The 113,232-nt window shown below is 66.4% G+C and carries 106 protein-coding genes (2 of these 106 only partly in view); 57 read left to right on the top strand and 49 right to left on the bottom strand.

Translation table 11 applies throughout. From position 1 onward, the window contains the following. Positions 1–627, top strand: partial view of an EAL domain-containing protein gene (locus MJ602_RS01545; RefSeq protein ID WP_243019111.1) — the 3' portion only. It extends 3,405 nt beyond the left edge of the window; 627 of the gene's 4,032 nt are visible here — the last part of the coding sequence; its start codon lies beyond the left edge, outside the window; its stop codon occupies positions 625–627. Positions 628–1,023: 396 nt separating this feature from the next. Here MJ602_RS01545 and MJ602_RS01550 read toward each other — a convergent pair whose 3' ends face one another. From MJ602_RS01550 to MJ602_RS01560, 3 genes are all read right to left on the bottom strand, one after another. Beyond that, on the bottom strand, positions 1,024–1,620 hold the full coding sequence (locus MJ602_RS01550) for an acyloxyacyl hydrolase (protein WP_243019112.1): 597 nt from the start codon (positions 1,618–1,620) through the stop codon (positions 1,024–1,026). Between the two features lie 134 nt (positions 1,621–1,754). Further along, the gene (locus tag MJ602_RS01555; RefSeq protein WP_243019113.1) at positions 1,755–2,306 is read right to left on the bottom strand and encodes a Spy/CpxP family protein refolding chaperone; all 552 of its coding nucleotides are present in this window, start codon (positions 2,304–2,306) and stop codon (positions 1,755–1,757) included. A gap of 41 nt (positions 2,307–2,347) precedes the next feature. After that, on the bottom strand, positions 2,348–2,557 hold the full coding sequence (locus MJ602_RS01560; protein WP_243019114.1) for a hypothetical protein: 210 nt from the start codon (positions 2,555–2,557) through the stop codon (positions 2,348–2,350). Between MJ602_RS01560 and MJ602_RS01565 the strand changes: the two genes are divergently transcribed. Beyond that, positions 2,550–3,548 carry a recombination-associated protein RdgC gene (locus MJ602_RS01565; protein WP_243019115.1) on the top strand — a complete coding sequence of 333 codons (999 nt, stop codon included), beginning with the start codon at positions 2,550–2,552 and terminating at the stop codon, positions 3,546–3,548. The two genes, MJ602_RS01560 and MJ602_RS01565, sit on opposite strands and share 8 nt — an antisense overlap. Positions 3,549–3,569: 21 nt before the next feature. Then, positions 3,570–4,823 carry a nucleoside recognition domain-containing protein gene (locus MJ602_RS01570; protein WP_243019116.1) on the top strand — a complete coding sequence of 418 codons (1,254 nt, stop codon included), beginning with the start codon at positions 3,570–3,572 and terminating at the stop codon, positions 4,821–4,823. 336 nt (positions 4,824–5,159) lie between these two features. Here MJ602_RS01570 and MJ602_RS01575 read toward each other — a convergent pair whose 3' ends face one another. From MJ602_RS01575 to MJ602_RS01615, 9 genes are all read right to left on the bottom strand, one after another. Beyond that, positions 5,160–6,662: a flagellin N-terminal helical domain-containing protein gene (locus tag MJ602_RS01575; RefSeq protein WP_243019117.1), complete on the bottom strand. Its 1,503-nt coding sequence runs from the start codon at positions 6,660–6,662 to the stop codon at positions 5,160–5,162. A gap of 122 nt (positions 6,663–6,784) precedes the next feature. Beyond that, positions 6,785–7,951, bottom strand: a complete 1,167-nt coding sequence (locus tag MJ602_RS01580; RefSeq protein ID WP_243019118.1) for an acyl-CoA dehydrogenase family protein — start codon at positions 7,949–7,951, stop codon at positions 6,785–6,787. Positions 7,952–8,012: 61 nt separating this feature from the next. Continuing rightward, positions 8,013–9,200, bottom strand: coding sequence for an acetyl-CoA C-acyltransferase family protein (locus MJ602_RS01585; RefSeq protein ID WP_243019119.1), 1,188 nt, complete (start codon positions 9,198–9,200; stop codon positions 8,013–8,015). Positions 9,201–9,296: 96 nt separating this feature from the next. After that, positions 9,297–11,117, bottom strand: coding sequence for an AMP-dependent synthetase/ligase (locus tag MJ602_RS01590; protein ID WP_243019120.1), 1,821 nt, complete (start codon positions 11,115–11,117; stop codon positions 9,297–9,299). 174 nt (positions 11,118–11,291) lie between these two features. Continuing rightward, a complete protein-coding gene (locus tag MJ602_RS01595) occupies positions 11,292–12,113 on the bottom strand; it encodes an ABC transporter ATP-binding protein (protein WP_243019121.1) in 822 nt (273 codons plus the stop codon). Positions 12,114–12,126: 13 nt separating this feature from the next. Next, the gene (locus MJ602_RS01600) at positions 12,127–13,314 is read right to left on the bottom strand and encodes an ABC transporter substrate-binding protein (RefSeq protein WP_243019122.1); all 1,188 of its coding nucleotides are present in this window, start codon (positions 13,312–13,314) and stop codon (positions 12,127–12,129) included. A 52-nt stretch (positions 13,315–13,366) separates the two neighbouring features. After that, on the bottom strand, positions 13,367–14,404 hold the full coding sequence (locus MJ602_RS01605) for a branched-chain amino acid ABC transporter permease (RefSeq protein ID WP_162017851.1): 1,038 nt from the start codon (positions 14,402–14,404) through the stop codon (positions 13,367–13,369). A 90-nt stretch (positions 14,405–14,494) separates the two neighbouring features. Next, positions 14,495–15,382 (bottom strand): branched-chain amino acid ABC transporter permease, encoded by an 888-nt coding sequence (locus MJ602_RS01610; RefSeq protein WP_243019272.1) that lies wholly within the window; start codon positions 15,380–15,382, stop codon positions 14,495–14,497. Continuing rightward, a complete protein-coding gene (locus MJ602_RS01615) occupies positions 15,382–16,242 on the bottom strand; it encodes an ABC transporter ATP-binding protein (RefSeq protein ID WP_243019123.1) in 861 nt (286 codons plus the stop codon). Before MJ602_RS01615 ends, MJ602_RS01610 begins: the two co-directional genes overlap by 1 nt. 146 nt (positions 16,243–16,388) lie before the next feature. Here MJ602_RS01615 and MJ602_RS01620 point away from each other — a divergent pair, with 146 nt between their 5' ends. Then, positions 16,389–17,120, top strand: a complete 732-nt coding sequence (locus MJ602_RS01620) for a TetR/AcrR family transcriptional regulator (RefSeq protein ID WP_243019124.1) — start codon at positions 16,389–16,391, stop codon at positions 17,118–17,120. 10 nt (positions 17,121–17,130) lie between these two features. Here the strand turns inward: MJ602_RS01620 and MJ602_RS01625 are convergent, their stop codons facing one another. The 4 genes from MJ602_RS01625 to MJ602_RS01640 all read right to left on the bottom strand — a co-directional run bounded on the left by MJ602_RS01625 (position 17,131) and on the right by MJ602_RS01640 (position 19,571). Then, the gene (locus tag MJ602_RS01625; protein WP_243019125.1) at positions 17,131–18,408 is read right to left on the bottom strand and encodes a HipA domain-containing protein; all 1,278 of its coding nucleotides are present in this window, start codon (positions 18,406–18,408) and stop codon (positions 17,131–17,133) included. Beyond that, positions 18,405–18,710, bottom strand: coding sequence for a helix-turn-helix domain-containing protein (locus MJ602_RS01630; protein WP_243019126.1), 306 nt, complete (start codon positions 18,708–18,710; stop codon positions 18,405–18,407). The genes MJ602_RS01625 and MJ602_RS01630 overlap by 4 nt, the downstream gene beginning before the upstream one ends. 214 nt (positions 18,711–18,924) lie before the next feature. Next, a complete protein-coding gene (gene cueR, locus MJ602_RS01635; protein ID WP_243019127.1) occupies positions 18,925–19,377 on the bottom strand; it encodes a Cu(I)-responsive transcriptional regulator in 453 nt (150 codons plus the stop codon). Continuing rightward, positions 19,374–19,571: a heavy-metal-associated domain-containing protein gene (locus MJ602_RS01640; RefSeq protein ID WP_243019128.1), complete on the bottom strand. Its 198-nt coding sequence runs from the start codon at positions 19,569–19,571 to the stop codon at positions 19,374–19,376. Before MJ602_RS01640 ends, cueR begins: the two co-directional genes overlap by 4 nt. 154 nt (positions 19,572–19,725) lie before the next feature. Here MJ602_RS01640 and MJ602_RS01645 point away from each other — a divergent pair, with 154 nt between their 5' ends. From MJ602_RS01645 to MJ602_RS01655, 3 genes are all read left to right on the top strand, one after another. After that, entirely contained in the window at positions 19,726–21,960 is a 2,235-nt protein-coding gene (locus tag MJ602_RS01645; RefSeq protein WP_243019129.1) for a heavy metal translocating P-type ATPase, read from the top strand. A gap of 158 nt (positions 21,961–22,118) precedes the next feature. Continuing rightward, positions 22,119–23,738 carry a methyl-accepting chemotaxis protein gene (locus MJ602_RS01650; RefSeq protein ID WP_243019130.1) on the top strand — a complete coding sequence of 540 codons (1,620 nt, stop codon included), beginning with the start codon at positions 22,119–22,121 and terminating at the stop codon, positions 23,736–23,738. A 185-nt stretch (positions 23,739–23,923) separates the two neighbouring features. Further along, a complete protein-coding gene (locus tag MJ602_RS01655) occupies positions 23,924–25,183 on the top strand; it encodes a YbfB/YjiJ family MFS transporter (protein WP_243019131.1) in 1,260 nt (419 codons plus the stop codon). A 71-nt stretch (positions 25,184–25,254) separates the two neighbouring features. On the opposite strand, the gene gstA is transcribed toward MJ602_RS01655, so the two are convergent. The 3 genes from gstA to MJ602_RS01670 form a co-directional block, all read right to left on the bottom strand. Continuing rightward, complete coding sequence (gene gstA, locus MJ602_RS01660) at positions 25,255–25,860, bottom strand: glutathione transferase GstA (RefSeq protein WP_162017840.1); 606 nt, start codon at positions 25,858–25,860, stop codon at positions 25,255–25,257. Positions 25,861–25,936: 76 nt separating this feature from the next. Next, positions 25,937–26,197, bottom strand: coding sequence for a YkgJ family cysteine cluster protein (locus MJ602_RS01665; RefSeq protein ID WP_243019273.1), 261 nt, complete (start codon positions 26,195–26,197; stop codon positions 25,937–25,939). A gap of 14 nt (positions 26,198–26,211) precedes the next feature. Continuing rightward, the gene (locus MJ602_RS01670; RefSeq protein WP_243019132.1) at positions 26,212–26,793 is read right to left on the bottom strand and encodes an NADPH-dependent FMN reductase; all 582 of its coding nucleotides are present in this window, start codon (positions 26,791–26,793) and stop codon (positions 26,212–26,214) included. 220 nt (positions 26,794–27,013) lie between these two features. Here MJ602_RS01670 and mnmG point away from each other — a divergent pair, with 220 nt between their 5' ends. The 13 genes from mnmG (at position 27,014) to MJ602_RS01735 (ending at position 39,924) form a co-directional block, all read left to right on the top strand. Then, positions 27,014–28,978 carry a tRNA uridine-5-carboxymethylaminomethyl(34) synthesis enzyme MnmG gene (gene mnmG / locus MJ602_RS01675; RefSeq protein WP_243019133.1) on the top strand — a complete coding sequence of 655 codons (1,965 nt, stop codon included), beginning with the start codon at positions 27,014–27,016 and terminating at the stop codon, positions 28,976–28,978. Further along, the gene (gene rsmG / locus MJ602_RS01680) at positions 28,975–29,667 is read left to right on the top strand and encodes a 16S rRNA (guanine(527)-N(7))-methyltransferase RsmG (protein WP_243019134.1); all 693 of its coding nucleotides are present in this window, start codon (positions 28,975–28,977) and stop codon (positions 29,665–29,667) included. Before mnmG ends, rsmG begins: the two co-directional genes overlap by 4 nt. 63 nt (positions 29,668–29,730) lie before the next feature. Continuing rightward, the gene (locus tag MJ602_RS01685; protein ID WP_243019135.1) at positions 29,731–30,345 is read left to right on the top strand and encodes a LysE family transporter; all 615 of its coding nucleotides are present in this window, start codon (positions 29,731–29,733) and stop codon (positions 30,343–30,345) included. Between the two features lie 12 nt (positions 30,346–30,357). Continuing rightward, on the top strand, positions 30,358–31,167 hold the full coding sequence (locus MJ602_RS01690) for a ParA family protein (RefSeq protein WP_243019136.1): 810 nt from the start codon (positions 30,358–30,360) through the stop codon (positions 31,165–31,167). 33 nt (positions 31,168–31,200) lie between these two features. Next, entirely contained in the window at positions 31,201–31,740 is a 540-nt protein-coding gene (locus tag MJ602_RS01695) for an RBBP9/YdeN family alpha/beta hydrolase (RefSeq protein WP_243019137.1), read from the top strand. Between the two features lie 8 nt (positions 31,741–31,748). After that, positions 31,749–32,669, top strand: a complete 921-nt coding sequence (locus MJ602_RS01700; RefSeq protein WP_162017832.1) for a ParB/RepB/Spo0J family partition protein — start codon at positions 31,749–31,751, stop codon at positions 32,667–32,669. A 181-nt stretch (positions 32,670–32,850) separates the two neighbouring features. Then, positions 32,851–34,149 carry a hypothetical protein gene (locus tag MJ602_RS01705; protein WP_243019138.1) on the top strand — a complete coding sequence of 433 codons (1,299 nt, stop codon included), beginning with the start codon at positions 32,851–32,853 and terminating at the stop codon, positions 34,147–34,149. A 187-nt stretch (positions 34,150–34,336) separates the two neighbouring features. Then, positions 34,337–35,077 (top strand): class I SAM-dependent methyltransferase, encoded by a 741-nt coding sequence (locus MJ602_RS01710; protein ID WP_243019139.1) that lies wholly within the window; start codon positions 34,337–34,339, stop codon positions 35,075–35,077. Between the two features lie 255 nt (positions 35,078–35,332). Then, positions 35,333–36,862 (top strand): COG3014 family protein, encoded by a 1,530-nt coding sequence (locus MJ602_RS01715; RefSeq protein WP_243019140.1) that lies wholly within the window; start codon positions 35,333–35,335, stop codon positions 36,860–36,862. 29 nt (positions 36,863–36,891) lie between these two features. Next, the gene (locus MJ602_RS01720; RefSeq protein ID WP_162017828.1) at positions 36,892–37,287 is read left to right on the top strand and encodes a YcfL family putative periplasmic lipoprotein; all 396 of its coding nucleotides are present in this window, start codon (positions 36,892–36,894) and stop codon (positions 37,285–37,287) included. A 25-nt stretch (positions 37,288–37,312) separates the two neighbouring features. Further along, entirely contained in the window at positions 37,313–37,921 is a 609-nt protein-coding gene (gene lpoB / locus MJ602_RS01725) for a penicillin-binding protein activator LpoB (RefSeq protein WP_243019141.1), read from the top strand. A gap of 15 nt (positions 37,922–37,936) precedes the next feature. Continuing rightward, complete coding sequence (locus MJ602_RS01730; RefSeq protein WP_162017826.1) at positions 37,937–38,908, top strand: hypothetical protein; 972 nt, start codon at positions 37,937–37,939, stop codon at positions 38,906–38,908. A gap of 2 nt (positions 38,909–38,910) precedes the next feature. Continuing rightward, positions 38,911–39,924, top strand: a complete 1,014-nt coding sequence (locus MJ602_RS01735; RefSeq protein ID WP_243019142.1) for a S9 family peptidase — start codon at positions 38,911–38,913, stop codon at positions 39,922–39,924. A 93-nt stretch (positions 39,925–40,017) separates the two neighbouring features. Here MJ602_RS01735 and MJ602_RS01740 read toward each other — a convergent pair whose 3' ends face one another. The 3 genes from MJ602_RS01740 to MJ602_RS01750 form a co-directional block, all read right to left on the bottom strand. After that, positions 40,018–40,644 (bottom strand): flavin reductase family protein, encoded by a 627-nt coding sequence (locus MJ602_RS01740; RefSeq protein WP_243019143.1) that lies wholly within the window; start codon positions 40,642–40,644, stop codon positions 40,018–40,020. A gap of 89 nt (positions 40,645–40,733) precedes the next feature. Further along, the gene (locus MJ602_RS01745; protein WP_162017823.1) at positions 40,734–40,880 is read right to left on the bottom strand and encodes a DUF3149 domain-containing protein; all 147 of its coding nucleotides are present in this window, start codon (positions 40,878–40,880) and stop codon (positions 40,734–40,736) included. 95 nt (positions 40,881–40,975) lie between these two features. After that, entirely contained in the window at positions 40,976–41,887 is a 912-nt protein-coding gene (locus MJ602_RS01750) for an AraC family transcriptional regulator (protein WP_243019144.1), read from the bottom strand. 65 nt (positions 41,888–41,952) lie between these two features. Here MJ602_RS01750 and MJ602_RS01755 point away from each other — a divergent pair, with 65 nt between their 5' ends. From MJ602_RS01755 to wrbA, 4 genes are all read left to right on the top strand, one after another. Continuing rightward, on the top strand, positions 41,953–43,203 hold the full coding sequence (locus MJ602_RS01755; RefSeq protein WP_243019145.1) for an MFS transporter: 1,251 nt from the start codon (positions 41,953–41,955) through the stop codon (positions 43,201–43,203). Positions 43,204–43,442: 239 nt separating this feature from the next. Beyond that, entirely contained in the window at positions 43,443–43,727 is a 285-nt protein-coding gene (locus MJ602_RS01760; RefSeq protein WP_243019146.1) for a DUF4148 domain-containing protein, read from the top strand. 43 nt (positions 43,728–43,770) lie between these two features. Then, complete coding sequence (locus MJ602_RS01765) at positions 43,771–44,550, top strand: gamma-glutamylcyclotransferase (protein ID WP_243019147.1); 780 nt, start codon at positions 43,771–43,773, stop codon at positions 44,548–44,550. A 79-nt stretch (positions 44,551–44,629) separates the two neighbouring features. Then, positions 44,630–45,232 (top strand): NAD(P)H:quinone oxidoreductase, encoded by a 603-nt coding sequence (gene wrbA / locus MJ602_RS01770; protein WP_162017818.1) that lies wholly within the window; start codon positions 44,630–44,632, stop codon positions 45,230–45,232. Between the two features lie 92 nt (positions 45,233–45,324). Here wrbA and MJ602_RS01775 read toward each other — a convergent pair whose 3' ends face one another. Both MJ602_RS01775 and MJ602_RS01780 read right to left on the bottom strand, forming a co-directional pair. After that, a complete protein-coding gene (locus MJ602_RS01775) occupies positions 45,325–46,743 on the bottom strand; it encodes an FAD-binding oxidoreductase (RefSeq protein WP_243019148.1) in 1,419 nt (472 codons plus the stop codon). Positions 46,744–46,837: 94 nt separating this feature from the next. Then, positions 46,838–47,224, bottom strand: a complete 387-nt coding sequence (locus MJ602_RS01780) for an EF-hand domain-containing protein (protein WP_162017816.1) — start codon at positions 47,222–47,224, stop codon at positions 46,838–46,840. A gap of 207 nt (positions 47,225–47,431) precedes the next feature. Here MJ602_RS01780 and MJ602_RS01785 point away from each other — a divergent pair, with 207 nt between their 5' ends. After that, positions 47,432–48,007 (top strand): cob(I)yrinic acid a,c-diamide adenosyltransferase, encoded by a 576-nt coding sequence (locus MJ602_RS01785; protein ID WP_162017815.1) that lies wholly within the window; start codon positions 47,432–47,434, stop codon positions 48,005–48,007. Between the two features lie 214 nt (positions 48,008–48,221). On the opposite strand, the gene MJ602_RS01790 is transcribed toward MJ602_RS01785, so the two are convergent. Continuing rightward, a complete protein-coding gene (locus MJ602_RS01790; RefSeq protein WP_243019149.1) occupies positions 48,222–48,644 on the bottom strand; it encodes a hotdog fold thioesterase in 423 nt (140 codons plus the stop codon). Positions 48,645–48,797: 153 nt separating this feature from the next. On the opposite strand from MJ602_RS01790, the gene MJ602_RS01795 reads away from it, so the two are divergent. Both MJ602_RS01795 and MJ602_RS01800 read left to right on the top strand, forming a co-directional pair. Then, positions 48,798–49,943 carry an ABC transporter substrate-binding protein gene (locus MJ602_RS01795; RefSeq protein WP_243019150.1) on the top strand — a complete coding sequence of 382 codons (1,146 nt, stop codon included), beginning with the start codon at positions 48,798–48,800 and terminating at the stop codon, positions 49,941–49,943. A 122-nt stretch (positions 49,944–50,065) separates the two neighbouring features. Beyond that, complete coding sequence (locus tag MJ602_RS01800; RefSeq protein WP_243019151.1) at positions 50,066–52,999, top strand: bifunctional diguanylate cyclase/phosphodiesterase; 2,934 nt, start codon at positions 50,066–50,068, stop codon at positions 52,997–52,999. Between the two features lie 36 nt (positions 53,000–53,035). Here the strand turns inward: MJ602_RS01800 and MJ602_RS01805 are convergent, their stop codons facing one another. Continuing rightward, positions 53,036–54,322 carry a solute carrier family 23 protein gene (locus tag MJ602_RS01805; protein ID WP_243019152.1) on the bottom strand — a complete coding sequence of 429 codons (1,287 nt, stop codon included), beginning with the start codon at positions 54,320–54,322 and terminating at the stop codon, positions 53,036–53,038. 153 nt (positions 54,323–54,475) lie between these two features. Between MJ602_RS01805 and MJ602_RS01810 the strand changes: the two genes are divergently transcribed. The 4 genes from MJ602_RS01810 (at position 54,476) to MJ602_RS01825 (ending at position 59,740) form a co-directional block, all read left to right on the top strand. Continuing rightward, the gene (locus tag MJ602_RS01810; protein WP_243019153.1) at positions 54,476–55,216 is read left to right on the top strand and encodes a TFIIB-type zinc ribbon-containing protein; all 741 of its coding nucleotides are present in this window, start codon (positions 54,476–54,478) and stop codon (positions 55,214–55,216) included. Further along, positions 55,213–56,115 (top strand): hypothetical protein, encoded by a 903-nt coding sequence (locus MJ602_RS01815; protein ID WP_243019154.1) that lies wholly within the window; start codon positions 55,213–55,215, stop codon positions 56,113–56,115. The genes MJ602_RS01810 and MJ602_RS01815 overlap by 4 nt, the downstream gene beginning before the upstream one ends. Positions 56,116–56,186: 71 nt before the next feature. After that, positions 56,187–58,259, top strand: coding sequence for an acetoacetate--CoA ligase (locus MJ602_RS01820; RefSeq protein WP_243019155.1), 2,073 nt, complete (start codon positions 56,187–56,189; stop codon positions 58,257–58,259). A 110-nt stretch (positions 58,260–58,369) separates the two neighbouring features. Continuing rightward, on the top strand, positions 58,370–59,740 hold the full coding sequence (locus MJ602_RS01825) for a TrpB-like pyridoxal phosphate-dependent enzyme (protein ID WP_243019156.1): 1,371 nt from the start codon (positions 58,370–58,372) through the stop codon (positions 59,738–59,740). A 133-nt stretch (positions 59,741–59,873) separates the two neighbouring features. Here MJ602_RS01825 and MJ602_RS01830 read toward each other — a convergent pair whose 3' ends face one another. Further along, a complete protein-coding gene (locus MJ602_RS01830; protein ID WP_243019157.1) occupies positions 59,874–60,797 on the bottom strand; it encodes a DMT family transporter in 924 nt (307 codons plus the stop codon). Between the two features lie 44 nt (positions 60,798–60,841). Next, positions 60,842–63,346, bottom strand: a complete 2,505-nt coding sequence (locus tag MJ602_RS01835) for a PAS-domain containing protein (RefSeq protein WP_243019158.1) — start codon at positions 63,344–63,346, stop codon at positions 60,842–60,844. A 184-nt stretch (positions 63,347–63,530) separates the two neighbouring features. On the opposite strand from MJ602_RS01835, the gene minC reads away from it, so the two are divergent. The 4 genes from minC to MJ602_RS01855 all read left to right on the top strand — a co-directional run bounded on the left by minC (position 63,531) and on the right by MJ602_RS01855 (position 67,000). Then, positions 63,531–64,286, top strand: a complete 756-nt coding sequence (gene minC / locus MJ602_RS01840; RefSeq protein ID WP_243019159.1) for a septum site-determining protein MinC — start codon at positions 63,531–63,533, stop codon at positions 64,284–64,286. Between the two features lie 36 nt (positions 64,287–64,322). Then, positions 64,323–65,138: a septum site-determining protein MinD gene (minD, locus tag MJ602_RS01845; protein WP_243019160.1), complete on the top strand. Its 816-nt coding sequence runs from the start codon at positions 64,323–64,325 to the stop codon at positions 65,136–65,138. Between the two features lie 3 nt (positions 65,139–65,141). Beyond that, the gene (gene minE / locus MJ602_RS01850) at positions 65,142–65,408 is read left to right on the top strand and encodes a cell division topological specificity factor MinE (protein ID WP_162017797.1); all 267 of its coding nucleotides are present in this window, start codon (positions 65,142–65,144) and stop codon (positions 65,406–65,408) included. A 125-nt stretch (positions 65,409–65,533) separates the two neighbouring features. Further along, positions 65,534–67,000, top strand: coding sequence for a DUF4832 domain-containing protein (locus MJ602_RS01855; protein ID WP_243019161.1), 1,467 nt, complete (start codon positions 65,534–65,536; stop codon positions 66,998–67,000). Positions 67,001–67,255: 255 nt separating this feature from the next. Here MJ602_RS01855 and MJ602_RS01860 read toward each other — a convergent pair whose 3' ends face one another. Together MJ602_RS01860 and MJ602_RS01865 are read right to left on the bottom strand one after the other, a co-directional pair. Continuing rightward, on the bottom strand, positions 67,256–67,840 hold the full coding sequence (locus MJ602_RS01860; protein ID WP_243019162.1) for an MOSC domain-containing protein: 585 nt from the start codon (positions 67,838–67,840) through the stop codon (positions 67,256–67,258). A gap of 1 nt (position 67,841) precedes the next feature. Then, positions 67,842–68,285 carry a flavin reductase family protein gene (locus MJ602_RS01865; protein WP_243019274.1) on the bottom strand — a complete coding sequence of 148 codons (444 nt, stop codon included), beginning with the start codon at positions 68,283–68,285 and terminating at the stop codon, positions 67,842–67,844. A 160-nt stretch (positions 68,286–68,445) separates the two neighbouring features. On the opposite strand from MJ602_RS01865, the gene MJ602_RS01870 reads away from it, so the two are divergent. The 4 genes from MJ602_RS01870 to MJ602_RS01885 all read left to right on the top strand — a co-directional run bounded on the left by MJ602_RS01870 (position 68,446) and on the right by MJ602_RS01885 (position 72,534). After that, positions 68,446–69,390, top strand: a complete 945-nt coding sequence (locus MJ602_RS01870) for a M14 family zinc carboxypeptidase (RefSeq protein WP_243019163.1) — start codon at positions 68,446–68,448, stop codon at positions 69,388–69,390. A gap of 162 nt (positions 69,391–69,552) precedes the next feature. Further along, positions 69,553–70,758 carry an ABC transporter substrate-binding protein gene (locus tag MJ602_RS01875; protein ID WP_243019164.1) on the top strand — a complete coding sequence of 402 codons (1,206 nt, stop codon included), beginning with the start codon at positions 69,553–69,555 and terminating at the stop codon, positions 70,756–70,758. Positions 70,759–70,931: 173 nt separating this feature from the next. Further along, positions 70,932–71,858, top strand: a complete 927-nt coding sequence (locus MJ602_RS01880) for a LysR family transcriptional regulator ArgP (protein ID WP_243019165.1) — start codon at positions 70,932–70,934, stop codon at positions 71,856–71,858. Positions 71,859–71,919: 61 nt separating this feature from the next. Further along, complete coding sequence (locus MJ602_RS01885) at positions 71,920–72,534, top strand: TetR/AcrR family transcriptional regulator (RefSeq protein ID WP_243019166.1); 615 nt, start codon at positions 71,920–71,922, stop codon at positions 72,532–72,534. 59 nt (positions 72,535–72,593) lie between these two features. On the opposite strand, the gene MJ602_RS01890 is transcribed toward MJ602_RS01885, so the two are convergent. From MJ602_RS01890 to MJ602_RS01930, 9 genes are all read right to left on the bottom strand, one after another. Beyond that, a complete protein-coding gene (locus tag MJ602_RS01890) occupies positions 72,594–73,541 on the bottom strand; it encodes a fasciclin domain-containing protein (RefSeq protein ID WP_243019167.1) in 948 nt (315 codons plus the stop codon). Positions 73,542–73,571: 30 nt separating this feature from the next. After that, complete coding sequence (locus MJ602_RS01895; RefSeq protein ID WP_243019168.1) at positions 73,572–74,027, bottom strand: fasciclin domain-containing protein; 456 nt, start codon at positions 74,025–74,027, stop codon at positions 73,572–73,574. Between the two features lie 140 nt (positions 74,028–74,167). Beyond that, complete coding sequence (locus tag MJ602_RS01900) at positions 74,168–74,590, bottom strand: universal stress protein (protein WP_162017789.1); 423 nt, start codon at positions 74,588–74,590, stop codon at positions 74,168–74,170. Between the two features lie 34 nt (positions 74,591–74,624). Continuing rightward, on the bottom strand, positions 74,625–75,470 hold the full coding sequence (locus MJ602_RS01905) for a metallophosphoesterase (RefSeq protein ID WP_243019169.1): 846 nt from the start codon (positions 75,468–75,470) through the stop codon (positions 74,625–74,627). A gap of 26 nt (positions 75,471–75,496) precedes the next feature. After that, positions 75,497–76,489, bottom strand: coding sequence for a hypothetical protein (locus MJ602_RS01910; RefSeq protein WP_243019170.1), 993 nt, complete (start codon positions 76,487–76,489; stop codon positions 75,497–75,499). A 187-nt stretch (positions 76,490–76,676) separates the two neighbouring features. Then, complete coding sequence (locus MJ602_RS01915; RefSeq protein ID WP_243019171.1) at positions 76,677–78,551, bottom strand: phosphoenolpyruvate carboxykinase (GTP); 1,875 nt, start codon at positions 78,549–78,551, stop codon at positions 76,677–76,679. 303 nt (positions 78,552–78,854) lie between these two features. After that, entirely contained in the window at positions 78,855–79,577 is a 723-nt protein-coding gene (gene queC, locus MJ602_RS01920) for a 7-cyano-7-deazaguanine synthase QueC (protein WP_243019172.1), read from the bottom strand. A 74-nt stretch (positions 79,578–79,651) separates the two neighbouring features. Further along, positions 79,652–79,795: a hypothetical protein gene (locus MJ602_RS01925; protein WP_162017784.1), complete on the bottom strand. Its 144-nt coding sequence runs from the start codon at positions 79,793–79,795 to the stop codon at positions 79,652–79,654. An 83-nt stretch (positions 79,796–79,878) separates the two neighbouring features. Then, entirely contained in the window at positions 79,879–81,078 is a 1,200-nt protein-coding gene (locus tag MJ602_RS01930) for a threonine ammonia-lyase (RefSeq protein ID WP_162017783.1), read from the bottom strand. Between the two features lie 184 nt (positions 81,079–81,262). Between MJ602_RS01930 and MJ602_RS01935 the strand changes: the two genes are divergently transcribed. After that, a complete protein-coding gene (locus MJ602_RS01935) occupies positions 81,263–82,696 on the top strand; it encodes a diguanylate cyclase domain-containing protein (RefSeq protein WP_243019173.1) in 1,434 nt (477 codons plus the stop codon). Positions 82,697–82,782: 86 nt separating this feature from the next. On the opposite strand, the gene MJ602_RS01940 is transcribed toward MJ602_RS01935, so the two are convergent. The 4 genes from MJ602_RS01940 to norR all read right to left on the bottom strand — a co-directional run bounded on the left by MJ602_RS01940 (position 82,783) and on the right by norR (position 87,133). Next, complete coding sequence (locus MJ602_RS01940) at positions 82,783–83,463, bottom strand: RNA ligase family protein (protein WP_162017781.1); 681 nt, start codon at positions 83,461–83,463, stop codon at positions 82,783–82,785. Positions 83,464–83,470: 7 nt separating this feature from the next. Next, positions 83,471–84,016: a hypothetical protein gene (locus MJ602_RS01945; RefSeq protein ID WP_243019174.1), complete on the bottom strand. Its 546-nt coding sequence runs from the start codon at positions 84,014–84,016 to the stop codon at positions 83,471–83,473. A 177-nt stretch (positions 84,017–84,193) separates the two neighbouring features. Continuing rightward, positions 84,194–85,477: an AAA family ATPase gene (locus MJ602_RS01950; protein ID WP_243019175.1), complete on the bottom strand. Its 1,284-nt coding sequence runs from the start codon at positions 85,475–85,477 to the stop codon at positions 84,194–84,196. Positions 85,478–85,549: 72 nt separating this feature from the next. Further along, positions 85,550–87,133 carry a nitric oxide reductase transcriptional regulator NorR gene (gene norR / locus MJ602_RS01955; protein WP_243019176.1) on the bottom strand — a complete coding sequence of 528 codons (1,584 nt, stop codon included), beginning with the start codon at positions 87,131–87,133 and terminating at the stop codon, positions 85,550–85,552. Between the two features lie 242 nt (positions 87,134–87,375). On the opposite strand from norR, the gene MJ602_RS01960 reads away from it, so the two are divergent. The 6 genes from MJ602_RS01960 to MJ602_RS01985 all read left to right on the top strand — a co-directional run bounded on the left by MJ602_RS01960 (position 87,376) and on the right by MJ602_RS01985 (position 96,937). After that, on the top strand, positions 87,376–89,679 hold the full coding sequence (locus MJ602_RS01960) for a nitric-oxide reductase large subunit (RefSeq protein ID WP_243019177.1): 2,304 nt from the start codon (positions 87,376–87,378) through the stop codon (positions 89,677–89,679). A 51-nt stretch (positions 89,680–89,730) separates the two neighbouring features. Next, positions 89,731–90,159, top strand: coding sequence for a hemerythrin domain-containing protein (locus MJ602_RS01965; protein WP_243019178.1), 429 nt, complete (start codon positions 89,731–89,733; stop codon positions 90,157–90,159). Between the two features lie 241 nt (positions 90,160–90,400). After that, positions 90,401–93,757: a bifunctional diguanylate cyclase/phosphodiesterase gene (locus tag MJ602_RS01970; RefSeq protein ID WP_243019179.1), complete on the top strand. Its 3,357-nt coding sequence runs from the start codon at positions 90,401–90,403 to the stop codon at positions 93,755–93,757. Between the two features lie 200 nt (positions 93,758–93,957). Further along, the gene (locus MJ602_RS01975) at positions 93,958–95,982 is read left to right on the top strand and encodes a ribonucleoside triphosphate reductase (RefSeq protein WP_243019180.1); all 2,025 of its coding nucleotides are present in this window, start codon (positions 93,958–93,960) and stop codon (positions 95,980–95,982) included. Positions 95,983–96,083: 101 nt separating this feature from the next. After that, positions 96,084–96,266, top strand: a complete 183-nt coding sequence (gene nrdD / locus MJ602_RS01980) for an anaerobic ribonucleoside-triphosphate reductase (RefSeq protein ID WP_243019181.1) — start codon at positions 96,084–96,086, stop codon at positions 96,264–96,266. Beyond that, positions 96,263–96,937, top strand: coding sequence for an anaerobic ribonucleoside-triphosphate reductase activating protein (locus MJ602_RS01985; protein WP_243019182.1), 675 nt, complete (start codon positions 96,263–96,265; stop codon positions 96,935–96,937). The genes nrdD and MJ602_RS01985 overlap by 4 nt, the downstream gene beginning before the upstream one ends. A gap of 266 nt (positions 96,938–97,203) precedes the next feature. Here the strand turns inward: MJ602_RS01985 and cadR are convergent, their stop codons facing one another. Together cadR and MJ602_RS01995 are read right to left on the bottom strand one after the other, a co-directional pair. Further along, entirely contained in the window at positions 97,204–97,686 is a 483-nt protein-coding gene (gene cadR, locus MJ602_RS01990) for a Cd(II)/Pb(II)-responsive transcriptional regulator (protein WP_210931401.1), read from the bottom strand. A gap of 15 nt (positions 97,687–97,701) precedes the next feature. Further along, positions 97,702–98,040, bottom strand: coding sequence for a YnfA family protein (locus tag MJ602_RS01995; protein WP_210931399.1), 339 nt, complete (start codon positions 98,038–98,040; stop codon positions 97,702–97,704). A 116-nt stretch (positions 98,041–98,156) separates the two neighbouring features. Here MJ602_RS01995 and MJ602_RS02000 point away from each other — a divergent pair, with 116 nt between their 5' ends. The 11 genes from MJ602_RS02000 (at position 98,157) to MJ602_RS02050 (ending at position 109,210) form a co-directional block, all read left to right on the top strand. Beyond that, the gene (locus tag MJ602_RS02000; RefSeq protein WP_210931397.1) at positions 98,157–98,789 is read left to right on the top strand and encodes a cation efflux transmembrane domain-containing protein; all 633 of its coding nucleotides are present in this window, start codon (positions 98,157–98,159) and stop codon (positions 98,787–98,789) included. A gap of 13 nt (positions 98,790–98,802) precedes the next feature. Then, positions 98,803–99,516 (top strand): transglutaminase-like domain-containing protein, encoded by a 714-nt coding sequence (locus MJ602_RS02005; RefSeq protein WP_210931395.1) that lies wholly within the window; start codon positions 98,803–98,805, stop codon positions 99,514–99,516. A gap of 64 nt (positions 99,517–99,580) precedes the next feature. After that, entirely contained in the window at positions 99,581–99,997 is a 417-nt protein-coding gene (locus MJ602_RS02010) for a hypothetical protein (RefSeq protein ID WP_243019183.1), read from the top strand. Between the two features lie 143 nt (positions 99,998–100,140). Next, entirely contained in the window at positions 100,141–101,454 is a 1,314-nt protein-coding gene (locus MJ602_RS02015; RefSeq protein ID WP_210931806.1) for a TolC family protein, read from the top strand. Between the two features lie 41 nt (positions 101,455–101,495). Beyond that, entirely contained in the window at positions 101,496–102,050 is a 555-nt protein-coding gene (locus tag MJ602_RS02020) for a hypothetical protein (RefSeq protein WP_210931391.1), read from the top strand. After that, positions 102,047–103,159: an efflux RND transporter periplasmic adaptor subunit gene (locus MJ602_RS02025; protein WP_210931389.1), complete on the top strand. Its 1,113-nt coding sequence runs from the start codon at positions 102,047–102,049 to the stop codon at positions 103,157–103,159. Before MJ602_RS02020 ends, MJ602_RS02025 begins: the two co-directional genes overlap by 4 nt. A gap of 1 nt (position 103,160) precedes the next feature. Further along, positions 103,161–106,280, top strand: coding sequence for an efflux RND transporter permease subunit (locus MJ602_RS02030; RefSeq protein ID WP_243019184.1), 3,120 nt, complete (start codon positions 103,161–103,163; stop codon positions 106,278–106,280). A gap of 47 nt (positions 106,281–106,327) precedes the next feature. Continuing rightward, positions 106,328–106,705 (top strand): hypothetical protein, encoded by a 378-nt coding sequence (locus MJ602_RS02035; RefSeq protein ID WP_210931385.1) that lies wholly within the window; start codon positions 106,328–106,330, stop codon positions 106,703–106,705. Positions 106,706–106,718: 13 nt separating this feature from the next. Then, positions 106,719–107,282 (top strand): hypothetical protein, encoded by a 564-nt coding sequence (locus MJ602_RS02040; protein WP_210931383.1) that lies wholly within the window; start codon positions 106,719–106,721, stop codon positions 107,280–107,282. Positions 107,283–107,312: 30 nt separating this feature from the next. Next, positions 107,313–108,368, top strand: coding sequence for a DMT family transporter (locus MJ602_RS02045; protein WP_274754046.1), 1,056 nt, complete (start codon positions 107,313–107,315; stop codon positions 108,366–108,368). Between the two features lie 218 nt (positions 108,369–108,586). After that, entirely contained in the window at positions 108,587–109,210 is a 624-nt protein-coding gene (locus tag MJ602_RS02050) for a tyrosine-type recombinase/integrase (protein ID WP_079367226.1), read from the top strand. 154 nt (positions 109,211–109,364) lie between these two features. Here the strand turns inward: MJ602_RS02050 and MJ602_RS02055 are convergent, their stop codons facing one another. The 4 genes from MJ602_RS02055 to MJ602_RS02070 all read right to left on the bottom strand — a co-directional run. Beyond that, a complete protein-coding gene (locus tag MJ602_RS02055) occupies positions 109,365–109,820 on the bottom strand; it encodes a ubiquitination-like system serine protease family protein (protein WP_243019185.1) in 456 nt (151 codons plus the stop codon). Positions 109,821–109,824: 4 nt separating this feature from the next. Continuing rightward, the gene (locus MJ602_RS02060; RefSeq protein WP_243019186.1) at positions 109,825–111,231 is read right to left on the bottom strand and encodes a ThiF family adenylyltransferase; all 1,407 of its coding nucleotides are present in this window, start codon (positions 111,229–111,231) and stop codon (positions 109,825–109,827) included. Further along, a complete protein-coding gene (locus MJ602_RS02065; RefSeq protein WP_243019187.1) occupies positions 111,231–112,160 on the bottom strand; it encodes a multiubiquitin domain-containing protein in 930 nt (309 codons plus the stop codon). The genes MJ602_RS02060 and MJ602_RS02065 overlap by 1 nt, the downstream gene beginning before the upstream one ends. A 92-nt stretch (positions 112,161–112,252) precedes the next feature. Beyond that, on the bottom strand, positions 112,253–113,232 hold the 3' end of the coding sequence (locus MJ602_RS02070; RefSeq protein ID WP_243019188.1) for an ATP-dependent helicase. 2,446 nt of this gene lie beyond the right edge of the window; 980 of the gene's 3,426 nt are visible here — the last part of the coding sequence; its start codon lies off the right edge, out of view — the gene reads right to left on this strand; its stop codon occupies positions 112,253–112,255.

The following is a 113,232-nucleotide window of genomic DNA, read 5'->3' on the forward strand; positions in this document are numbered from 1 at the left end:
CCCGCCCAGTTCATCCCGGTGGCCGAGGAAACCGGACTCATCCTGGCGCTGGGGCGCTGGGTGCTGCACTCGGCCTGCAAGCTGTTGGCGCGCTGGAAGGACGACCCACAACTGAGCCACTTGACGATGGCGGTCAACGTGAGCTCGCAGCAGTTCCACCACGAGAGCTTTGTGGACGACGTGGCGCGCGCCCTGGCGGTGAACGAGGTGCCAGCCGATCGACTCAAGCTGGAGCTGACCGAAAGCCTGCTTGTGGATGATCTGGACACCACCATCGCCACCATGACCACCTTGCGCACGTTGGGGGTGCGTTTTTCGCTGGACGACTTTGGCACCGGCTATTCCAGCCTGAGCTACCTCAAGCGCATGCCGCTGGACCAGATCAAGATCGACCAGAGCTTTGTGCGCGACCTGTTTTCGGACCCGAACGACGAGGCCATCATCAACACCATCATCGCCCTGGGCCAGACCCTGGGGCTGGAGGTGATTGCCGAGGGCGTGGAAACCACCGAGCAGCACCTGTTGCTGGTCAAGGCCGGATGCCCGGCCTTCCAGGGCTATCTGTTCAGCAAGCCCATTCCAGCTGGCACGCTGGAACGCCTGCTGCGACTACCCGTCATCCCCTAAAAAACATGAGCACACCTGTTTCCTGCCGCTGCGGGAGGCGCAGCCGTGGGCGACCTTGGCGCAGCGCAAAGGGTTCCTGAAGTTGTTCTATAAAGCTATGAATCTAAATAGCAGTAGTAGTAGAACCGCCACTTTGTTGTGGATAACCTGCATTTTTCCAATGTAAACAAAGGGTTGGGTGCTTCCATAGTCTGTGGGTGCAGCGGAGTTTTGGGCGTGGTCCAGAATGAACAACATGACACAGGTGAGTATTTCTGTGGACAAGTGCTTTGTTGTGCCAGAAGCGTCACCAGGTTTGTCCACAGGCGCGAAGAAAGCACAAAGCAAAGCGCCACGCCTTTGGAGGGCGTGGCGCTTTGGCACAAAGGGGATGTGGTGACTTGTGCCACCGCCCGGTCAGAAATGCCGGGCGTAGCGCAGTTGCAGGAAGTTCTGGCCCGGATTTGGCTTTTTCAGGCTGGCGTTGGAACTGTGCTGGATGCGCAACTGCCATTCGTGCTCCTGCTGCGCACCATGCAGGTAGCCCACGGCCAGGTGTGAGGCAAAGTTCAGGCGCGTGCCCATTTCCTTGGTCGCGGTGATGAAGCGGGGCTTGGCATAGTTCATGCCAGTGCCCACCTCAACGAACCAAGGGCTTTGGCCCTGTGCAGGCCGCCATTGCAGGGCGGCACCGGCACCCAGCAAGGCACTGTGCGTACGGCCAGGCGTTCCCTTGGCCGACCATTGGCCCAGGTGCAGGTCCCAATGGCCCCGCACGGTGCCGCCTGCCCAGGCCGTGCTCCAGTGCTTCCAGGGCAGGGTGGTGCCCACAATCCAGGCCCGGGCATCTTCCCGTGCCATGCCGGCCTGAACGTACAGCGTGGGTGTGGCTGCCACAGGGGCTTGCTGTGCCGCTGCAGACCCTAGCCCACCCAGTGCCAGGCCACAGGCCAGCGTGCAATGGAGTGGGAACACATGGTGGCGCCGAAGGCGCAGGGTCTGGAAGAAGGGCATGGCTGGCGGTGTCTTTTGGCGCCGGGAGCGGACGCGGAGCCAAAAAGTGTAACTCCTGGTTCGCGATCGAGGCCCGATCGTTTCCACCCACCATGGCGGGCTGTGGGCTGGCTGCGACAGCCCACTCCGGTACCTCAGTACATCATGCCGCCACCATGGTGGCCATGTCTGCCGTGGCCACCTTCCCGACCTCGGCGCTCGCCTTTGCCATCGCGGTGCATGCGCAAGCTGACGGCGTCAAAGCGCTGTTGCTGTTCCGGGCTCAGGGCCGCGTAGAAGGTCTTGACGGCCTCGGCACGGCGGTCAGCCTGGGCATTGCGTTCGTTGCGAAGCGTGCGCATGCGGTCGATGCGCTCGGGCGTCTTCAGGCGGGCCCATTCCTCGCGGTCCAGCGCCTGCTGGGGGGGCTGGGGCGGTTGCATGGACTGGGTGAAGGCCTGCCAGGCGCCTTCCTGCGCGGGGGTAATCTGGAGCTTTTCCTTCAACTCGGCCATGCGCTGGGCATGGTGCTTTTGCATGCGTTCCTGGCGCCATTGCTTGCGCTGGCCGGCTTCGGCGGGGCGCTGGGCGGAAAGGGTGGGTGCTTCTCCACTGGGGGGCATGGGAGCGTTCTGGGCCAGTGCAGGCAAGGTCAGCAGACCTGCCAGGGCGGTTGCAAGGGCGATGCGGCGGTGCTTGGGCAACATGGTGGATTCCTTTCTCAGTGGTGGGCAATGGCATCCATGTGTCACTGCTTGAAAGGCAGTGTGCGCCGCGCCTGTATCGCCGCTGTGCCGTTTTGGTGAGGCTGTGTAAAGTTGTGCGATTCTTCGGTGCCCGGTGGATGCTCAATTTTTGGTAAAAATTGGCTCAAAGGCAAAATGGATAAGCGCCAATAGCTATTAAATTCATAGCATTTTGGTCGAACGGCTGGATATTGAAAGGTTTGCGTGTTCAAGAACATGATCGTGTACCGCATCGCGCCGCAGTGGCAGGTGGGGTTGGAGACGTTGGAAGACGCCTTGCAGAAGGCGATATTTGCTGCGTGCGGTGCCACGCAGGAGCGCGCCGTGGGCTTTGTGCCGCCGCGCGGTGAGGCCCATGGCCCGCTGGCCGAAAGCGTGGGCGGGCAATGGATTCTGCGCTTCATGGTGGAGGCCAAGGTGCTGCCCGGCAGCGTGCTGGCGCGCAAGGTGCAGGACAAGGTGGACCAGATCGAGCGCGAGACCGGTCGCAAGCCCGGCAAGAAGGAAAAGCGCGACCTCAAGGACGAGGCCAAGCTGGACCTCCTGCCCATGGCCTTTACCAAAATGGGATCGATGTGGGTGTGGATCGACCCCCAGGCCCGCACCCTGGTGCTCGACACCGGCAGCCAGGCGCGCGCCGACGAGGTGGTGAGCCAATTGGTGGAACTGCTGCCCGCAGGCTTTGCGGTGGCGCTGCTGCACACGCAGACCTCGCCACAGACGGCCATGGCGCACTGGCTCAAGGAGCAGGACCCACCCGCAGGCTTCACGGTGGACCGTGAATGCGAACTCAAGAGCCCCGACGAATCCAAGGCCGTGGTGCGCTACGCCCGCCACCCGCTGGACATCGAGGAAGTGCAGCAGCACATCCAGGCTGGCAAGCTGCCCACGCGCCTGGCGCTGACCTGGGACGACCGCGTATCCTTTGTGCTGACCGAAGGCCTGCAACTCAAGAAGATCGCCTTTCTCGACACGGTGTTCGAGGGCCAGGCGCAGGACGAAGGGGGCTTTGACACCGACGTGGCCATCGCCACGGGCGAACTGTCCAAACTGCTGCCCGACCTGATCGAAGCCCTGGACGGTGAGGCCGAAGGCGCGGTGGAAGCCGCCGCGAATGCCGTTGCCGGAAAGCGCAGCACCGGCACGGTGACCGGGCCCGCCCAGGCCCCCACCGACACCGACCCCACCAACGCGCCGTTCTAGCCCCTTTGAGTTGTCCAGGCCATGGTGCTGAACTGGGTGTGGATCGCGTTCTTCGTCACCGCCTGCACCACAGCGGTGGTGCGCTGGTGGTTGGGGGAAGCCGAGATCTTCACCGCCTTGCTCAAGGCCTTGTTCGACGGCGCCCGCTCGGGCTTTGAAATTTCGCTGGGCCTGGCCGGTGTCATGGCGCTGTGGCTGGGCCTGATGCGCGTGGGCGAGCGCGCCGGCATGGTGGCCCTGCTGGCGCGGCTGGCTGGGCCGCTGCTGCGCAGGCTGTTCCCTGGCGTGCCGCAGGCCCATCCGGCCCAGGGGGCCATGACCATGAACATCTCGGCCAACCTGCTGGGGCTGGACAACGCCGCCACCCCGCTGGGCCTGAACGCCATGCGCGAGCTGCAAACGCTCAACCGCGAACCCGAGGGCACGGCCAGCGATGCGCAAATCATGTTCGTGGTGATGAACACGGCCGGGCTGACCCTGATTCCCACCTCCGTCATCGCCATCCGCCAGAGCGTGGCCTTGCAGCAGGGGTTGGGTGCGGGCTTCAATGCCGCAGACATCTTTCTGCCCACGCTGCTGGTGACCTTTGCCTCACTGCTGGCAGGCGTGCTCACCGTGGCCGTGGCCCAGCGCCTGCCGCTGTGGCGCGCCCGGCTGCTGTTCCCCTTGCTCGCGGTGGGTGGGCTGCTGGCCGGTGCCGTAGCGCTGCTGGCCCGGCTGCCTGCGGACCAGGCCGCACGCATTGCGGGCACCACGGGCGCTGCGGCCATCCTGGGCGTGGTGCTGCTGTTCATCGTGGCCGGGGCCTGGCGCCGTGTGAACGTGTACGAGGCCTTCGTCGATGGTGCCAAGGAAGGTTTTGGCGTGGCCATTCAGATCGTGCCCTACCTCATCGCCATTTTGGTGGCTGTGGGCGTGTTCCGGGCCGCCGGCTGCATGGATGCCCTGCTGGGCGCCATTGGCGCCGCCGTGGCCTGGATGGGCCTGGATACGGCCTTTCTGCCCGCCCTGCCCGTGGGGCTGATGAAGGTGCTGTCGGGCGCAGGCGCACGCGGCCTGATGATCGACGTGCTGCAGACGCACGGCGTGGACTCCTTTGCCGGCCGCCTGGCCGCCATCATCCAGGGCTCGACCGAAACTACCTTCTACGTGCTGGCTGTGTACTTTGGCAGCGTGGGCGTCAGGAACACCCGCCATGCCCTGGCTTGCGCCCTGTGGGCCGACGCAGTGGGCCTGGTGGCCGCCATTGGTGTGGGCTACGCCATGCTGCGCTAGCCTACACACAACCCCCCACCACTCCGGCGCCCATGAGGCGCTTTTTTCATGCCCGGCGTGCGCGTGGCATGGGGTGGTTTGTTGTTCTTGATTCTTTCTATATCTCAATAGTAGTAATAGTAGGCACCGCCCTGGGCTGTGGACAAGCCCGGTTTTCCTTGTCCCATCAAACAGTTGCGTGCGCCACAAGCCTGGGGGCTGTGCCGCGCGCGTGGTGTACCGGCAATGGGGACAAAGCCCGGTCAGATGCCCGGGCTGTGGATAAATGCGTACTTGTGCTGGGACTTTGCCCAGGCTTGTCCACAGGGCACCTGGCGGTGGACCTTGCGCCTGGATTCAGCGCAGCAAGGCCAGTACGCCCTGGGGTAATTGGTTGGCCTGCGCGACCATGGCGGTGCCTGCTTGCTGCAGGATCTGGGCGCGCGAGAGGTTGGCCGTTTCTGCCGCAAAGTCGGCATCCTGGATGCGGCTGCGCGAGGCGGAGAGGTTTTCCGAGGTGACCTGTAGATTGACGATGGAAGTCTCGAAGCGCGATTGCAGTGCACCGAGCTTGGCGCGTTCGCCATTGATGTGCTGCAAGGCGGAATCAACGATCCTCAGAGCCAGTTGAGAGGTGTCAAAGCTGGTGATGTCAAGGCTGGCAACGGTGTTGAGTTCTGATGCCCCCGCCACATTGAAGCTTGTGGTGGTTGAAGCATTGCTGTCGGTGACAGAAAAGCCCTTGTCGGAATCAAGCTCGATGGTGCCCACCACGGTGCCAGTTCCACCCGCGCCGTCCACGTTGACGGAGCCCGTGGGGCCATTGAACACGCCGGCGCTGGTGACCGAGTAGCTTCGCAGGTAGAGATCGCTCAACCCATCGTTGCTGTTGTTGGTGATGTTGATGGTGTTGCCCGAGGCGTTGGTCAGCTTCAGGTTGCCCACCACACCATCGTGTGATTGGTAAGTGGCGTCGTACTCGGCGATGACACCGGTTTTGGCACTCATCTCGTTGAACGCGCTGACGATGGCGCCATAGTCGTCTGCAGATCGGCCTGAAGTGGTCTTGAAGCTGATGGTGACCGGGGTGGCGTTGTCGCTGGTAATTTCGAGCTTGAAAGTCTGATTGAGGGCGAAAAAGATGGCGGCTTCGGTGCGGGCGGTGGCAGTGACTCCGGTAGCTGCACTTTGCGTGTTGATCTTGGCTGCCGCATCCTTGGCCGATTCGCCAGCGGCGATGGTGATCGCTGAGCTGCTGCCCAGTGGGCCGTTGATGGTGATGTCGCCACCGGTTTGCGCTGCCGCCGCGTTGGCCGCTGCATCTGGCCCGTTGCCGGTGGTGCGTTGGGCACCGTATTTCTGGGTCTGCAGGTTCACCGTGGACGCTGTGATGACCTGGTTGGCGTTGGCTCCCACTTGGAACTGCTGGGTTCCAAAGCTGCCGTCCAGCAGTTTGGAACCGTTGAACTGGGTGGTCTGGGAAATACGGTCCAGCTCACTCACCAACTGGCCTACTTCACCCTGCAGGGCCTGCCGGTCACTCGCGCTGTTGGAGGCGTTGGCCGACTGCACGGCCAGTTCGCGGATGCGCTGCAGGATGTCGCCCGAAGCCTTGAGTGCGCCTTCAGCCGTCTGAGCGAGCGAGATGCCGTCGTTGGCATTGCGCACAGCCTGGTTCAGGCCGCGGATCTGGCTGGTAAAGCGCTCGGAGATGGCCAGGCCAGCGGCGTCGTCCTTGGCACTGTTGATGCGCAGACCCGAAGACAGGCGCTGGATGGAGGTGCCGATCGAGGACTTGCTCATGCCCAGGTTGCGCTGGGCTGTAAGCGACGCAACATTGGCGTTGATGGTGGACGGCACGGAGCAACCCCCTCCAGGGCAGAAAACGAATTCCCCGGCGATTGGGAGGGGATTGCATTCCTTTTCGGCGCCGCTTGTCCGAACTTGAGGGTTGTTTGTGGTGTGGGCGGGCTGTGGTTTACCTAGCGCCCCAGCAGCGAGCGCGCCACCAGTTCCTTCATGATTTCCGACGTGCCGCCGTAGATGCGCAGCACGCGTGCATCGGTCCAGAAGCGCGAGATGGGGTACTCGGCCATGTAGCCGTAGCCGCCAAAGAGCTGCAGGCAGGCGTCGGCCACGCGGCTGAAGACCTCAGTGGTGTGCAGCTTGAGCGCACTCACGGCGTCGGGCGTGAGTTCACCGCGCTCGTAGGCGGCCACGCTGGCATTCAAAAACGCCTCGGCGGCGGCGATGTCACTGGCGCACTGGGCCAGCGTGAAGCGCGTGTTCTGGAACTGGCCGATGGCCTGGCCAAAAGCCTGGCGTTCCTGCACGTACTTCACCGTGGCATCCAGCGCCCCCTTGGCGCCGTACACCGCCTGCACGCCGATGATGAGGCGCTCGCGCGGCAGCTCGCGCATCATTTGCACAAAGCCCTGGCCCTCTACGCCGCCCAACAGGGCGTCAGCGGGCACGCGCAGGTCGTTGAAGAACAGCTCTGACGTATCGCCCGCGTGCTGGCCGATCTTCTCCAGGTTCTGGCCGCGCGTGAAGCCGGGCGTTTTGGTGTCGACCAGGAACAGGCTCACGCCCTTGGCGCCCGCCGCCGGGTCGGTCTTGGCGGCGAGCACCAGCAGGTCGCAGTGCTGGCCGTTGCTGATGAAGATCTTGCTGCCGTTGATGACGTAGTGGTCGCCGTCCTTGCGCGCCGTGGTGCGGATGGCTTTGAGGTCGCTGCCCGCGCCGGGCTCGGTCATGCCGATGGCCGCCACGGCCTCGCCGCTGACCATGCGCGGCAGCCAGTACGCGCGCTGTGCCTCGGTGCCGCAGTGCAGCAGGTAGGGCGGAATGATGTCGTTGTGCACCTGCAGCCCGCCGACGAAGCCGCCGTAGCCCCGGCGCGAGAGTACCTCCACCACGGCGAACGAGAAGTGCACGCTGGCCCCCGGCCCGCCGTACTGCTCGGGCACGTCGGCGCAGAGGTAGCCGTTCTCGCCCATCTTGCGGAACAGTTCGCGGCTGACGAGGCCGGCCTTTTCCCAGTCGCGGTAGTGCGGCTCGATCTCGGTGTCGCAAAAGCGCTCCAGCGATTCGGTGAAGAGCTGCAGTTCGGCCTTCTGCTCGGCCGTGAGGAGGGTGTTGGGGAGCATTTTTGCTATGAATGTAGGAGCTGCCAGCGCTTGATGGATAAGCGCTGGAGGCTAAAAAAACTCAAACCCGTTCGAAGATGGCCGCAATGCCTTGGCCGCCACCAATGCACATGGTCACCAGCGCATAGCGCCCGCCCGTGCGGTGCAGCTCGGCAATCGCCTTGGTGGTGATGATGGCGCCCGTGGCGCCCACAGGGTGGCCCAGCGAGATGCCCGAGCCGTTGGGGTTGACCTTGGCCGGGTCGAAGCCCAGCTCCTGGGCCACGGCGCAGGCCTGGGCGGCGAAGGCCTCGTTGGCTTCGATCACGTCCATGTCCTGCACCTTGAGGCCGGTGCGCGCCAGCACCTTTTGTGTGGCGGGCACCGGGCCAATGCCCATGTAGGCCGGGTCCACGCCGGCGTGCGCGTAGCCGACGAGGCGCGCCAGGGGCTTGAGGCCCAGAGCCGCCACGCGGTCGCCCGCGGCCAGCACCACGGCAGCCGCGCCGTCGTTGATGCCCGAGGCGTTGCCAGCGGTCACCGTGCCGCCTTCCTTCTTGAAGGCGGGCTTCATGCCAGCCAGCACTTGCAGTGTGGTCTCGGCGCGCACATGCTCGTCGGTATCAAACAGCACCGTGCCCTTGCGCGTGGCGATCTCCACGGGAACGATCTGCTCCTTGAAGTAGCCCGCGGCGATGGCGGCGGCGGCGCGCTGCTGGCTTTGCAGGGCGAGCTGGTCCTGCATCTCACGGCTGATCTTGTAGCGCTCGGCCACGTTCTCGGCGGTGATGCCCATGTGCATCTTCTGCCAGGGGTCGTGCAGGATGCCCAGCATGTAGTCGATGCTCTTGGCGTCGCCCATGCGTGCGCCCCAGCGGGAGGCTTGGTCGAAGTAGGGGCCGCGGCTCATGCTCTCGGAGCCGCCGCCAATGGCCACGTCGCAGTCGCCCAGGCGGATGGCCTGCGCTGCCGACACGATGGCCTGCAGGCCCGAGCCGCACAGGCGGTTGACGTTGAAGGCGGGTGTTTCGATGGGGCAGCCTGCGTCGATGGCGGCCACGCGGCTGAGGTACGCGTCCTTGGTGTCGGTGGGAATCACATTGCCCATGACCACATGGCCCACCGCGTCGGCGGCAATGCCGGCGCGCGCAATGGCGGCCTTGACAGCGGTGGTGGCGAGCTGGGTGTTGGGCACGTCCTTCAGGCTGCCGCCGAAGGTGCCGATGGCGGTGCGGGCGGTACTGACGACAAAGACATCACGTGAGGTCATGGGGGGCTCCAAAAAGGGATAAAAGAGGGCAAACCAGCGGAAAACCAGGGTTCAGCAAGCATTATCACGAGGCTTGCGGACCCAGGCTCCCGCAGATCAGCGGTACAGCGCTTCGATTTCGGCGGCGTAGGTCTTGTAGATGCTGGAGCGTCGCACCTTCATGGTGGCGGTGACCTCGCCGTCGTCGTGGTCCAGCTCCTTGGTGAGCAGGTGGAATTTGCGGATCTGCGCCACCTGCGCCAGCTTGGCGTTGCCGGCGGCGATCTCGGTGTCGATGAGCTGGCGCACCTCGGGGGTTTCGACGAGCGAGCGGAAGTGCGTGAACGGGATGCGCTGGGCCTCGGCCCATTTGCCCACCGTTTCGTAGTCGAGCATGACCAGCGCGCCGACGAACTTGCGCCCCTCGGCGACGATGATGCATTCCTTGATGTAGGGGCTGGCCTTCATCGTGTTCTCGATCTCGGACGGCGTGAGGTTCTTGCCGCCGGCGGTGATCATGATGTCCTTCAAGCGGTCCACGATCTTGATCTGGCCGTCCACCAGGCGCACCACGTCGCCCGTGTGCAGCCAGCCATCCACGATGCTTTGCGCCGTGGCCTCGGGGTTCTTGTAGTAGCCCGCGAACACCATGTCGCCCTTGATCTGGAACTCGCCGCCCAGGTCGTCGTCGCTGCCCTTGGCGATGCGCCACTCCACGCCGCTCGTGGGCACGCCCACGGTGCCGACCTGCACAGCGTCCAGCTTGTGGCCGGTGACCATGCCGGTCGATTCGGTCAGGCCATAGACCTCAACCAGCGGCACGCCGAGCACGCGGAAGAAGCGCACCACGTCGGGCGGAATGGGCGCGGCGCCGGTGAGCGCCACCTTGGCCTCGCGCAGGCCGATGAAGTTCTGCAGCGCACGGAACACCAGCCAGTAGCAGGCGGTGTAGGTGAACATCTCGCCGATGCTCCAGCGCGCGCGGGGCTTTTCGGCCAGCGGCTGGCAGGCGGCATAGGCCTTGCGGAACAGCGCGCGGCGCAGGCCGCCGGTTTCCTGCAGCTTGATGCTGATGGCGGCGTGCATCTTCTCCCAGATGCGCGGCACGCCGAGGAACATGGTGGGCGCCACTTCGCGCAAATCCTCCTGCACGGTGCGGATGGATTCACCGAAGTTGACCTGCGAGCCCACGTACACCGGCACGAAGGTGGTGAGCATCTGCTCGGCCACGTGGCACAGCGGCAGGTAGGACAGGTGGGTGGTGTCTTGCGTGAGCTGGAGCCGGTCCACGATGCCGGGCACCACGCCGCGGATGTTGCGGTAGGAAATCATCGCGCCCTTGGGCTTGCCGGTGGAGCCCGAGGTGTAGATCATGAGCCCGATGTCGTCGAGCTTCTGGCGCGCCAGCGCGGCCTCGATGGTCGCGAGCTGGCCGCTTTGCGCGCCGAGCCGTTCCACCTCGCCGAAGGGGACGATGAGGTCGCGCACCCCGGGCGCGAAGCTGCGCAGGCCCTTGGTCTCCATGACCACGATCTTTTTCAGGCGCGGCAGATCGTCCAGGGCTTCGAGCACCTTGTCGGTCTGCTCCTGGTCCTCGCAGACGATGATCTCGATGTCGGCGTGGCCCACCACGTAGGCCACCTCGGGCGAGGGGCTGGTGGGATACACGCCCACGGTGACGGCGCCGACCAGGCCCGCGCCCATTTGCGTGAGCACCCATTCGATGCGGTTCTCGGCGATCACGCCCACATGGCCGCCCTCGGGCAGCCCCAGGGCGCGCAGGCCCAGGCCGAAGTGGCAGGCACGCTCGAAGTACTGGGCCCAGGTGAAGGGCTTCCAGATGCCGAAGTCCTTTTGCCGGATGGCGACGCGCGCGGCATCCTGGCGCGCGCGCTCGCGCAGCATCTGGGGCAGGGTGAGTTCGGGGAGATTCAACATATCAGTGATCCATTGCGCGTCGTGTCCACGCGCAGCCGTAAAACCGGCACGGCCCAGGCCAGCGGCCACCGCGCAAGGGCCGCCCCGCCGCGCTGGTGGCGTCCCCCTTCCCGCATCGCGCAGCGAAGCGAGAGAAGGGGGAAGGCGCGAAGCGCCACAGGGGGTTGTGCACGCTCACGACAGCCAACGCTTGCGGCGTTTGTAGTGCTTGATGTCCTTGAAGCTTTTCGCTTCGCCGCCGCCGCCCATGCCGAGGTAGAACTCGCGCACGTCGGGGTCGTTGGCCAGGCGTTCGGCCGTTCCGTCGATGACGATCTTGCCGTTCTCCATGATGTAGCCGCTGTGCGCCACGGCCAGGGCCACAGTGGCGTTCTGCTCCACCAGCAGCATGCTGGTGCCGCGTTCGGCGTTGATGCGCGCGATGATGGTGAAGATGTCTTCGACCAGCTTCGGACTCAGGCCCAGCGAGGGCTCGTCGAGCAGGATGAGCTGGGGCTGGGCGATGAGCGCGCGGCCGATGGCCAGCATCTGCTGCTCGCCGCCCGACAGGTAGCCCGCCAGGCCCTTGCGGCGCTCGTGCAGGCGCGGGAAGTAGGTATAGACGAGGTCGAAGTCGGGCTGGGCCGCGCCCTCGCGCCCCGTGAGGGCGTAGGTGGCGGCGACCAGGTTTTCCTCGACCGTGAGGTCCTCGAATACGCGGCGCCCCTCCATCACATGCGAGAGCCCGCTGCGCACGAGCTGCTGCGGCGCCAGCGCGGCGGTGCTCTGGCCGTTGAAGAGGATGCTGCCGCTTTCGAGTTCACCGTCCTCCAGCGCGAGCAGGCCCGATACCGCCTTGAGCGTGGTGGACTTGCCCGCACCGTTGCTGCCCAGCAGCGCCACGATCTGGCCGCGTGGCACGGCCAGCGACAGGCCGCGCAGGGCCTGCACGACCTTGTTGTAGATGACCTCGATGTTGTTGACTTCGAGGACGTTGTCCGTGGCGTTCTGGGTCATGGCAAAGGCAGTGTCAGAGCTTGATCCAGTCGGAGGCGGCGACCATCTTCTGGGCCTTCATGTCGGCACGGTAGACGCGGCCGACGGGAATGGAGTTGCCCTTGATGGTGATCGGCACGCCGATCAGGCCGCCGGTGTCGTAGTCCTTGATGCTGTTGAGCGCGGCCTTGAGGTTGGTGCCCGTCAGTGGCTTGTTCGCGTCCAGGGTGCGCTTGGCCGATTCGAGGAACAGCATGGCGGCGAGGAAGCCCTGGATGTAGGCCGTGCTCTGGTATTCCGGGCGCATGGCGCGGATCTTCTCCAGCATGGGGGCTTTTTCGGTGTCGTAGTAGTAGCGGTAGGGCATCACGCCCATGAAGCCTTCGCCGACCTCGCCCATCTTCATGACGGTGGAGCTGTCCATGGTCCAGAAGGTGCCCATCCACTTCGACTGCATGCCCTGCTGCTTGCCCTGGGTGATGAACTCGGGGATGGGCGCGAGGATGTAGCCGTGGAAGATGGTGTAGTCGGGCGCGGCGCGGCGCAGCTTGATGACCTCGCCCGAGACGTCCACGCTGCCCGGGGGCGTCATGATCTTCACGACCACGTTCAGGCCCAGCTTCTTGGCCTCGGCTTCGCTTTCGTCGATGGGGTCGCGGCCGAACTCGGAGTCGGAATAGACGAAAGCCACCTTGGCACCCGGCTTTTCCTTGGCGATGTGCTTGAGCAGGATGCCGAACATCTCGGTGTAGTCGGGACCCACCATGAACTGGTTGGGGTATTTCTGCGGGTTGTTCAGCTCGGTGGCGAACGAGGCGCCCGCCATCAGGATGTTGCCGTTGCGGTCCAGCTCGGGGTTGATGGTCTTGGCGAAGCCCGTGGAGTCGCCGTAGTAGACGTTGACCTTGTTCTGGCTGGTGATCTTCTTGAACGCGGCGACGGACACATCGACCTTGTAGCCCGTGTCCTCGGGCACGTACTTGACCTTGCGGCCCTTGATGCCGCCCGCGTCGTTGACGATCTTCACGTAGTCCTGGATACCGGCGTTGATGCCCACGCCCGCAAAGGCGAATACGCCCGTCATGGGGATGGAGCCGCCGATGACGATCTCCTCGGCGCCCTGCGCGAGCACGGACAGTGGGTGCATGAGCGAGGCAGCGCCTGCGGCGGCGGCGCCCAGCATCAGGCTGCGGCGCTGGGGGGAAATGCGTTGGTGGTCCATGCTTGTCTCCTTCGGTTGTGATGTGGTGGCAGGAAAGCGGGGTGTGGCGGCTTCAGTTGCGGAAGGGCCACAGGTGGAAGAAGCGGCGGATGCGCCGCCACACCTCGGCCAGGCCGTGCGGCTCGAACACCAGGAAGCCGATGATCAAGAGGCCGAAGATGATGGTGCGCACGGGCGAGAGGAACACCGTGTATTGCGTGCTGTTGGGCAGCAGGTCGAACACCAGCTTGAGCAGCTCGGGCACCATGGTCATGAACACCGCGCCCAGGATGCCGCCCAGGATGCTGCCCATGCCGCCGACGATGATGGCCGCGAGGAAGAAGATCGACATCAGGAGCGGAAAGCTCTCGGGCGTGACCACGCGGAAGAAGTAGGCCCACAGGCCGCCGGCCACGCCGGCGTAGAACGAGGACAGGCCGAACGACAGCAGCTTGTAGCGCAGCAGCGGAATGCCCAGCACCTCGGCCGAGATGTCGCGGTCGCGGATGGCGATGAAGGCGCGGCCGATGCGCGTGCGGAACAGGTTGGCCGCGCCCAGCAGCATCAGCACCGTGACCGGCACGATGAGCCAATACAGGCGGAACGAGGTGTCGAGCAGCACGCCGAACAGGCTGGCCGGCGGCACGCTCAGGCCGCCGGTGCCACCCGTGAACTGCAGGTTGGCGAACAGGAAGTGCGCGATGAACGAGGCCGCGATGGTGGCGATGGCCAGGTACAGACCCTTGACGCGCAGCGAGGGCACGCCCACGATGATGCCGCCGACCATGGCCACCACGCCGCCCGCCAGGATGTTGAGCAGGAAGGGCGAGCCCACCTTGGCCTGCAGGATGGCCACGGTGTAGGCGCCCAGGCCCATGAAAGCCGCCTGGCCCAGGCTCACCAGCCCGGTGTAGCCGGTGAGGATGTTGAGCCCCGTGGCACTGGCCACATTGATGCTGACGAGGCAGGCCAGGTAGAGCCAGTAGTCGCTGGCGACAAAGGGGAACAGCACCAGCAGCGCGGCGGCCACGGCCAGCCACGTCTTCTGCGTGCGCGAGTCGAACAGCGCCGCGTCGGCGACGTAGGTTTCCTTGAGGGTTCCGATGCGCATCAGGCCTCCCGCCGGGCCGCCCCAAGGCAGGCCTGGGCCCCCTTGGGGGGCAGTGAATACACGCAGTGATGAACGTGGGGGTGCATGGTTCTAGAGTCTTTCGATTTCGTGCGTGCCGAACAGGCCGTAGGGGCGCAGCATGAGGATGCCGACCAGCACGATGAAGGTGGCCAGCAGTTTGTATTCGCCGCCCAGGTAGGCGCCGGCCAGGGCCTCGACCAGGCCGATGCACAGGCCGCCGATGAGCGCGCCGAGCACGCTGTCCAGGCCGCCGACGATCACCACGACCAGCACGGACAGACCGAACACGCCCATGCTCGACGAGATGCCGCCGATCGAGCCGACGATGATCCCCGAGATGGCCGCCAGCATGGCGGACGCCACCCAGGCCAGAGAGAACACGCGTGGCACGTTGATGCCCACCGAGTAGGCGGCGGCCTGGTCGCTGGCGGTGGCGCGCAGCGCCACGCCGCCGCGCCAGAAGCGGAACATCAGCAGCACGGCGGCGATGAATACCACCGCGATCACGGCGCCCCAGAACACCTTGGGCGCGAGGAAGGCATCGCCCACCATGATGGGTTGCGTGGGCATGAATTCGGGCAGGCGCCGCTGGTCGGCGCTCCAGATCATTTCCACCAGGCCCACCAGCACCGAGGCCAGGCCCACGGTGACCATGAAGACGGAGATGGGCGGCTCGCCCAGCAGTGGCCGGATCATGGTGCGCTCGATCACCGCGCCCAGCAGGCCGGTGCCGAGCACGGCGGCCGGAATGGCCAGCCACAGCGGCAGCGCCATCATGGAGGCGAAGGTGAAGAACAGGTAGGCGCCCACCATGAGCAGCTCGCCGATGGCGATGTTCACCACGCGCGTGGCCTTGTAGACCATCACGAAGGCCAGCGCCGCCAGGGCGTAGAGGCCGCCGCTGGCGATGCCGGTGAGGCTGATTTCAAACAGATAGGCCCAGTCGAAGTTCAGCATCATGCGGCTCCCTGTGCGCTGGTGGCGCCCGCCTGCAGCTTGCGGCGCAGGTCACCCACGTCGCCCGAGCCGAGGTAGGCGCGGTTGACTTCGGGGTCGGCCTGTACCACGGCAGGCGTGCCCTGCGCGATGACCTGGCCGAAGTTGAGCACCACCACATGGTCGGACAGGTCCATCACCATGCCCATGTCGTGCTCCACCATCAGCACCGTCACGCCCCATTCGGCGCGCACGTCGAGGATGAAGCGCGCCATGTCTTCCGTCTCCTCGCGGTTCATGCCGGCGACGGGCTCGTCGAGCATCAGGATCTCGGGCTGCATGGCCAGGGCGCGCGCCATCTCCACGCGCTTTTGCAGGCCGTAGGACAGGGCCGAGACGGGGGCGTGGCGGATGTGGTCGATTTCGAGGAAGTCGATGATGCGTTCCTCGATGTCGCGGCGCAGTTCGGCCTCTTCGCGGCGCGCGCGGCCCAGGTAGAACAGCGCGTCGAACACGTTGGCCTTCAGGTGTGCATGGCGGCCGAGCTTGATGTTGTCGAGCACCGTCATGCCGCGGAACAGCGCGATGTTCTGGAAGCTCCGCCCCAGGCCCATGCGGGCGCGTTGCGGCGCGGGGATGCGCGTGATGTCCTCGCCCTTGAAACGGATGCTGCCGCCCGTGGGCCGGTAGAAGCCCGAGATGGTGTTGAACAGCGAGGTCTTGCCCGCGCCGTTGGGCCCGATCACGGCGGTGATGGAGCCCGGCTGCACATCAAAGCTGACGCCAGTCAGTGCCTTCACGCCGCCGAAGGCCAGCGTTACACCGTCAACCTGCAGCAGGGGGGCGGCGGCCGGGGGGCCGCCAGGGGTTTGTGTCGCCATCGGCTTGTATGCGGGTTTGTGCGAACCAAAAGAACATCTACTTTTACGTAGACTGCCTACTCACGAGTAGATTTTGGGTGCCACTCCCTATCCTGGCATTGGTGTTTTCCCGGTAAATGACTTTGAACAGGCTCTAATAACGCCCCATGACCAAAACCACCGCCGCTAGAAAGACCCGACCCCCGTCTGTCGCAGCGTCGCCGTGGGCAAGTGCGCCCGACCGCGAGCAGCAGCGCGAGGCCAAGCGCCAGGCCGTGCTGCAGGCGGCGGCGGAGCTGTTCAACGAGCGGGGCTTCCACGCCACCTCGCTCGACGACATCGCCGCGCGCCTGAACGTGAGCAAGCCCACGCTGTATTACTACGTGAAGAACAAGGACCAGATCCTGATCGAGTGCGTGCGCCAGGGGCTGGACATGATGCTCGAAGGCATCGAAGCCTCGCGCGCGGCGGGCGGCAAGGCCATCGACCAGCTCATGACCTGCATGCAGGTGTACGCCCACATCGTCACCGAGCCCTTCGGCATGTGCCTGATCCGCGTGGGCGACGAGCAGTTGCCGCAGGACAGCCGCAAGGAGCTGCGGCGCCTGAAGTCGGGCATCGACCAGGAGTTCCGCCGCCTCGTGGCGGCCGGCGTGGAGGAGGGGGCGCTGGCGCCGTGCGACCCGAAGATCACCGCCTTCGCCATCGCCGGTGCGCTGAGCTGGATCGGCCGCTGGTACCAGCCGGGCGGCGACTACACGCCCGAGCAGATCGCGCAGCAGTGCATCGCCACGCTGTGCGATGGGGTGCTGCGGCGGGTGGAGGCGCCGGCGGGTGTGGCGCCTAAAGCGCCACGCAGATCGCGACGCTCATCCAACGCGATGGCGCCTGAGCGCTGAGGCGGCGTTGTCAGGATGCGCCAGAGCCGGGCGATGGCGCGGTCATTGATAGGGCATTGCGGCAATGCCGTTCAAAAATCTGCCCCATGGCGTCCAACAGCGCCCGTTCGGGTGCGGTGGGCTGGATCTGTTGATCAATCTGGGCGCGTACCTTGGCCCACACGGCTGGCAATGCCGTGGCCAGGGTGCGTAATGCCTTGAGCGTTTCGGGCAGGCGGAATCCGCAGTCGGTGCACAGGGCTTCCCATGAATGGTGGCCCACGGCGTCGAAGCTGTCTTCGTCTCCGATGAAAAGCGCCAGCCCGGTGTCGCCATAGGCGCGCACGCTCAGCAGGTCGTAGAACGGCGCCAGGCGGTAGCCCTGGTCGTCGATCAGGACCGACAGGTTCTTGGCATGGGCATCGGCGTTGCCAATCAGGTAGTTGAACATCACCCAGCGCTGGAGTTGCAGCATGTCGCCGCCCGGAATGTGCAGTGTGCGCAGTGCATGCACCAGCTTGGCGATGCTGACGAGACCGCCCATGCGTTCGTACTTCCAGCCCGCGCCGTGGCCCAGCAACTGGCAGCCATCAATTTGGTGCAGGCCCACGATGTTGCCTGCCACCACCCTGCGGTCATAGCGTTCCACCATATAGACCGCGTCGGGCACCCGCAGCAGCCACGTTGCGGGCACGGGAAGCTTCAGTGCCCGCGCCAGTTGCATGCAGGCAAATTCGTTGATGGCGCTGGGTGTGTAGCGTGTCTGGCGCGTGTCGGGCTTGAGGATGTGTGTGGTGGGCGATTGCCCCACACTCTCGAACAGTTGCAGCGTTTTGCTGTCCAGGCGCAGGCCCATCTTGTCTTGTGCGCCCGCCAGAGACATGGTGGTGCTTGTGTTGGACACCAGCAGTGGTGTTTGTACACGGGTTGCCAGACGCTGGCTCAGCGCCTCGTAGGGCAATGGGGCGTATTGCTGCAGGAGCTGGGGTCGCGCATCGGGTGGCAGGAGAGACAGCACACCAGGCAGCTCTGCCCCCAGCTTGCCGAGCACCTCGAAGTACGACGCACCGCGCAACTGCAGCGCGGCCATGATGTCGTCCAGTGCCTCGCCCTCGGGCAGCAGGTTTTCAAAGAAGTGTCGTACCAGCGCGCCGGTGTAGCGAGCCGGTGCCAGCGCAAACTGCGGCGCCAAGACAAAGCCGCCTGGCTGTTGGAGCCATTCGGTGTCGTACTCGAAGAAATAGTCTCCTGCCGAATGGCCAAACCATCCCATGGGCCGTGCATTGGCCCATACGCGCAATCGGATCATGGGGCAGGTTCCTTCGGCGGTGGGCTCAGAACCAAAGTGGGGATGTCGATTTTCCCTGTCTTCACGCTCTCTGCTGGTACCGTCGTAGGCCAGCGGTTCACTTCCAACGACAGCCCCAGGCCTTGTACCAGCAGCAGCAGCTTGCCCAGCGAACAGCGCTCGGGGGCGCTTTCGGCGTCGCGGATAAACGAAGGGCTGACGTTGCATACGGCGGCGGCCTGTGAGCGGGACAGGCCTTGTCGCTTGCGCTCGGCCTGCAGGCGCTCGGCCAAGGTAGGCAGGGTGTCGGGTGTGATATGCACGGTTTGACCTTTTAAGGGCAATTAAAGCATGGGTTGCTCTATCATGGGTCAAAATTGTCCCTTAAGGGTCAATTGGCTAGGTTTCCTCCGCATGCGTGTCGAAAATGTCCCTATGGGAGCAAAACAGAGACACTACAACAGACGGGCTGCTGGTGCGCAGCGGGTGGTCTTGTAGTATTTTGACCCCCAGCGCTTTCTGGATAAGCGCTGGCAGCTATTGATTTGATAGCGTTTGGGCGTGCTGGTGGCTGTCGCCTGCGGCTGCCAGATCGTCCAGGATCGGGCACTCCGGCCGCTGGTCGCCATGGCAGCACTGCACCAGCGACTGCAGCGTGCGCTGCATGGCCTGCATGGCGGCGATGCGTTCGGCCAGGTCGTCGATGTGGGCCTGGGCGATGCGCTTGACCTGGCTGCTGGCGCGGGCCTGGTCCTGCCACAGGCCCATCAGCTCGCGGATTTCCTCCATCGAGAAGCCCAGGCTGCGCGCGCGGCCGATGAAACGCAGTGCGTGCACGTCGGCCTCGGTGTACTGGCGGTAGCCGCTGTCGGTGCGGCCCACCTGCGGAAGCAGGCCGAGCGATTCGTAGTGGCGCACCATGCGCGCCGACACACCGGTGCGGCGCGCGGCCTCGCCGATGGCGACCGGCCAGCCCTGCCCGGTGGTCATGGCGTGACCTGGTAGCCTTCTTCGGCGATGGCGGCGGCCAGGGCCTCGCGCGGCTGGCTGCTGTCCACGTCCACGCGGTTCTGCGCGCGGTCGATGCGCACCTGGGCCTGGGGGTCGAGCTGCTGGATGGCGCTGGTGACGGCGCGCTCGCAGTGGCCGCAGGTCATGCCCTGGACTTCAAACTGGTATTGCATGTGGTTCTCCGGGTGAAGTGGTTGATGAGGGCAATGGTGAACCTTAACACCGTGGCAAGGTCAACCCCGCGCTGCCCGATGGCCTTGCTGCGGTTATGGTGGATGCTGATTTGCGCTTGACCTTGCCATGATGTCAAGGATTACGGTAGAGCCCATGAACACCTCCCTCCCCACCCCTTCCGAGCCGCACGCGCTGGATCTGTCCATCGGCGGCATGACCTGTGCCAGTTGCGTGGGCCGCGTCGAGCGCGCGCTGCGCAAGGTGCCCGGCGTGCAGGACGCCACCGTGAACCTGGCCACCGAGTCGGCGCGCGTCCAGTTCGCCACGCCCGAGGGCGGCGACGCCGCCATGGACGCGCTCTTGCGCCGCGCCGTGCGCAATGCGGGCTACGAGCCGCTCACACCCGCCGCCAGCGCGGCGCGCGAGCAGGACGAGTCGCCCTGGGCGGGCTTCACGCCGGTCGCCATCGGTTTGCTGCTGTCGGCGCCGCTGGTGGTGCCCATGGTCGGCGACCTGTTCGGCGTGCACTGGATGCTGCCGGCCTGGCTGCAGTTTGTGCTGGCGACGCCGGTGCAGTTTGTCCTGGGCGCGCGTTTCTACAAGGCGGGCTGGCATGCGGCCAAGGCGCTGAGCGGCAACATGGATTTTTTGGTGGCCATCGGCACCAGCGCGGGCTGGGGGCTGTCGGTGTGGCTGTGGCTCACCGCCCACCCGGGGCACACGCCGCACCTGTATTTCGAGGCCTCGGCCGTGGTGGTCACGCTGGTGCTGCTGGGCAAGTGGCTCGAGGCCCGCGCCAAGCGCCAGACCACGGCGGCCATCCGCGCGCTGCACGGCCTGCGCCCGGACGTGGCGCACCTTGTGGGCAAGGATGGCGAGGTGGACGTGCCCATCGCCGAGGTGATGGTGGGCGACCGCCTGGTGGTGCGCCCGGGCGAGCGCATTCCCGTCGATGGCGAACTGCGCGAGGGCCAGACGCAGGTGGACGAATCCATGCTCACCGGCGAGCCGCTGCCCGTGGCCAAGGAGCCGGGCGGGCTGCTCACGGGCGGCTCGATCAACGGTGAGGGCCGCATCGTGCTGGAGGTGCGTGCCGTGGGCGCCGAGACAGTGCTCTCGCGCATCATCCGCCTGGTGGAAGACGCGCAGGCCGCCAAGGCGCCGATTCAGCGCCTGGTGGACCAGGTTTCCAGCGTGTTCGTGCCCGTGGTGCTGGTGATTGCCTTGCTCACGCTGCTGGGCTGGCTGTGGGCGGGCGTGGGCGCCGAGACGGCGCTGATCCGCGCCGTGGCGGTGCTGGTGATCGCCTGCCCCTGCGCGCTGGGGCTGGCCACGCCGGCGGCCATCATGGCGGGCACGGGGGTGGCGGCGAAGCACGGCATCCTCATCAAGGACGCGCAGGCGCTGGAGCTGGCGCACAAAGTCGATACCGTCGCCTTCGACAAGACCGGTACGCTGACCGTGGGCCAGCCCCGGCTGGCGGTGCTGGTGGTGGCGCCGGGGTTGGACGAAGCCGCCGTGCTGCGCGACGCCGCCAGCCTGCAGAGCGGCAGCGAGCACCCGCTGGCGCGCGCCGTGGTGCAGGCCGCGCGCGACCGTGCCCTGGAGGTGCCGGCGCCCGACGCCGTGCGCGCCATGCCGGGCCGAGGCAGTGACGGCGAGGTGCAGGGCCGCAGCTACCTGCTGGGCAGCCTGCGCTGGATGGAGGAGCTGGGCGTGGCGTTGGGGCCGCTGGCCGAGCGCGCGAGCGCGCTGCAGGACGAGGGCGCCACGGTGTCGGCCCTGGTGCGGCGCGTGGCGCAGGGGCTGGAGCTGCAAGCGCTGATGGCCTTTGGCGACGAGCCCAAGCCCGGCGCGCGCGAGGCGCTGGCGGCGCTGAAGGCGCGCGGTATCCGCACAGTGATGATCTCGGGCGACAACCGAGGCGCCGCCCTGGCCATGGCGCGCCGCCTGGGCCTGGACGAGGCCGAGGTGCGCGCCGAGGTGCTGCCCGGCGACAAGGCGGCGCAGGTGGTGGCCTTGCAGCAGGGCGAAGGCGGCGCGCGCCGAACGGTCGCCATGGTGGGCGACGGCGTGAACGACGCGCCCGCGCTGGCGGCTGCGGATGTGGGCATGGCCATGGGCAACGGCACCGACGTGGCCATGCACGCGGCAGGCATCACGCTGATGCGCGGCGAGCCGCGGCTGGTGGCGGCGGCGCTGGACATATCGCACCGCACCGTGGCCAAGATTCGGCAGAACCTGTTCTGGGCCTTTGCCTACAACGTGGCGGGCATTCCGTTGGCGGCGTTGGGTTACCTGAACCCGGTGGTGGCCGGAGCGGCCATGGCGCTGAGCTCGGTCAGCGTGATGACCAACGCGTTGTTGCTCAAACGCTGGCGGATGTGAGCAGTTTGCTGCCTTGCGGGCACCATGAAATGATCATGAACAGGCTCTCAGAGGCTCCAGGGTCTGGCACACTGCAACGTCTGGTTGCATCTGCATGCCGGGGCATGTGGGGCAGCGCTCAAGTTTTCGCCAGATCAAGACAAGAGAGGAAGACCACCATGTCGCTTTTTTCGCTCATGCGGTTGTTCACCATCCGCTTTCGCATGCTCAGTGCCATTGCCGTGGTGTTGGGCCTGTTGGGCATGCTGGGCGGTGCCGGGATGCTCGGCATGTTTCGCATTCAGTCCATGAGTGGTGACTTTGTGGCCCACGAGTTCGCCGAAGTGAAAGAGCTGGGTGAACTGCGCGGTGCCCTGGGTGCGATCCGCCTGCATGAAAAGGACATGATCATCCAGCAGGGGAACGCCGATGCGGTCAAGCAGGCCCACACCCGCTGGCTGGCCAGCCTGGAAGAGGCCAAAAAGGTGGCCAACCAGTTCACGCAAGGTGCTGAGGACAAGGACAACGCCGTGGCCCGCAGCCTGGTGCAGCGGCTGGACAGCTACCGCGAACAGTTCACGGGGGTGGCCCGCCAACTGGAGGCCGGGGGGGTGGACTTGGCCTCCATGGCCAGTGGCGCTGGTGGCAAGGCGGTGGCCGAGGTGGAAGCGGCTGACAAGCTGTTGCAGGAGCTGGGGGGCATTCTGCAGGACGAGGTCCGGGCATCGATGAAGGAGCAGGAGCAGGCGGGAACCCAAACCAAATGGCTGTTCGGGCTTGCGGTGCTGGTGACCGTGGCGGTGGTAGGGCCGCTCACCTGGCTGAACATGATTGCCATCTGCAAGCCCCTGGCCGAGGCGCAGCGCATGGCGCTGGCCATCGCGGGGGGCGACCTGTCGCAGCGCATCCATACCAGCGGAAAGGACGAGACGGCCGACCTGCAGCGCGCGCTGGCCGAAATGCAACGCGGCCTGAGCGCCCTGGTGGCCCAGGTGCGCGACGCCAGCAGCAACATCGCCACGGCCAGCCAGGAGATCGCCAGCGGCAACCAGGACCTGTCCTTGCGCACCGAGCAGACGGCCGGCAACGTGCAGTCCACCGTGTCTTCGCTGGCGGAACTCACGGCCACGGTGCAGCAGACGGCGGCGTCCTCGCAGACGGCCAACCAGTTGTCGGCCTCGGCCTCGGGTGTTGCCACGCGCGGCGGTGCGGTGGTGCAGCAGGCGGTGGCCAGCATGCACGAGATTTCGGCGTCCAGCCGCAAGATTGGCGACATCATCGGCCTGATCGACTCGATTGCCTTCCAGACCAACATCCTGGCGCTGAACGCCGCTGTGGAAGCGGCGCGCGCGGGCGAGCAGGGCCGGGGCTTTGCCGTGGTGGCCAGCGAGGTGCGCAGCCTGGCGCAGCGCTCGGCGGCGGCGGCCAGCGAGATCAAGGGGCTGATCGGCACCAGCGTCGCCGCCGTCGATGGGGGCGTGCGCCATGTGGAGGATGCGGGTGCGGCCATCAAGGAGATCGTCGATGGCGTGCAGCGTGTCGGCGACATCATTGGCGAAATCAAGGCGGCCGCGACCGAGCAGGCCGCCGGCATTGGCCAGGTCAACCAGTCGGTGGGCGAGATCGACCGCATGACGCAGCAGAACGCCGCGCTGGTGGAGCAGTCTGCCGCCGCCGCCGAGTCGCTGCGCGAACAGGCCGCGCGCCTGTCGCAGGTGGTGCAGCAGTTCCGCCTGGCCGATGGGGTGCAGGGGTACACCCAGCCGGTGCAGGGCGACCAGCGCCTGCTGTCGGCCTGAGACCGTGTGAATGCACCCGGCCTGGCCGGGTGCGCCACACCGCGCGTTTTCAGCATCTAAGCAAAATCGGCATTTTGGCCTGTGGAATAAGCGCAAACAGCTATTGATTTGATAGCAAATGTGTGCGCGCTGGTGATTCCCCGGCAGGCACCTTGCGCCCGGTGCTGCGGCACAATGGACGCTCCATGCCTGCTGCTTTGCACCCCAGCCCTTCGGTCTCGCGCACCCAGTTGCTGTGGCTCGCGTTGGCGCTGTCCATGGGCGCTGCGGTGTCGCTGGGCATCACGCGGTTTGCCTATGCGCTGCTGCTGCCGCCCATGCGTGCAGACCTGGGCTGGTCTTACACCCTGGCCGGGGCCATGAACACCGTCAACGCCCTGGGCTACCTGCTGGGTGCGCTGGCCACGCCACTGCTGCTGCGGCGCGGGCCGCCGGGCGCCTTGATGCTGGTCGGTGCGGTGCTGGCCACGTTGTTCATGGGGCTGTGCGGCTTTTTTCTCGAAGCGGCGCCGCTCTTGCTGCAGCGCCTGCTGGCAGGGGTGGCCAGCGCCTTCATGTTCATCACGGGCGGCCTGATGGCGGCGCGCCTGGGGGCGCTCGATGCGCCACGCAGCGGTTTGTTGTTGGGCCTGTATTACGGGGGTACGGGCTGGGGCATCAGCCTGTCGGCGCTGCTGGTGCCCGCCGTGTTGCAGGCCGCACCGCAGCCGCATGCCTGGACCTGGGCGTGGTGGGCGCTGGCGCTGGCCTGTGGCGCGGCCACGGCGCTGCTGGTGTGGCCGGTGCGGGTGCTGCGGCGCATGGATGTCGTGGCCGCAGCGGCGGCGCCATCGACTTCTGCCCCGGCCTCGGCGGCTGTGGTGGCGGGGGTGGCGGCGCGGGTTTTCAAGGTGCGCGACTTTGCGCCTGCGCTGGCGGGCTACGCCATGTTTGGCGTGGGCTATATCGGCTACATGACTTTTGTGGTGGCCTTGTTGCGCGCGCAGGGCGTGGGCGGTGGGGCGGTGACGTTGTTCTATGCGCTGCTGGGCCTGGCGGTGGTGCTGTCCTCGCGCATCTGGGCGGGCCTGCTGGACCGCCAGCGCGGCGGCGGGGCACTGGCGCGGCTCAATGCCCTGCTGGGCCTGGCCACGGTGCTGCCCGCGCTGACCTCGGCCTGGCCGGTGGCGCTGGCCTCGGGGCTGCTGTTTGGCGGGGTGTTTCTGTCGGTGGTGGCCTCGACCACGGCGCTGGTGCGGCACAACCTGCCCGCCTCGCAGTGGGCGGCAGGTATCAGTGCCTTCACCATCGTGTTTGCGGCCGGGCAGATCGTGGGGCCCACGGTGGTGGGCTGGATCGCTGACGGCCCTGGCGGCCTGGCGCGCGGCCTGGTGTTCTCGGCCGCAGCGCTGTGGCTGGGCGCGCTACTGGCAGCGCGCCAGAAGCCGATAGGCGACGCCGAATAAGTCCCTGTGATGGTGCGTGCCCGGCATTGGATTGGGATGCGCGACGCGCAAGGGACTTGTTTGGCGTTGCCTTACTTGAGCAGCCCTTCGGCGCGCAGTGCGGCCTGCACGGCGGGGCGCTGTTCCATGCGCTGCTGGAAGGCAACGATGTTCGCAAAGCCCGACAGATCGACCCCCACGTACTGGCCCCAGCGCGAGACGGTGTAGAGGTAGGCGTCGGCCACGCTGAACTGGCCCAGCAGGTAGTCCTTGCCGGCCAGTTGCTTGTCCACCCAGGCAAAGCGGGCCTGCAGGCGCTCGCGCACCAGGGGTTTGTAGTCTTCGGGGGTGCCGGGGGCAAACAGCGGGCTGTGGCCCTTGTGCAGCTCGGTGCCGATGAAGGTCAGCCATTCCTGCAGGCGGTAGCGCTCCATGGTGCCGTTGGCGGGGGCCAGGTTCTTGCCGGGCACCTGGTCGGCCAGGTACTGCACGATGGCCGGGCCTTCGCGCAGGCGCTCGCCGTTGTCCAGCTCCAGCACGGGCACGTAGCCCAGCTCGTTGATGGTGTGGAAGTCCGTGCCGTCCTGCAGCTTTTTCGTCTTGGTGCTGGCCAGCACGCCGGTGAAGGGCAGGCCGCTTTCGTGCAGCACGATGTGCGGAGAGAGCGAGCAGGCGCCGGGGGAGTAGTACAGCTTCATGGTGCAGTCCTGTGGTGGGTGAAGAGAACAGCCTGCCATCCTAGACTGACCCGCAAGGCTCTGCCAGCGCAGGGGTTCATGTGCCGGGCTGGGTCAGCTGCTCCAGCCGGTTGAGGAAATGCAGGGCCTGCGCACGCGTGCTGCCGCACATCTCTGCCGAGGGCTGGAGCTGCGCGCACACCGCCGGGCGATCGGGGTGGCCGAAGATGCGGCAGCGCTCATCCTCGCCCAGCTGCACGCAGCGCACCCCGGCCGGTTTGCCCTGGGGCATGCCAGGAATGGGCGAGCTGATGGACGGTGCTGTGCAGCATGCGCCACAGCCGGGGCGGCAGTCCAGGGCAGGGCGCACGCTCAAGCTTGCAGCCGCTGTGCTGCCCACAGCACCTGATCGACCACGGCGCGCACGCGCTCGCGCTGGGTTTCCTGCACCAGTGCACCCTGGTCGTCAAAGGCGCTGCCTGCCTGGCCCAGCGCAAAGGCCTTGGGCGCGAGCCAGCATTCCAGGTTGGTGAGCAAAGGCGCGAGGTGGCTTTGCGAGCGCAGGCCGCCCAGCGCGCCGGGCGATGCGCTGAGCATGCCCACCACCTTGCCGCGAAAGGGCAGCGTGCCATCCTGCCAGAGGGGGTCGCCCTTGATGGGGCTGGATGCCCAGTCGATGGTGTTCTTGAGCAGCGCGGTATAGCTGCCGTTGTACTCGGGGGAGCAAATGATCCAGGCGGGGTGTGCATGCAGCACTTCCTTGAGGCGCAGCACGTCGACCGGGGTGCCGCGCGCTTCCAGGTCGGCGTTGTAGAGCGGGATGTCCAGGTCACCCAGCTCCAGCAGGGTGACCTGGGCACCGGCTTCGCGGCCCAGGTCGGCGGCCACGCGGGCCAGGCGGCGGTTGAAGGATTGCTGGCGGGTGCTGCCCGCGAAAACAAGAAGGGAAGTCATGCGCGGATTGGAGCACAGGCCGCTTGCAAGCTTCCTGCAAATGGGCCAAAGCCCTGGCGTCGGCAGCGTTGTTTCACGTGAAACAGGCAGGGGCGTGTGCAGGCGTGCGGCGGGGCGGTGGCAAAGGTGGGAAAATCACCCCCTTGCCCGCGCACCGTGCCGGGCCACCCTTTGCCTTGCTGCAGCCCACAGGCTGGCTCTGCGGCCCCCGGAGTTTTTCATGTTGTACCCCCAGGAATTTGATGTCATCGTCGTAGGCGGCGGCCATGCCGGCACCGAGGCCGCGCTGGCAGCGGCGCGCATGGGCTGCCAAACGCTGCTGCTCACGCACAACATCGAGACGCTGGGGCAGATGAGCTGCAACCCCAGCATTGGCGGCATCGGCAAGGGCCACCTGGTGAAAGAGGTGGACGCCCTGGGTGGCGCCATGGCGTTGGCCACGGACGAGGGTGGCATCCAGTTCCGCATCCTCAACAGCAGCAAAGGTCCGGCCGTACGTGCCACGCGGGCGCAGGCCGACCGCGTTCTGTACAAGGCGGCCATCCGCCGCATGCTGGAGAACCAGCCCAACCTCTGGCTGTTCCAGCAGGCGGTGGACGACCTGATGGTGGAGGGCGACCGCGTGGTGGGCGCCGTGACGCAGGTGGGTATCGCTTTCCGTTCGCGCACGGTGGTGCTCACGGCCGGCACCTTCCTTGACGGCAAGATCCATGTGGGCCTGAACAACTATGCCGCTGGCCGGGCCGGGGACCCGCCCGCTGTGTCGCTCTCGGCACGCCTGAAGGAGCTCCAGCTGCCGCAGGGGCGCCTGAAGACGGGTACCCCGCCGCGCATCGACGGGCGCAGCATCGACTTCAGCCAGTGCGAGGAGCAGCCCGGCGACGGCATGCCCGGTGGCGTGAATGAGGGCGCGTTGCCGGTGTTCAGCTTCATGGGCAGCGCGGCCATGCACCCGCGCCAGATGCCCTGCTGGATCACGCACACCAACGAGCGTACGCACGAGATCATCCGCAGCGGCTTCGACCGCAGCCCCATGTTCACCGGCAAGATCGAGGGCGTGGGCCCGCGCTATTGCCCCAGCGTGGAAGACAAGATCAACCGCTTTGCCGACAAGGACAGCCACCAGATCTTTCTGGAGCCCGAGGGGCTGACCACGCACGAGTTCTACCCCAACGGCATTTCCACCAGCCTGCCGTTCGACATCCAGTACGCCCTGGTACGCAGCATGAAGGGCTTGGAAAATGCCCACATCCTGCGCCCAGGCTATGCCATCGAATACGACTACTTCGACCCGCGCTCGCTCAAGAGCAGTTTCGAGACGCGCCAGATCCAGGGCCTGTTTTTCGCCGGGCAGATCAATGGCACCACGGGCTATGAGGAGGCCGCGGCGCAAGGCCTGTTCGCAGGCATCAACGCTGCGCTGCAATGCCGGGGCGAAGCCGCCTGGCTGCCCGCTCGCGACGAGGCCTATCTGGGCGTGCTGGTGGACGACCTCATCACCAAGGGTGTGACCGAGCCCTACCGCATGTTCACCAGCCGCGCTGAGTTCCGCCTGCAACTGCGCGAGGACAATGCCGACATGCGCCTGACAGAAGCAGGGCGACGCATGGGCCTGGTGGATGATGCGCGCTGGGATGCCTTCAGCCGCAAGCGCGATGCCGTGGCGCGCGAGACCGAGCGCCTGAAGGCCACCTGGGTGAATCCGCGCATTCTTGATGCCGCCGAGGCCGAGCGCGTGCTGGGCAAGGCCATCGAGCACGAGTACCACCTGTTCGATCTGCTGCGTCGCCCTGGCGTCAGCTACGAACAGCTCATGTCGCTGGACGGCGGCAAGTACGCGTCGGGCGATGTTTCACGTGAAACGCTGGGCGATCTGAGCGACCCGGTGGTGGAGCAGGTGGAAATCGCCGCCAAGTACGCGGGCTACATCGATCGCCAGAAGGATGAGGTGCAGCGTACCGCCCACCTGGAAAAGCTGCGTTTGCCCGGTGATTTGGACTACATGCAGGTCACGGCCCTGTCCATCGAAGTACGGCAGAAGCTGCAAAAGCACCGGCCCGAAACCCTGGGCCAAGCGTCGCGTATTTCGGGTGTGACGCCCGCAGCGATTTCGCTGTTGATGGTGCACCTGAAGAAGGGCGGTTTTCAGGGCTTTGCCCGCGCCGATGGCGAGGTGCCCGCATGAGCGATGTGCTGACGGAGCGCTTGCGCGCAGGTGCCCATGCATTGGCGCTGGAGCTCAGTGATGTGCAGCTCGCACAGCTCTTGGAGTTTTTGGCGCTGCTGCAAAAGTGGAACAAGGTTTACAACCTCACGGCCGTGCGCGACCCGCAGGAGATGCTCACGCACCACCTGCTCGACAGTCTGGCCGCCGTGACCCCACTGCGCCGCCATATCGCGCAGGCCGGGCTGGCCACGACGCCCGTGCACCTGCTCGACGTGGGCTCGGGCGGCGGCCTGCCCGGCGTGGTGTTCGCCATCTGTTGCCCTGGGGTGGACGTGAGCTGCGTGGACACCGTGGCCAAGAAGGCGGCCTTCATCCAGCAGGCTGCTGCCGCGCTGCGCCTTCCCAACTTGCATGGCATCCATGCGCGGGTCGAGAGCCTGGCGGGGCCGTATGACGTGGTGAGCTGCCGCGCGTTTGCGTCGTTGCCGGATTTCACCGCCTGGTCGCGTGGCGCGCTCGCCCCGCAAGGCGTCTGGCTGGCCATGAAGGGCAAGCATCCCCAGGATGAACTGGCCGCCTTGCCCGCCGATGTGCAGGTGTTTCACGTGGAACCACTGCAGGTGCCCGGGTTGGATGCCGAGCGCTGCATTGTCTGGATGCATCCGTCATCCCAAAGAGCTGCAGGGCAGGGCGGGGTGGTCGCGTAAACTTGGGCCCCGGTTCGCACACTGCGCTGTGCGGCCTATCCAGCTCCCCCCAGAGGAACCCACATGTTCGGTATTGCAGACTACGGCGCCTTCGTGGCCGCCATCGTGTTGTTTCTGGCCATTCCCGGGCCGGGCAATCTGGCGCTCATTACCTCCACCAGCAAGGGCGGGGTGCGGGGTGGTCTGGCGGCCACGCTGGGCGTGATCGCGGGCGACCAGGTGCTGATGTGGGCGGCGGTGGCCGGTGTGGCGGCCCTGCTGGTGGCGTACCCGGCGGCATTCCATGCGGTGCAGTGGCTGGGCGCAGCCTACCTGGCTTGGCTGGGGTTCAGGATGCTGACGGCCAAGCCCGGTGCTGCGCCGGTGCTGCACATCGAGCCGCGCCACTACTTCAAGCAAGCGGCCCTCATCACGCTGCTCAACCCCAAGGCCATCGTGTTCTACATGGCGTTCTTCCCGCTGTTTGTGGACCCGGCGCGCCACCAGGGCATGCTGACCTTCGGTGTAATGGCGGCCACCATTGCGCTGCTCACCTTTCTGTACGGCCTGGTCGTGGTGCTGCTCACGCACCATCTGGCCGAGCGCATGCGCGCCAACCCCACCATTGCCCGCGTGTTGGAGAAGCTGGCGGGTGTGTTCCTCATCGGTTTTGGCGTCAAGCTGGCAATTTCCAAATAAGGCAACTCTCCCATGGCGAAGATCTTTTGTGTGGCCAACCAGAAGGGCGGCGTCGGCAAGACCACCACCACGGTCAATCTGGCCGCCGGGCTGGCCAAGATCGGCCAGCGCGTGCTGATGGTGGATCTGGACCCGCAGGGCAATGCCACCATGGGCTCGGGCGTGGACAAGCGCGCCCTGGAGCTGTCGGTGTACGACGTGCTGCTCGAATCCGCCTCGGTGAAAGAGGCGGCCGTGTTGTCCGACAAGTGCGGCTACTGGGTGCTGGGCGCCAACCGTGAACTGGCCGGTGCCGAGGTGGAACTGGTGGCGCTGGAGCAGCGCGACAAGCGCCTCAAGGCCGCGCTCGCGCAGGCCGATGCCGACTACGACTTTGTGCTCATCGACTGCCCACCGTCCCTGAGCATGCTCACGCTCAACGGCCTGTGCAGCGCGCACGGTGTCATCGTGCCCATGCAGTGCGAGTACTTCGCGCTCGAAGGGCTGACCGACCTGGTCAACACCATCAAGCAGGTACATGCCAACCTCAATGCCGATCTGCAGATCATCGGCTTGCTGCGCGTGATGTTCGACCCGCGCATCACGCTGCAGCAGCAGGTGAGCGAGCAGCTCAAGGACCACTTCGGCGACAAGGTGTTCGACACCGTGATCCCGCGCAACGTGCGCCTGGCCGAAGCGCCCAGCTACGGCCTGCCCGGTGTGGTGTTCGACCCCTCGGCCAAGGGCAGCCAGGCCTTCGTGGAGTTTGCCCAGGAAATGGTGGCCCGCGTGCAGCGCATGGGGGCGCCCAAGGTTCAAGCCAAATCGGCCTCTGGCGCTTGATGGACAAGCGCCAATAGCTATTGAATTCATAGCATGCAACCCCCCCAGGTATTGTTGCTGCCCGGCTGGCAGAACTCCGGCCCCGGCCACTGGCAGACCGAGTGGGAGCGCCTGCACGGCTACCAGCGCGTCGAGCAACACGACTGGATGCGTCCACTGCGCGGCGACTGGTCCGCGCGCCTGGACGAAGTGGTGGCCGACAGCCCCGCACCCGTGGTGCTGGCCGCCCACAGCCTGGGCTGCATCCTCACCGCCTGGTGGGCCGCACATTCACGCCACACGGCCAAGGTGCGCGGCGCGCTGCTGGTGGCCCCGGGCGATGTGGAGCAGGCTGACGTCGCCGCCTGGATTCCCGGCTGGGCACCCATCGCGCGCCAGCGCCTGCCGTTCCCCGCCGTGCTGGTGGGCAGCCGCAACGACCCCTACTGCCGCTTCGAGCGCGCCCAGGCCTTGGCCAGCGACTGGGGAGCACGCTTCATCGACGCGGGCGAGCGTGGGCACATCAATGCGGAATCTGGCCTGGGCGACTGGGCCGAAGGCATGGAACTGCTGCAATCCCTCTTGAAAGACTGAACAACAACATGGTTACCAAAAAACCCAAGGGCCTCGGCCGAGGACTGGAAGCGCTGCTGGGCCCCAAAGTGGCCGAAGCAGCAGAGCAGGCGCAGGCCGCCGATGCGGGGCTTCCCAGCAGCCTGCGCCTGGACGACATGGTGCCCGGCATGTACCAGCCGCGCACGCGCATGGACGAGGGCGCGCTGTACGAACTGGCCGAGAGCATCAAGGCCCAGGGCATCATGCAGCCCATCCTGGTGCGCCGCCTGGCCGAGGGTGCCCACGCGGGCAAGTACGAAATCATTGCTGGTGAGCGCCGTTTTCGTGCCGCGCGCCTGGCTGGGCTGGAAGTGGTGCCGGTGCTGGTGCGCGAGGTGCCCAACGAGGCCGCCGCCGCCATGGCCCTCATCGAGAACATCCAGCGCGAAGACCTCAACCCGCTGGAAGAAGCGCAGGGCCTGCAGCGCCTGGTGCGCGAGTTCGGCCTCACGCACGAGCAGGCCGCGCAGGCCGTGGGCCGCTCGCGCAGTGCGGCCAGCAACCTGCTGCGCCTCTTGAACCTGGCCGAGCCGGTGCAGACCATGCTGATGGCGGGCGACATCGATATGGGCCATGCGCGCGCGCTGCTGGCGCTCGACCGCGCGGCGCAGATCACGGCGGGCAACCAGATCGCGGCCAAGAAGCTCTCGGTGCGCGAGGCCGAAGCGCTGGTCAAGAAGATCGGCGCCGAGTTCAGCCTCGTTCCGCAAAAGCCCAAGAAGGAAAAATCGCGCGACATCAAGCGCGTGGAAGAGGAGTTGTCCGACCTGCTCATGGCCGAGGTGGAGGTGCGCGTGAAGAAGCGCGTCAAGCGCGCCGGCCGCATGGAGGACGTGGGCGAGCTGGCCATCCAGTTCGGCTCGCTCGACGCGCTCAACGGGCTGATCGAGCGCTTGCGCGGGCACTGAGTCTCCGCAGCGCGGCGGCCACGCCGCGCGTGACATTGCGCACGCCCGGCGCGGCGGCGTGCGGCATCCAGGGTGAAAAAATGTCGGCGCAGGCCTACACTGCGCAGCTCATACCTGCCTGAGCGGCCTCCATGGGGCGCTGTCTCGCGCGGGTGTTTTGATTTCTCGCACTGGAGCTGCCATGACCCCCCTCCGCGCTTTCGTCCGCCCCACTGTGCTGGCCGCCGGCCTGTGTCTGCTGGGCCTTGCCGCCCAGGCCCAGACCGCCAAAACCCCCAAGACGCAGTTGTGGATCGACCTGTCCACCGGCAGCATGGCCGGCATGCCCGAGATGGACATGCCCATGGGCGGTGGGCTCATGGGCATGATGGGCGGCGGCCGTGCGGCGGGAGCGGGCGGCAACACGCATTACGGCATGGCGCGCACCATGGGCATCATGCCGCCGCGCGTAATCGACATCGCCCTGCACAACAGCCTGCGCCCGGGCGTGGAAGCCAGCCAGGCCATACCTGCGGGCATGCGCGTGGGCGAGAGCCTGCCGCTGCTGCCACCCAAGGCCCAGCCCACCTCGCCGTCGGAACCCGGCGAGGTGCCGCAGGAATACGAACAGCACAAGCCCAAGGGCCGCATCCTGATCTATTGGGGTTGCGGTAGCGAGGTGCGCGCGGGCCAACCGCGCGTGATCGACCTGGCGCGCGCCAAGCCCACCGACTTTGCCGTGGCCTTTGCGGGCCGCGCCGTGCCCGACCGGGGGGCGCGCGTCGGCCCTTCGCACGCGCTGTACCCGAACGAGCGCAACCAGGTGCAGCTCTCGCGCGACAGCTCGCTCGTGGGCGAGCACCAGATCCGGGGCGAGGGCGTGCCCGCCTCGATGAAGTTCACGCTGGGCAGCGCGCAGGACCTCATGCCCGCCATCGCCCTGCGCACCAGCGGCAAGCCGCAGGACAGCATGGGCACGAATTGGGAGCCGGTGCGCAACGCGCGCGCCTACTACCTGCATGCGATGTCGCAGAACGGCGACGACATGGTGATGTGGTCCAGCGCCGAGACGCCCGACACCGGTATGGGCCTGTTCGACTACCTGCCCAACGCCACCATCGACCGTTGGGTGAAAGAACGCGTGCTGCTGCCGGCCGATGCCACGCAGTGCGCCATCCCGAAGGGCATCTTCGCCGCTGGCGCCGGCCGCGAATCCACCCCCATGCTGCGCATGATGGCCTACGGCGGCGAGAGCCACATCGTGCACCCGCCGCGCCCGGCCGATCCCAAGGCGCCCTGGGAGCCGGAGTGGTCCGTGCGGGTGCGCGTCAAGGCGCACACCATGGCCATGCTGGGTGAGGAGCAGGGCGGTGGTGCCATGCATGGCGTGGATCGCAGCGACATGGCGGAGCCAGCCGAGCGCGAGGAGGGTGGCGCGGGAGCGCAACCTGCCAACCCTGTGAACCCCATCAATGTGCTGCGGGGCGTCTTTGGCCGCTGAAGAATGAAGCAGCAAACCCCTGTGGCGCTGCGCGCCTTCCCCCTTCTCTCTCGCCTCGCTGCGCGATGCGGGGAAGGGGGACGCCACCAGCGCGGCGGGGCGGCCCTTGCGCGGTGGCCGCTGGCCTGGGCCGTGCCAACCCTGGGGCCGTGGGCTGTGCGCAGATCCGCACTGGACCGATAAGGCGATGAACTGGACTTCTCGTATTCCCTGGCCCCTGCCCGCCTTGTTGACGTGGGGGAGCGCCTGGCTGCTGTTCGCCAGCCTGCAGCGTGTCATCGCGCCGGTGTGGGCCTTGCTGCTGGCCTGTGCGTTGGCGGCGGTGGCCAGCGTGCTGGGCAGCAATTGGTGGCGTCGCGGGCTGATTGCGGCGGGCTTTCCGCTGGCGCTGGCGCTGACAGGCTGGGCCAGCATCCCCGCGTGGGCCTGGCTGGTGCCGTTGTTGCTGTTGTTGGCCGTCTATCCGCTCAATGCCTGGCGCGATGCACCCGTGTTCCCCACGCCGCATGCCGCGCTGCAGGGCCTGGCAAGGCAGATTCCTCTGGCGCCCGGTGCGCGTGTGCTCGACGCCGGATGTGGTCTGGGCGACGGGCTGATGGCGCTGCGCCGTGCCTATCCGCAAGCGCAGTTGGAGGGCGTGGAGTGGAGCTGGCCGCTGCGCCTGCTGTGCGGGTTGCGCTGTCCCTGGGCGCGCGTGCGTCGCGCTGACATGTGGGAGAGCGACTGGTCGGGCTATGCGCTGGTGTACCTGTTTCAGCGGCCCGAAACCATGCCCCGTGCCGCAGGCAAGGCCTTGGCCGAACTGGCACCGGGCGCCTGGTTGGTGAGCCTGGAATTCGCCGCGCCCGGCCTGCTGCCCCAGGCACAGTTGCGCCTGCCCGGTGGGCGCGTGGTGTGGATGTACCGCATTCCTGAGAAGGCAGATTGACACCATGCGTGCACACAGCTTCTTACACAAACCATGTTGCGCTGCGGTGGCAGGCTCAGAAACAAAGGCTTGCCTTTGCTACATTTGCTGCCGGCTATCCACACAAAGAAACCCATGGAGGGGAAGCCCAAGGACCATGGCCGTACATGGCGTCGTATCCCTGCGGGAGGGCAGACAGCGCCACGGTGTTCCTTGCCTGGTGCATGCACGCGCCAGGAGCCCCGAGGGGAGTGACCACCCAAAGCAAGGACAAGCATGAAATTCTGGCCCCTTTCTTCCACACCGCGCCTGTGGGGCGCCCTGCTGGTGACGGCAGCCCTGACGGGCTGCGCCAACATGGCCAGCCACGACAAGCTCGCCACCGACATGCAGACCGCCGGGCAGAGCGCGGGCATTCCTGCGGCCCTGGCCAAGCTCGAAGCTTCGGCCACCACGCCGGAAGAGAAGGCCGCGCTGCTCTACAACATGGAGCGCGGCGAACTGCTGCGCATGGACCGCCGTTACGACGACAGCACCAGCGCCTTCCTGCTGGCCGACACCAAGGTCAAGGAATGGGAAGAAACCGCCAAGACCAACCCGCAAAAGCTGCTGGGCACCGTGGGCGCAGCGCTGGTGAGCGAGCGCCTGAAGGTCTATGAGGGGCAGGACTATGAGAAGGTCTGGCTCACCACGCGCCTGGCACTCAACCGCATTGCCCAGGGCGACTTCGAGAACGCCCGTGTGGACGTCAAGCGCACCCACGAGCGCGAGGCCGTGATTGCCGAGTTCCGCGCCAAGGAAACGGTGGCCGCCGAGGAGGAAGCCAAGTCCAAGGGCGCCACCTCGGGCAGCAAGGAAATCAACGGCTACCCCGTCGAGACGCTCAACGACCCCGAGGTGCTGGAGCTGAAGAACGGCTACTCCAACGCGCTGTCGCACTACCTGGCTGGTTTCCTGTACGAGGTGCTGGGCGAATCGGGCCTGGCCGCGCCTGGCTACCGCAAGGCCATCGAGCTCAAGCCCAACACCGGCGTGCTTGAAGAAGGCCTGCGCGGTCTCGATACCCGCACCAGCTTTACCTGGAAGCGCCGCCAGCGCATGACCGACGTGCTGTTCCTCGTCGAGGCGGGGGATGCCCCGGCGCGCAAGCCCAAGGCCTTCACCCTGCCGGTGCCCACGGGCAGCGGCGTGGTGGCAGTGAGCGTGTCCTACCCGGTCATCGAGCCTTCCAACGACCCCCTGCTCAGCAACCTGTCGGCTGCGGGCTATGACTTCAAGCTGGAGAAGGTGGTGGATGTGAACGTGATGGCCCGCCGCGCCCTCAAGGACGAGATGCCCGGCATGGTGCTGCGCGGCATGACGCGCGCCGTTGCCAAGGGTGTGCTGCAGAACGAAATGCAAAAGCGCGGTGGACTGTTGGGCGGCCTGATTGCGGCTGCCGCCACCGTGGCCACCGAGCAGGCCGATGACCGCATGTGGCGCATGTTGCCTGGGCGTGTGTACGTGGCCCGTGGCTACCTGCCGCCGGGGGAGCACCGCATCAGCATCAATGGCCGCATGCTTGAAGAGCCGATCCGCATCGATGGCCAGTACGCCCTGGTGCCGCTGCGCATTTATCACAACAGCGTGATCACCGGCAAAGTGGCCAGCCTGGGCCAATTGCCTGCCGTGGCCGCTGCCCCTGAGCCGCAACCCGCCGCCGCTGCAGTCACCGAAACCCGCACCAAGACCACCACCCGCAGCACGCGCACCACCAGCAAGCCGGTGGCGCCCAAGGCAGCGGCCCCGAAGCCTGCGGTGCAGTAACACCCTCACCCATATCGAAGGATCACCCTATGACCCATCGCAAAACCCTGGCCGTGCTCTGCATGGCCGCCTTTGCCCTCGCGGGGGGCGCGCAGGCGCAGCAGCACGACCCCGCAACGCCCATCGCCGTGGCCTCCAAGGTGGCACTGCGCGGTGAGGCCAATGACATCGCCGTGCGCGAGATCCGCATCGTGCGCAAGAACGACGTGCTCGTGGTGCAGGCGGACCTGGCCAACATGGCGCGCGGCGACCGCACCGTGTTCTACCGCTTCAAGTGGCTGGACCAGGTCGGCAACCAGGTCGGCGATGGCGAGTCCTGGAAGCAACTGGGTGTGCTGGGCCTGGGCCAGCAGACCATCAAGAGCGTGGCGCCGCACAGTGCTGCCACGGATTTCCGCATTGAAATGAATGTCGAGCGGCGCTGAGCCGCCTCTCTGGAGGAACCACACCATGCCCCACTTGAAACGCAAAGCCCTGCTGCTGGCCCTGGCCGCTGGCACGCTCACCCTGGCTGGCTGCCAGAACCTCTCGTCCCCCGTGATCCGCTTCGATCGCCAGGTCAACTACGGTGATGCCAAGGGCGTGGAGCTCGTGACCAACGAATTCGGCTCCACCGACCTGCAGATGATTGCCGAGAAGATGACCGGCAGCCTGCTGGAAACCGGCATTTTCCAGGGCCGCCCCACGGTGACCATCTCCACCGTCAAGAACAAGACCAGCGAGTACATCGACACCACCAACGTGATGAACTCCATCCAGACCACGCTGGTCAAGTCGGGCAAGGTGCGCTTCACCCGCTCCATCAACGAGATGCAGGCTGGGGTCGATGAGTTGCAGCGCCAGAACCAGAGCGGCCTGTACAAGCAGAACACCACCGCCAAGGTGGGCCAGATGACGGCGGCCAAGTACAGCCTGGAGGGCGAGCTCACCAGCATCGTCAAGCAAAGCGCCAGCACCAAGGATGTGTTCTACAAGTTCACGCTCAAGCTGTTCGACGTGCAGGAAGGCACCATCGAATGGCAGGACGAAAAAGAAATCCGCAAAACCAGCAGCCGCTGACCGAAGGACCACACCATGCAACGCAGAACCACCCTCACCGCGGCCCTGTCCGTGCTGGCTGCCACGGCCTTCACCTGGGGCCTGCCAGCGCACGCCCAGCAGGGTGGCGCGGCGCCCCGCATCGCCGTGACCGACCTGGCGTATTCGGAACGCGTGTCCGAGTACTTCATGGCGGGCCAGTACCAACGCAGCAGCCAGATGAGTGCGCAGGGCAGCCACAGCGGCGGCTACAGCCACGGCCCCTATGGTGGCTCGGGCTCGCACTCGGGCCAGCAGTCCATGCAGGCGTCGGAGCAGGCCAGCGGCACCTTCGTGGCCGGGCGCTACAGCTACATCGAGCAGCGCGAACTGCACGGCTACACCAACGACATCAAGGGTGCCCTGCTGCAGGGCACGTACTTCAAGCTGGTGCAGGGGCGTGGTTTTGACGGCGGTGCGCCCCAGCCCAGCAAGGCCGAGCAGGTGCTCAACCAGGTGCAGGGCGGCAAGATGGCCCAACCTGTGCGCCAGCCCGATGTGAAGGCCATCATCACGCGCATCCAGAAGGGTGAGTTCAAGGGCGCTGACTATGTGCTCTTTGGCGTGATCTCCAGCATCGACTTCACCGACGCACTCTCGCCGCTGCAGGGCACCACCAGCGCCACGCGCCAGTACGGCCTGCAGTTGCTGGCCGACTTCTCGCTCATCAACACCAAGACCTACGAGATCAAGGCCGCCTTCTCGGCCCAGGGCGCGGGCAACGACACCAAGATCCTCTCGGTGCGTGGCGACATCGCCCCGCCCAACCGCGCCAAGGTGATGAAGGAAACCTCGGTGAGCCTGGCACAGGACGTGTACCAGCAGCTCACCCAGCAACTGGGCTACACCGACGCCAACCTTTCGCGCGGCGTGCGCCCCGAGCCGCCGCCCATGCAGGGGGGGCAGCCCTATCCGCAGCCCCAGCCGGTGGCGCCGCAGCCGCAAGAGCAGGTCATCATCCTGCGTTGACCATGGCACTGGTGCGCCGGGGGCCTTCGCGGCACTGGCCCATTGCCCTGCAGGCCAGCCGTGTGCTGGCCTTTTTGCTGGGTGCGGGCCTGTTGTGCGCCTGCGGCCCGGCAACGCTGGGCAAGGCGGAGCATCCGTCGGCGCCGTCGCCGCAGGCGTCTGCCAGCGCTTTCATTCTGCGGCCTTTGCCGGGGCAGGGCGGTGTCACCCTGCAGGCGCTGGAGCGCCCCGCGCGGGCGCCGCCGCTGCGCTACCGCGTGGTGGTGGTGCCCGGCTCGGGCTGTGCGGGCCTGGGGCCGTTTGCCGACCGCTACTTTGCCGGGCTGCTGCACGCCCAGGTGCTGGTGCTGCACAAGCCGGGTGTGCACCCCATGGGCCGTACCGCACCCGGTCAATGCCCGCCAGCCTTCGTGCAGACCGATGCGCATGCGGCCTGGCGCGCCCACGCACAGGCCGCCTTGCAGGCCTGGCACGCTGGCGTGGCTCAGGATGGGCTGCCTACCGTGCTGGTGGGAGTGTCTGAAGGTGCAGAGTTGCTGCCCCACCTGGCCCCGCAGGTGCCGCGTCTGGCGGGGCTGATATTGCTGGGGGCCAGTGGGCTGGACCCGCGCGAAGCGCTCACGCTGCAGGCGCAACGCCTGGGTGCGCAGGCCGCTTTGGAAGGGCTGGCGCAGGCCCAGGCCAGTGACGCACCCGATGCCAGCCTGCACCAGGGCCGCAGCTTGCGCTACTGGCGCGACCTCTGGCACTGGCCTGTGCAGGCGCCGCTGCTGGCCAACCCCTGGCCGCTGCTGCAGGTCTGGGGCACCGAGGACGCCCTGGTACCTGCACAGGCCTACGAGCGTTTCGCACGCCAGGCCCAGGGCAGGGCGGCACCCTACTGCGCACGGGCACTGCCTGGCGCCGACCATGGCCTGCAGGCGCCAGGGCGGGATGGTCTCCAGCAGGTGTGGGCCTGGCTGGAGCAGTGGGCCCGGGAGCCCGCTGCAGGCCTTTGCGCACCGTTGGGTCGCTAGAGCAGGTGGCCCGGCGAGGATTTGCAACGCCGCAGACGCTGCTTTTGCGGGGCAACCCTTCGGGCTCTTAGGGCAGAAGATCGCCCATGGCACCTACGCGGGGCGCGCCATGCGGAACAACTGCTCCGGCCCGATGGAAAAGTAGTCCGCCGGTCCCCCCGCACGCAGGATGTGGCCCGCACCGGCGGTGTCGTACACGCCGTCCTTGAGCAGATGCTGGGCGATGTGTACCTGCACCACCTCGCCGAGCACCAGCCAGGTGGGTACCGTCCGCCCATCCGCGCCTTCGAGTTGCAGGATCTGTGTGCGGCGACACTCGAAGCAGACAGGGCTTTCCTGCACGCGCGGTGGGCGCACGCTGAGGGATGGTCGGGGCGTGAGGCCCGTGAGGTCGAATTCGCTGACCTCGGGCGCGACCGCGGCGCAGCTCAGGTTCATGGCCTCCGCCAGATCCCGGGTGGCCAGATTCCAGACGAACTCGCCCGTTTCTTCGATATTGCGCAGCGTGTCCTTGCGTCCGATGCTGGCAAAGCCGACGATGGGTGGCACGTAGTTGAAGGCGTTGAAAAAGCTGTAGGGCGCCAGATTCAGTCGGCCCGCAGCGTCGCAGGTCGAGATCCAGCCAATGGGGCGCGGGCCCACGATGGCGTTGAACGGATCGTGCGGCAGGCCGTGTCCCTGGCGCGGGGCGTAGCTGTGGAAATCAATGTCGTGGGGCATGTCCGTCTCCTGCGGCAGTACCGATGGTGCCTGCAGCAAGAGCCGCGCGCCGATAGGGGGCGGGCGGCATCCTGGCCGGGCCCCGGGGGTCACTTCTTCTGGTCGGGGCCTGGAACCTCGTTCATCTTGCGTCGGACCACGACCACGAAACTCAGGATACCCGCGATCATCATGCCGATGCCAATGATGCTCATCAGTCCGTAGTCGGTCGAGAAAAGATCCGTCAGCGCTTTCATGGGGACTCCTTGGGCATAAACACACAAAATAATTGTGGTTATTCTGCTCGAATGGCCCTCGGTTGCATTGATACAAGTCAACGCGGCACCCCGCGTCAGGCCGGCGGGCGCTGCTGACCCAGAAAGCGCCCGGGCGGTTGCCCGAGGGCCCGGCGTACCATGGCGCTGAAGGCGCTGGGGCTGTAGCCCAGCTCGGCGGCGATCTGTCCCATGGGCCGGCGCCCGGCGGCCAGCGACACCGCCTTGGCCAGTACCACCTGCTGGCGCCACTGCGTGAAGGTGCTGCCCAGTTCCTGGCGGAACAGGCGCGCCACGGTGCGCGGGCTGGCGCCCGTGTCGCGGGCCCAGGCGGCCAGGGTTTCGTGGCGCGTGGGGTCGGCCAGCACGGCCTCGCAGAGGTGGCGCAGGCGCTTGTCGCGTGGCAGGTCCACGCCCAGCTTCACGGCGTTGGCGCGGGCCAGTTCGTCGCGGATCAGCGCGCTGAGGTGGCGTTCGCGCAGCAGGTCGGCACTCGACAGCGGCGGGCCGTCGTGGGCTGCCGTGGGCATCTCGCGCACCAGGGCGCGCAGCAGCTCGGACACCTCCAGCACCCGGCACTGGCGCCAGGCGGCCTGCTCGGCGCGGTCGGCGCTGCCACCCCCCAGGGCGCCGGGGCCACAGCGCCCGCGCGGCTGGTGGAAGTACAGCGTGCGCAGGTCGGCTGATTCGACCATGGTCACGGCGTGCTCCACGCCCGGCGGAATCCACAGCGCGCGCGAGGGCGGCACGATGTAGGTGCCGCGGTCCACCGTGAGGCGGATCACGCCCGTGGTCGAGATGGCCACCTGCGCCCAGGGGTGGCTGTGCGGCATCACCTGCGTGTCGGCGGCGAGCTGGCGCGCCTTGGCGCGCACGGGGCGCTCGCGGCTGGGCACGAACAGGTGGGGCGTGAGCGAGCCCACGTAGGACAGCGCCCGCCCCGGGCGCGGGGGCATGTCGCTGGTGGGGACATCGGGACGGTTTGGCATATTGGCGATAGAAATTGGCAGACTATCGTAAACGCGCCGCATGTCTCCTGCCTAAGATGCCTGCCATGACCACGACCACCGCGGGCACGAATGCCCCCACCCCCCTGCGCAAGGACGCGCGCACCATCGGCCTCATTGGCCTGGCGCACGGCACCTCGCATTTCTTCCACATGCTGCTGCCGCCGCTGTTCCCCTGGCTGATCCAGGAGTTCCACCTGAGCTATTCCGAGTTGGGGCTGCTGGTGTCGGTGTTCTTCGTCATCTCCGGCGTGGGGCAGGCGCTCGCGGGCTTTGTGGTGGACCGCGTGGGTGCGCGCCCGGTGCTGTTCCTCGCGCTGTGCTGCTTCACGCTGGCGGCGCTGGCGGCCGGGTTCGCCCAGGGCTACACCGGGCTCATGCTCGCGGCGGCACTGGCCGGGCTGGGCAACGCGCCCTTTCACCCGGTGGACTTCACTATCCTGAACAAGCGCGTTTCGCCCCAGCGGCTGGGGCATGGCTTCTCGGTGCATGGCATCAGCGGCAACCTGGGCTGGGCGGCGGCGCCGGTGTTCCTGGCGGGCATTGCCACGGCCACCGGGTCGTGGCGCACGGCGGCACTGGCGGCGGCCGTGCTCGCGGGCAGCGTGCTGGCGCTGGTGCTGTGGCAGCGCGACGCCATCGACGACCGCCAGGGCGCCTGGGCGCACCAGGCCCAGGGCGGCGCTGGCGCCCCGGCCGAGCACCCCATGGCCTTCCTGCGCCTGCCCTCGGTGTGGCTGTGCTTCTCGTTCTTCTTCTGGAGCACCTGCGCCCTGAGTGCCATCCAGAGCTTTGCCAGCCCCGCGCTGCAGCAGATGTACGGCCTGCCGCTCAGCGCCACGGCCTTGGTCGTTACGGGCTACATGCTGTGCGGCGCGGCGGGCATGGTGGTGGGCGGCTTCCTGGTGGGCCGCGTGCAGCGGCTGGAAAAGATCATCGGTATCTGCCTCATGGCGTCGGCGGTGCTGCTGGTGCTGGTGGGCAGCGGTGCCTTGCCCAGCATGGTTGCCCTGGCCCTGGCGTCGTTGGCGGGCCTGGGCACGGGCCTGGCCGGTCCGTCGCGCGACATGCTCATCAAGCGCGCTGCACCGCCCGGCGCTACGGGCCGCGTCTATGGCACGGTGTATTCGGGGCTGGATCTGGGCTTTGCACTGGCGGCACCGGTGTTCGGGGCGATGCTCGACCGGGGGCTGACGGGTGGCATCTTTCATGGCGCGGCGCTCACGCTGGCGCTGGGCGTGGTGTCGGCGGCGCTGGTGGGGGGCGGGCTGGCGCGGCGCCAGGCGCAGGCTGCCTGACGGCAAATTCTGGCCAGGGCACGGGGCTTCAGCCTGTCTTCCGCAGGCCTGGGAAAGGTGGCACGGCAACGCGTGGCATTCTTGTATTGTGATTATTTTTGGAACAGTGAGTGCTTCAATAGCCTATTTATCTATCATTGGATGCAATTTACAGTTGAGTCCATGGTGAAGACGACACAACCCACCGCCTCCACCACCGTTGATTGATTTCACTCCCCTCACTCTTCAAGGAAACCACCATGAACTCCACCGTCCGCATCCTCTCCGTCGCCGCCGCCGCTGCTTTCACCGCCCTGGGCGCCCAGGCCAGCGAACTGTATGGCGCTGATTTCGAAGCCCGCGTCCAGTCCACCCGCAGCCGTGCCGAAGTGCAGGCCGAAGCGGCCCAGGCGGTCACGCAGTTCAAGAACTTCGTTGCCGTCGAATCGAACGCGGCACCGTCCATCGTGGAGCGCGCCAGCGTCCAGGCCCAGGCCGTACAGGCGGCACGCCTGCGCCAGATCGCCATTGGCGACCGCAGCTGATCGTCAGTCGCACATCCCGCGTCGCCATTCGCCATAGAGCCCCATGACCCCGCAAGCCTTCATGCACCTGCCAGAGCTGGAGGGGCGCATCACGCCACCCGAGGCTTCGGGGTTGCGCCTGACCGATGAGGTGCTGGCTGCCTGGGATGCGCAGGCGCGTGCGCAGGGCTTGCCCGACGATTGGCGACTACCCGATGCAGACGTCGAGCGCTCGCGCCAGGCCGTACTGGCCGACATCGGCGGCGAAGACCTCTGGGTCTTTGGCTACGGCTCGCTGATGTGGAACCCCGGCATCCACTTCCAGGAAGTGCGCCGGGCAAGTCTCGACGGCTTTGCGCGCCGCTTTGCCTTGGCCACCACGATTGGGCGTGGCACGACCAATTGCCCAGGCCTGGTGCTGACGCTGCTGCCTTGTGCGGGCGTATGCCATGGCCTGGCGTTCCGTATCCACCACACGTTGGTGGAGGCGGAGTCGCGCCTGCTGTGGCGGCGCGAGATGATCCGCGGCGGCTACTGCCCGGCCCTGTTGCCGCTGGACACGCCGCAGGGCCGCATCGAGGCGCTGGTGCTCACGGCCAACACCGCCCACCCGCAGTACCGTGGCGAGCTTTCGCTGGAAGACACGGCGGCCATCATTGCCAGCGCCTGCGGCAGCATCGGCAGCAACCGCGCCTACCTCGACCAGCTGGACGAGCAACTCGACCTGCTGGGCATCGAGGACGACCATGTGCGCGCGCTCTCGGCGATGGTCCGGCGCGAGGCCGCGAAAGCCCTGCACGAAACCGGCAATCGGAATACGATGGCCGAGGTCTACGCACCGTAGATCGGCGGGCCCCGGAAGAACGTCCCTCCCGCCAGCGTGCCTGCCGTTCTGCAGGCGTTCACCTCATGGAGGCTCGCATATGTCCAAAGTCCTCGTTCTGTATTACTCGACCTACGGCCATCTGGAGACCATGGCGCAGGCGGTGGCCGAAGGCGCGCGCTCCACGGGCGCCTCGGTGGATGTCAAGCGCGTGCCTGAGACGGTGCCGCACGACATTGCCAAGAATGCCCATTTCAAGCTCGACCAGGCCGCGCCCGTGGCCACCGTGGCCGAGCTGGAGCACTACGACGCCATCATCGTCGGCGCCCCCACCCGCTTTGGCCGCATGCCCTCGCAGATGGCCAGCTTTCTCGACCAGGCCGGCGGCCTGTGGGCGCGCGGTGCGCTCAATGGCAAGGTGGGCGCGGCCTTCACCTCCACGGCCACGCAGCACGGCGGCCAGGAAGTGACGCTGTTTTCCATCATTACCAACCTGATGCACTTCGGCATGGTCATCGTGGGCCTGCCCTACAGTTTCCAGGGTCAGATGACGCTCGACGAAGTGGTCGGCGGCAGCCCCTACGGCGCCACCACCATCGCCGGCGGACAGGGCCAGCGACAGCCCAGCGCCATCGAGCTCGACGGCGCCCGCTACCAGGGCCGTTTGGTGGCGGAGACGGCGAACAAGCTGTTTGGCAGCTGATGGATCGTCCAGCCGAATTTTTGCAAAATTCGGCTGGAGCTCAATAACAACGGGCATCTGATGCTATCAAGTAAATAGCGCATGGGCAGAGGTCAGAGCACGAAGATCTTGCCCGGATTGAGGATGTTCTTCGGGTCCAGCGCCTGCTTGATGGCGCGCATCATGTCCACCGCGCCATCGCCAGCTTCCTCCCGCAAAAAGCCCATCTTGTGGATGCCCACGCCGTGCTCACCCGTGCAGGTGCCGCCCAGGCGCAGCGCGCGTGCGACGAGCTGGTGGTTGAGCTGCTCGGCCTGGGCGCGTTCCTCCGAACTGGCCGGGTCGATCAGGTAGCCCATGTGGAAGTTGCCGTCGCCCACGTGGCCGACCATGAAGTAGGGGATGCCGCTGGCCTCGGCTTCCTGCACGCTGTCGAGCACGGCGGTGGCCAGCTGCGAGATCGGTACGCAGGCGTCGGTGGTGATGGCGGTGCAGCCCGGGCGTGTCTGCAGGCCCGCGAAATAGGCCATGTGGCGCGCGCTCCACAGGCGCGTGCGCTCTTCGGGCGTGCTGGCCCATTCAAAGGCATTGCCGCCGTGTTCGGCCGCGAGGTCCTGCACGGTCTCGGCCTGTTCCTTCACGCTGGCGGGGGAGCCGTGGAATTCCATCAGCAGCATGGGCTCCTCGCGCAGGCTGAGCTTGGAATGTGCGTTCACGGCGCGCACGGTGTTGGCGTCGATCAGCTCCACGCGCGCGATCGGCACGCCGAGCTGGATGATCTGGATGGTGCAGCGCACCGCGTCGCCCACCGAGGGGAAGGAGCACACAGCCGCCGAGATGGCCTCGGGCAGCGGGTAGAGCCGGATGGTCAGCTCGGTCATGATGCCCAGCGTGCCTTCGCTGCCCACCATCAGGCGCGTGAGGTCGTAGCCCGCGCTGCTCTTCTTGGCGCGCGTGCCGGTGCGGATGGCGTCTCCGCTGGCCGTCACCACCTCCAGCGCGAGCACGTTCTCGCGCATGGTGCCGTAGCGCACGGCGTTGGTGCCGCTGGCGCGCGTGGCGGCCATGCCGCCGATGCTGGCGTCGGCGCCGGGGTCGATGGGAAAGAACAGGCCCGTGTCCTTGATGCTGTCGTTGAGCTGCTTGCGCGTGATGCCGGGCTGCACCGTCACCGTCAGGTCCTCGGCGTTCACGCTCAGCACCCGGTTCATGCGGTTCACGTCGATGCTGATGCCGCCCTGCACGGCCAGCAGGTGGCCTTCGAGCGACGAGCCGGCGGCGTACGGAATGACCGGCACGTTGTGCTGCGCGGCCAGGCGCACAGCGTCCTGCACGTCCCGCGTACTCTCGGCAAAGACCACGGCGGCAGGCGGTGGGGCCTGGATGGAGCCCTCGTCGCGCCCATGCTGCTCGCGCACGGCCAGGGCGCAGGAATACTGTGCACCAAAGCGCTGCGCCAGCGCATCGAGCAAGGCCTGGGGCGCAGGACGCTCGGTGACAGGGGCTTGCGAAGGGGGGGCGCTGGCGTGCATGGGTGGTCTCCGAAAAAAGGCCGTTCCAGAATACCACCGCCCCCCTGGCCGGACCACCGGCCGTCATGCCTTTGTCAGGCTGTGCCCAGGGGCATCAGGAGCGAGCGCCCGCCTCGAACTCCGGGCGTGAGAGGAAGCCGTCGCGGTTGCTGTCGAGCTGCTCGAAGCGGTTGCCGATGGCAGGCAGCTGCTGCGCTTCCTGGGGGCTGAGCTTGCCATCGGCGTTGGCGTCCGCCCGGTCAAACGCGGCACTGGCGGCGGAGGATTGCGCAGTCTCCGCTCCCGCGCCCGGTACGGGCTTCGGGGCGTTGCCCGCGCTTTGGTTGAGGGTGATGGAGGGCTTGGGGGCAGGTGCCGTCTGTGCGTACAGTGCCGGGGAGCCGCCCAGGGTCAGGGCGGTCAGCAGCATCACACTGCGCAGGTCAAAGGCGTGCAGCGTGCGCTGTGCCGACACGGGGGCATGGGGGCGTCGTTGGGTCATGGAGTGCATGGAGGTCATCCTTTGCAAAAGTGGAACAGGCCTTCATTGCACTGCAACAAGGCGCAGTGATCCAGCACTTTTGCCTGCTGTTGCCTGCACCAACATTTGGGTGCGCCGCGTAAAAAAGCGTGTGGGCTGCGACGCAGACAGGGGTATTGCCGCTGGCGCACAATCCGGGGCCAGGCAAATCCAGACACCACAGACACCATGGGCAAACGACTCACACAGATCGCCACGCGTACCGGCGACGACGGCAGCACCGGCCTGGGCGACAACACGCGCGTGCCCAAATTCCACCCGCGCATCGCGGCCATGGGTGATGTGGACGAGCTCAACTCACACATCGGTCTGCTGCTGTGCGAACCCTTGCCCGGCGGCGTGCGCGAGCTGCTCATCGACGTGCAGCACCAGCTGTTCAACCTGGGGGGCGAGCTGTCGATTCCGGGGTTTGCGCTGCTGCAGGAATCGGCGGTGCTGCAGCTGGACGAAGCCCTGCAGGAACACAACGCCCAGCTGCCGCGCCTGCAGGAGTTCATCCTGCCCGCTGGCACACGCGCTGCCGCGCAGGCCCATGTTTGCCGCACCGTGGCGCGCCGCGCCGAACGCGCCGTGGTGGCCCTGGGCGCGCAGGAGGCCGTGCGCGAGGCGCCGCGCCACTACCTCAACCGCCTGTCGGACCTGATGTTCGTGCTTGCGCGCGTGCTCAACCGCATGGACGGCGGCGACGACGTGTACTGGAAGAGCGAGCGCCTGGCGCGCAGCGCAGACACCGACAGCGAATAATGCTATAAAAACAATAGCTATCAGCGCTTGATGGGCGGGCGCTAGAGCCCAATTCCATCAAAACCCGCGCACCATCCCTGAAGCAGGGCGTGCTCCCCCCAACCAGAGCCACCGCGCAAGGGCCGCCCCGCCGCGCTGGTGGCGTCCCCCTTCCCGACCCGCGCAGCGGGGCGAGAGAAGGGGGAGGGCGCGCAGCGCCACAGGGGGTTGCTTCTTATCTCGGCGCCAGGATCGCCATGGTGATGCGCGAGACACAGGTCAGCTCCCCCGCATCGTTGACCATGTCGATCTGCCACACCTGCGTGGTGCGCCCGATGTGCACGGCGCGCGCCGTGCCCGTCACCCAGCCGCTGCTGGCAGCGCGGATGTGGTTGGCGTTGATGTCCAGCCCCACGCCGCGGTGGCCCTCGGGGCAGGCGTAGAAGGCACCGATCGAGCCCAGCGTCTCGGCCAGCACCACGCTCACCCCACCGTGCAGGATGCCGAACGGCTGGCGCGTGCGCTCGTCCACGGGCACACGCCCGCGCAGGAAGTCGTCGCCGACTTCGGTGATTTCGATGCCCAGGTGGGTGGCCGCTGTGCGGTCATTGGTCTGGTTGAGCAGTTCCAGGGAGATGGGTTTTTTCCAGATTGGCATGGGTTATGGAGAGCGGCCTCTACCGCTGTCATGTAAATGTCATCAAAATCCAGGGTTTACCCGAATGTCGGGCGCCGCCCCGGCCCTTGGCCGCAGCGCAGGCGTGCCGACCCGGGCCACCCCACACCCCCCTTTATATCCGGAGCCTTTTCCGTGCAACGTCGCCAGTTTGTCTCTTACGCCGCCACTGCCCTTGCGGCCCCCGCCTTTGTGCGCAATGCCCTTGCCCAGGAGGGCGGCATCAGTGGCAAGTCGCTGACCATCGGCTGCTCGGCCGCCCTCAGCGGCCCGCTGGCCGGCTTTGGCACCGACCTGCGCCAGGGCGCCGAGGCCGCCATCGCCCAGATCAACGCACGCGGCGGCGTGAACGGCCGCGCCCTGCAACTGCACATGGTGGACGACGGCTACGTGCCCCAGCGCACCATCGACAACGTCAAACAGATGATCGGCCAGGGCTCGGCCTTTGCGCTGCTTTCGTGCGTGGGCACCCCCAACAACACCGCCATCCTGCCCGTGGTGGAAGAAGCGGGCATGCCCTATGTGGCGCCGCTCACCGGCGCCTCCTCGCTGCGCAAGAATGCCCGCAACGTCTTCCACGTGCGCGCCAGCTACACCGATGAAGTGCAGCGCCTGGTGCAACGCCTGGTGGGCATGGGCGTCAAGGACATCGGCGTGGTCTTTCTGGACAACCCCTACGGCCGCGAGCTGCTGGAGGATGCCAACCGCGCGCTGGCCGCAGCCGGGGGCAAGGCCACGGTGCAGGCCGCGCTGTCCACCGACGGCAAGAACCTGGACGCCGTCCTGGGCCAGGTGGGCAACGCCCGCCCGGCCGCTGTGCTGCTGGCCACGGCCGGCTCGGCCACCGTACCGCTGGTGCGCGGCCTGAAAAAGACCCTGCCAGGTGTGCTGATGGCGGGCGTCAGCGCCACTCTGACCAGCGAAGGTTTCCGCCAGCTGGGCGACGCCGGTGGCGGCCTGGCCGTCACCATGGTCATGCCCGACCCGAACAAGGGCAAGACGGCCGTGGTGCGCGACTACCAGGCGGCCATGAAGGCGCGCGGCCAGAACGATTTCAACCTGGGCAGCCTGGAGGGCTACGTCAACATGCGCGTGCTGGCCGAAGGTCTGGAGCGTGCTGGCAACGACCCCACGCGCGCCAAGTTGCGCAGCGCCCTGGCCGGCATCCGCAACTGGGACATGGGCGGCTTTGTGGTGGACTACAGCGGCCAGGCGCCGTACGTAGGCTCGCGCTACATCGACCTGGGCGTTCTGGGGCCGGCGGGCAAGTTCCTGGCCTGACGAAACCCACCGACCGAAGAGGCTGGTGGGGTTATGGATGCCGATGCATACTTCCCGCTGGCCTTGGCGCGCCGTGCACGCTGGGCATGACCCCGACAAGAGGGTAACCGCAGGAGCGAGACATGGACGACTGTGCGCGGATGGATCCAGCAGCAGATGAATCGGATTGCAGGCACTCTGAGTTGACTGTATGGGCGCTGCCGATAGTGGTGGCCAACAGTGTGCGCGCTTTGGCTGCTGCACTACTGCGCGGCATGGCTGCATGTGGCGTGTCCGCTGATGCCATTGTGTGGCAGGCGCAGGATGCATTGGCTTGCGAGCCGTTGAGGGCACTGCCACCCGAGTCGGGACGGAAGCATTTGTCCGATGTGCTGTCGGCGCCGGAGTATGCCGTGCACCCGCTGCCAACGGGCCATGCACAGCCGCAGGCAGCCATGCTGGGAGCGTCGGGAGCATTCAGCAACCTACCGAACACAGCTGCGCGCATGCTTGAACTGGCCGGTCAGCGACTGGCAGAACTGTGGACTCTGCAAGAACTGCACGCTTCGGTACAGCACTTGGAGCAGTCCAGACAGTTGCAGCAGGCGCTATTTGCGATAGCAGATCTGGCCTCGGCTGATCAGGACATGGACAGCATGCTGCGCGGACTGCACGAAATCATCGGGCGCTTGATGTATGCCCGGAACTTCTTCATAGCGCTGTACGACAACCAGCGCGATAGCTTGCGGTTCATCTATTTTGCCGACGAAGTGGATGAGGGCATGTACGATCCGGAACGCGAGATTCCCGCTGCACAGCTCAAGGACAGCTTTACTTTAGCCATCATTCGCCAGGCGCGTTCGGTTCGCGGCCCGGCGTGGGAGGTCGCTCGGCAACTGGGCATTGTGCGGGGGCCAGTGGTCGGAACGCCATCGGTTGATTTCATGGGTGTGCCCATGCGCCGTGGCGCAGAGGTGCTGGGTGCTCTCGCCGTGCAGAGCTACCGTGAAGGGCTTGGATACAGCGCATCGGACAGCGCGGTGCTGGGGTTTGTTGCCGAACATGTGCTGACGGCACTGGAGCGCAAGCATGGGCGTCAGGCGCTGGAACAACGCGTTCTGGAGCGCACGCATGAGCTGGCACTGGCGAATCAGCAACTTCAAGAGCAAATTGCCGAACGTGAGCGTGCAGCCCATCTGCAGGCCACGCTGTACCGCATCGCGGCGCTGGCCAATGGTCAGGAAAGTGATGCCCTGTTTTACCGCAGTTTGCACGCTGCGGTGGCTGAGTTGATCAATGCAGAGAATTTCTACATTGCGCTCGTGTCTGAAGATGGGCACACCCTGCGTTTCCCTTATTGCGTTGACAGTGCGGGCGAGGGAGGAAAGACCAGGCCCATGGCCAGAGGTCTGAGTGAGTTCGTCATGCGCGAGGGCCGTACCCAGCTGGTGGATTCTTCGCGTTTGCAGCGCTTGTGTGAAAGTGGCGAAGTCGCGATTCAGTCGCAAACGGGCACTACGGCGACGATGTGCTGGTTGGGTGCACCTCTGCTGGGCGCGCAGGGCGTCATGGGTGTGGTCACGGTGCAGAGCTACCGGGCCGACCTGCTTTATGACGAGCAGGACGCCGCTTTGCTGACCTTCGTGTCTCACCAGATTGCCACCAGTTTGCAGCGGCGCCAGCAGGCTGAGGCCCTGCTGGCGCTGAACAACGAACTGGAGCAACGGGTTCAGCTCCGTACTCAGGAACTGCGGCAGGAAATTGAGATGCGCGAGCAGGTGGAGGCTCGCCTGCAGCATGAGGTGATGCACGATCCCCTGACGGGCCTGCCCAATCGGGTGTACCTTCGTGACCGGCTGGAACGGGCATTGGCGACTCACCGGCGCGACGCGCATCGCAGCTTCGCGCTGCTCTATTTGGATGTCGATCGCTTCAAACTCTTTAACGATAGCCTGGGCCATCAGGCGGGTGATATGGTCTTGCGTGAGGTGGCGCGCCGACTGCAAGAGTGTGTGCGCTCCCCCGATGTCGTGGCGCGCCTGTCGGGAGATGAGTTCGCCATTCTTCTGGAGGAAGGCCCACAACCGGCCATGGCGTGCAAGATTGCGCAGCGTGTCCAAGCCCGAATGCAGGACGTGACGCAGCTGGCCGGGCGCGAGTTGCAGCTATCGGTCAGTATCGGCATTGCCGTGGCACAGGCGCGCCACGAAAACATCGATGAGTTGCTCAACGATGCCGATGCAGCGCTTTACCGGGCCAAGGAGGGCGGACGACAGCGCTTTGTGCTGTTCGATGACCGGGAGCAACGCGCAGCCATGGACGTGCTGCAACTGGAAAAGGAAATGCGCGATGCGTTGCACGCGGGCCAGTTCGTGCCGTTTTTTCAACCCATCGTGCACCTGATCGATGCCCGCGTGGTGGGTTATGAGGCGCTGATCCGCTGGCAACACCCGGTGCGCGGATTGTTGGATCCCAGGGAATTCCTGCCGGTGGCGGAACAGACCGGTCTGATCGAGGCCATTGACTGGCATATCTATGGCCTGGCCTGCACTGCCGCCGCACCGCTTGTGTGCGATGGCGGCTTCCTGAACCTCAATGTTTCGCCGCGCCACTTTGCTGGCAAGGGCTTCGACCAATCGCTGTTGGCATTGGTTCAGCGCACCGGCTTTAATGTGGCCAAGCTGCACATAGAGGTGACTGAAAGTACGCTGCTGGGCGATCCTGCGACCGTGGCCGGTGTTTTGCAGCGCTTGCAGGACGCCGGTGTGGGTGCGGCGTTGGACGATTTTGGAACCGGCTTCTCCTCGCTTGGACATGTGCACCGCTTTCCGCTGCGCATGATCAAGATAGACCGCTCCTTCACCCAGGAACTGGATCAGCCTCACCCGTCGCGCAGCTCAGCCATCATCGAAGCGGTGCTTAGCTTGGGACGCTCTCTGGGTTTGGACGTGATTGCCGAAGGTGTGGAAACCCCGGCACAGCGCCGGGCGCTGTTGGCCATGGGTTGCATGTTTGGGCAGGGCTACTACTTTGGACGCCCCGCACCCGCGGAGCACTGGCTCGTCACTCGGCGCTGATGTGCAGATGCACCCAGGGTGCATCGCGTTCTGGATTCACTTGTCCCGGTTGAGCAGCGCGTACAGCACGATCGCGCCAAACGTGGCGGTGCCGATGCCGCCCAGCGCAAAGTCGCCGAACTTCAGCGTGAAATCGCCGGTGCCCAGGATGAGCGTGATGGCGGCCACGATGAGGTTCTTGTTCTGCGAGAAGTCCACCTTGTTGTCCACCCAGATCTTGGCGCCGGCCACGGCAATCAGGCCGAAGACCACGATGGACACGCCGCCCATCACCGGCAGCGGGATGGCCTGGATCACGGCGCCGAACTTGGGCGAAAAGCCCAGCAGCACCGCGATCAGCGCTGCCGTCAGGAACACGGCGGTGGAGTAAATCTTGGTCGCGGCCATCACGCCGATGTTCTCGGCGTACGTCGTCACGCCCGTGCCGCCCGCGCCGCCGCTGACCATGGTGGCGATACCGTCGCCGATGAAGGCGCGGCCCATGTACTGGTCCAGGTTCTGGCCGGTCATGGCCGTCACGGCCTTGATGTGGCCCAGGTTCTCGGCCACCAAAATGATGGCCACCGGGGCGATCAGCAGCATGGCCGGGCCGCTGAACACGGGCGCGGCAAAGCCGGGCATGCCGAACCAGGGTGCGTTGGCCAGGGCCGTCAGGTCCAGGGGCTTGCCCAGGCCCATGCCGTTGGTGAGCAGGGCGTAAATCAGGCTGGCCACGATCAGGCCCACCAAAATCAAGAGGCGCTGCACCATGCCGCGCGTGAGCACGGCCACCAGACCCACGCAGACAAAGGTCACGGCCTGCATCCAGCTGTCGAAGTTGCTGGCCGCCATGTTCTTGATGGGAATGCCCGCCAGGTTCAGGCCGATCACGGCCACCACCGAGCCTGTGACCACGGGCGGCATGAAGCGCTCGATCCAGCCCGTGCCCACCATCTGCACGATGGCGCCAATCACGGTATAGACCAGGCCGCAGGCGATGATGCCGCCCAGCGCCACGCCGATGTTGGCATTCGGCCCCTTGCCCGCGTAGGCCGTGGCAGCGATCACCACGCCGATGAAGGCGAAGCTCGAACCCAGGTAGCTGGGCACCTTGCCGCCGGTGATGAGGAAGAAGATCAGCGTGCCGATGCCGCTCATCAAAATGGCCAGGTTCGGGTCAAAGCCCATCAGGATGGGCGCCAGCACCGTGGCGCCGAACATCGCAATCACGTGCTGCACACCCATCACCGCCGTCTGCGGCCAGGGCAGCCGCTCATGCGGCCCGATCACCCCGCCCTGCGCCAGCACGTCGGCGCTCTTTTCCTGCCAGTCGAACATTCCCATGGGCTGTCCCTCCATCTGTGTATCAAAGTGAAAAGTGGCCGCATCCTACGCCAAACTGACGGCTTGCACAGGACCCTTGGCGCCTGGGCATCGGTGCTAGGCAGGCGGGCGCTACCATCGGGCTTCCGACCGACCGAACCCGCCTCCATTCCCATGAGCCCAGCCGCCGCCTGCCCCTCCTGCCGCCAGCCCATGGAGATCCACCGCTTCACGGCGCACACCGGCCAGCCGCTGGAGCTGGACATCTGCTACGCCTGCCAGGGCCTGTGGATCGATCAGAACGAGAACCTCAAACTGCCGGCCCAGGCCGTGGTGGAACTGTTCGGCCTGCTGCACCAGCACCGCAGCGACGAGCGCAGGCCCTTGCAGTCGGCCATGGCCTGCCCGCGCTGCACGCGCTCGTTGGTGCAGGGTTTTGACGTGGTGCGCAGCGGGCGCTACATGACCTACCGCTGCGCCTCGCGCCACGGGCGCTTCAGCACCTTTGCCTCCTTCATGGTGGAAAAGGGCTTTGTGCGCCACATGACCCAGGCCGAGATCACCGACCTGGCCCAGCGTGTGGGCGCGGTCTATTGCACCAGTTGCGGCGCCCCGGTCGATATCCGCAAGGACCACGCCTGCCCCTACTGCCGCGCCGCCTTCTCACTGCTGGACCCCGAGGCCGTCAGCAAGGCGCTTGAGGGCTATGCCCGCACCCGCTCCACCGGGGAGACCGGCAGCCCCGTGGACATTGCCGATGCGCTGATCGTCATCGAACGCGACCGCAACCGCGCCGAACGCGAGCGCCAGCAACAGGGGCTGCGCAGCATGGGCCAGAGCGCCAGCTCGCACGAGCTGACCGGCGACCTGCTCGCCGCCGGGGTCGAGCTGGTCTGGCGCACCCTGTTTCGGTGACCCCCAGGCACGCTGCCCTGCTGGCCGGCCTGTGGCCCCTGCTGGCATGGGCCCAGCCCGTGCTGGGAACGCCGCCGCGCCATGCACCCCCCACCCTGGCCGAGGTGCCCAATGCACAGGCCATCACCCAACGCATCTGGGCTCCTGGTATCGACGACGGCTACGTGCCCCAGGGCGTGGCCTGGGCGGGTGGCCGACTGTACCTTTCGGCCTACCGCAGCACCGACCCGGCCGTGGGCCAGGGGCCGTGCCGCGTGTTCCAGATCGACCCGGCCCACGGAGCCACCCTGGGGTGGCTGGACATGCCGCCCGGCTGTGGCCACGCGGGCGGCCTGGTGGCGCTGGATGAGCGCACGCTGGTGCTGGGCGACACGCGGCGCCTGTACCGCATCGACCTGACCGCCGCGTTCGGCCCCCGGCCTGATGCGGCGCGTGCCATCACCGCCACCGTGGGCCTGCGCGGGGCGCTCAAGGCGTCCAGCATCGCCTTCGATGGTCAGCGGCTGATGCTGGCCACACATTCGGCCCAGCCCACACAGGCACTGGCGCACTGGCTGCCCCTGGCAGTGCTGGACACCCACAACGGCAGCGACATCGACGAGTCTGCCGCCACCGACCGCATCGCCCTGCCCACCAAGGTGCAGGGCACGGCCTTTGACAGCACCGGCGCGCTCTGGCTCAGCACCAGCGACAGCCGCCATGGTCTGCTGGCCCGCAGCGACCCCCCAGGGCAAGCGCCCACGGCCCGCCATGCCATGGTCATTGGCATGGAAGGGCTGGCGTTCGACGCGCAGGGCGCGCTGTGGTCGGTGTCCGAAGCCGGATCGCTGCGCTGGCAGCGCTGGGGGGTGCATTTCCCGGTGCTGTTTCGCATCGACCCTGCGCGTTTGCAGGACTGATGTCCCCGCCGTGACAGGTGCCGCCTCTGGGGGCAGTGCCCGCCCGCGGTGCTGGCGCTACCCTCAACGCTATGACCGCCCCCTTTGTTCCGCAAATCCGCCTGTACCAGGACTGGCTGCGCACGCAGCGCGGCCTGGTGTTCGACGACTACGACGCGCTGTGGCGCTGGTCGGTGACCGACCTGGACGCCTTTTGGCAAAGCGTGTGGGACTACTTCGAGATCGCTTCGCCCACACCCCACCACGCGGTGCTGGCCACCAACCGAATGCCGGGGGCGCAGTGGTTTCCGGGGGCGCAGGTCAACTACCTGCGCCAGGTTCTGCGCCATGTGGAGCCTGCGCACGCCGCGGGCATGCCCGCCATCGTGGCGTGCAACGAGCGCGGCCAGCGGCGCGAACTGGGCTGGCCCGAGCTGCGCCGCCAGGTGGCTGCGCTGGCCCTGCATCTGCGCGCCCAGGGCGTGCAGCCGGGCGACCGCGTGGCGGCCTATCTGCCCAACATTCCCGAGGCCATGGTGGCCTTTCTGGCCACGGTGGGCATCGGCGCGGTCTGGAGCATTTGCGCCCCCGACATGGGCACCCACGCCGTGCTGGACCGCTTTCGCCAGATCGAACCCACCGTGCTCATCGGGGTGGATGGCGTGACCTACGGCGGCCGCGACATGGACCGCTGCGCCGTGCTGCAGGAACTGCGCACCCAACTGCCCAGCGTGCGCCATGTGCTGCTGGTGAATGATCTGGATGCTACCAAAACAATAGCTGATAGCGCCCTTTTTACGGACGTTATGGCCCGAAATGATGCAGAAGTTGCGGCCTTCGAACCCCTGTGGCTGCCCTTTGACCACCCGCTGTGGATCGTCTATTCCAGCGGCACCACCGGCCTGCCCAAGCCCATCGTGCACGGGCACGGCGGCATGATCCTGGTGTCGCTGCAGCTCAAGGGCCTGCACAACGACGTGGGCTGCAGCTACCACCCCAACAGTTGGGGCGAGTGCTACCACTGGTACAGCTCCACCGGCTGGGTCATGTGGAACGCGCAGACCGCGGGCCTGCTGGGCGGCACCACCTGCGTCATTTACGACGGCAACCCCGGCGGCAGCAAGGAGCGGCCCGACTGGGGCACGCTCTGGCGCTTTGCCGCCGAGACCGGGGTCACCTACTTCGGCGCAGGCGCCGCCTTCTACGCCAACTGCATGAAGGCGGGCCTGGCACTGGCCGAATGCGGCAACCTGACCCGCATCCGCGCGCTGGGCACCACCGGCTCTCCGCTGGCGCCCGAAGTGCAGCAGTGGGGCACGGAGCAGTTTCGGGCCATCCGTGCCATGGCAGGCGGGGAGCCGCAGCCCGACATCTGGTGGAACAACATCTCGGGCGGCACCGATTTCTGCGGCGCCTTCATTGGCGGCCACCGCGAGCTGCCGCTGGTGCCGGGCGAGATGCAGTGCCGCATGTTGGGCGCCGCCGTGCAGGCCTGGGACGAGCAGGGCCAGCCCGTGGTGGATGCGGTGGGCGAACTGGTGTGCACCCAGCCCATTCCCTCCATGCCCCTGTACCTGTGGGGCGATGCGGACGGCAGCCGCTACCTCTCCAGCTACTTCGACATGTACCCCCCCGGCCACGGGCGCCAGCCCGGTGGTGGCGACGGCCCGCCCGCCATGGGTGCCGTCTGGCGCCACGGCGACTGGCTGCGCATCGGTGCGCACGGCGGCTGCACCATCTATGGCCGTTCGGACGCCACCATCAACCGCCACGGCCTGCGCATGGGCACGAGCGAGATCTACAGCGCCGTGGAGGCCCTGCCCGAGGTGCTCGACAGCCTGGTGGTGGACCTCGAATACCTCGGGCGCGAGAGCTACATGCCGCTGTTCGTGGTGCTGCGCGAAGGCTGCACGCTCGACGACGCACTGCGCGCCCGCATCCACGCTGCCATACGCACCGCGCTCAGCCCGCGCTTCGTGCCCGACGCCATCTTCGCCGTGGCCGAGGTGCCGCGCACCCTGAGCGGCAAGAAGCAGGAGCTGCCCATCAAGAAGCTCCTGCTGGGCCAGCCCATCGAGAAGGTGGTCAACCGCGACGCCATGGCCAACCCCGGCTGCCTGGATTGGTATGTGGCGTTTGCGGCGCAGCGCGCGCAGGCCGCCTGATTCCCCGGACAAACCCCCATGCCCGCGCTGGTACGATGGCCCGGTGGTGCGCCGACCGGGCGATGGGCTGCGCGCGCCCCCATCCCAACCAACCCGAGGAGTGAGAAGCGATGAGTGGTCAGACCAAGTTCCTGCTGCAAGAGAGCCAGATGCCCAAGGCCTGGTACAACCTCCAGGCCGACCTGCCCAAGCCCCTGCCTGCCGTGCTGCACCCCGGCACCCACCAGCCGGTGGGCCCGGACGACCTGGCGCCGCTGTTCCCCATGGAACTGATCCTGCAGGAAGTGAGCACCGAGCGCGAGATCGAGATCCCCGAGCCCGTGCGCGAGATCTACCGCCTGTGGCGCCCCGCGCCGCTGTTCCGCGCGCACCGGCTGGAAAAAGCCCTGGGCACCCCCGCCAAGATCTTCTACAAGTACGAGGGCGTGAGCCCTGCCGGCAGCCACAAGCCCAACACCGCGATCCCGCAGGCTTTCTACAACAAGCAGGCCGGCGTCAAGCGCCTCACCACCGAGACCGGCGCCGGCCAGTGGGGCACCTCGCTGTCGTTCGCGGGCTCGCTGTTCGATCTGGAGGTGCTGGTGTTCCAGGTGCGCGTGTCGTACGACCAGAAGCCCTACCGCCGCGCCGTGATGGAAACCTACGGCGCGCGCTGCCTGGCCTCGCCCTCGAACGAAACCGTGTATGGCCGCAGCGTGCTCGCGCAGCGCCCCGACCACCCGGGCAGCCTGGGCATCGCCATCTCCGAGGCCGTGGAACTGGCCGTGCAGCGCGACGACACCAAGTACGCGCTGGGCTCGGTGCTCAACCACGTGCTGCTGCACCAGACGGTGATTGGCCTGGAGGCCATGGAGCAGATGCAGATGGCCGACGCCTGGCCCGACGTGGTGGTGGGCTGCACCGGCGGCGGCTCCAACTTCGCGGGGATCGCCTTCCCGTTTATCGGCCACGGTCTGCGCGGCGGCCCCAAGCCGCGCATCGTGGCCGTGGAGCCCGCCGCCTGCCCCTCGCTCACGCGCGGCAAGTACGCCTACGACTACGGCGACACCGGCCACATGACGCCGCTGACCAAGATGCACACCCTGGGCAGCACCTTCACGCCGCCGGGCTTCCACGCGGGCGGCCTGCGTTACCACGGCATGGCGCCCATGGTGTCGCACGCCAAGGAGCTGGGCCTGATGGAGGCCGTGGCCTACACGCAGAACCAGTGCTTCGAGGCTGGCGTGCTGTTCGCGCGCACCGAAGGCATCGTGCCGGCGCCGGAAGCCAACCACGCCGTCAAGGGCGCCATCGAGGAAGCCCTGCGCTGCAAGCGCGAAGGCAAGAGCGAAACCATCCTCTTCGGCCTGTGCGGCCACGGCCACTTCGACATGGCGGCGTACCAGAAGTACTTTGCGGGCGAACTCAAGGAAGAGTCGTACGACGAGAAGGAACTGGCCATGGCGCTCTCCGGTTTGCCTAGCGTGGCCGAACCGGCGTAACGCCATCGTTTCAGGGGCGGATTCGCCCTTGGCACACCAAGCCGCTGCCCGTTCCAGGGCAGCGGCTTCGCTATTTATTTGATAGCTGTTTACGCTTATCTGACAAGCGTTGGAGGCTGATTTGGCTTGAATATCACGCAGCTGCGGGCTTGCGATTCACCAGCACAATGCCTGCTGCCACCAGCGCCAGCGCGGCCAGCAGGCCGGGCGTGACGGGCTCGCCCAGCCACCAGGCGCCAAACAGCAGAGCGAATACGGGGGTGAGGAACACGAACACCGAAATCTTGGTGGCCGGGTAGCGCGTCAGCAGCCACATCCACGCCAGGTAGCTGGCAAACGCGCCCACCAGCGCCTGCACCAGCAACGAGCTCACAGCAAAGGCGCTGAAATCCAGGCTCCAGCGCTCGCCCAGCGCCAGCGACAGCAGCGGCAGTACCGCCGTGCTGATGCCCACCTGGAACAGCAACTGCTTGGCCGGTGCCACGCGGCCCAGCGGGGTGGCGCGGATGGTCAGCGTAGTCAGTGCCCACAGCAGCCCGGCCAGCAGGCCCAACAAGTCGCCCAGCCAGGCCTGGGGCAGCGCGGCCTTGGCGGGCCCCAGCAAGCCCTCGCCCAGGGCCAGCCCCACGCCCGCAAAGGCCCCGGCCAAACCCAGCCACTGCCAGCCGCGCAGCCCCTCGCCAGGCACAAAGCGCGGCAGCAGCAGCGCCACCCAGAATGGCGAGCAGTACAAAAACACCGTCAGGCGCGAGGCCGTGGTGTACTGCAGCCCGATGTAGATGCAGGCAAACTCCGCCGCAAACAGCGCCCCGGCCAACACCCCGGCGCCAACAGCTCCCCGTGGCTCGTGCGCGCTGCCCAGGCGCACCCCGCGCCACAGGCACCACGCCAGCACCGCCACCGTGGCCATGGCAAAGCGCACAAAGGCCTGGAACACCGGCGCCACCTCGGCCACCGTGGCTTTGACCAGCACCTGCTGAAAGCCCCAGAACAGGCAGCAGGCCAGGAGGATGGCAATGGCCGTGGCGTCGAGGTGGTGCAGGCGCGAATGGGGCATGGCGCATTATCTGAGCCGTGGGAGTGGGGTGTCTGTCGCCTGATTCACACTGCGCTGCCGCCCGACTGACCATCCAGCCACTGGCGCAGCGCTTCCAGCGGTTGGGGGCGGCTGAAGAGGTAGCCCTGGCACATGTCGCAGCCCAGGCTTTGCAGGAAGGCGTGCTGGCCTTCGGTTTCCACGCCTTCGGCCACCACGGCCAGGCCCAGGTGGTGGGCCAGGCTGATGGTGGCGGTGCAGATGGCGGCGTCGTTGGGGTTGGTTTCCAGGTCTTTGACAAAGGAGCGGTCGAGCTTGAGGCTGTCCAGCGGCAGGCGCTTGAGGTAGGCGAGCGAGGAGTAGCCGGTGCCAAAGTCGTCGATGGCCAGGCGCACACCCAGGCGGCGGATTTCCTCCAGGCGCAGCACACAGGCATCGGGGTCCTGCATGGCCACCGATTCGGTCACCTCGAGCGTCAGCGCAGCTCCTGGGAGCTGGTGGTCTTTCAGTACCTGGGCAATTTGCTCGGGCAGGCGCGGGTTGCGCAACTGCACGGCACTGAGGTTGACCGACATGCCCAGGTGCGTGTGGCCCTCGCGGTGCCATTGCGCCAGGGCGCTGCAGGCCACGTGCAGCACCAGTTCGCCGATCTGGTCGATCAGGCCCAGTTCTTCGGACAGCGGGATGAAGTCCAGCGGCGCGATCCATTGCCCGGTGGGGTATTCCCAGCGCACCAGCGCCTCGAAGCCCAGCACCTGGCGCGTGTGGCAGTCCAGCAGCGGCTGGTAGTGCACGGCAAAGCGTTTGAGCGAGACGGTTTCCTTGAGCGCGCGTTCCATGGCCGCGCGCCGTGTGGCCATGGCCATCATGGCCGGGTCGAAGCAGCGGTAGTGCCCCTTGCCCAGGTGCTTGGCCTGGTACATGGCGATGTCGGCGCTCTGCATCAGGCTGCCGCGGTCCTTGCCGTCCTGGGGGTAGAAGCAGATGCCGATGGATGCCGAAGCGTGCAGCTCCTGCCCGGCCAGGTGTACCGGGGCGTTCAGGCGGGTGATGAGCTTGTCTGCGACGGTCAGTGCGTGCTGGGGGTCTTGCAGCTCGGTCAGCACGACGACGAACTCGTCGCCGCCCAGGCGCGCAACGATGTCGCTGTCGCGCACGGCGGCGCGCAGGCGTTGGGCGATGGCGCGCAGAAACTCGTCGCCCACGCCATGGCCCAGGCTGTCGTTGATGCCCTTGAAGTTGTCCATGTCCAGGAACAGCACGGCCAGCCGCCGGTCGTGGCGCCGGGCGTCGGCCACCACCTGGTCCAGCCGCGCCTCCAGCGCGTAGCGGTTGGCCAGCCCGGTGAGGGTGTCGTGGTGCGCCAGGTGCTCGATGGCGCGGGCTGCGCGGCGCTGCTCGGTCACGTCCGAGTAGATAGTGATGAAACCGCCACCGGGCAGGGGCTCGCCCACCAGGTCGATCACCACGCCGTTGGGGCGCACGCGCTCCACGTGGTGCGGTTCCGGGTGCAGCGCCTTCTCGGTGAGGCCTTGCACGAAGCGCTCCACGTCCACCTGGCCGTATTCGCCCCGTTCGGCGTTGAAGCGTGCCAGATCCGAAAAGTGTGGCTGCTGGTCCACCAGCGCGCGTGTGAAGCCCAGCAGGCGAATGGCCTGGTCGTTCATCAGGACCAGGTGCAGGTTTTTGTCGAACACGCTGACCCCGCAGGGCAGGTTGTCGGCCAGGGCCTGCAGCAGCAGGTTTTTCTCGGCCAGCGCCGCCTCGCGGGCCTTGTTCTCGGTGATGTCGGTGTAGCTGGTGACAAAGCCCACGGTGCGCTCGCCTGCGACCATGGGGCGTCCCTCCACCAGGTGGGTGCGGCCCGTGGGGCGGGTGCGCTCCACGCGGTGCGGTTCAAAGCGCAGCGCCCACTCGCGGCGTTGTTGCACGTAGGTCTCGGGGTCGTCGGGGCCGTATTCACCGCGCTGCGCCGGGTAGCGGATCAGGTCTTCAAATGGAACATCGGGGTACACCGCACCGTCGGGAAGGCCCAGCACATCCAGCAGCTTGTCGTTCCAGCACTTGAGACGCAACTGCGCGTCAAACACCGAGATGCCCTGGGGCAGGTGCGCCAGCACGCTGCGCAGGTACAGGGCCTGCTCGTTGATTTGCGCCGTGGCGCGTTCGCGCTCCGTGATGTCGGTATAGATGCTGACGAAGCCACCGCCGGGCAAGGGGGCGCCGATCACTTCCATCGTCTTGCCGTCGGGCCGGTGGCGCACAAAGCGGTGCGCCTCGCGCTTGGCCGCCAGCGCCAGGCGTTCCCGGACAAGGGTCTCGGGATCGCCCGGACCGTACTCCCCGCGCCGTGCGTTGAACCACAACAGGTCTTCCAGCGTCGGCATCTGCGGGGAGAACAGTTCCGCAGGGAAATCCAGCATGTCCAGCGCCGTCTGGTTGATGGCCACCATGCGGAACTCGCCATCGAACAGGGCCACGCCCACGGGCATGTGCTCCAGCATGTTGTGGAACAGCTCCAGCGCCTGCTCGGGCGCCAGCTTGCCGATGTAACGCTTGTTCGGGCTCAAGAGACCTCCGTGGGGGTGGCAGCGCCGGGCCACTGTGGCATGGTGACAGAAATGCACACGCGCGGCGTCCTAGGGTTTGCACCATGCATCGCCCCGCGTGCTGGGCATGGAGGCTGGTCGGGGACAGTGCCACGGTACACTTGCCGCAATTTTGTGCGCAAGCGCCCAACCCACACTCTGATCCATGACCGTGACGGCGGGCCTTTCCCGCACCCATTTTGACTTCAAGAGCGCCTCGCTGCCTGTGGTGGCGCTGGTGCTCAAGACCACCGACTTGGCGGTGCTGGCCACCGAGCTGGCCCAGCGCCTGGCCGATGCGCCGGGTTTTTTTGACCAGGACCCGGTGCTGATCGATCTGGCCGGCGTGCGCGATGCGCAGGAACCCCTCGACTTTTCCGCCCTGGTGCAACTGCTGCGCCAGCACCGCACGCTGCCCGTGGCTGTGCGCGGTGGCTCCGATGCGCAAATGCAGGCCGCTCGCGAGGCTGGGTTGGCCGCCGCGCCCGACGCCGCGCCCACCCGTGCCGAGGCCGAACCGCGCGAGGTGGTGCGAGAGGTCGAAGTGATCCGCGAGGTCGAGGTGGTGCGCGAAGTGCCCGTGGCCGCGTTGCCCGCCGTGGTGGTGGACAAGCCGCTGCGCTCGGGCCAGCAGGTCTATGCGCGCGGCGCCGACCTCATCGTGATGGCCATGGTCAGCTTTGGCGCCGAGGTCATCGCCGACGGCAACATCCACGTCTATGCGCCGCTGCGCGGCCGTGCCATCGCCGGAGCGCGCGGCAACACCGATGCCCGTATTTTCTGCACCTGCATGGAGCCGCAGCTCGTCTCCATCGCAGGCATTTACCGCACCACCGAGACCGAACTGCCCGACAGCGTGCGTGGCAAGCCGGCACAGGTGCGGCTCGAAGGCGAAAAGCTCCTGATAGAGCCTCTCGCCTGACCCTCTCCCTATCAACCCACTGAGAAACAGCATCACATGGCCAAAATCGTCGTCGTGACCTCCGGCAAGGGTGGCGTGGGCAAGACCACCACCAGTGCCAGCTTCGCCTCCGGCCTCGCTCTGCGCGGCCACAAGACCGCCGTGATCGACTTTGACGTCGGCCTGCGCAACCTCGACCTCATCATGGGCTGCGAGCGCCGCGTGGTGTACGACCTCATCAACGTGATCCATGGCGAGGCCAACCTGAACCAGGCCCTCATCAAGGACAAGCAGTGCGACAACCTGTTCGTGCTGGCCGCCAGCCAGACGCGCGACAAGGATGCGCTGCGCCTCGAAGGCGTGGAGAAGGTGCTCAAGGACCTGGCCGAGATGGGCTTCGAGTACATCATCTGCGATTCGCCCGCCGGCATCGAGAGCGGTGCGCTCATGGCCATGCATTTCGCCGACGAGGCGCTGTTGGTGACCAACCCCGAGGTGTCCAGCGTGCGCGACTCCGACCGCATTCTGGGCATGCTGGGCAGCAAGACCAAGCGCGCCATCGAGGGCGGCGAGCCCATCAAGGAACATCTGCTCATCACGCGCTACAACCCCAGCCGCGTGCAGGACGGCCAGATGCTGAGCCTGGAGGACATCCAGGACATCCTGCGCATCAAGCTCATCGGCGTGATCCCCGAGTCCGAGACGGTGCTGCAGTCGTCCAACCAGGGCATTCCGGCCATCCATGCCAAGGGCACCGATGTGGCCGAGGCCTACCAGGATGTGATCGACCGCTTTTTGGGCGAAGACAAGCCCCTGCGCTTCATCGAGGCAGAAAAGCCCGGCTTCTTCAAACGCCTGTTCGGGAGCAAATAAGCCATGGCATCCTTTCTGTCTTTCCTGCTCGGCGAAAAGAAGAAGACCGCCAGCGTTGCCAAGGAGCGCCTGCAGATCATCTTGGCGCACGAGCGCAGCGGTCGCAACGCGGCCGAACCCGACTACCTGCCCGCGCTGCAGCGCGAACTGGTGGCCGTGATCTCCAAGTACGTCAAGATCAACCCTGACGACCTCAAGGTGCACCTGGAGCGCCAGGACAACCTCGAAGTGCTCGAAGTAAAGATCGAGCTGCCCGAAGCCAGCCGCTGAAGCACGCTCGGGTGCAATTGGCAACAGCTTTGCACAAGCGGTTGCACTTGAGTGTTTGATGGCGAGCGGCCCGCACCGTAGCATGCTCCCAAGCCTGACCGTGCGCAGGCGCACGGGGGAATGCGATGCGGGCATGGACTCTGAAATGCAGCGCCGTGGCGCTGTGCGCCGCAGGGCTTGCGGCCTGTGGGGGCGGTGAGGACGACCTCGCCATCCAGCGTTCGGAGGGGGGTGTACCAGCGCCAGCGCTGCGCATGACCAGCGTGGTCCCCATGGTGCAGGTCCACCTGCAGCCCACCGACCTGGACTTTCCCAACCCCGAGCGGGGCTTTTACCGCTTTGCCAGCGACCCCTCCAAAATCACGGCCACCTCGCTGCTCTATGTGGCGCAGGAGGGTCAGCGCCTGGTCTATACCCCTGGTGACCTGAGCGCGTACCGTACCCGCAACCTGCCAGCCAACTACCTGACCAAGCTGGAAACCGGTTTCGCCAACCTGCGCAAGCAGGGGCTCAAGGCGGTGCTGCGCTTTGCCTACAACTACCCGGCAACAGAATCCGAATACCTCAACGCCCAGGACGCCACACTCTCGCGGGTCAAAAGCCATATCCAGCAACTGCAACCCGTGCTGCAGCGCAATGCCGATGTCATTGCCGTGGTGCAGGGCGGCTTCATCGGCGCCTGGGGTGAATGGCACACCTCGTCCAACAACCTCACCACGCCAGCACGCAAGGCCGCGGTGCGCGACGCATTGCTGCAGGCGTTGCCCAGCCAGCGGCTGTTGCACCTGCGCTACCCGGCGGACCTGGCCCAGTGGTATCCCACCACGGCCACCTTGGCGCAGGCACTGTCGGCCACGCCCCCACCGGCGGCCCGCATCGGCCTGCACAACGACTGCTTCCTCGCCAGTTCCGACGATGTGGGCACCTACTTTGCCGAAACCACTGCCGAGTCGCAGACCTTGCGCAGCTATGCCCAGCAGGCCAGCGCCGTGACCGGTGCCGGGGGCGAGACCTGCGCACCGCCGGAGCCCGCCCAGGCCCGCATGACCTGCGCCGACATCCTGCGCGAAGGTGCGCAGTACCACATGAGCTACCTGAACCGCGACTACTACGAGGGCTTCTTTGCCCAATGGCAGGCAGGTGGCTGCATGGCCGAGGTGTCGCGGCGCCTGGGTTACCGGCTGGAGTTGCAGACCGTGGCACACGGCAGCACCGCCGCGCCCGGTGGCACGTTGGCCTGGTCGGTGGCGCTGAGCAACCAGGGCTGGGCCCGGCCCTTGAATCCGCGCAGCCTGGCACTGGTGCTGGTGAACGCCCAGGGGCAGGCCATCACCTTGCCCCTGGCGGGCACCGACCTGCGCCAGGCCACGCCCGGCGAAACCCAGCAGTGGTCCGGCGAAGTAGCCCTTCCTGCGGCGCTGGCCAGCGGCTCGTACCAAGTGCACCTGGCCGCGCCCGATGCAGCGGCCGCCCTGGCGGGCAATGCGATCTATGCCTTGCGCTTTGCCAATGCGGACAACGTCGTCACCGGCGTGCAGTGGCAGCCAGTGCAGGGGCGCCTGGCGCTGGGCAGCACGCTCACCGTGCAGTGAGCTGCGGCGGCTGGCTTTATCCTAGAAACCGCAGTTGACCGCTCGCAACCTTTGGAAAGACCGCATGAAATCTTACTATGCGCCACTTGGGAGCGCTCACCTTCAGGGGGAGTGTGCTATGCACCCGCCAGCACCGCGCTCGGCGCGCCATGCGGTGTTGCTCCTCCTTGCGCACAGGAGTGCGCCGCGTCGTCACGCCTTGCCTGGCGCACCGATCACGGCACTGGCAGGCGCATCCAACTGCGGTTTCTAGGTTTATCGCTTGTGCTTGGCCCACTTGCCTGCCAGGGCCTGGGCGATGCTCAGGGCGCGCTGGCCGGGTTCCAACCGGGCGTGCTGGCCCGCCTCCAGGCTGCCCGGCCGCTCCACCGCCAGATAGAAGCCGCAGCGCCCGGTCTGTGCCATGGCGCGCCCGGCCTGGACAAAGCCCATCACGGCGTTGAACTTGTAGCAGGGCTCGCGCGGCGCCGTCACGCGCAGGGTGCACTCCGGGAAGTGCAGCCGGTCGCCGACATAGACCTCGTGTTCCAGCAGCCCCTGCACCGTCAGGTTCTCGCCCATGAAGCCAGGCGGCAACGCTGCGCTCGCCAGGCCATGCTGCTGGCGCTGCGCTTGCCAGAAGGCGAGATGCTCCACAGGGTAGGCGTACAAGGCCTTGTCCAGACCGCCATGCACGCTGGGGTCGGCCTGCTCGTCGCCGTCCAGGCCCATGCGGCCCACGGGCACCTGGCCGGGCACCGGCGCCTTGGCAATGGCCGAGAGCACGCTGCGCTCGCCCACGCGCAGGGGCCGGCAGATGCCACGGCTCACATGCAACAGGGTCAGGCCATGCGCAGACATGTCACAGCGAGTGCTGGGTATGGAAATGTCCGCCGTGGTAGAGCAAGGGCCGCACCCCGGCGCGGTGGCTGCAGCGCTCGACCTCGCCCACGAAGATCACATGGTCGCCTTCGGGGTACTGGCTGCGGCTGAAGCATTCGAACGTGGCGGCGGCGCCCTCGATCAGCGGAGTGCCGTCCAGACCGGGGTGGTGCGCCACACCCGCCCAGCGGTCGATGCCGCGCGTGGCAAAGCGCTCGGCCAGGGCCTGCTGGTCTGCGGCCAGCACATGGATGGCGTAGCGCACACCGGTGGCGAAGACCTCCATCGAGCCTGCCTGGCGCGACAGGCTCCAGAGCACCAGTGGCGGGGACAGCGATACCGAATTGAAGGAATTGGCCGTCAGCCCCACCAGGCCTCCCGAGGGCGCGCGCGCGGTCACGATGGTCACGCCCGTGGCGAACATGCCCAGCGTGCTGCGAAAGTGGCGCGAGTCGAAATCGGGGGGCAGTAGGGTGGGGCGGGGATGCACGCTGAACCTGGAAGGGAAGGGCGGGCTATTATCCGAGGCCTGAGGTTTTTGTGCTGTGCCCCACAGGGGTGCCCTTTGTTTTTGTGAGTGTGTGATGACAACGCTGGCCCCTTCTTCTGCTGCTGCCTTGGTGCGCCCGCGCCTGTCTGCCTGGTGGCGTGCAGGGGCGGCGGCCTTGGTGGTGACGGCGCTGGCGGGGGGCGCAGGGGCTTCGCAGACCGTCCCCAAGGAGAGTGTCTCGGCCTGTGCGCTGCTGCTCCAGCGCTTGCCGGGCGTGCGTGCCGAACAGTGCGAGGCCGCGCGACTCACGCCCAGCGGTGCCCGCTCGCGCCTGGGCACGGCGCTGTACTGGCGGGACATCCTGCCCCAGCGCCCGGATATCGATACGCTGCGTGTGCTGGTGGTGGGCGCCATGCATGGCGACGAGCTGACCTCGGGCGCGCTGGCCTTGCGCTGGATCGGCCTGGCCGAGCAGACACAGCGCCCCGTGCATTGGCGCTTTATTCCCGTGCTCAACCCCGACGGACTGCTGGCCAAAAAGCCTTCGCGCACCAATGCCCATGGTGTGGACCTGAACCGCAACTTCAACACCCCCGGCTGGAAGCTCGATGCCCCACGCTACTGGCGCGAGCGCACGCGCAAGGACCCACGCCGCTGGCCGGGCCCGGAGCCCCTGTCCGAGCCTGAATCGCTGTTTTTGCACACCCAGATGGAGGAGTTCAACCCCCACCTGGTTGTGAGCATCCACGCGCCCTATGGCGTGCTCGACTTCGACGGCCCCCACGAGCCGCCGCAGCGCCTGGGCCGCTTGCGCCTGGACCGCGTCGGCATCTTCCCTGGCTCGCTGGGGCACTACGGTGGCGTGCAGCAAAACATGCCGGTCGTCACCATCGAACTGGAACACGCCCTGGACATGCCGCGCGAGTCCGAAATGCAGGCCATGTGGAACGACCTGCTGCGCTGGATGGACACGCGCCTGTACCGCCCGTCCCCGGTGGAGGCGGCAAAAATCAAGGCAAATCGCCCTCTTGCGCCGTAAGTACGGCGCAAGCAGCTATGAAAATAATAGCATTCGTAGTGGCTGGCACGGTACCAGCGCACTGACGAAAGCCTGACGCGCAAGCGCCCAGGCAGGGAAAATGCGGAAGCAGCCCCATTCCATCCGCGCCTAAGCTGCGCCGTCACGCAAGAGGAGAACCCCATGCAAGCAATTCGCCACTGGATGGCCGCCACCCTGGGCGCGCTGGCCGTGCTGGCCGCACCGGCCGCCATCGCCCAGGCGCCAGCCGCCGCCGTCAAGGTGGGGGTGATTGGCCCCTTCACCGGGCCGTCGTCCGACTTCGGCATTCCGCTGCGCCAGGGCATTGAGCTGGCCGTGGCCGAGATCAACACTGCCGGGGGCTACCTGGGGCGCCCGCTGGAGCTGGTGGTGCACGACGACAAGGGCGACCCGGACACCGGACTCAAGGCCTCGCAAGAACTGGCCAAGCAGGGCGTGGTGGCCACCATTGGCTTTTGCAACACGGGCGTGGCGGTCAAGTCGCTGGAGGTGTACCAGAACGCGCAATTGCCGCTGATCGTTCCCTGCTCCACCGGCACGCCGCTGACGGCCAAGTACCCGCCAGCGCAGAGCTACATCTTCCGCAACTCGGCGCGTGACAGCATTCAGGCGCCCTTTGTGGTGGAGGACCTGGTCAAGCGTGGCTGGACCAAGGTGGCGATTTTTGCTGACACCACCGGCTACGGCGAGGCCGGGCTCAAGGACGTGCAGGATGCGCTGGCCGCACGCAAGCTGCAGGCCGTGCATGTCACGCGCTTCCCCTTGGGCGTGACTGATTTGCGCAAAGAGCTGCAAGCCGCGCGTGAGGCCGGGGCCAATGTGATCTTCAGCTACACCGTGGGCCCAGAGAATGCGGTCATCGCCAACGGCCGCAAGGACATTGGCTGGAAAGTGCCCCAGGTCGGCGCCTGGCCGCTGTCCTTCCCCTTCTTCATTGATGGCGCCAAGGACGCTGCTGAGGGCGCGTTGATGGCGCAGACCTTCATTGCCGAGCCCAGCAATGAGCGCAGGGCGGCCTTTCTGACCAACTTCAAGCGCAAGCACGGTGAACGCATGGCCGTTCCCATGGCGGCTGCGCAGGGCTACGACGCCGCCTATCTGCTCACCTACGCGCTGTTCGGCATCCGCGACGGCAAGCTCGACGGCCCTGCCGTCAAGAACGCGCTGGAGAACATCAAGCGCGTGTACTACGGCGTGGTGGCCACCTATGAGCGTCCCTTCACCCCTGAAGACAAGGACGCCATCACGCAGAACATGCTGGTCATGGGCAAGGTGCACAACGGGGCCATCACCTTTGCCTACCCTGAGGATGCCAAGCGCAACCTCATCGTCCAACGCAAGAAGTAGGGACGGCCCCTGAGCGCGGCTTGCGCGGCTTGCGCCGCTTCTCCTGCTCTCGCATGGCTACCCAAGGTGCGCAGTATGTGTCGGGGTGTTCAAAACATGGTCTTATTAACCGCAGTCCAAAAATATCAGTTGCACTTATAATGTAAGACCGTCCCTACCCTGCCAGCCGCACCATGAGTACCTACGACCCCGCAGCCCTGGAATGCCTGGCCGCTATTGTCGAGGAGGGGGGCTTCGAGCGGGCCGCCCAGCGCCTCAATGTCACCCAATCGGCGGTGTCGCAGCGTCTGCGGGCGCTGGAGGCACAGGTGGGCTCGGTTCTCATCGTGCGCAGCCGCCCCTTGCGGCCCACCTCCGCGGGGCAATTGCTGCTCAAGCACACCAAGCAACTGCGCCTGCTGCGGGCCGACCTGGAACGTGACCTGCAGGAGCTGGCGCCCAGCGCGCCGGGCAGTGGGCGCGAGGACGAGCGCATCTCCATCGCCATCAACGCCGACAGCATTGCCACCTGGGCGCTGGACGCGGTGCACGACCTGGTGCGCCAGCGCCTGCCGCTGGAGATCATTGCCGACGACCAGGATTTCACCCAGGAATGGCTGCGCTCGGGCCAGGTGCTGGGCTGCGTCACCACGCTCAAGCAGGCCATGCGCGGCTGCCGCATGGTACCGCTGGGGGCCATGCACTATGTGGCTGTGGCCTCCAGCAGCTTTGCACAAAAGCACCTGTCCAACGGCCTGACGGCGCACAACTTCCGCGAGGTGCCGTTCCTGTCCTTCAACCGCAAGGACGACATGGCGGCCGAATTCGTCGCACGCACCTTCGGGCTCAAGCGGGTGGCCCTCAACCACCTGTTTGTGCCCAGCGCCGAAGGCCAGATGCATGCCGTAAAGGCGGGCTGGGCTGTGGGTGTGCTGCCTGAACTGCTGGTGCGCGATGCGCTGGCACAAGGGCTGATGGTGGATGTGTCCCCTGGCCACACGCTGCCTATCCAGTTGTACTGGCACTGCTGGAATCTCGAATCCGAGGTGCTGGAAGCCCTGACCCAGGCACTGACCGAGGCCTCGGCACGCGATCTGGATCAGGGTAACTCCGGACGGTGACGCCGTGGTTGAAATACAACCGAGTCAACTGTTTTTCAACCGGAATGCATAAGATCGGGGGATGCAACCGTCCCCCGTGAAACTCTCCTTCAAGGAGCAAATGCACCAGGCCCGTGAGGAGGCCATCCTCCAGGCCACCTGCCGCCTGTTGGGCGAAAAAGCCTACGATGCCATGACCATGGACGACGTTGCCAACGCCGTGGGCATCGCCAAGGCCAGCCTCTACAAGCACTTTGCCAGCAAGGAAGAGCTGTGCTGTGCCGCAATGGTGCAGATTCTGGGCAAGGTGCAGGCGTTTCTGGATACGGTCCCGGCCGAGCTGGCGCCCCAGGACAAGCTGCGCGCCCTGGTGCGCTGGTCGCTGGAGCGATTGATTGCCTGCGAGATGCCGCTGCTGCCCAGCCGCAACACCGCGCTGCGGGGTGTGCTCATGGCGGACAAGCGCTACCTGGACACCCTGATCGGCGTGAGCGACTGCATTGGCCAGTGGATCACCGAGGCCCAGGCCCAGGGTCGTATCGACCCCTCGCTGCCGCCCCTGGTGGTGCTCTACACGCTGTTTGCCCGCGCCTGCGACCCCGTGGTGAGCTTCCTCAAGGAAGGTGGACAGTTTGACGATGCCGCCATCGTCGAACTCGTGCTCAAAACCTGCTTTGATGGTCTGAACAGCCGCTAACAGAAAAAAGCCGCGCGCTCCCTGCAGAGCGGCGGCGTGTGGTTTGGACCCTCTCTCGATCAGGCAGCGGGCAGCAGCACCCGATCGATCACATGAATGACCCCATTGCTGGTGAACACATCCGTGCCGATGATCTGGCTGGTGCGTCCCCGGCGGTCGGTGATCTGCAGGTCGGCGCCGATCGTGAAGGTCTGTCCTTGCAAGGTGGCAATGGCGGTGCCCACGGGGACTTCGGCCTTGAGCACGCGCGCGCCCAGCACATGGTAGGTCAGCACCTGGGTCAGCAGGGGCTTGTTGGCGAACAAGGCTTCCTTGCTCAGGCCCAGTTCGGCCAGCAGTGTGGCAAAGGCGGCATTGGTGGGCGCAAACACGGTCAGCGCAGCGGCGTTCTGCAGGGCCGACACCAGATCGGCAGCGATTACCGCCTCCACCAGCACACTGAACTCGGGCAGCGACTGCGCCGTGTCCACGATGTCCTGGTTCGCCGGCAGCAGCACGCGATCCACCACATGCACCACCCCGTTGCGTGCGAGCACGTCCGTGGTGGTGATCTGGGACACGCGGTTGCGCCCATCGGTGATGCGCAGCGATGACCCTGCTTCCACCTTGAAGAAACCGCCGTCCAGGGGTTCAATGGCCTTGCCCAGCGGAACCTCGTTGCGCAGCACGCGCGTGCCCAGCACGTGGTAGCTGAGCACCTGCGTCAGCAGGGCCTTGTTGGCCAGCAGGGCCTCCTTGCTGATGCCCAATTCGGCAAGCAGGGCGGCAAAAGCGGCATTGGTGGGCGCAAAAACGGTCACCGTGTCGGTGGACAGCGTGTCGGCCAGGCCCGCAGCGACAACGGCCTCGACCAGGATGCTCAGGTCCGGGTTGCCTTTGGCCAAATCCACAATGTGGGGAATCTCGGCATGGTCGTCACCGCCACCGCAAGCCTGCAGCAGTGGCATCGACAGGCCCAGGGCGGCGCCCAGCAGCAAGGTTCGGCGTGGAAAGGCGTTTTTTTGCATGGTGTGATCCCTCCTTCGTGCGGGTAGCTGTTACTGGGGCATGAGCACGGTGTCGATCACATGGATCACGCCGTTGCTGGCCTGCACATCGGTGGCCACCACCTTGGATTGGTTGACCATCACGCCAGCGCTGGTGCGCACGGTCAGCGCCTGTCCTTGCACGGTAGGAACCTGGCCTTCCTTCACATCGGCCGCCATGACCTTGGCGGGTACCACGTGGTAGGTCAGCACCTTGGTCAGCGCGGCCTTGTCGGCCAGCAGCGCATCGAGTTGGGCCTTGGGAATCTTGGCAAAGGCTTCGTCGCTGGGAGCAAAGATGGTGAACGGCCCGGGGCCTTTGAGGGTGTCCACCAGCCCTGCGGCCTGTACGGCGGCGACCAGGGTCTTGAAATTGCCAGCGCCCACGGCGGTGTCCACCACGTCCTTGGCCCACGCGGACATCGTGGAACCTGCAACCAGTGCAAATGCGATCAGGGTCTTCTTCATGCTTGCTCCTTCGTTGGGGTACGCCCAAGGCGGGCGCAGGAGCACTGTACGACCAATCGGTATCATACGTAACCGTATGGTTATTATGAAACCATTTGGTCGCAAATCGAGGTCTGCGCGGGCGACGGCGCAGGATTCGGTCAGCGCACGATCAGCACGGGTACCTTGCAGTGGGCCAGCACCTGGGTGGTGACCGAACCCATGACCAGCGTGGCCAGCGCGCCGTGGCCGTGCGAGCCCATGACCAGCAGGTCGAACTGGCCTGCATCCGCCAGTTTGGAAATGGTCTCGCCGGCAGGCCCGACCTTGGCTACGCGCTTGAGCTGAAACCCGTGGCGCTCCAGAAACTTGCCAACGGGGTTCAGCACCTTGTCGGCCTCATCGGCGTAGTACTGGTCCACCGCGGGTTTGCCCAACGCAGCGCGGGCGCGCGGAGGCAGTGCGGCCTGCACCGTCACGGCCGTGAACGTGTGCGTGGGCGCCAGGAGCTCTTCGTGGGTGGCCAGGTAGGCCAGCATTTTTTTGGTGAAAGAGCTGCCATCGACAGCCAGCAAAATATTCATCGATATCTCCACATGAGTGATGGACCAATCTCCATCATACGGCGATGCAGCAATGGGCCTGGAACAATGCCTGCTCAGCCTTGCGCCGATAGCCCAAGGGGTTGGCCACCACGCGGCAGCGGTGCAGCGAACCATCGGGCCGCAGCGCCTGCGCCACATAGTCGCTGGGGCAGTGCAAGTGGCCATGCAGCCACAGATCGGCATGGGCCAGCAGGTCGTCCAGCGCGTTGCAGAAAGCAGCCGTGCCGGGGGTCAGGCCGTAGCGTGGGTCGCGACTGCGCAGGCTGGGTGCAAAGTGAGTGACCACTACTGTACGTCCGGTGTGGGCCGTTGGCAGGGTGGAGCGCAACCAATCCGCGCAGCAAAGGCCTTGGGCGCGCACCTGCTCGGCCAGCATGGGCACACCGTTCCAGGTGGTGCCGGTCTTGCTCAGGTAGTGATTGGCCGCACGCTGGGCCTTGCTGCGCAGCTCGAACTGCTGCGTAGTCGATGCGGTGGACGCATGCACGGCGAGTGCATCGAAGTCGGACCACAGGGTGGTCCCGACGAAGCGGACCCCGTCGATCAGCGCCGTCTCGCGCTCCAGCCACTGGATGCCGAGCTGGTCGCAACTGCGCCGCAGGCGGGCGTGGGCTTCTTCAAAATCCAGGCCGTCGTATTCGTGGTTGCCGGGCACAAACACCACGGGCACCGGCCATCCGGCCCATTGCGGCAGGGGCGAAAACCGCTCCAGCCCAAAGTGAGGCCCCGCCAGGCGTGAGCCGCTCTGGTACGAGCCCACGTCGCCGGCCAACACCAGCACATCGGCGTTCACGGCGGGGCTGCCATGAAAATCGGGGTTCGACTCCAGGTGCAGGTCTGACAGCAACTGGATCTGCATCGCCCGCTCCCCCGGCCAGCAAGGCGTCAGCGCTGCGCGCCGGATTGTGCCGCGGCGAACAAGGCGGCGAACTCGGCGTGGGCGATGGGTATGCGCCGCTCGTGGCCGGCCGCAGAGGTCAGGCGCAGCGACCATTGCGTGCGCGCGCCATCCTGGTAAGACTGCGCCAACTGCAGTGCGAGTGCGGGGTCGAGCACAAACTCCACCGCCTCATGGTGGGTGCACTTGCGCTCCAGCAGGTCACGCATGTTGCACACCACTTTCTCCGTCAGGGGCTGCAGCCGCACGGAACTGCTGGCGCCTGCCTTGTTGTCGAAAACGGCCGAGGTGTAACGGTGGTAGGCAAAGTCGATGTAACTCAAATGCGACACCACCCGCACGGTGACCGGGCCGCCAGCCACTTCGCGCTGGGCCGTGAGGTAGGTGAGGTTGGGAAAATCCTTGCCCTCCTGGTAGTGGGCACCTTCGGTGCTCCATACCGTGCCCTTGCCGTCAGGTGTGGGCGCCGACTGCATGCGCTGGGCATAGAGGCCCACGCGGAAGCGATGCGCCAGCGATTGGAAGGCTTCCTCGTTGGCAATGCTGCGGAACTCGTACTCGCCATGCTTCCAGGAACTGCCCTTCTTCAACAGGGTGTAGCTGGTGGCCACGCCCTTGGGAAAGAACGCGTGATAGCTGCTGCGCGCCGGGCTGGCGCCCTTCTCGGTGATGGTGCTGGGTTCGGAGCCTCGGCAGGGCGCGGGCTTGCCGTCGGGCTGCGCCAGCGTGGTGACAGGCGCCGTGCAGACACCGTCGGCATCGGTGGTGCAGGACCAGCGCGACACCAGCGTCTCGCGGTTCCAGAAGGAACCCAGGTTGGCCTCGCATACCCCGGAAACCGTCGTGCCCATCAGGGGCGCATCCTGCGCATCCAGCACCAGGAAGCGTGCCGTCCCCTGAACACTGGGAGGGGCGGCCAGCGCCTGCGAAGACAGCGCCGCCAGCGACAGGGCGCACAAAGCTGAGAAAGAGAGTTTCATGGGAGGGAAAGGGCGTGGGAACGGTCTGGCCAGGTGCCAGGAACGGCATGGTACCTGCACGCGGCCAGACCCAGGCAGCAAACACGCAGGCGCACCGGGGGAAATGAAACTGCCTGCACGCCCCGGGCCGGAACGAGCAGGCAGAAAGACAGGTTGCCCGGCACTGTGCACCGGGCCCCAGGAGCGATTACAGAGCCGCCAGGCGTTGTTCCAGCGCCGCCTTGGTCTCTACCAGTTCCTTGGGCATGTGGTAGGCCAGTTGCTCGAAGTGGGCGTCGTGCAGCTTGAACTCCTCCGCCCAGGCAGCCTTGTCGATGCTGGTGACCGTGGCGAACTGGGCGGGGGTGAAGTCCAGACCCGTCCAGGTGATTTCAGCGTACTGGGGTGCAATGCCTAACATGGTTTCCTGGCCCTGGGCCTTGCCTTCGATGCGGTCCAGCATCCACTTGAGCACGCGCATGTTGTCGCCGTAGCCGGGCCAGACGAACTTGCCGTCTTCACCCTTGCGGAACCAGTTCACGCAGAAGATCTTGGGCAGGGTGTGGCCGGATTCCTCGAGCTTGTGCTCCATGTCCAGCCAGTGCTGGAAGTAGTCGCTCATGTTGTAGCCGCAGAAGGGCAGCATGGCGAACGGGTCGCGGCGCACCACGCCCTGGGCGCCAAAGGCGGCGGCGGTGGTCTCGGAACCCATGGTGGCGGCCATGTACACGCCTTCCATCCAGGTGCGGGCCTCGGTCACCAGCGGCACGGTGGTCGAGCGGCGGCCGCCGAAGATGAAGGCATCGATCGCCACGCCGTTGGCGTCGTCCCACTGTGCGTCCAGCGCGGGGTTGTTGGTGGCAGCCACGGTGAAGCGCGAGTTGGGGTGCGCGGCCTTGGCGCCGGTTTCCTTGGCGATGGCCGGTGTCCAGTCCTTGCCCTGCCAGTCAATCAGGTGATCCGGCACCACGCCCGTGTCCTTCTCCATGCCTTCCCACCACACATCGCCGTCGTCGGTGAGTGCCACGTTGGTGAAGATCACGTCCTTGTTCAGCGAGCGCATGCAGTTGGGGTTGGTGTGCATGTTGGTGCCGGGGGCCACGCCAAAGTAGCCCGCTTCGGGGTTGATGGCGTACATCTTGCCGTCGGCATGGGGCTTGATCCAGGCGATGTCGTCGCCGATGGTCGTGACCTTCCAGCCTGCAAAACCGGCCTCGGGCGGCACCAGCATCGAGAAATTGGTCTTGCCGCAGGCGCTGGGGAAGGCGGCTGCCACGTGGTACTTCTTGCCTTCGGGGTTGGTCACGCCCAGGATGAGCATGTGCTCGGCCAGCCAGCCCTGGTCGCGGCCCATGGTCGAGGCGATGCGCAGCGCCAGGCACTTCTTGCCCAGCAGCGCGTTGCCGCCGTAGCCCGAGCCGTAGGACCAGATCTCGCGCGTCTCGGGATAGTGCACGATGTACTTGACCTTGGGGTTGCAAGGCCAGCTCGTGGTGTCCTTCTCTCCAGCGGCCAGGGGGGCACCCACGGTGTGCATGCAGGGCACGAATTCGCCCTCTACGCCCAGCACGTCGTACACGGCCTCGCCCATGCGCGTCATCAGGCGCTGGTTCACAGCCACGTAGGCGCTGTCGGTCAGTTCCACGCCGATGTGCGCGATGTGGCTGCCCAGCGGACCCATGCTGAAGGGCACCACGTACATGGTGCGGCCCTTCATGCAGCCGTCGAACAGCGGCTGCAGCGTGGCGCGCATTTCAGCGGGGTCCATCCAGTTGTTGGTGGGGCCGGCATCTTCCTTCTTGGCCGAGCAGATGTAGGTGCGGTCTTCGACGCGGGCCACATCCGATGGGTCGGACCAGGCCAGGAAGCTGCCGGGGCGCTTGGCGGGGTTGAGCTTCTTGAAGGTGCCTGCATCCACCAGTTGCTGGCACAGGCGGTCGTACTCTTCCTGCGAGCCGTCGCACCAATAGATGCTGTCGGGCTTGCACAGAGCGGCCATATCGGCCACCCAGGCCAGCAGGCGGGCGTTTTTGACGTAGGCAGGGGCGTTGAGATTCAGGCCCTGCATGGTGGGTGCGTTCATCGGGAGCTTCCTTAAGTTGAAAAACGGTTTTTTCAAAGGAAGCGGGCGTGGCGGCACAGCAAACTCAGCAAGACGGCACGGCACAGGGGCCCGGCGCTGCCTTTGAAAAAACGGCTTTTCTCCCAGGGCCAGGACAGGCCCCAAGGCTCAGGCGGCGGGCGGAAAGAGTGGCAGGCAACCGGTGTTTGTGGCACCGGCCACCCCATGGCGGAGTCCGCAGGTCGGCTGGGATGGCAATTTTATGAAGCTGCGCAAAATTTGTCTGTCAGACAGGGGCAAGAATCATGCAAAAGATGCATAGGGTTATGCGTCCAACAAGGTGACTACCGACCCGCCCATCCAGCGCTCGTACCCCTGGCGGCGCAGCGTGCAGGCGGGGCATTCGCCGCAGCCGTGGCCCCAGGGATGCAGGTGGCCGCGCTCACCCAGGTAGCAGGTGTGCGTCAGGCGCACGCTCAGGTCCACCAGCGCGTTGCCGCCCAGCTGGTGTGCCAGGGCCCAGGTCTGGGCCTTGTCCAGCCACATCAGCGGCGTTTCAAGGATGAAGCGCTGCCCCATGCCCAGCGACAGAGCCACCTGCAGCGCCTTGAGCGTGTCGTCACGGCAGTCGGGGTAGCCGGAGAAATCCGTCTCGCACATGCCGCCGACCAGCGTGTGCAGCCCGCGCCGGTAGCCCACGGCCGCCGCCATCTGGAAGAACAGCAGGTTGCGCCCCGGCACAAAGGTATTGGGGAGCCCGGCCGCGTCCATGGCAATGGCGGTGTCGCGCGTCAGCGCCGTGTCGCTGATCTGGCCCAGCACCGCCAGATCCACCATGTGGTCGTCCCCCAGGCGGTCATGCCAGTGCGGAAAACCTGCGCGCAGCGCGGCCAGCACCTCCTGGCGCGCCTGCAACTCCACATGGTGGCGCTGGCCGTAGTCAAAACCGATGGTCTCGACCCGGGCAAAGCGCTGCAGCGCCCAGGCCAGGCAGACGGTGGAATCCTGACCACCAGAAAACAGAACGAGGGCGTGGCCTTGGCGCATGGTGACAATCTCCGGCAAGCAAAAACAACACAGCCCCGCAAGCGGGGCTGTGCTGCGGGGCCGTCGATTGTGCTTCAGGCCATGGTGACCGCAATCATGGCCAGCAAGAACATCATGATGCCGCCCACCACCGGCAGCACCACGGGCATGTAGGGCACCACCTCCTCCACGGGGTCGGTCGGCAGGTCGGCGCTGGTGTGGGCGTGGGTGTCAGACATGGCAGGTCTCCGAATGTTGTTGGTAGCTGGGCTGGGAAAAATTCTAGCCTTGCCGGCAAAAACTTGCAGGCGGCCTGTGCAGCCTACATGCGCGCTGCCGTCATGCCTACCGAACGCAGGTGTTCCAGCACCTCGTCCACATGCGCGTGGCTGCGCGTTTGCAGCACCAGTTCGATGTCGGCATTCTGTGCCGTCAGCGTGGTGAAGGCACGCTGGTGGTGCACCTCTTCGATGTTGGCGCCCGCATCGGCCAGCGCCGCCGTGATGCGCGCCAGCACCCCCGGCACATCGCGCGCACTCACGCGGATGCGCGCCAGTCGCCCTGAGCGCACCATGCCGCGCTCGATGATGGCCGACAGCAGCAGCGGGTCGATGTTGCCGCCGCTGAGCACCAGCCCCACCTTGTGCCCGGCAAAACGCTCGGGGTAGCGCTGCAGCGCCGCCAAGCCCACGGCGCCTGCACCTTCCACCAGGGTTTTCTCGATCTCCAGCAGCATCAGCACGGCTTGTTCGATGTCGCCCTCGTCCACCAGCACCAGGTCGTCCACCAGGCGGGCCACCACTTCCTGCGTGATCTTGCCCGGCGTGCCCACGGCAATGCCCTCGGCAATGGTCGAAGCGCCCTGCGGATGGTGCGTGCCCTGCACGGCATTCACCATGGCGGGAAAGCGCGTCGTCTGCACCCCCACCACGCGGATGTCCGGCTTGATGGCCTTGGCTGCCGTGGCCACGCCCGCAATCAGCCCGCCACCGCCCACCGACACCACCAGCGTGTCCAGGTCGGGCACGGCTTGCAGCATCTCCAGCGCCAGCGTGCCCTGGCCTGCGGCCACGGCCTCGTCGTCGTAGGGGTGCACAAAGGTCAGACCCTGCGCATCGGCCAGTGCGTAGGCATGCGCGCGCGCCTCCTCCAGCGTGTCGCCGTGCAGCACCACCTCGGCGCCAAAGCCGCGTGTGCGCTCCACCTTCACGCCGGGCGTAAAGCGCGGCATCACGATCACCGCCCGCAGCCCCAGCCGCTGCGCGTGGTAGGCCACGCCCTGCGCATGGTTGCCCGCACTCATGGCCACCACGCCGTGCGCGCGCTCCTCGGGCGTCAGCAGCGCCAGCTTGTTGCAGGCCCCGCGCTCCTTGAAGGAGGCGGTGAACTGCAAATTCTCGAACTTGAGGAACACCTGCGCGCCCACGATCTGCGAGAGCGTTCGGGATTCCACGCACGGCGTCTCCAGCACCTGGCCTTGTAAGCGCAGTGCGGCGTCCTGGATGTCTTGAAGGGTGATCATGCCCTGCATTGTGGCAACAAATGCCGCATAGCGGAATGCGTTTTTGCGGGGTATGCTGCTGCGCAATGCGTCCCCTGTTCCGGTGGGTGGCGGTGTAGAGTAACGAGACGTATCATGGTGTGCTGCCTAGCCGCGCAATGGACGTCGCTCGGGGGTGTTCCCGACCACCAGGATTTTCGTCACCATGCACCCTGATCGCCAGCGCAAGATCCGCGCACTGATTGACGAGTACATCGAGATGTACGCCGCGCGCGATGACCGCCTCACCACGCGTTTCAGCCAGAACTTCAGTGGCTACCCCGGCAGCGGAACCCGGCTGATCCACAACCGTGACGAGTGGATCCGCATCACCCGCCAGGACTTTGCCCAGGTACCGGGTCGCATCCGCATGGAAATGCTCGATCTCGCGCTGCAGGACCTCAGCACCGACGTGGTGGTGGCGACGGCCTTCTTCCACATCCATCTCCCCAGCGGCGGGCACCAGCTGTCGAGAGAAGTGGCGCGGCTGGTGCTGATCTTTCGCTGCGAAGGCGAAGTGTGGATGATCGTGCACTGTAGCTATTCCATACCGTACCAAAGTGCGCAGGACGGCGAGGTGTATCCCCTCAAAAGCCTAGAGGAGCAAAACAGCGCCCTGCAGGCCCTGGTGGCCGAGCGCACCCAGGCGCTCGACGAAAGCCAGGCGCTGTACCGCTTGCTGACGGAAGACACCCAGGACGTGCTCTGGCGCACGGACAGCCAACTCATCGTCACCTACATCAGCCCGGCCGACGAACGCCTGCGGGGCTTTCGGCCCGATGAGGTAGTGGGGCACCCCGTTTTCGAGATGTTCACCGAAGAAGGCGTGGAATTGGTCAAGGGCATGCTCCGGCGCCGGGCGATCGAGGACTCGGCCGGCAGTGCCGGGGGGTTCCTGCGCTTCCAGGTGGAACACCGCTGCAAGGACGGCCGCCTGATCTGGGGCGAGGTGCAGTCCAAGCCCGACTGCAACGCGCAGGGCGAAATCATCGGCTACCACGGCATCACGCGCGAGATCACCGAGCGCAAGCGCCTGGAAGAACAGGTGCGTCAGCTTGCCTTTCACGACCCTCTGACCCGCCTCGCCAACCGCCGCCTGGTGTTGGAACACCTGGAGCAGGCCATGTCGGCCAGCAAACGCAGCCACCGCCATGGCGCGCTGCTGTTCCTCGACCTCGACAACTTCAAGCCCCTCAACGACCTGCACGGTCATGGCGTCGGTGACCTGCTGCTGATCGAAGTGGCCGAGCGCCTGAAAGCCTGCGTGCGCGAAGCCGACACCGTGGCGCGCTTTGGCGGTGACGAGTTTGTCGTGCTGCTGTCCGAACTGAGCACGCAACCCGGCGAGGCCACCGAACAGGCCGTCGCCGTGGCGGACAAAATCCGCCTCTGCCTGGCCGAGCTCTATGTGCTGAAGACAGCGCCCTCGGCCCCCGCCATAGGCCACCACTGCACCGCCAGCATCGGTGTGGCCATCTTCCACGGGCGCGACGAGAGCCAGAACGCCGTGATCGACCGCGCCGACACGGCGATGTACCAGGCCAAGGAGGAAGGCCGCAACCGGATTCGGCTCGCGCCCGGTATCGGCGGGACAGGCTGACCCGCGCGACCACACCTGATCCAGCGGCGAACGCGGTGCCGGTGGGATGCGGTGCTGCAGGGAGCACCTGTCCACGCAGTGCGTTGTCAGACCACCCGATTCCACTCCAGCGCCCGGCTCTTCCAGTGCGCTTCGATCGTTTGCGTGAAATCCGCGCGCACCAGTTTGGCGCGGTTCTCCAGCCAGTCGGCGTTCTCGCGCCGCACCACGATGCCTTCGAGGTGGCCCTGGCGGAACTGGCTGTCGTGGGCGTGCACCCAGTCGCGCAGTTGGTCCAGCGTGACTTCGCCGGCATACAGGCGCGGCACGGTATTGAAGCCCATTTCGGCGGCCCAGGCGTTGCGGCGCGTGGTGCTCCAGAAACGCTGCTCCTGCCGGTCGTACACGTCGAACAGCATCCACCAGTCGGGCAGGGTGGCGTAGTCGAGCGAGTGGCGCGCGGCGCACCATTCGCCAAAGGCCACCAGGTGCGTGCCCAGCGCGTCGAACAGCTTGTCCTCGTGCGCGGCCAGCCAGGGGCCCAGGCGGGCGAACTGGCCGTGGAACGGCTGGGGCAGGTACTGGCCGCGGTTCTGGGCGCGCAGCACACCGTCGGGCGAGACCGAGAAGCCCAGGTTGGCGCCGTCGAGCTTTTCTTCCAGCACCACGGGGCCGCTGAGCAATTCCTCGGCCTCGGCGCGGGAGAGCACCTTGTCGTCGCGCGGCTCGCCCGTGGCCAGCCAGGCGATGTGCGGGGTGTGGGGGAAGCGGAAAAAATCTTCAGACATAAGAGCCCTATTTTGCGCGCCGCTGGGGCGGGTGTTTCTGGCGCCAGCGGCCTTGCAGCCAGTCGGGGAGCAGGTTCTCCACCTCCAGCCCCACGGCGTGCAGGGCCTGTTGGCAGTCGATCCAGTCGGTGTCGCTGGCGTTGGTGATTTGTGTGGCGTGACCTGCGTCCAGGGCCGCCAGGGCAGCGGCCACCATCTTGCGGTCGGCCAGGTCGGTCACAGCCTCGGTCAGCTCGGGCGGCAGCACGGCGTTGCCGTTCTTGTCGAGCAGCACATCGACCCAGACGACCTCGCCACGGTCCATCTTGTGCATCATGGCCAGCCAGCCGTAGTCCTGTTCGGTGAGCTTGTGGCGGTATTCGCCGCAGACATGCCAGTCCACGTCGAGCACGGCATGGCGCGTGGCGTCGGTCTCAAAGGCTTCGAGCCAGTCCAGCACCTGCTGGCGCAGGGCTGCTTCTTCGATGGGGGTGGATTCAGCACGGAAGGGCGAGCCAGCGTCGGCCGCGCTGGCCACGATGAGCACATTGGTGTCCACCAGGCGGGCCTGCATCTCAATGGTTCCTTTCCGCGCAGAGTGTCTGTGTTGCATGCCATGGGCGCGGCCAGGCCAGCGGCCACCGCGCAAGGGCCGCCAGTACCTCAAAGTTCAGGCGCTGGTGGCGTCCCCCTTCCGCAGCGCGCAGCGCTGCAAGAGAAGGGGGAAGGCGCGAAGCGCCACAGGGGGTTGTCACTTATCTTCTCGTAGCCGTTGGGCGCGGGCGCGGGCCTGTTCGCGGGCTTCGCCCATGGCGTCGCCAAAGAACTGGGGCGGCCAGTTGCGCACGGCGCCAAACTCGTCCACCTCCAGCGGCACGAGCACGGCCTGCGCGCCCTGGCGTTGCACAAACAGCATGCGGCAGTGGCTGGTGCTGGTCTGGCGCCGGGCGATCAGGGTCTGCATGCGGCGGAACAGGTGTTCGGAATGGGTCTCGACGAGAAACTGCACCTGGCGCTGCTGGCTCACCTCGGCAAACACCTCGGCCAGCACGGCCTGGGCCTGGGGGTGCAGGTGGATTTCGGGTTCTTCCACCAGGATGGTGCTGCCCGGCGGGGCGCAGTAGGCCACGGCCAGCACCGGCAGCACCTGGGCCACACCCACGCCAACATCGCGCAGGTTGGCAGCCACGCCGTCGTGGTGCACCAGCAGTTCGTAGCGGCCGGTGCGGCCCACGGGGCGCACGCTGAGCTGTTCGGCCATGCCCATGCGCGCCAGCCAGTGCGCCACCTTGTGCAGCACCTGGCCCTGGGTGTCGGTGCGCAGCAGGGCGCTGGCCAGCAGTGCGTTGATGGCCTGCTGGCCGTCGCTGCCCAGGTCGCCGGGCGGGGCGCCAGTCCAGGCGTGGTCGCGCGCGGGCAGGCGGCGCAGTGGGCCGAGGTGGACGATGGATTCCAGCGCATGGCGCAGTGCCAGGCTCAGGTCCTGCGCGTGCTGCGCGTCGGCCCCCAGCAGCGCCAGCGCGGGGGCGGGCAGGGCGATGGAGCGCTCGGGTGCGTACAGCGGGCTGGTGCCACGGGGGCGGGCCTCGTCGTCCACATACAGCGCGTAGGCGCCGCGCGTGCGCCGCAGCGCCCGAAAGCGCCGCGCCACGGTGGCCAGCTCCAGCGCCTGCACGGCCACGGCGCCCTGGGCGGTCTGGCCGTAGGTGCAGGCAAAGTAGCCCTGGCGCACGCGCTCGCCCTCGGGCCGCGCAAAGCCCAGCGCCATGCTGCAGTGGCGCGGCGCGGCCACGCCCTGCGAGAGCAGGTCGGCAAAGCTGCCGAGCTGCACCGGGTCGCCCGCGTCGCTGTGGCCCAGGTGCAGGTGCACGGTGCGGTCGGGCGCGGCCACGGTCTGCTTGAGCAGCAGCAGGCTTTGCAGCAGCGTGGACTTGCCCGACGAGTTGCTGCCCAGCAGCATGGTGACGGGCGCCAGCCGCACCGGCCCGCTGTCGTGCCAGGCCTTGATGTGGCGCAGGTGGAGGTGGTCGATCATGGGGTGGTTTTTAAGTATTTTTGGCCTCTGGCGCTTATTGGATAAGCGCGAATAGCTATCAAAATAGCAGCATCATGCCTTCATCCCCAGCCGCTTGGCCAGTTTGTGCAGGTTGCTGGGGTCGATTTCCAGCTCGCGCGCGGCACGGGCCCATTGGCCGCGGTGGCGCGCCAGGGCGGCTTCGATGGCCTGGCGCTGGCAGGTGTCCAGCGCTTCGCGCAGGGGCATGGGCCGGGTGGGCGGGAAGGGCATGAAAGGCGCTGCCGGTGCGGGCGCTGCGGCCGTGGGGGGCGCGGTGGGGGGGGACTGCAGCGCGTCCAGGTCCAGCAGGGCGGCTTCCAGCGTGACGATGTCGTTGCGGCTGGCGCCCCGGCTCAGGGCCTTGAGGGCGGCGCGGCTGACCACGTGCTCCAGCTCGCGGATGTTGCCGGGCCAGTGGTAGTGGCGCAGCGCGCTTTGCGCGTCGGCCGACAGGCGCAGGCTGCGCAGGCCCAGGCGGGCGCGGTTGAGCTCCAGAAAACGCCCGGCCAGCAGCAGCACGTCGTCGCCGCGCTCGCGCAGCGGCGGAATCGGCACTGGATAGACCGACAGGCGGTGGTACAGGTCGGCGCGAAAGCTGCCGTCGCGCACATGGTCGCGCAGGCTGCGGTTGGTGGCGGCCACCACGCGCACGTTCACGCGCCGGGGCTCGTCGGCGCCCAGGCGCTGGATTTCGCCGTTCTGCAGCGTGCGCAGCAGCTTGGCCTGCACGCTCAGGGGCAGCTCGCCCACTTCGTCCAGGAACAGCGTGCCGCCCTCGGCGGCCTCAAAGCGGCCTGGCCGGTCGGTCACCGCGCCCGAGAACGCGCCCCGGCGGTGGCCGAAGAGCTCGCTCTCGGCCAGCGATTCGGGCAGGGCTGCGCAGTTCACATGCACCAGCGGCTTGCCCCGGCGCGGCGAGTGGCGGTGCAGGAAGCGCGCAAACAGCTCCTTGCCCACGCCGGTTTCGCCCAGCAGCAGCACGGGCAGGTCGGAGCCGGCCACCACCTTGACCTCCTCCTGCAGGCGCAGCAGGGCTTCGCTCTGGCCCAGGATTTCGCTGTCGTCCAGCGCGGCGCGCAGGTGCTGCTCGTCGGCGGGCTCGCCCAGGTGCTGGCTGGAGGCGCGGCTCAGCGCGTGGACCTGCTGCTCCAGCCGGGTGACGCGCACGGCCGCCTCCACATGCACGGCGCAGCGGGCCAGCGTGGCGCGGGCGGCGGCGTCGAAGGTGCCGGTCTGCAGCGCGTCCAGCGTGAGCACGCCCCAGGGCCGCCCGTCCACGCGCAGTGCCACGCCCATGCAATCGTGCACGGGCAGCGGCTCACCCACCAGGGTGTCGAGCAGGCCGTCGTAGGGGTCGGGGAGCTGGCTGTCGTTGTCAAACACGGTGACTTCGCCGCGCGCCAGAATGGCCGCCAGCCGGGGGTGCTGGTGCACGGCAAAGCGCCGCCCCAGCGATTCGCTCACCAGCCCGTCCACCACCACGGGCCGCAGGTGGCCTTCCTCCAGCCGCAGCAGCGCCACGGCGCCGCAGCAGAAATGCGCGCGCAGGCCACCGATCAGGCGCTGCAGGCGCAGGTTGGAGGGCAGCTCGGTGGTCAGATCCACCAGCCAGGGGTCGTCGTCGTGGGTATTCATTACCCTGTCATGGTAGCAAACACCCTATTGGGTGATGGTGAAATTAACCCTTCATCGGTGTAAACCCTTGATTTTGCGTGCGTGGAAAGCTGGCCCGGTCTGTGCAAATGTTCATTCGTCATTCACTTTTGCAAGCGACACATCTATGCACAACACCCTTGCATTCCCGCGCCTGAGGGGGCGCACCGGGCAACCCTCGGCACACCGCGTCCCACGCGCCCTGGGCTGGATGGAGGTGACCCATGGGTAACTACCGCAAACACTGGTTCACGCTGATCGGCGTGATGATCGTCTGCTTCAGCCTGCTGGGCTATTACGGCGTGGAGGTCTATCGCACCGCGCCGCCCATCCCGCAACAGGTGCAAACCGAGGACGGCCGTGTGCTCTACACGCAAGAGGGCATTCTCGACGGCCAGACCGCCTGGCAATCCGTGGGTGGCATGCAACTGGGCTCCATCTGGGGCCACGGCGCCTACCAGGCGCCCGACTGGACGGCCGACTGGCTGCACCGTGAGCTGCTGGCCTGGCTGGAACTGGCCGCGCAGCAGGAGTACGGCAAGCCCTTCGAGCAGCTCGACGCCGACGGCCAGGCCGTGCTGCGTGCGCGCCTGAAAAAGGAATACCGCACCAACACCTTCGACGCCGCCACCGGAACCATGACGGTGTCCAAGCTGCGCGAGCAGGCCATTGCGCGCAACGTGGAGTACTACAGCCAGCTGTTCAGCGACGCGCCGCAGTACCAGAAGACGCGCGAGAGCTACGCCATGAAGGAAAACACCCTGCCCAGCGCCGAGCGGCGCGCGCAGATGGCCGGCTTCTTCTTCTGGACCGCCTGGGCCGCCGCCACCGAGCGCCCGGCCGATGTGGGCGGCGGCACCGGTGCCACCTACACCAACAACTGGCCGCACGAGCCGCTGATCGGCAACACGCCCACGGCGGAGAACATGATCTGGTCCATCGCCAGCGTGGTGCTGATGATTGCCGGTGTGGGCTTCCTGGTCTGGGCCTGGGCCTTCCTGGGCAAGCACGACGAGGCCGATCCCACGCCCCCGCTGCTGGACCCGCTCACGCGCGTGCCGCTCACGCCCTCGCAGCGTGCGCTGGGCAAGTACCTGGTGCTGGTGGTGGCGCTGTTCATCTTCCAGGTCATGCTGGGCGGCTTCACCGCGCACTACACGGTGGAAGGCCAGCAGTTCTACGGCATCGACGTGTCGCAGTGGTTCCCCTACGCGCTGGTGCGCACCTGGCACATCCAGAGCGCGCTGTTCTGGATCGCCACCGGCTTCCTCGCCGCGGGCCTGTTCCTGGCGCCGCTCATCAACGGCGGCAAGGACCCCAAGTACCAGAAGCTCGGCGTCGATGTGTTGTTCTGGGCGCTGTTCGTGGTGGTGGCGGGCTCGTTCATCGGCAACTACCTGGCCATTGCGCAGATCATGCCGCCCGAGTGGAACTTCTGGCTCGGCCACCAGGGCTATGAATACGTGGACCTGGGCCGCCTGTGGCAGATCGGCAAGTTCGCCGGCATCGCCTTCTGGCTGGTGCTGATGGCGCGCGGCGTGTTCCCCGCATTGCTCGCGCCCAGCGGCCAGGACAAGAACCTGCTGGCGCTGCTGACCTTCTCCATCGTGGCCATCGGCCTGTTCTACGGCTCGGGCCTGTTCTATGGCGAGCGCACGCACCTGTCGGTGATGGAGTACTGGCGCTGGTGGGTGGTGCACCTGTGGGTGGAGGGCTTCTTCGAAGTCTTTGCCACCACGGCGCTGGCCTTCATCTTCTCGACCCTGGGCCTGGTGTCCTACCGCATGGCCACCACGGCCAGCCTGGCCTCGGCCTCGCTGTTCATGCTGGGCGGCATTCCGGGCACCTTCCACCACCTGTACTTCAGCGGCACCACCACGCCGGTGATGGCCGTGGGCGCCGCCTTCAGCGCGCTCGAAGTGGTGCCGCTGGTCGTGCTGGGCCACGAGGCCTGGGAGCACTGGCGCCTGAAGAACAAGGCCCCCTGGATGGCCAACCTCCAATGGCCGCTGATGTGCTTCATCGCCGTGGCCTTCTGGAACATGCTGGGCGCGGGCGTCTTCGGCTTCATGATCAACCCGCCGATCTCGCTCTACTACATCCAGGGCCTCAACACCACGCCGGTGCACGCGCACGCCGCATTGTTTGGGGTGTACGGCTTCCTGGCGCTGGGCTTCACGCTGCTGGTGCTGCGCTACATCCGCCCGGAGCTGGTGTTCAACGAGCGCCTCATGAAGACCGGCTTCTGGTGGCTCAACGCGGGCCTGGTGCTGATGATGTTCACCAGCCTGCTGCCCATCGGCCTGTTCCAGTTCCACGCCAGCGTCACGCACGGCCTGTGGTACGCGCGCAGCGAGGAATTCCTGCAGCAGCCCTTCCTGGAAACGCTGCGCTGGGTGCGCACCTTTGGTGACATGGTCTTCATCGTCGGCGCCCTTGCGGTGGCCTGGCAGGTGGTGAGCGGTGTGTTTGGCACGCGCGCCCCGGCGGCCCCCACGGGCGCCAGCCTGGCCGGCGCACAGCGCTGATCCCCCGGCCGGGAGCCGTGGGTTCCCGGCCAGTCTTCTTCGGAGCATTCCATGAACATCGACAAGTTCAAACACCAGCACGTGGACATCCTGGGCAACATCGCTGCCCTGCGGCGTCTGGCGCAGGCTGGGGTGGCGCACAACGCCACCGAGATTGCAAGGCTCATCGTCAGCATGAGCTCCACCATCAAGCTGCACCTGGCCGTGGAAGACCAGGCGCTGTACCCGGCGCTGCAGCGCGGCCACAACCCCGAGCTGGCGCGCCTGGGCCAGCAGTACCAGCGCGACATGGGGCCGATCGCCCAGGCCTACGAGGCCTTTGCCCGGCGCTGGAATCTGCCCGAGAGCGTGCGCCGCGACGAGCAGGGCTTCCGCGACGACGCCAACCGCGTGCTGCGCATGGTGCACGAGCGCATGCAGCGCGAAAACCGTGACTTCTACCCGCGCATCGAAGCCGAAGAACTGGCCGCCGTGGCCTGACAAATGCTATTCAATTCATAGCTATTAGCGCTTTATCCATAAGCGCCACAGCCGAATATTCATCCAATTTTCTGATCTCCCTTGGTATTGAGCCGGCCTTGCGCCGGCTCCTTTTTTTGGGGCGCCGCACCGTGTCAGGTACGCCACAGGAGCGTTCCTATAATGGCCCGAGGTGTAACAAAGTTTTCTCGCCCCGCGTGCCCACAGCGCGGCGGAACGTCTCACCCACAGGCCCCTGGAGATGATCCACCCCGCCCACCGCGCCAAGTTCCGCCAGTCGATGCTTTGGTTCCTGCTGCTTCTGGGCAGCCTGGGGTTGGTGAAGGTGTTTCCGGCGCCGGACGCGGCGCGGGGTGTGGCCGGCTATGTGCCGCTGCACACGGCCATGGAGGTGGTGGCCATCGCCATGGTGGGCATGGTGTTCGGCATCTCCTGGGTCACGCAGAAATACCGCGCCAACGGCCGCGCCCTGGTGTTGGGCCTGGGCCTGCTGGGCGTGGGCCTGCTGGACCTGAGCCACAGCCTGTCCTACGCGGGCATGCCGGACTATGTGACGCCCAGCGGCCCGGAAAAAGCCATCAATTTCTGGCTGGCGGCGCGCTCGTTCGCTGCTGTGGCCTTGCTCTGTGCCGCCTTCTGGCCCCGGCGCTGGAGCCTGGCGGCAGGGCCGCCATCGCGCTATGCGGGCTTGCTGGGTGTGCTGCTGCTCGTGGGAGCCGTGCATTACGTGCTGCTGGCGCAGCCGCAGTGGGTGCCACGCACCTTCCTGCCAGGGTTGGGGCTGACACCCTTCAAGGTGAATTTTGAGTACACGCTGATCGCGCTTTACGTTGTGGCCGGGGCCGGGTTCCTGCTGCGCCTGCGCGACGCCCGCGAATCCGGCGTCGAGCGGCTGGCGCTGGCCTCGTTCACCATGGCCATGAGCGAGTACTTCTTCACGCTCTACGCCAACGTCAACGATGTGTACAACATCGCGGGCCACCTCTACAAAGTGTTGGCCTACGGCTTTCTGTACCGGGGCCTGTTTGTCGAAACGGTGCAAAGGCCCTACCAGGATCTGCAGGCCTCCGAGGCGGGCCAGCGTGCCACGCTCAGCACCCTGCCCGACCTGTTGTTCGAAGTGGACCGTCAGGGCGTGTACCTGGCGGTTCATGTCCAGGACTCAAGCCAACTGGTGGCACCCCCGTCCGACCTCATTGGCCGCCGGCTCGATACCGTGCTGCCCCCGCAGGCGGCCGCCCAATGTATGGCAGCGCTGGAAGAGGCCGAGCGCCAGGGCACCAGCCGTGGCAGCCGCATCACGCTCGACCGGCCAGATGGGCCGTACCACTTCGAATTGGCCGTGGCCCGCAAGTCGGCCCCCGGAGGGCGCGCAGACACCTACCTGCTGCTGGCGCGCGACATCACCGCCACGGTCGAAAAGGAAGAGCGCATCCGCTTCGAGGCCCACCTGAACGCGGCGCTGTTGGACCTGCAGCAGCACGATGTGCTGGAAGACGAGGCCACGTTTCTGCACCGGGGGGCCGACCATGCCCGCAGCCTGACGGGCAGCACCCTGGCAGGTATCCACTTCGTGCAGGACGACCAGCGCACCACCACCCAGGCGGTTTGTTCGGGGGAGGCCACGGGGTGCGCGCTTGCCGCCGAACAGGCGGGCCTGTGGGCCCGTGCCCTGCACGAGCGGCGCGCCGTGGTGCTCAACAGCCTGGAGCCAGCCCCGCAGACCGGCACGGCGCCGAGCCAGGGCGGGCTGCGGCGGCTCATCAGCCTGCCGGTGGTCGAGGGCGGCAAGGTGCGCATGCTGTTGGGTGCGGCGGGCAAGGCGACCGACTATGGCACCCCGGAGGTGCAGGCGCTGCAGATCCTGGCCGAAGCCATCTGGAAACACACCCTCCAGCGCCGCCAGGAGGCCGTGATCCACCGCCTGTCCGAAGCGCTGGGCCAAAGCCCCCACACCGTCGTCATCACCGACAGCCAGGCCCAGATCATTTACGTGAACCAGGCCTTCAGCGAAAGCAGCGGCTACAGCGCTGCCGAGGTGCTGGGGCGCAACCCCCGCATCCTGCAGTCGGACCAGACGCCGCGCTCCACCTACGAAGACATGTGGGCCAAGCTGCGCAGTGGCCTGCCCTGGGAGGGTGAATTCATCAACCGCCGCAAGAACGGGCAGCTCTACACCGAGCGCGCCTCGCTCTATCCCATCCGCAACGCCTTTGGCGAGGCCACGCACTACGTCGCGCACAAGGAAGACATCACCCTGCAGCGCGAAGCCCAGGAGCGCATCCAGGCGCTGTCCAACAACGACACGCTGACCGGCCTGCTCAACAAGAAGGCGTTTGACGAGCGGCTCACCCAGGCCCTAGAAAGGGCGGGCGCCAGCCATGGGCGCGTGTCGCTGCTGTGGTTCGATCTGGACAACTTCAAGCTGGTCAACGAGTCCCTGGGCCACGCAGCGGGTGACGAGCTGCTGGTGGCCCTGGCCAGCCGCCTGCGTGCCAGCCTGGAGCCGCACATCGCTCTGGCCCGCTACTCGGGCGACAGCTTTGCCGCCATCGTGCCGGGCGCCGACCAGGCCACCGTGGCGCTGATCGCGCAGGAGGCGCTGGCGCAGTTGCAGACCACGCTGCAGGTGCACGGCCATGCGGTGTCGATGAGCGCGTCGGTGGGCATTGCCGTCTATCCCGACGACGCCAAGACCACCAGCGCCCTGGAGTCGGCCGCCGAGGTGGCCATGTACCGCGTCAAGCAGGACGGGCGCAACGGCCTGCGCTTCTTTGCGCCCGAGATGCAGGCGCACACCCAGCGCTCGCTGGAGATTGCCGCCAGCATCAAGGAAGCGGCGCACCGTGGCGAGCTGCGCCTGGTGTACCAGCCGCAGCGTGCGATGGGCAGCGGCGCGCTGGTGGGGGCCGAGGCTCTGCTGCGCTGGCACCACCCGCAATGGGGGCCGGTGTCGCCGGCCGAGTTCATCCCGATTGCCGAGCAGAGCGGTGCCATCCTGGCCATCGACTTCTGGGTGATCGAGGCCGCGGCGCGCCAGGTGCGCGCCTGGGATGCGGCGGGCCTGCCGCCCATCGTGGTGGCCGTGAACGTGTCGGCCGCGCAGTTTGCGCGCCCCCAGTTCGTGGACGAGCTGCTGCAGGTGCTGCACCGCCTGGATGTATCGCCCCAACGCCTGGAGGTGGAGCTGACCGAGGCCGTGGCCCTGAAATACCCCGAGCAGGCCGAAACCACCCTGCGGCGCCTGCACGAGGCGGGCTTGCGCGTGGCGCTGGACGATTTCGGCACCGGCTACTCGTCCATGAGCTACCTCAAGCGCTACGCCATCGACAAGCTCAAGATCGACCAGTCGTTCGTGCGCGAGCTGGCCGACCAGACCAGCGACCAGGCCATCGTGACGGCCATCGTCCGCATGGCGCAGAGCCTGCACATGGCCACGCTGGCCGAGGGCGTGGAAACGGCCGAGCAGGCCCGCCTGCTGCAGGACCTGGGCTGCGGCGAAATCCAGGGCTACTGGTACAGCCGACCGCTGGAGCCCGAGGCCTTCGAGGCCTTTGCCCGGCAAGCCGCCCAGCAGGCCAGCCACAGCGCAGCCTAGGGCGCTCTGTTTTTGATAGCTGCTTGCGCCCTACTTGCGGGCGCTGGAGGCTAAAAACACCCCAATTTCCTGGCGCTCTGCCGCTGCATGCCCCCGCCGCCTACCCGCAACGCTGCGGCCCCCCGGTTTGTGCCTGATCAAACTACCTATGGTGTTTGATGGCTATCATGCGCACTAAATGTAGTGTTCAAAGGGCCGCTATGACTCCTCTCACCACCACCGCCACCTTGCCCCGCGAGGTCCTCAAGCGCAGCGGCGAACGTGCCGCGTTCGACGCGCGCAAGATCCGCTCGGCCATCGAGCGCGCCGGGGCCGCCACGGGCGAATTCGGGGCGGACGAGGCGCAGTTGCTGGCCGCTCAGGTCGGCAAGGTGCTGATCCACCGCTTTCACGGCCAGGCGCCCAGCATCGAGCAAATCCAGGACGTGGTGGAGCACACGCTGATTGCCGCCAACCACCTGCACACCGCCCGCGCCTACATCGCCTACCGCGACCGCCGCGCCCAACTGCGTGCCGACAAGCAGACGCTGGTGGACGTGGAAAGCTCCATCAACGAATACCTCACGCGCGCCGACTGGCGCGTGAACGCCAACGCCAACCAGGGCTACTCGCTCGGTGGGCTCATCCTCAACGTGGCGGGCAAGGTCACGGCCAACTACTGGCTCTCGCACGTGTATGCGCCCGAGATTGGCGAGGCGCACCGCAATGGCGACATCCACATCCACGACCTCGACATGCTCAGCGGCTACTGCGCGGGCTGGTCGCTGCGCACGCTCTTGCACGAGGGGCTCAACGGCGTGCCCGGCAAGGTCGAGGCAGGCCCGCCCAAGCACATGAGCTCCGCCGTGGGGCAGATCGTCAACTTTTTGGGCACGCTGCAGAACGAATGGGCGGGCGCGCAGGCGTTTTCATCCTTCGACACCTACATGGCGCCCTTTGTGCGCAAGGACGGCATGGACTACGCCGCTGTGCGCCAGTGCATCCAGGAGCTGATCTACAACCTCAACGTGCCATCACGCTGGGGCACGCAAACGCCGTTCACCAACCTCACCTTCGACTGGACCTGCCCCGAGGATTTGCGCGAGCAGGTGCCCGTGATCGGTGGCGTGGAAATGCCGTTCTGCTACGGCGAGCTGCAGGCCGAGATGGACCTCATCAACCGCGCCTACATCGACGTCATGACCACGGGCGACGCCAAGGGGCGCGTGTTCACCTTCCCCATCCCCACGTACAACATCACCAAAGATTTTCCGTGGGAGAGCGAGAACGCCGCCGCCCTGTTCGAGATGACGGCCAAATACGGTCTGCCGTACTTCCAGAACTTTGTGAACTCCGAGCTGGAGCCGAACATGGTGCGCTCCATGTGCTGCCGCCTGCAGCTGGATTTGCGCGAGCTGCTCAAGCGCGGCAACGGCCTGTTTGGCAGCGCCGAGCAAACGGGCAGCGTGGGCGTGGTCACCATCAACTGCGCGCGCCTGGGCTACCAATATGCGGGCGACGAGGCCGGCATGTACGCCGCGCTGGACCGCCTGCTGGAGCTGGGCAAGCAAAGCCTGGAGGTCAAGCGCAAGCTCATCCAGCGGCTCATGGACCAGGGCCTGTTCCCCTACACCAAGCGCTACCTGGGCACGCTGCGCAACCACTTCAGCACCCTGGGCGTCAACGGCATCAACGAAATGGTGCGCAACTTCACCGGCGACGCACACGACATCACCAGCCCCCAGGGCCACCAGTTTGCCGTGCGCCTGCTGGACCATGTGCGCGCGCGCATCGTGCAGATCCAGGAAGAAACCGGCCATCTCTACAACCTGGAAGCCACGCCCGCCGAAGGCACCACCTACCGTTTTGCCAAAGAAGACAAAAAGCGCTGGCCCGCCATCGCCCAGGCAGGCACCGCCAGCCAGCCGTACTACACCAACTCCTCGCAACTGCCCGTGGGCTGGACGGATGACCCCTTCGAAGCCCTGGCGCGCCAGGAAGAACTGCAAACCAAATACACCGGCGGCACCGTGCTGCACCTGTACATGGGCGAGCGCGTCTCCAGCGGCGCCGCCTGCCGCGAACTGGTGCGCCGCGCACTCACGCGCTTTCGCCTGCCCTACATCACCATCACGCCCACCTTCTCCATCTGCCCCACGCACGGCTACCTGGAGGGCGAACACCCGTTCTGCCCGAAATGCGACGAAGAGCGCCTGCAGGCCAAGCGCGAGCGCCTGGCTGCCTGAGGGCGATAAAACTTCAAGCGAAAAAGGCACCTTGCGCTTGTTGGATAAGCGCAGGCAGCTATCAACTCAATAGCATTTTCAACCACCCCAAGGAGATCAGCATGCACCACACCACCACCGAACACACCGCCCTGGCCACCGCCGCCGACGTGCAACTCACCGACGCCGAGCGCCAGCCCTGCGAAGTCTGGACCCGCGTGATGGGCTACCACCGCCCGGTGGCCAGCTTCAACATCGGAAAACAAGGCGAACACAACGAGCGCCAGTTCTTTGCTGAAAAGTGAGCAACCCCCTGCGCATCGGCGGCATCACGCCGCTCACCACCATCGACTTCCCCGGCCGCTTGGCCGCCGTGCTCTATGGCCAGGGCTGCCCCTGGCGCTGCGGCTACTGCCACAACCCCGAACTGCTGGACGCCACCACCCCCGCCACCGTGCCCTGGCCTGAGGTGCTGGCCTTCTTGCAAAGCCGCCAGGGCCTGCTCGACGGCGTCGTCTTCTCCGGCGGCGAACCCACCCTGCAAGCCGCCTTGCCCGCCGCGCTGGCGCAAGTGCGCGCCCTGGGCTTTCAAACCGCGCTGCACACCGGCGGCATGTACCCCGAGCGCCTGCAGGCGCTGCTGTCCCTGCTCGATTGGGTGGGCCTGGACATCAAAGGCCCGCTGCACGCCTACGACGCCATCACCCGCACCCCCGGCAGCGGCGCCAAAGCCTTTGCATCGCTGCGCCACCTGCTCGCCAGCGGCGTGGCTTACGAGTGCCGCACCACCTGGCACGCGGGCCTGTTCAGCGTGGACGACCTGTTCGCCCTGGCCGACACGCTGGCCGATGCGGGCGTGGCCCACTGGACGCTACAGGAATGCCGGGCGCCGGGCGCTTCCGCGTGGGCCTTGACGGCCGGGCAGGTGGAGCGGCTGGGGGCGCGGTTTGTGGGGTTTGTGGTGCGGCGGGGGTGAGAGGGCAGGTTTCCGACAACCGCCCTCGGGCAAGCGAGTGCGAGCGACTGTTCAAGGCTGGTTGCTGCCGCTCGACTTCGGCGTCGTGCCATGTTCAAAGTGCCACAGCAGAGATTTCATCGGTCAGTACCGCAAGAGACCGGTCTACCACTTGAACCGGTCACTTGGCGGGAGGAGACTTGTGAGACTTCCGGGAATGGCGGCTTCCAACGTGTGTGAACGGGTCCTCTCGACCCTCAGGAGCCGTTGGTGCTGTAGTAGAGCGGTCATTCAGGCGTCGAGCTGTTAGCGCGACGCCCGCGGTTGCCATGGGCCCCTGACACATGAGGGCTTGCCGACCTGATGCTCGTCGCTGACGACGCCTGCACCAGTTCGTTCAGGATGCCGCACTTTGCCGCCTCACGAACGCCGGTGCACTGGTCCCGAAGCTTTTTCAATTGCTTCTCCAGCTGCCGAAGTTCGCGGATGCGCTTGGCGACATGACCGATGTGCTCATCGAGCAGCACGTTGACCTCCCCACATTCCGCTTGCGGTTCGTCCTTGAACCGCAGCAGCACACGGATCTCGTCCAGCGTCATGTCCAGCGACCGGCAGTGGCGCACGAAGGCCAGCCGCTCGACATGCTCAGGCCCGTAGATGCGGTAGTTGCCTTCGCTGCGCGGCGCCTGCGGCAGCAGGCCTTCGCGCTCGTAGTAGCGGATGGTCTCGACTTGGGTCTGCGCCGCCAGCGCCAGTTCACCGATCTTCATGCCCGTGTCCTTTCCTCAGCTTGCTGCCCTGGGCTGCAGGGCAATGATCGCCATGCCGACCAGGCAGATGCCTCCACCGACAAGGTCCCATCGCGTCGGGACCACACCGTCGACGCGCCACAGCCAGATCAGGGCCACGACGACATACACACCACCGTAGGCCGCGTAGGTTCGGCCTGCGGCACTGGGATGCAGCGTCAACAGCCACGCGAACACCGCCAGCGATACGGCCGCCGGCAGCAGCCACCAGACCGGCCGACCTTGCGTGAGCACCAACCAGGGCAGGTAGCACCCGACGATTTCGGCAACAGCGGTGACGAAGAACAGTCCGGTGACGCGAAGGAAGTCGAACATGGATCGAAGCTCTCTACGTTTATGACGGGGGGCGCCCAACACTCGGCAGCATAGCCGCTTGACTCTGGAGCCGCTACAGGGTTTCAAATGCCGGCATCGACATTCGAAAGCCCCTCATGAGCGACTCCTGCGGCAGCCACGGCTGCGCCACCCCTGCGGCCAGCCAGAGCCCGCGCTACCGGCGCGTGCTGTGGGCGGCGCTGATCATCAACCTGGCCATGTTCGGGGTCGAACTGGCCGGCGGCCTGAGCTCGGGATCGGTGTCGCTGCTGGCCGACGCCGTGGACTTCTTCGGCGATGCGGCCAACTACGGCATCTCGCTGCTTGTGCTCGGCATGGCGCTGACCTGGCGGGCTCGGGCTGCGCTCTTCAAGGGCCTGACCATGGGCGCCTTCGGTATGTTCGTTCTCGGACGGGCCGCATGGTCGGCCGCTTCCGGCACCGTGCCCGAGCCGGTGACGATGGGCGCCATCGGCGCCCTGGCGCTGCTGGCCAACGTGTCGGTCGCCGCAATGCTCTACGCCTGGCGCGAGGGCGACGCCAACATGCGCTCGGTGTGGCTGTGCAGCCGCAACGACGCGATCGGCAACGTGGCGGTGATGGCCGCCGCGCTGGGCGTCTTCGGTGCCGGAAGCGGCTGGCCCGACCTTGCGGTCGCCTCAGTCATGGGCGTGCTGGCGCTGACCGCCGCGCGCTCGGTCATTCAGCAGGCAAGGGCTGAGCTTCGCCCCGTGCCGGCGCACGCCTGACAGGAGCGACACCATGTCCGACGCAATGCACACCCTGCTGGCCGCGACCCCGCTGCTGGATGTCCACCACCCCGACATCGAGGCGCTCGTCGCCGCCCGTGGCTGGCGCGCCCTGCGCCCCTACGACCGCATCGGTGCCGCCTACGAATTCGTCCGCAACGAGGTCGCCTTCGGCTACAACGAGGGCGACGAGCTGCCGGCATCCAGCGTGCTGGCCGACGGCATCGGCCAGTGCAACACCAAAAGCACGCTGCTGATGACCTTGCTTCGCGCGGTGGGCATCCCCTGCCGCTTCCACGGTTTCACCATCGACAAGACCTTGCAGAAGGGTGCAATCACGGGACTGGCCTACTGGCTGGCCCCGCAACGCATCATCCACAGCTGGGTCGAGGTCAGCCTCGAAGGCCGCTGGATCGCGCTGGAAGGCTTCATCCTCGATGCGACCTACCTCGCCAGCCTGCAGCGCCGGTTTCCGCAGGCCCGCCGCTTCTGCGGCTACGGTGCTGCCACGGCCGACCTGTCGGCGCCCGGCGTCGAATGGCGCGGCCAGGACACCTACATCCAGAAGGAAGGCATCGCCGACGACTTCGGTGTTTTCGACAGCCCGGATGCCTTTTACGCGCGCCACGGCTCCAATCTCTCCGGCCTCAAACGCTGGCTGTACCGGCGCGTCATCCGCCATGCGATGAACCGCAACGTCGCCCGCATCCGCGAGTCAAAGTGGTGAAACCCCACGACCTGCTCGCCTTGCATGCGCCTGGACAAACCCTGTAGCAGCTATACTCTCGGTGGTGCGTCGCTTCCTCGCCATTTTCCTGCTCACCATGCTTCCGCTCCAGTTCAGCTGGGCAGCGGTGGCGACTTATTGCGGGCATGAGAGTCAGGCGAGCACGGGACACTTTGGTCACCATGACCATGACCATGAGCACCACGCCGACGCCGGCAGCGATGCCGGGCCGGCTGTTGATGCGGGTGCAGATCTGACCTCGTCCCCGGACGAGGTCGGTGGCGCGAACGGCGACAAGGCGCCAAGCGCCATGGACCTGGACTGCGGTCACTGCCACGGCACCTGCAGCGCGATGCTGACATTGCCTATGGGTCTGCCGGGTGCGCTTTCGACCGCGCTGCCCAGCGTCACCGTCGACAAAACGGGTGGTGCACACGCACCGACCCGACCCGAACGCCCTCAGTGGCTGCCCCTCGCCTGATCGGCGAGGCGGGTCTCTTCCCTTTCTGACGCCCGTTCGCGCCTGAGTGCGCGCCGCAGCCCGCGGCGCCGTCGGGCACGGCGCGACCTGTTGGTCGCCGCTTGCCGATCTCCCGTGGGTTGTTTTCAACACTGGAGCATTGGATGAGAAATCGAACTCGAACGAAGGTCTGGCTGTTGCGCGCCAGTGTGGCGGGCGCTGCGACCCTGTGCGGCACGGCCGTGGTGGCGCAGGCAGCTGCGGATGCCGCAAATGCCGCTGTGGCGCCCGCAGCAGGCAGCACGGAAGCCGCTGCAAGCCCGTTGAATCTGCGACAGGCATTCGACGCTGCCTGGTCACGCCAGCCTGAGGCGATGGCGCTGCAGGCGCGACGTGACGCCACCCGCGCCAAGCAGACAGCCGCCAAGGCCTGGACGCCGGAGCCGGCGGCACTGGAAGTCTCGAACAGGACCGACCGCCTGGGCAGCAACCAGGGCGCGCGTGAACTCGAAGTTGGCATCGCCGTGCCGCTGTGGCTGCCCGGTGAACGTGGCCGCAGCGCAGCGCTGGCCGACGCCGAGGGTGCAGCCCTCGAAAGCCGGGCCCACGCAGCGCAACTGCGCGTGGCTGCCGCGGTGCGCGATGCATGGTGGCAGTGGCAGCGTGCGCGCATCGAGGTGGCCACGGCCCGCGCGCAGCTCGACAGCACCCGCCTGATCGCCGCCGACGTGGCCCGGCGTGCGAAGGCCGGCGATCTGGCCCGCGCCGATCAGCACCAGGCCGAGGGCGCGGTGGCCAGCGGAGAGGCTGCTGTTGCGCAAGCTGAAGCAGGCCTTGCGGCGGCTCGTCAGCATATGCGAGCACTGGCTGGCGTCGCCCCGGCCTTGTCGGGTGCTGACGACACGCCGGCAGAGCCGGACCCCGGCACCACGGCAACTGAAACCGAAGCGCATGCTGCTCTGCAAGAGCTCAAGGACCGTGCCGCCATGGCGCAGCGTTCCGTCGAACTCACTGCCACCCAGTCTCGCGCCAACCCTGAGCTGACGCTGACGACCACGCGCGACCGCGGTGCGCGCGGAGACGCGTCCCAGCAGACCATCACGCTTGGCATCCGCATCCCTTTCGGCGCCGGCCCGCGTTTCGATGCCCGCAGCGCCAACGCACGCGCCGAAGCTGCCGAGATCCAGGCCCTGCTGGCCCTGGAACGTGAGCGGCTCGCTGCAGAACGGGAAGCGGCGCGCGCGCGGGTCGAGGCCTCGCGCACGCAGCTGATGGCCGCCGAACGGCGCGCGCAACTGGCCCGCGAGTCGCGCGACTTCTTCGACAAGTCCTTCCGGCTGGGCGAAACCGATCTGCCGACACGCCTGCGCATTGAGGCCGAAGCCGCCGAGGCAGAGCGCCAGGCCGCACGCACCCGCATCGAGCTCGCTTCGGCGATCTCTGCGTGGCGCCAGGCCCTGGGCCTTCTGCCCCAGTAACCGCCCGTGACGCCATTCAACGAATCCTTCAGGACATCCCCATGAACTTCCCGAATCTCCCGGCTGCACTGTGTGCTGCGGCCATCCTTGCTGCATCCCCGGCCTGGGCCGGCCCAGGCCACGACCACGGTGACGCGGCGCCCGCGGCCGTCGGCCAGGCGCTGCCGCGCTTCTCGGCCGTGTCCGAGACCTTCGAACTCGTCGGCGTGCTCAGCGGCAAGCAGATCACGCTGTACCTCGATCGCTTTGCCGACAACAGCCCCGTGCGCGGCGCGCAGATCGAGCTCGAGATCGGCGGGGCCAAGTTCAAGGCTGAGAAGCATGGCGACGACGAATACGAGGTCGTGCTGCCCGAGGCCCCCAAAGCCGGCGTTTTGCCGGTGACCGCCACGGTGACCGCCGGCAACGAGGCCGACCTGCTGGCAGGTGAACTCGACCTCCACGAGGCGGCGCACACCGAGGAGGCTGCACACGCGCACTCGTGGACGGAATACGCGGGATGGGCGGCGGCCGGCATCGCCGCACTGGCGTTGCTCGGATGGGGCGGACGTCGTGTGATGAATGCGCGCAGCGCCCGCGCAGGAGCTGCAGCATGAAGCGCACCCTGATCGCCTCCAGCTTGGGGCTGCTGATCGCCCTCACAGGGCTGGGCTCCGCCCATGCCGGCCCAGGCCACGACCACGGCGACGCCCCCGCCGCGCCCAGCGCCAACGGACCGCAGCGACAGCCTGATGGCAGCGTCTTCCTGCCCAAGCCCGCGCAGCGCCAGCTGGGTGTGCGAACCGTCGTCACCGAAGCGGCCGAACTGCCCCGCACGGTGGAACTGGGCGCCAAGGTGCTGATGGACCCGAACGCCGGTGGCAAGGTGCAGCCGCTGAACGCGGGCCGCATCGAACCCGGGCCGCGTGGCTTGCCCAACCCCGGGCAGACGGTGCGCAAGGGCGAGGTGCTCGCCTACGTCGTGCCATCGGCGGCGCCCATCGAGCGCTCCAACCAGACCGCGCAGCTCGCCGAGCTGCGTGCCGCGAAGGCCCTTGTCGACAAGCGCATCGCGCGTCTGCAGGAACTGGCCGACACCGTGCCGCGCAAGGAGATCGAAGCCGCCGAGAGCGAAGCCGCCAGCCTGTCGGCGCGGATCGCAGCGGTGGGTGGTGGCTTGTCCACGCGCGAGGCGCTGCTGGCGCCCGTATCGGGCGTGATCGCCTCGGCCAACGTCGTGGCCGGCCAGGTGGTGGATGCACGCGAACTCGTCTTCGAGATCGTTGATCCCTCGCGCCTGCGCATCGAGGCATTGGCCTTTGATGCCACCATCGCTGCCAACGTCGGCACCGCGACGATGGCCCTGGGCAACCAACGTGTGCCGCTCAGCTTCATCGGGGCCTCGCGCAGCCTGCGTGAGCAGGCGCTGCCCCTGGCCTTCCGCGCCCAAGGCGCTGCACTCAACCAGCTGGCCGTCGGCCAGCCGGTGCGCGTGTTCGTGCAGACGAAGGACAAGGTCAAGGGCATCCCGCTGCCAGTGGCCGCGCTGATGAAGAACCCGGCCAACCAGACGGTGGTCTGGGTGAAGACGGCGCCGGAACGCTTCGAACCCCGAACCGTCACCACCGAGCCCCTGGACGGTGTCAACGCCGCAGTCACCTCCGGGCTCGAACCCGGTGACCGTGTCGCGACACAAGGCGCCACCTTGATCAACCAGGTGCGCTGACATGTTCAAGTGGCTACTCGAAAACAGCCTGGCCAACAGGCTGCTGGTGCTGATCGCGGCCGTCGTGCTGATGGTCTATGGCGCGTTCACGCTGACGCGCACGCCGGTGGACGTGTTCCCCGACCTCAACAAGCCCACGGTCACGATCATGACCGAGGCCGGCGGCATGGCCGCCGAAGAGGTGGAGCAGCTGATCACCTTCCCGCTGGAGACGACGATGAACGGCCTGCCGGGTGTGGAGAGCGTGCGCTCCACCTCGTCGGCTGGCCTGTCCTTCCTCTACGTTACCTTCGACTGGAGCGTGGACATCTATCGCGCCCGCCAGCTGGTCGCCGAGCGCTTGTCGGCGATGGAAGAAGGCCTGCCCGAAGGCCTGGTGCCGCGCATGGGGCCGATCAGCTCGATCATGGGCGAGATCATGCAGATCGCGATACCGGTCGACGAGAAGAAGATCAGCCCGATGGCCGTGCGCGAGTACGCCGACTGGGTGCTTCGGCCCCGGCTGCTGGCGGTGCCCGGCGTCGCGCAGGTCATCCCCATCGGCGGCGAGGTGCGGCAGTTCCAGGTGCAGCCGAACACGGCACGCATGGCCGAACTCGGTATCACGCACGACCAGCTGGAGGCGGCGCTGCGCGGCTTCTCGGCCAACACCTCAGGCGGCTTCCTGGAGCTCAACGGGCGCGAGTACCTCATCCGCCACCTGGGCCGCACCTCGCGGCTGGAAGACCTGAGCAACCTGGCCGTGGGCAGCAACCGTGGTCAAGCGATCCTGCTGCGGCAGATCGCCGAGGTGACTTTCGCCGCGGCCATCAAGCGCGGCGAGGGCGGCTTCGAAGGCAAGCCGGCGGTCATCCTGGGCATCCAGAAGCAGCCCACCGCCGACACCATCGCGCTCACGCGCACCATCGAAGAAGCGCTCACAGGGCTGAAGGCTTCGCTACCCGCGGGCATGGAAGCACCGCGCGTGACGTTCCGGCAGGCCAGCTTCATCGAGGCCTCGATCACCACGCTGCAAGGCAAGCTGATCGGCGCGTCGGTTTTCGTCGCGGTGATCCTGTTCTTCTTCCTCGGCACGGTCCGGCCCACCGTGATCGCGCTGACGGCGATCCCGGTGTCGATCTTCATCACCGCGCTGGTCTTCCGCTACTTCGGCCTGTCGATCAACACGATGACGCTGGGTGGCCTGGCGATCGCCATCGGCGGCCTGGTGGACGACGCCGTGGTGGATGTGGAAAACATCCTGCGCCGGCTGAAGGAGGACCGGGCGCGCCACCCACAGCACCGCCTGCACCCGCTGCAGCTGGTGGCCAAGGCCTCCATGGAGGTGCGTTCGGGCATCCTGTACGCCACCGTCATCATCGTGCTGGTGTTCCTGCCGCTGTTCGCGCTGCCAGGCATTGAAGGGCGGCTGTTCGTGCCGCTGGGCGTGGCCTTCATCGCCTCGACGCTGGCGTCGCTGCTGGTGTCGGTGACGGTGACGCCGGTGCTCAGCTACTACCTGCTGCCCCGCCTGAAGACGCTGGACCACGGTGACACGCGCGCCCTGGCCTGGTTGAAGAAGCGCTACCGCGGCGGCCTGCAGGCGGTGCTGAACCGCCCCAAGGCTGCCCTGACAGCCGCCGGCATGGCGGTGCTGGTGGCGGGTGCCGCCGTGCCCTTCTTCCCCACGACCTTCCTGCCGCCCTTCAACGAAGGCACATTGCTGGTGGGCATCCGCCTGAACCCCGGTGTCACGCTCACCGAGAGCTCGGCGTTGGCGCGGCAGGCCGAGGTGCTGATCTCGCAAGTGCCGGAGGTCACGCACGTCGGCCGGCGCAGCGGTCGGGCTGAACTCGACGAACACGCCGAGGGTGTGCACGTCAGCGAGCTCGATGTCGGCATCGTTCCAGCGGAGCAGCTGACGCGCACCATGGACGAGGTCCGGGCCGACATCCGCAGTCGACTGGTCAACCTGCCTGCTGCCATCGAGGTCGGCCAACCAATCTCGCACCGCATCGACCACATGCTCTCGGGTGTGCGCTCGCAGATCGCGATCAAGATCTACGGCGAAGACCTGGACGCCCTGCGCGGCCAGGCTGATGCACTGCGTGCCAAGCTGGCCACCATCCCGGGCATTGCTGACCTGCAGATCGAGAAGCAGGTGCTCGCGCCACAGATCAAGGTGCGCGTGGACTACGCGGCCGCGGCGCAGTATGGCGTGCCGGCGCCGCAGATTCTGGCCACGCTGCAGGGCCTGGTGGAAGGTGAGCGAGTGGCGCAGATCGTCGAGGGCAACCGCCGCTTTGCGCTCGTGGTGCGGCTGCCGGAGTCGGCGCGTTCGATCGAGGGTTTGAGCCAGATCCTCATCGAGACCCCCAGCGGGCGGATCCCGCTGTCGAAGGTGGCGAGCGTCGAAGACAGCGACGGCCCCAACCAGATCAGCCGCGACGACGGCAAACGGCGCATCGTGCTGTCGGCCAACGCCTCGGGCCGGCCGCTGTCGGAGATCGTGGCCGACATCCGCAAGGTGGCCGCCGAGACGAAGCTGCCCGAGGGCATGTTCATCACGCTGGGTGGGCAGTTTCAGGCGCAGGAGGAAGCATCGCGACTGATCGGATTGCTGTCCATCGTGTCGCTGACGCTGATGTTCGTGGTGCTGTACACGCGCTACCAGAGCGCCGTGCTCTCGGCTTTGATCATGGTGAACATCCCGCTGGCACTGGTGGGCGCGGTGATCGGGCTGTGGTTGTCGGGCCAACCGCTCAGCGTGGCCGCCATGGTCGGCTTCGTCACGCTGGCCGGCATCTCGGTGCGCAACGGCATCCTGAAGGTCAGCCACTACATCAACCTGATGCGCTTCGAGGGCGAGCACTTCGACCAGAAGATGATCGTGCGCGGCTCGCTGGAGCGGCTGAGCCCGGTGCTGATGACGGCGCTGGTCACGGCCTTTGCGCTGGCACCGCTGCTGTTCGAGGCCGAACGTCCCGGCACAGAGGTGCTGCACCCGGTAGCCGTGGTGATCTTCTCCGGGCTCATCAGCTCGACCCTGCTCGACACCTTCCTCACGCCCGCCATGTTCTGGCTGTTCGGCCGCAAGCCGGCAGAGAAGCTCATGGATGCCAAGGACGCCGAAGCGCTGTGAGCGCGATCTCAACGATTCCCTGTTCCCACTCCACTGAAAGGAAACTCATGAAAGCCAAGCTCTACGCTGCCGCCGTCATCGCTCTCGCCTTGGCCAGCGCCGCCCATGCCGGAGGCGCACACGATCACAGCCCCAAGCATGGCGGCGTGGTCACCGAGGCCAAGGACATGGACTACGAACTGGTCGCCAAGCCGGCTGCGATCCAGTTGCACCTGCGTGACCACGGCAAGCCGGTCGACGTGTCCAAGGCCAGCGCCAAGCTGACACTGCTCAGCGGCACCGAGAAGCAGGAGGTCGAACTCAAGCCGGCCGGCGACAAGCTGGAGGCCACGGGCAGCTTCAAGGTGGGCCCTGGCACCAAGGTGGTCGCCATCGTCACGATCGCCGGCAAGCCGTCAGGAACCGTGCGGTTTGCGCTGAAGTAGGGCGGGCTCGAACATGAGCAAAGCCCAACTCCCCCAGCGCAGGACCCTGCTGATCGGCCTGGCGGCAGCGGGCCTCGTGCCCCTGTCCGGTTGCATGACGAAGCCCCTCCGCCCGGTCAATGCCGACGGCACCTACTGCTATCGCATCGGCAAGAGCTACCGCCCCAAACTGACCTGCACACCGACGGCGGTTCCGACCGATGCCGTCGAAGCCGATGCCAAGCGCTTCGAGGCCGATCCGGCGTCCCTGACCGTGTACGTGCTGCGCCGCCGCTGGGCGGATGCCAGCCTGATGGTGCCCGTGACGGTGGACGGCGCGGCCAGCATCGCAACCATTCCCGAGTCTCTGGCCCGCCTGCGCCTGAAGCCGGGCGAACACCGCCTGTCGGCGCAATGGGAGGGCCGAAGCGTGGACATCAGTGTCCAGGGACGAGCCGGTGACCTGCGCGTCGTCGAACTCATTGGTTCGGGTTGGACCTGGGGAACGAGCTTCAGCTGGGAGGCCGCTCAGACCGATGAGGTCAAATCGCGGGCGCAGGCGTCGAAACTCGTGGCCGATCTCGACCTCCGGCGTTGACGCGAACGCATCCCGACACCTGACACCACCGTGACCCCCACGATCCGAAGCTCCTTGTTTCATCCGGGTGTCGCCGCAGCGCTGGCGGCTGCGGCGCTGTTTGGCGCCGGCACGCCGATGGCCAAGCAGCTGCTGGGCACCGTGGATCCCTGGCTGCTCGCGGGACTGTTGTACCTGGGCTCCGGCGTCGGGCTGGCGCTGTGGCGCCTTTTCACGCGCGCTGAACCGGTGAAGCTAGCAGCCAATCAACGGGGCTGGCTCGCCTGCGCTGTGGTCGCGGGCGGGGTCGTAGGCCCGCTGTTGCTGATGTTCGGCTTGTCGCGCATGCCCGCGTCGGGCGCATCCTTGCTGTTGAATGCAGAGGGCGTGTTCACGGCCTTGCTGGCGTGGTCTGTCTTCAAGGAGAACTTCGATCGGCGCATTGCACTCGGGATGGTGGCCATCGTCGCCGGCGCGCTGGTGTTGAGCTGGCCCGGCGAGGCGCGCATCGGCGAGGCCTGGCCTGCGCTGGCCGTGCTGGGCGCCTGCGCGGCCTGGGCGGTGGACAATAACCTGACCCGCAAGGTGGCGCTCGCCGAGGCGACGTGGATTGCGTCGATCAAGGGGCTTGTCGCGGGCAGCGTGAACCTGGCACTCGGACTGGCCGTCGGCGCGTCCTTGCCGCCAGTGCCGTGGCTGGCCGGTGCGTTGCTGCTCGGACTCGGGGCCTACGGCATCAGCCTGACCCTGTTCGTGGTGGCGCTGCGGTACCTGGGTACCGCCCGCACGGGAGCGTACTTTTCGGTGGCACCCTTCTTTGGCGCAGCGCTTGCGGTGGCTTGGCTTGGCGAGCCGGTCACGCCGGGTCTGCTGTTGGCGGGTGCCTTGATGGCCGCTGGGGTGTGGCTGCATCTGACCGAGCGTCATGACCACGCGCATGCCCACCATGCCGAGGAGCATGACCATGAGCACGAGCACGACGAGCACCACCAGCACGAGCACGCAGAGGGTACCGTCGCTGGCCGCCACTCACATCCCCATCGGCACGAACCCCTGACCCACGCGCACGCACACTTCCCGGACGCGCACCATCGGCACGGCCACTGAGTCTGCGGGTGCACCAAGCCTGGATCGTGAGGCTTGTGGACTGACTGCTTCAGGTGATCGAGGCCTCCGTCCGCTTCTGGCCGAGAGCGTGAATCTGGCAACGTGTCTGGAAGCTGCCCTTCGTTGTCGTAGCCCGACTTCCTTGCAGCATCGCTAGGCTGGTGTCTCAGCGCCTTGAAGCGCATCCTGTCGAGCCCTCAACTCGATAGGAGATCATCATGGATACCGAAGGCCAAACCGCACATCACGAGCCGTGGAACAAAGGCAAGATTGTTGGGCAGAAGGCACCCTTCAAGGTGAAAGACATCTGGGCGCTGCGCGTACGCCTTCAGATGGAAGGGCGGGTTCGTGAACTCGCGCTGTTCAACCTCGGCATTGACAGCAAACTTCGCGGATGCGATCTCGTTGCACTCAAAGTGCGTGACGTGACCCATGGTGACCAAGTGGCTACGCGGGCCATCGTCATGCAGCACAAGACCAAACGACCGGTCCAGTTCGAGATCACTGGAGTCACCCGGGAAGCCCTGCAAGCCTGGATCAAGAAGGCAGAGCTGAAGTCAGATGACTTTCTCTTCCCCAGCCGACTTCACGAGTCACCACATTTGGGAACCAGGCAGTACGCCCGGATTCTTGGGCACTGGGTGGACGAACTTGGGTTGGATCGATCTGAGTACGGGACCCACTCGATGCGCAGGACCAAGGCAACTTTGATCTATCGCCGGACCAAGAACCTGCGAGCAGTGCAGTTGCTGCTCGGCCATTCCAAACTTGAGTCCACGGTGAGGTACCTGGGTATCGAAGTCGACGACGCCCTTGAGATCTCCGAGCAGACAGAGATCTGAATTGAGCGATGGGAGCGGCACGCCCCAGTGCAGGGGTAGCCGCCCTCAATGGCAGCTTTGTGGAGTTCGACGGAAGCGGCGCTCTCGGCCAATTGCTGTCTTGCGAATTCATGCAGCATTTGACTGCTTCAGGCTGGTTGCAGACGCTCAGCTTTCATCGTCGAGTGACGGCCGCCGCCGAAACCTGCCGTTCGGGGTCCGCTGAGTCGATCGGCTGCTTCGTTCGGAAACCCGCCTCAGCCGTTTGCAAGGCTGCATCCGGCAATTCAACTTCAGTCTTGCACCACTCAATCAACCCACTTCGGATCCAAAAATGACATCGGCACATTCTCTGCTGATGAATAGACGGGGAGACCGTAGGTCGCTGCCAAAAGTCTTGATCGACTTTCCAGCGTGGACGACGTTCGGGATTCAATGACAGTGATATCTGCACACCGCATCCGCCTGGGCAACCCAAGCATGCCCATTTCTTGACCCCGCCGTCCACCACCAGCCACAGCTCACCCGCAGGAATCTCGGTCTTGCCCGGGTGTCGAGCCACTCGTTTAACGAGGAAGTTGAAGTCCAGAAGGCCGAGGCTGCGCAACATCAATGCGAAAAGACGCTTCATACAGTCAGCCAATCACGCCAAGAAAGGGGTTCACGTCACCACGGCCCCAGATGGCCTCGGTTCCACAAACAGGGCAGGTCGGAACTGGTCGGCACGTCGTGGAGCGGTCCTCCACACGGTCGAATCGGCGAATGCGGTTTTGCGCCATGCCGCCTGGGCCGCGAAAACCTGTCAAACCCTGGATCAATTCATCAACTGCAGCGCAAGCAATACTGGTGGTGAATGTGACCACTGCTGGTGCTGGATCGCCACCGCCTGCCACATACGCCTCAGCCTTACGGCGCTCAAACTCCGCAGGATCATTGCGCTGCAAACCTTCGGCTGCAGCACGCTGGGCGTTGACGACGCCAAGACACATCAGGCAAGGGTTGCCTGGTCGGATGGTCGTGATTCGGCCCGTCATGTCGTAGTCCACGCCGCTTTTGGCCGACCGCATACGCAACCCCACGTCGATCAGCGGAATCCCGTAGTAGTGGGAAAGCCGGTTCAGCGTGAGACGCCCCTGGTTGTCATCGGTACAGCCGAAAAGCACGTCGCAAGACCGCAGAACGTCACGCAGCGATGGATCGCCCACCCACGCCCGCCGGGTGACTACGTGGTTGCCCAAACCGCACGCCTCGATTTCGCGTGCGAGGATGTCCACTTTGGCCAGCTTGGCAGGTACGTCTGCAGCGCGTGAACCGTGAACACGATTGAGGTTGGTCGTGTCGATCGTGTCGTTGTCCATCAACGCCAGGTGACCGACCCCCAGCCGAGTCAGCAGCGAAGCCACGGCACTGCCCGTACCGCCGCAACCGATCACGCCGACGCGCAGCGCCCGCACGATCGGATTGAATCCTTTGCCGAACAGTGCTGCTTGCCGAGCCAAAAACGCCGTGTCTTCGTGCCCAGCATCCTCACGCCAGATCTTGATCTGGCTTCCGACAATGGAGATCGATGAGGCTTGCGTGGATGCCTTGGCCGATGTCCACAGGCGCCCCACGATGGCGTCGTCCTGGCCGAAGACCATGCTGGCAAGCCCCTGTGTGCCCTTGTTGAAGGTGGTGCGCGCTAGCTCAGCTTCGTTGCGGTCGTCCTGGTCGGAGAAGAACGCCTTGGCCCCAGGATGTGTGTGAACCAGCCCAGGAACGAGGTTGCGGTGCTGCGCCAAGCCCAGCAGCCGCATGAATCCCTGCGTCGACCACGTCACATGCGTCGAGGAGGACGAAACCATTTCGTCTGACGTGATCGGCACCACCTCGTGCGAGATCAGGCGGATGCGTGGCTGCTTGGACCACGGGTCTGCTGCGATCTCGGCCTTGCCGAACAGCACATAGGCGGCTGCCTCAGTGCCGTTTTCCCGGTGAAGGAGCGTGCGCAGCGCCGCTTCATGGGATTCAAGCAAGATGATGTCCAGCGCTGCGGCCGACATCACTTGGCCTCCGCTAGTGCGTGCTCGATGCGCTTGATCATCGTGTGCAGGCCATCGACACCCGGCCGCCAGCTGGTGTTGTGGCGAGACCAGCGTTGCCAGTTGCGGCCCATGAAGGCGTGCGGCTGATCCGCACATGTCGGGTAGCGATCAGCAGACACCAGCGTCAACCAGGGGTCGCAGAAGAACATATCCGGTGCCACGTCGGGATAGCCGGGCGGGAGGATCACCAACACGTCGGCCGCAGGGTGGTTGAACTTGCCTTGCGGCAGTTGCATCTGCTTCAGCACAACACCCGTGTGCATGCCGTCACCGACCACTTCCACGGCGAAGCCGTGGCTGTCCAGATAGCGCTGATCGGCCTCCGGCAGCGCCGCGAGTCCTTCCGTCGTGTCACGGATCAGCGTGATGAAGCGCTCGATGCCCGGCTTGCTGAGGTCGAGCAAGTCGGCGTCGCGGATGAGAACATCCTGGCCGCCGCCGCGGACTTCGAGGTAGACGTCATAGGTGTCGGTAGGGACGCCAGCCAACGCCTTCAAGATCTTGCCGCTGATCGAGGGCTTACCCCATTCCATTTGGCGATCGTCGATCGTGAACTTGAATGCGCGGTCCGTCTGGAAGATGACGAAACGCTCCGCGCCGCGCTCACGCAAGTCGTAAGTCTCGTCGAGACGCAGATCTTCAAATTCGCCGGATGGCAGGATCGCGTAGATGCTGTAGTCAGCCACCGGGCGAACTCCAGCAGCCTGCAGGATCTGGCGGCCGGTGGGGACCGGATCACTCAGATCCAGGTTGAGCTCGTTGAGCTGTTCATCGGCCACCACGATACGGTAGAGGTGTGCCAGACGAAGGCCACGGCCTTCGCGGATGGCGGCACCGATGTCTTCGAGCGGGATGCGGCTGTCATCGCCAGGATTTTGCGTTTGCATTTGATTGACTTTCTGTCGGCCATCTGCGGGATTGCAGTTTTCTTGGCCTCCACTAAGTCAATCGCGGTCAAAATCCGGACCGGAAAGCTGAATCAAACTTTTTTTATGGTGATCGCGCCAGCCGGGAGGTCGCCGCAGATAAAGAAGCTGGGGCACCTCGGGCAAGTGCGCGCCTCTTCCTTTACAGGGAAGTCGCCAGCGCGGACACGCCTGACGAAATCCTGGACCTTCTCTCTGCGCGTCTTGAGTTTGCGCTCTGTGATCTCCATCGGTTGCGTTGTCTCGCTAGTCAGGTAGGTCACCTCGACCTGGGCCGATCCGCCATACTCCTGCGTGGTCGCGAGGTGGAGCAAGGTGTACTCGATGTCATCGAAGGCATTGGATCTGGGCTTCCCGGTCTTGACGCGCCGAACGACGATTTGCCCGTTGTCGCCTCGGGCGACACTGTCCGGTCGGACAAGTATTTCGCCTTCCGCCCAGCCGAGCGAGATGGGAGTCGCGGGAGCCGGTACGCCGCGACTGCGGGTCTCAACTACAACATCCACAAGCCGCCGAGCGATGCTGCGGTAGTCTTCCGCATAGCCATGATCGACCGGTCCCTTTGATTGCCATGCCTGGTCGAAGCGTACGCCGAGTTCGGCTTCGGTCGGCATCGTCATTGCATGCACGGTCTTGAGCCAATCGAACACGTCCGAAACAACGTTGTGCATCTTCATGAAGGCCGTCTCCGTGCGGCGGCCTCCAAGTTTCATGACGTGGGTATAGAGAAACCGGCGTGGACATCGTTCGAACAGGTTGACTTGACTGTCGGTCCAGGCCGGCTTCTGCTCCCAAACAATCTGCAGGGCTGACGATGCTCGCAGTCCTGCATGGCGCTGAGCCGGAATCGGCGGTTGGATCAGGTGATGCAGGATGGAGGGCATGAACTTGGAAGGGTTGCGCGTTCTGCCATCCGACTGAACTGACGACGCGTAGAGGAACAACCGATCGCGCGCACGGGAGAGGGCGACGAAGAACAGGCATTCTTCCTCTTCATCGTGTCCGGCCTTCACCGCTTCCAGTCCGGTCATTT

The sequence above is a fragment of the Simplicispira sedimenti genome (assembly GCF_022760965.1).
GTDB classification, from domain to species: domain Bacteria; phylum Pseudomonadota; class Gammaproteobacteria; order Burkholderiales; family Burkholderiaceae_C; genus Simplicispira; species Simplicispira sedimenti.

Bases quoted from the DNA above. Each gene is read 5' to 3' on its own strand.
- MJ602_RS01580 (WP_243019118.1), bottom strand. From the start codon at position 7,951: ATGCTCCCCAACACCCTCCTCACGGCCGAGCAGAAGGCCGAACTGCAG.
- MJ602_RS01595 (WP_243019121.1), bottom strand. From the start codon at position 12,113: ATGACCCAGAACGCCACGGACAACGTCCTCGAAGTCAACAACATCGAG.
- queC (WP_243019172.1), bottom strand. From the start codon at position 79,577: ATGCGCCAAGGCCACGCCCTCGTTCTGTTTTCTGGTGGTCAGGATTCC.
- minD (WP_243019160.1), top strand. From the start codon at position 64,323: ATGGCCAAAATCGTCGTCGTGACCTCCGGCAAGGGTGGCGTGGGCAAG.
- MJ602_RS02000 (WP_210931397.1), top strand. From the start codon at position 98,157: ATGAGCGACTCCTGCGGCAGCCACGGCTGCGCCACCCCTGCGGCCAGC.
- MJ602_RS02025 (WP_210931389.1), top strand. From the start codon at position 102,047: ATGAAGCGCACCCTGATCGCCTCCAGCTTGGGGCTGCTGATCGCCCTC.
- MJ602_RS01960 (WP_243019177.1), top strand. From the start codon at position 87,376: ATGGGTAACTACCGCAAACACTGGTTCACGCTGATCGGCGTGATGATC.
- MJ602_RS01860 (WP_243019162.1), bottom strand. From the start codon at position 67,840: ATGTCTGCGCATGGCCTGACCCTGTTGCATGTGAGCCGTGGCATCTGC.
- MJ602_RS01800 (WP_243019151.1), top strand. From the start codon at position 50,066: ATGGACGACTGTGCGCGGATGGATCCAGCAGCAGATGAATCGGATTGC.
- MJ602_RS01930 (WP_162017783.1), bottom strand. From the start codon at position 81,078: ATGATCACCCTTCAAGACATCCAGGACGCCGCACTGCGCTTACAAGGC.
- MJ602_RS01715 (WP_243019140.1), top strand. From the start codon at position 35,333: ATGAAATTCTGGCCCCTTTCTTCCACACCGCGCCTGTGGGGCGCCCTG.
- MJ602_RS01615 (WP_243019123.1), bottom strand. From the start codon at position 16,242: ATGGCGACACAAACCCCTGGCGGCCCCCCGGCCGCCGCCCCCCTGCTG.
- MJ602_RS01925 (WP_162017784.1), bottom strand. From the start codon at position 79,795: ATGTCTGACACCCACGCCCACACCAGCGCCGACCTGCCGACCGACCCC.
- MJ602_RS02050 (WP_079367226.1), top strand. From the start codon at position 108,587: ATGGATACCGAAGGCCAAACCGCACATCACGAGCCGTGGAACAAAGGC.
- MJ602_RS01750 (WP_243019144.1), bottom strand. From the start codon at position 41,887: ATGCCAAACCGTCCCGATGTCCCCACCAGCGACATGCCCCCGCGCCCG.
- MJ602_RS02040 (WP_210931383.1), top strand. From the start codon at position 106,719: ATGAGCAAAGCCCAACTCCCCCAGCGCAGGACCCTGCTGATCGGCCTG.
- MJ602_RS01880 (WP_243019165.1), top strand. From the start codon at position 70,932: ATGAGTACCTACGACCCCGCAGCCCTGGAATGCCTGGCCGCTATTGTC.
- MJ602_RS02065 (WP_243019187.1), bottom strand. From the start codon at position 112,160: ATGCAAACGCAAAATCCTGGCGATGACAGCCGCATCCCGCTCGAAGAC.
- MJ602_RS01905 (WP_243019169.1), bottom strand. From the start codon at position 75,470: ATGCAGATCCAGTTGCTGTCAGACCTGCACCTGGAGTCGAACCCCGAT.
- MJ602_RS01585 (WP_243019119.1), bottom strand. From the start codon at position 9,200: ATGACCTCACGTGATGTCTTTGTCGTCAGTACCGCCCGCACCGCCATC.
- MJ602_RS01745 (WP_162017823.1), bottom strand. From the start codon at position 40,880: ATGAAAGCGCTGACGGATCTTTTCTCGACCGACTACGGACTGATGAGC.
- MJ602_RS01740 (WP_243019143.1), bottom strand. From the start codon at position 40,644: ATGCCCCACGACATTGATTTCCACAGCTACGCCCCGCGCCAGGGACAC.
- MJ602_RS01670 (WP_243019132.1), bottom strand. From the start codon at position 26,793: ATGACTTCCCTTCTTGTTTTCGCGGGCAGCACCCGCCAGCAATCCTTC.
- MJ602_RS01695 (WP_243019137.1), top strand. From the start codon at position 31,201: ATGCAACCCCCCCAGGTATTGTTGCTGCCCGGCTGGCAGAACTCCGGC.
- minE (WP_162017797.1), top strand. From the start codon at position 65,142: ATGGCATCCTTTCTGTCTTTCCTGCTCGGCGAAAAGAAGAAGACCGCC.
- MJ602_RS01650 (WP_243019130.1), top strand. From the start codon at position 22,119: ATGTCGCTTTTTTCGCTCATGCGGTTGTTCACCATCCGCTTTCGCATG.
- MJ602_RS01945 (WP_243019174.1), bottom strand. From the start codon at position 84,016: ATGCAGGCCCGCCTGGTGGACACCAATGTGCTCATCGTGGCCAGCGCG.
- norR (WP_243019176.1), bottom strand. From the start codon at position 87,133: ATGAATACCCACGACGACGACCCCTGGCTGGTGGATCTGACCACCGAG.
- MJ602_RS01965 (WP_243019178.1), top strand. From the start codon at position 89,731: ATGAACATCGACAAGTTCAAACACCAGCACGTGGACATCCTGGGCAAC.
- MJ602_RS01780 (WP_162017816.1), bottom strand. From the start codon at position 47,224: ATGACCCAACGACGCCCCCATGCCCCCGTGTCGGCACAGCGCACGCTG.
- MJ602_RS01705 (WP_243019138.1), top strand. From the start codon at position 32,851: ATGACCCCCCTCCGCGCTTTCGTCCGCCCCACTGTGCTGGCCGCCGGC.
- MJ602_RS01640 (WP_243019128.1), bottom strand. From the start codon at position 19,571: ATGCAATACCAGTTTGAAGTCCAGGGCATGACCTGCGGCCACTGCGAG.
- wrbA (WP_162017818.1), top strand. From the start codon at position 44,630: ATGTCCAAAGTCCTCGTTCTGTATTACTCGACCTACGGCCATCTGGAG.
- minC (WP_243019159.1), top strand. From the start codon at position 63,531: ATGACCGTGACGGCGGGCCTTTCCCGCACCCATTTTGACTTCAAGAGC.
- MJ602_RS01690 (WP_243019136.1), top strand. From the start codon at position 30,358: ATGGCGAAGATCTTTTGTGTGGCCAACCAGAAGGGCGGCGTCGGCAAG.
- MJ602_RS01940 (WP_162017781.1), bottom strand. From the start codon at position 83,463: ATGTCTGAAGATTTTTTCCGCTTCCCCCACACCCCGCACATCGCCTGG.
- MJ602_RS02015 (WP_210931806.1), top strand. From the start codon at position 100,141: ATGAGAAATCGAACTCGAACGAAGGTCTGGCTGTTGCGCGCCAGTGTG.
- MJ602_RS01975 (WP_243019180.1), top strand. From the start codon at position 93,958: ATGACTCCTCTCACCACCACCGCCACCTTGCCCCGCGAGGTCCTCAAG.
- MJ602_RS01765 (WP_243019147.1), top strand. From the start codon at position 43,771: ATGACCCCGCAAGCCTTCATGCACCTGCCAGAGCTGGAGGGGCGCATC.
- MJ602_RS01735 (WP_243019142.1), top strand. From the start codon at position 38,911: ATGGCACTGGTGCGCCGGGGGCCTTCGCGGCACTGGCCCATTGCCCTG.
- MJ602_RS01710 (WP_243019139.1), top strand. From the start codon at position 34,337: ATGAACTGGACTTCTCGTATTCCCTGGCCCCTGCCCGCCTTGTTGACG.
- nrdD (WP_243019181.1), top strand. From the start codon at position 96,084: ATGCACCACACCACCACCGAACACACCGCCCTGGCCACCGCCGCCGAC.
- MJ602_RS01645 (WP_243019129.1), top strand. From the start codon at position 19,726: ATGAACACCTCCCTCCCCACCCCTTCCGAGCCGCACGCGCTGGATCTG.
- MJ602_RS01655 (WP_243019131.1), top strand. From the start codon at position 23,924: ATGCCTGCTGCTTTGCACCCCAGCCCTTCGGTCTCGCGCACCCAGTTG.
- MJ602_RS01820 (WP_243019155.1), top strand. From the start codon at position 56,187: ATGACCGCCCCCTTTGTTCCGCAAATCCGCCTGTACCAGGACTGGCTG.
- MJ602_RS01915 (WP_243019171.1), bottom strand. From the start codon at position 78,551: ATGAACGCACCCACCATGCAGGGCCTGAATCTCAACGCCCCTGCCTAC.
- MJ602_RS01720 (WP_162017828.1), top strand. From the start codon at position 36,892: ATGACCCATCGCAAAACCCTGGCCGTGCTCTGCATGGCCGCCTTTGCC.
- MJ602_RS01760 (WP_243019146.1), top strand. From the start codon at position 43,443: ATGAACTCCACCGTCCGCATCCTCTCCGTCGCCGCCGCCGCTGCTTTC.
- MJ602_RS01935 (WP_243019173.1), top strand. From the start codon at position 81,263: ATGCACCCTGATCGCCAGCGCAAGATCCGCGCACTGATTGACGAGTAC.
- MJ602_RS01895 (WP_243019168.1), bottom strand. From the start codon at position 74,027: ATGAAGAAGACCCTGATCGCATTTGCACTGGTTGCAGGTTCCACGATG.
- MJ602_RS01775 (WP_243019148.1), bottom strand. From the start codon at position 46,743: ATGCACGCCAGCGCCCCCCCTTCGCAAGCCCCTGTCACCGAGCGTCCT.
- MJ602_RS01995 (WP_210931399.1), bottom strand. From the start codon at position 98,040: ATGTTCGACTTCCTTCGCGTCACCGGACTGTTCTTCGTCACCGCTGTT.
- MJ602_RS01685 (WP_243019135.1), top strand. From the start codon at position 29,731: ATGTTCGGTATTGCAGACTACGGCGCCTTCGTGGCCGCCATCGTGTTG.
- MJ602_RS01875 (WP_243019164.1), top strand. From the start codon at position 69,553: ATGCAAGCAATTCGCCACTGGATGGCCGCCACCCTGGGCGCGCTGGCC.
- MJ602_RS01620 (WP_243019124.1), top strand. From the start codon at position 16,389: ATGACCAAAACCACCGCCGCTAGAAAGACCCGACCCCCGTCTGTCGCA.
- MJ602_RS02005 (WP_210931395.1), top strand. From the start codon at position 98,803: ATGTCCGACGCAATGCACACCCTGCTGGCCGCGACCCCGCTGCTGGAT.
- rsmG (WP_243019134.1), top strand. From the start codon at position 28,975: ATGAGCGATGTGCTGACGGAGCGCTTGCGCGCAGGTGCCCATGCATTG.
- gstA (WP_162017840.1), bottom strand. From the start codon at position 25,860: ATGAAGCTGTACTACTCCCCCGGCGCCTGCTCGCTCTCTCCGCACATC.
- lpoB (WP_243019141.1), top strand. From the start codon at position 37,313: ATGCCCCACTTGAAACGCAAAGCCCTGCTGCTGGCCCTGGCCGCTGGC.
- MJ602_RS01900 (WP_162017789.1), bottom strand. From the start codon at position 74,590: ATGAATATTTTGCTGGCTGTCGATGGCAGCTCTTTCACCAAAAAAATG.
- MJ602_RS01830 (WP_243019157.1), bottom strand. From the start codon at position 60,797: ATGCCCCATTCGCGCCTGCACCACCTCGACGCCACGGCCATTGCCATC.
- MJ602_RS01610 (WP_243019272.1), bottom strand. From the start codon at position 15,382: ATGCTGAACTTCGACTGGGCCTATCTGTTTGAAATCAGCCTCACCGGC.
- MJ602_RS01870 (WP_243019163.1), top strand. From the start codon at position 68,446: ATGACAACGCTGGCCCCTTCTTCTGCTGCTGCCTTGGTGCGCCCGCGC.
- MJ602_RS01785 (WP_162017815.1), top strand. From the start codon at position 47,432: ATGGGCAAACGACTCACACAGATCGCCACGCGTACCGGCGACGACGGC.
- mnmG (WP_243019133.1), top strand. From the start codon at position 27,014: ATGTTGTACCCCCAGGAATTTGATGTCATCGTCGTAGGCGGCGGCCAT.
- MJ602_RS01910 (WP_243019170.1), bottom strand. From the start codon at position 76,489: ATGAAACTCTCTTTCTCAGCTTTGTGCGCCCTGTCGCTGGCGGCGCTG.
- MJ602_RS02055 (WP_243019185.1), bottom strand. From the start codon at position 109,820: ATGAAGCGTCTTTTCGCATTGATGTTGCGCAGCCTCGGCCTTCTGGAC.
- MJ602_RS01550 (WP_243019112.1), bottom strand. From the start codon at position 1,620: ATGCCCTTCTTCCAGACCCTGCGCCTTCGGCGCCACCATGTGTTCCCA.
- MJ602_RS01625 (WP_243019125.1), bottom strand. From the start codon at position 18,408: ATGATCCGATTGCGCGTATGGGCCAATGCACGGCCCATGGGATGGTTT.
- MJ602_RS01810 (WP_243019153.1), top strand. From the start codon at position 54,476: ATGAGCCCAGCCGCCGCCTGCCCCTCCTGCCGCCAGCCCATGGAGATC.
- MJ602_RS01790 (WP_243019149.1), bottom strand. From the start codon at position 48,644: ATGCCAATCTGGAAAAAACCCATCTCCCTGGAACTGCTCAACCAGACC.
- MJ602_RS01855 (WP_243019161.1), top strand. From the start codon at position 65,534: ATGCGGGCATGGACTCTGAAATGCAGCGCCGTGGCGCTGTGCGCCGCA.
- MJ602_RS01730 (WP_162017826.1), top strand. From the start codon at position 37,937: ATGCAACGCAGAACCACCCTCACCGCGGCCCTGTCCGTGCTGGCTGCC.
- MJ602_RS01590 (WP_243019120.1), bottom strand. From the start codon at position 11,117: ATGTTGAATCTCCCCGAACTCACCCTGCCCCAGATGCTGCGCGAGCGC.
- MJ602_RS01700 (WP_162017832.1), top strand. From the start codon at position 31,749: ATGGTTACCAAAAAACCCAAGGGCCTCGGCCGAGGACTGGAAGCGCTG.
- MJ602_RS01890 (WP_243019167.1), bottom strand. From the start codon at position 73,541: ATGCAAAAAAACGCCTTTCCACGCCGAACCTTGCTGCTGGGCGCCGCC.
- MJ602_RS01825 (WP_243019156.1), top strand. From the start codon at position 58,370: ATGAGTGGTCAGACCAAGTTCCTGCTGCAAGAGAGCCAGATGCCCAAG.
- MJ602_RS02060 (WP_243019186.1), bottom strand. From the start codon at position 111,231: ATGTCGGCCGCAGCGCTGGACATCATCTTGCTTGAATCCCATGAAGCG.
- MJ602_RS01570 (WP_243019116.1), top strand. From the start codon at position 3,570: ATGGTGCTGAACTGGGTGTGGATCGCGTTCTTCGTCACCGCCTGCACC.
- MJ602_RS02020 (WP_210931391.1), top strand. From the start codon at position 101,496: ATGAACTTCCCGAATCTCCCGGCTGCACTGTGTGCTGCGGCCATCCTT.
- MJ602_RS01885 (WP_243019166.1), top strand. From the start codon at position 71,920: ATGCAACCGTCCCCCGTGAAACTCTCCTTCAAGGAGCAAATGCACCAG.
- MJ602_RS01805 (WP_243019152.1), bottom strand. From the start codon at position 54,322: ATGGGAATGTTCGACTGGCAGGAAAAGAGCGCCGACGTGCTGGCGCAG.
- MJ602_RS01950 (WP_243019175.1), bottom strand. From the start codon at position 85,477: ATGATCGACCACCTCCACCTGCGCCACATCAAGGCCTGGCACGACAGC.
- MJ602_RS01600 (WP_243019122.1), bottom strand. From the start codon at position 13,314: ATGGACCACCAACGCATTTCCCCCCAGCGCCGCAGCCTGATGCTGGGC.
- MJ602_RS01605 (WP_162017851.1), bottom strand. From the start codon at position 14,404: ATGCGCATCGGAACCCTCAAGGAAACCTACGTCGCCGACGCGGCGCTG.
- MJ602_RS01970 (WP_243019179.1), top strand. From the start codon at position 90,401: ATGATCCACCCCGCCCACCGCGCCAAGTTCCGCCAGTCGATGCTTTGG.
- MJ602_RS02030 (WP_243019184.1), top strand. From the start codon at position 103,161: ATGTTCAAGTGGCTACTCGAAAACAGCCTGGCCAACAGGCTGCTGGTG.
- MJ602_RS01555 (WP_243019113.1), bottom strand. From the start codon at position 2,306: ATGTTGCCCAAGCACCGCCGCATCGCCCTTGCAACCGCCCTGGCAGGT.
- MJ602_RS02035 (WP_210931385.1), top strand. From the start codon at position 106,328: ATGAAAGCCAAGCTCTACGCTGCCGCCGTCATCGCTCTCGCCTTGGCC.
- cadR (WP_210931401.1), bottom strand. From the start codon at position 97,686: ATGAAGATCGGTGAACTGGCGCTGGCGGCGCAGACCCAAGTCGAGACC.
- MJ602_RS01755 (WP_243019145.1), top strand. From the start codon at position 41,953: ATGACCACGACCACCGCGGGCACGAATGCCCCCACCCCCCTGCGCAAG.
- MJ602_RS01865 (WP_243019274.1), bottom strand. From the start codon at position 68,285: ATGTTCGCCACGGGCGTGACCATCGTGACCGCGCGCGCGCCCTCGGGA.
- cueR (WP_243019127.1), bottom strand. From the start codon at position 19,377: ATGACCACCGGGCAGGGCTGGCCGGTCGCCATCGGCGAGGCCGCGCGC.